Here is an 89,626-nt window from a genome sequence, read left to right as displayed (position 1 = left end):
CGCTCGGGCTTCGAAGAAACTCGTCCCGCATGCCGAACTCAAGGTCTATGCCGGCGCGCCGCATGGCATCACCGACACGCACAAGGACCAGCTCAACGCCGACCTGCTCGCCTTCGCCAAGGCCTGACGTTGACAAAGCGATGAGAAGAGGCGCCCGTTCGGCGCCTCTTTTTTGCTTTTTGTGATAGGTGTTTCGCTTGTCGTGATGGCTGTCGCGCCGCACCGTTTCGTGCACTATCTTCCGACGATTCTGATCCGGAGGCAGGCATGAGCTCGAAACCCCGCATTCTCGTCACCCGTCGCTGGCCGGCGGCGGTGGAACAGGTGCTCGCCGAGCGCTTCGACGCGACCTTGAACGAGCGGGACTTGCCGATGACGGCCGCAGAGCTGGGCGGTGCGCTCAGGGCCTACGATGCCGTTCTCCCGACGGTTTCCGATCGGCTTCCGGCCGAACTCTTTGCCGGCGGTGGCCTCAGGGCGAAGATCCTCGGAAACTACGGCGTCGGCTACAATCACATCGATGTTGCGGCCGCCAAGGCTGCCGCCATCGCCGTTACCAATACGCCTGGCGTTCTGACGGACTGCACCGCAGACATTGCCATGACGCTGTTGCTTACGGTCGCGCGCCGGGCAGGTGAGGGCGAGCGCCAGGTGCGCGCCGGCGAATGGACCGGATGGCGCCCGACCCACATGATCGGCAGCAAGGTTACCGGCAAGACGCTCGGCATCATCGGCTTCGGCCGTATCGGCAAGGCCATGGCCAAACGCTGCCACTTCGGTTTCGACATGGACGTCGTCTTCTACAACCGCTCGCGCGTCGACCCCGACGAGGCGAGCCGCTACGGCGCCCGTCAGCTGGATACCGTCGAGGACGTGTTGAAGGTTGCGGACTTCGTGTCGCTGCACTGCCCGGGGGGCGGTGAAAACCGGCATCTGATCAATGCCGAGCGGCTGGCGCTGATGAAAAAAGGCGCCTACCTCGTCAACACGGCGCGGGGTGACGTCATCGATGAACCGGCCTTGGTCGCCGCTCTCGAGACCGGCGTCATACGCGGCGCCGGTCTCGATGTCTTCGAAGTGGAGCCGAATGTGCCCGAGCGTCTGCGCGCGCTCGAGAACGCCGTGCTCCTCCCGCATCTTGGCAGTGCCACGGAGGAAACGCGTGTCGCCATGGGCATGAAGGTGGTCGATAATATCACCGCCTTCTTTGCCGGGCGTGAACCTCCGGATCGCGTGGCGTGATGGGGCTGCCTGTTTTCTGCGCAGCGCCTGCAAGGAAATGCAGCATCCTGACGATTTTCTTTGCAAAACAATAACTTGACTTGTCGTGTCACGATGCGGACGATAGCGGGAAAGCAAGGCGATCGGCCCGACGGGTGGCGCGCCAGTGATTGAAGGACACCGCTCGGCGGTCGAACATGAACAAGGCAGCAAGCATCGCCCCGCAACGGGCCTGGGGTAGGGGGCGACTGGTCGCCAAGATGGCGCTCGGCCACAGCCGCATTGCGGAACTCTATCAGGAGGGCTGCGCCAAGATCCGCCTGCCGAAGACCTTCGATGCCTCCATGGAGGCGGTGCTCATCAATTCATCCGGCGGCCTCACCGGCGGCGATCGTATGATCTGGGAGGTTGCGGCCGGGGCCGGAACCGACGTGACGGTGACGACCCAAGCTTGCGAGAAGATCTACAAGGCGAGCGCCGATACGGTCGAGGTTGCCACACGTGTCGAGGTTGCCGCCGGCGCACGCGTCGACTGGCTGCCGCAGGAGACGATCCTCTTCGACCGCGCCTCGTTGTCGCGTTCGCTGGACGTGGAACTTGCCGCGGACGCGACGTTTCTTGCGGTGGAGGCGGTTCTGCTCGGCCGCAAGGCGATGGGCGAGGTGGTGCAAACCGGGCTCTTTCGTGATCGCTGGCGTGTCCGGACCGCGGGCAAGTTGCTGCATGCGGACAATCTGGCGCTTGCCGGAGAGATCGCTGGTCTCGGTCAACGTCGGGCGGTGCTCGATGGCGCGGCCGCCTTTGCGACGCTCCTCTATGTCGGGCCCGATTGCGAACCCTTGCTGCCACGTCTTCGATCGCTCGTTGATGGTGAGGCCGGCGTCGGTATCAGCCATTTTCAAGTCGATGGCCGCGACAAGCTGGTGGCCCGCTTTGCGGCGCCGGATGGGTTCGCGCTCAGAAAAATCCTCATCCCCATTATTTCGCACTTGCGCAAGCAGAAGACAGTGCCGAAAGTCTGGGTTCTCTAGGGTCATTTCGTATTTTTGTTGAAACAGTGAAATGATCTAACACGTTGAAACTCTGTAATTCCTGGCGGAAAACCGCTTCGCAGTCTTGCTGGGAATTGCTTCACGAACAACCGGTGGCGACGCATGAATCTTACCCCGCGCGAAAAGGACAAGTTGCTGATTTCCATGGCGGCCATGGTCGCGCGCCGGCGCCTGGAGCGCGGCGTGAAACTCAACCATCCCGAGGCGATCGCATTGATAACGGACTTCGTCGTCGAGGGTGCCCGCGACGGGCGTTCGGTTGCGGAGTTGATGGAGGCGGGCGCCCAGGTGCTGACGCGCGATCAGGTGATGGAGGGCATCCCCGAGATGATCCACGACATCCAGGTCGAGGCGACGTTCCCCGACGGTACCAAGCTCGTCACGGTTCACGAACCGATCCGCTGAACGAGGGGTAGCGCAGGCGGCTTTTCGACCGTACCCGTCCAACTCAGGATACCAGGAGGCAGGCATGCTGGCTTTGCGGCCCAACTGCGAGTGCTGTGACAAGGATTTGCCGCCCGATAGCCGGATGGCCATGATCTGCACGTTCGAATGCACCTTCTGCGTCGATTGCGCCGAGGGAACGCTTGGTGGCGCCTGCCCGAATTGCGGCGGCGAATTCACCCGCCGCCCGGTGCGCCCGGCGGCCCTGCTTGAAAAGTATCCGGCCTCGACCGAGCGCGTGCTGAAGCCGCAGGGCTGCGCCGGTGTGAAGGCGGCTTGAGGAGAGAACCATGATCCCAGGAGAAATCATCGCGGCTGCCGGAGAGATCGAACTCAATGCCGGCCTCGACACGACCACCATCGAGGTTGCCAATACCGGTGACCGGCCGATCCAGGTCGGCAGCCACTACCATTTTGCCGAAACCAATGCCGGACTGCAGTTCGATCGGAAGGCGGCCTACGGCCAGCGGCTGGACATTCCGGCGGGCACCGCCGTGCGGTTCGAGCCGGGCCAGACGCGCCAGGTAACGCTGGTCCCGCTGTCCGGCAAGCGCGAGGTCTATGGCTTCCGCCAGCAGGTGATGGGCAAGCTATGAGACGCCTCGCGATATTTGCCATTGCTCTCGTTCTGCCGCTGGCATCCGCTCTGGCGCAGGAACACGAGGTCGACTGCCAGAACGCGGTGACGCAGATGGACATGAACATCTGTGCCAACGAGGACTACGAGGCGGCCGACGTGGAGTTGAACAAGGTCTACAAGCAGGCCTTGGCTGCGACCCAGGCGCAGGACAAGGAGCTTGCCGAGATCGACGCGAACTACGTTGGTGCGGAGGAGGCACTGAAGAAGGCTCAGCGTGCCTGGATCGGTTACCGTGACGGCCAATGCGAACTTTCGGGTTTCGAAGCCCGCGGTGGCTCGATGGAGCCAATGCTCGTCTCCGGTTGCCTGACCGAACTGACGAGGGCCCGGACGAAGGAACTCCAGGCCATTGCCGAGCCTGAGGGAAACTAGAACGTGAGCCGCGGCCGCACCATCATGATCGTTGGCAATGGCGACGTGCCTGACGGCGCTTCCACTGTGATCGACGCCGCCGATCTCGTCGTGCGCTTCAACGATTGCCGCTCCGTCGGCTCCGGCGGCCACAGGACCGATATCGTCGCCGTCTGCAACACCGGCCGCCCCGGCCTCGCCATGCTCGGCGGCGGCCGCTGGAAGGCGAGCGCGCCGGTGCGCCAGGCGCGTGAATTCTGGTGCGTTCGATCGGGCGCGAAGTTTGCCGCCATGCGTGCCGGGCTCGCCGAAACACATCCGGACCTCGACGATTTCTGCGACGACTATACGGTCGGCTTCGAGAGCTTCAGCCGCTCGACCAAGCGCGGCTTCCGCGTCGTCCCCGCGGCGGTGCATGATCAAGTAGATCATCACCTCGCCGGCTTTTCACCGGATCCCTATGTCGTTCCGTCCAGTGGTCTGATCGTCATTGCCGACATCCTGTCCAACATCGCGACTGGAGATGACGACGTCGTTCTTGCCGGCTTCGGCCACATAGGCTGGCAGTGGCATCCCTTTCCCGCCGAGCGCCGCTATGTCGATGCGCTGGCCGCGAGCGGTCGTCTTCGCCGCCTCCATTCCATTTCTTCTTCGTCCCAAGGAGCCTGAACCATGCCCTACAAGATGTCGCGCGCGGCCTATGCCAACATGTTCGGCCCGACGGTGGGCGACAAGGTGCGGCTCGCCGATACCGAGCTTTTCATCGAGGTGGAGAAGGATTTCACCACCTATGGGGAGGAGGTGAAGTTCGGCGGCGGCAAGGTTATTCGCGATGGCATGGGGCAGAGCCAGTTGACGCGCGCCGACGGCGCCGTCGATACCGTCATCACCAATGCGCTGATCGTCGACCACTGGGGTATCGTCAAGGCGGATATCGGCCTCAAGGACGGGCGGATCGCAGGCATCGGCAAGGCCGGCAACCCGGATACGCAGCCGGGCGTGACCGTCATCGTCGGCCCCGGTACCGAGGTGATCGCCGGCGAAGGCAAGATCATAACGGCGGGCGGCATGGACAGCCACATCCACTACATCTGCCCGCAGCAAATCGAGGAAGCGCTGGTGAGCGGGCTCACCTGCATGCTCGGCGGCGGCGCCGGACCGGGGCATGGTACGCTTGCCACCACCTGCACGTCCGGGCCCTGGCATCTCGCCCGCATGATCGAGGCCGCCGATGGCCTGCCGATGAACATCGCCTTTGCCGGAAAGGGCAATGCCTCGCAGCCGGGCGCCCTGGTGGAAATGGTGCTCGCCGGCGCCACCTCGTTGAAACTGCATGAGGATTGGGGCTCGACGCCGGCGGCGATCGACTGCTGCCTCAGCGTCGCCGACGAATACGACGTGCAGGTGATGATCCACACCGACACACTGAACGAGAGCGGCTTCGTCGAGGATACGATCGCGGCGATCAAGGGCCGCACCATCCATGCCTTCCACACGGAAGGTGCCGGCGGTGGCCACGCGCCCGACATCATCAAGATCTGCGGCCAGCCGAACGTCATTCCATCCTCGACCAACCCGACGCGGCCCTACACCAAGAATACGCTCGCCGAGCATCTGGACATGCTGATGGTCTGCCATCACCTGTCGCCGTCGATCCCCGAAGATATCGCCTTTGCCGAAAGCCGCATCCGCAAGGAAACGATCGCGGCCGAAGACATCCTGCACGATATCGGCGCCTTCTCGATCATCTCTTCCGACAGCCAGGCCATGGGCCGCGTCGGCGAGGTGGCGATCCGTACCTGGCAGACCGCCGACAAGATGAAGCGCCAGCGTGGGCCACTGCCGCAGGAAACCGGCGACAACGACAATTTCCGGGTGAAGCGCTACATCGCCAAATACACAATCAACCCGGCGATCGCCCACGGCCTCAGCCACGAGATCGGCTCAATCGAAGTCGGCAAGCGCGCCGATCTCGTCATCTGGAACCCGGCGTTCTTCGGCGTGAAGCCCGACTTCGTTCTGCTCGGCGGCTCGATTGCAATGGCCCCGATGGGTGATCCGAACGCCTCGATCCCGACACCGCAGCCGGTGCACTACCGCCCGATGTTCGCCACCCTTGGCAAGAACCGCACGAGTTCCTCCGTCACCTTCGTCTCGCAGGCTTCGCTCGATGCCGGCCTTGCCGCCAAGCTTGGCGTTGCCAAGCAACTTGTGGCCGTCAGGAACACCCGCGGCTGCATCGGCAAGGCGTCGATGATCCACAACAGCCTGCTGCCGCACATCGAGGTGGACCCGGAGACCTACGAGGTGCGCGCCGACGGCGAGTTGCTGACCTGCGAACCGGCGACGATCGTGCCAATGGCACAGCGTTACTTCCTGTTCTGATCCCGCAGAGACGGAGCATGAAGCGTAGCCAGAAATGGGCCTTCTTCGGCCTGCTGGCGGCGGTGCTTGCGGTCGTTCTCGGAACGCTCTTGCCGCGGCCGCTTTTGCCCATTTCCGTCTCTGCGGCGGGAGCCGGGGCCACGCGCATCCTGGTGCTTTCGGGGCCGATCCATACCGATATCGCCGTGCCCCTGACGGACGAAACGAGAAAGCGGTTCGGGTTCATTGAGCCGGCCGGCGTGCCGCTTGCGCACCCGCAGGCACAATGGCTGATCTTCGGCTGGGGCGGGCGTTCCTTCTATCTGGAAACGCCAACCTGGTCGGAACTGAAGGCCGTGCCGGTCTTCAAGGCGCTGACGCTCGACCGGTCAGTAATGCATGTCGATATCGCTGGCCGGATCGTCGAGCCGCAGGCCTCCGTTGCCGGCTTCGAACTCGACGAAACGGGATACGATCGGCTGCTCAACTTCATCGAAGAGAGTTTTGCGCGCGACGCTGGGGCCGTCGTCCCGATCGACGGCTTTTCCTACAATGGCAACGACCGCTTTTTTGAAGCCGAGGGCAGCTTCAACGCGCTCTTCGGCTGCAATACCTGGACGGCGAGGGCGTTGCGTGAAGCAGGTTTGCGCACGGGTCTGTGGAACCCGTTGCCCCCAAGTCTTGGGTTGTCGTTGCGCATCCATAACTGAGGCGCTGCACCATGAAAAAGAGCCATGCGATCATCGCATGGCTGCCATGCCTGCATGTGAATCGGGGCCTTTCATGCTGCGCCGTAGCGGATTATCCGGTAGGAAAGCCGCTGATCTTTCTCGGTCAGCCAGGCGCTCCTCCCAGGACCTGCCGACTGGGAATCGCACGAGAGCGGGATGCGGTCATCCGCCGGTACTCGCTCTAACTTATGAGAGACGATCACGTTTATGATTTAGGTCGAGCCGGCCAAAATCATGGTGATCTCAAGGAGATGACGATGCTTGGCAGAAAAGTACCCGCTGTAACGTTCCGCACTCGCGTTCGCGACGAGGCCATTGGCGGCTCGAACCCGTTCCGCTGGGAGGACGTGTCCTCCGACGATTACTTCGCGGGCAAGCGCGTCGTGCTGTTTTCGCTGCCGGGCGCGTTCACCCCGACCTGCTCGACCTTCCAGCTGCCCGACTTCGAAAAGCTGACGGCTGATTTCCGCGCCGAAGGCATCGACGAGATCTACTGCATCTCGGTCAACGATGCGTTTGTCATGAACGCCTGGGGCAAGTCCCAGAGCCTCGAAAACGTCAAGCTGATCCCGGATGGCTCGGGTGAATTCACCCGCAAGATGGGCATGCTGGTCGCCAAGGACAATCTCGGCTTCGGCATGCGCTCCTGGCGCTACGCGGCCGTTGTCAATAACGGCGTCGTCGAACAGTGGTTCGAGGAAGAAGGCTATTCCGACAACTGCGACAGCGACCCCTATGGCGTTTCCGCGCCGCAGAACATTCTGGAGACGCTGAAGTCTCAGAAGCTTGCTGCGTGATGGCAAGGACGTATCGTTCCTGATTTGAGAAAGCCCGAAGATCGGTTCCGATCTTCGGGCTTTTTCTTGTTCGGCGTGTACAATGCAGTCCCTTGGAAAACGGCTCTGTGACTGGCGCAGGAGCTTTTTCTTGCTAGACTGGCGGATGGAAAAGATATCGAGGGTTCAATGGTTTACATTATCGCCTACCTGACCGCGCATCCGGGCAAAGGAGATGAAGTGGTGTCGCTGGCCGCACCGCTGATCGAGGCCACGCGGCGCGAAGCCGGCTGCCTCACCTATGACCTTTATCGCAAGCCCGCTGATCCTGATGCTTTGGTGTTCGTCGAGACCTGGCAGAGCAAGGCGGCCGTTGACGCGCATTTCGAAGAGCCGCATCTCAAGGCCTTCCAGGCGGCAATGGCGGACCTGCTTATCGAGGCACGCATCGAGCTCGTGACGCCGGAAAAGGTCGAGGTGCTCTGAGATGCCGTATCGTTCGACAGAGGTGCTCTCGCCTGGGCCTGCCGACAAGTCGCCGCTCCATAGCGTGACGCTGACGCACGACGCGCGACATCTGCGCCGCAAGCTCCTGCATCTCGAAAACGACGATGTGGTGATGCTGGACCTGAGGGAACCGGTCATGCTCGCCGATGGCGATCTCCTGGTGCTCGACGGTGGCGGCTACATCCGGATCGTTGCGGCACCTGAGGCACTCTACGAAATTCGCCCGCGTGACCCGCTGCACCTCATCGAACTCGCCTGGCATCTCGGCAATCGCCACCTGACGGCACAGATCGAGCAGAGCCGCATTCTGATTACCCGCGATCCGGTGATCCGTCAGATGCTCGAAGGGCTGGGTGCGGCGGTGACCGAGGTTTCTGAACCCTTCCAGCCGCTGCGCGGCGCCTACCATGCCGGCGGCCACAATCATGGCCACGGCAATCACCACCATGGCTGAACGGGTCGATACGCAGGCGCTGCTTCGCCTCGTCACATGGATGTCGCCGGCCTTTCCGGTCGGAGCTTTCTCCTATTCCAGCGGGCTTGAACAGGCCGTTCATGACCGTCTGGTCACGGACGCCGCAGAGCTTCGCAACTGGCTTGAGACGGTCATCTGCCTCGGCTCCGGCTGGAACGATGCGCTGCTTCTTGCCGAGAGTTATCGCGCCGTGAACGATCATGTCCGGTTGGCTGCGGCGGCAGAGCTTGCCGAAGCCCTGGCGGGGAGCCGTGAGCGACATACGGAAATCATGCTGCAGGGTCAGGCGTATCTGGCCGCTGCACGCTCGTGGCCGCACCCGCTTCTTGATGCGCTCCCGGAGACTATCGCCTATCCGGTGGCGGTCGGTGCCGTGGCCGGGGCCCATGAAACGGGTCTTGAGCCTGCGCTTGCGGCCTATCTGAACGCCGCCGTTTCGAACGCCGTTTCGGTGGCGATCCGCTGCGGCGTGACCGGCCAGCGCGATGGCGTCGGCGTCATCGCGGCGCTTGAGCCGGTTATCGCGGCGACGGCGAGCAAGGCCGCCGGCGCTTCGCTCGACGACCTCGGCTCGGCCACGATCATCGCGGATATTTCGGCCTTGAGACACGAAACCCTGCATTCGCGGCTCTTCCGCTCGTGACACCATAGAACTGCGCAATTCCGGACAGAAAGCCCATCCCACTTTTTCCGGAATGCTCCACCTGAAAGGACATCCAGATGGCATCGAAGAACGGTCCCCTTCGCGTCGGTATCGGCGGGCCGGTGGGCTCGGGCAAGACGGCGCTCACCGACAAGCTCTGCAAGGCAATGCGGGAGAAATACTCCGTCGCCGTCGTCACCAACGACATCTACACCAAGGAAGACGCAGAAGCCCTGGTGCGCATGCAGGCGTTGCCGTCCGATCGCATCGTCGGCGTCGAGACCGGCGGCTGCCCGCATACGGCGATCCGCGAGGACGCCACGATCAATCTGCAGGCCATCGCCGATCTCAACCGGCGCATTCCCGATCTCGACGTCGTCTTCATCGAATCCGGCGGCGACAATCTCGCGGCAACCTTTTCACCTGATCTCGCTGACCTGACAATCTATGTCATCTCGGTCTGCCAGGGCGAGGAGATCCCGCGCAAGGGCGGGCCGGGCATCACCAAGTCGGATCTGCTTGTCATCAACAAGAAGGACCTGGCTCCCTATGTCGGGGCCGATCTCGACGTGATGCAGCGGGATGCGACGCGGATGCGGGAAGAAAAGCCCTTCGTTTTCACCGACATGAAGCGCGGCGACGGCATCAACCGGATCGTCGATTTTCTGACGCTACACGGCGGCCTTTGACGCTGCCAACGTCTGACAGCCGAACCTCGTCGGCTGTCAGAAGCGCTCCAATGCCTGCCGGTCATGGATCTCGATGACGCGACCCTTGACCGTGACGCCCGAGCGGCGGAGTGCCGAGAAGGCGCGCGACAGTGCTTCCGGCGCCAGGCCCAGCTTTCCGGCCAGCACATTCTTCTGGAAAGGCAGGCGGAAGGAGAAGTTGGTGATCCCGTCGGGGCAGTTTCCGAGGATGTAGCTCGCAACCCGCTGCGGTGCCGTGAGCAGCCGGTCTTCCGCAAGGCAATCCTCGGCCATCTGTGCGTGCCGGCACAGGAGCTGCATCAGCGCGTCGGCGATTTCAGGCGTCTGCTCGGCAAGCCTGCGCAGCTTGCGGCTGTCGATCCGGGCAAGCATCGTCGTTTCGATCGCCTGCGCATTGACCGTTGCGCGGTTGCCGAGGAACATGGCGCTTTCACCGAAAAGCTCGCCTCTCGGAAAAACGGCGATATCGGCCTCGCGCCCGTCCTTGCCCAGCCGGTAGAGGCGCACCAAGCCGGAGAGAACGAAGAAGACGTGATCGAGCGGCTCGCCATAGCCAAAGAGGATATCGTGCTCCTCGTGAGTGGATACCACCACATCATCGAGAATTGCGTTCGTGGCCGCCATGGGCAGCTTCTCGAAGAAGCCAGAGCCGAGCAGCACCGCCCTATCGTTCGAGTTCAATCGCAACGTTTTCATCACGTCCGTCCTGAGTAAGATCCAGGTGCAAGGTAATGAAGCCTGGCGGAACGTGGTTTGACCTCGATCAAATAAAAATAACAAAAAGCCCGCGCTAGCAGGGCGCGGGCTTGTTCTTGAATTGTGACAGCTGCGAACGACGAGCCCTCAGGCCAACGATCTATTCGGCGGCGAGTGCGGGATGGTTGATGACCTTGCCGCCGGATCGTCCCTTGGTCTGTTCCGATTCCAGTGTCTTCAACCGATCTTCCAGACCTTCGATCGTCTTGCTCTGCTCTTGCACGAGACCCGTCAGGGCCTCGCGATCGAGAGGCAGGTTCTCGTCGTCTTTCTTGCCGACGAAGCGACCGAAGATCCAGGCGAGCAGGCGCGACAGGTCATCCATGATCAGGAAGAAGGATGGCACGACGACGAGGCTCAGGATCGTCGAGACGATGATGCCGCCGATTACCGCGATTGCCATTGGCGCACGGAAGGAACCGCCTTCACCCACGCCGAGCGCGGAGGGCAGCATGCCCGCCGACATGGCGATCGATGTCATGATGATCGGGCGCGCGCGTTTGCGGCCAGCTTCGATCATTGCCAGTTTCCGGTCCATGCCGTGGTGCATCATCTCGATGCCGAAGTCGACGAGAAGGATGGCGTTCTTGGTGACGATACCCATTAGCATCAGGATGCCGATCAGCACCGGCATCGACAGTGAGTTCTGCGTCAGGATCAGTCCGGCCGCGACACCTCCCATCGCAAGCGGCAGCGAGAACAGGATGGTGAATGGCTGGATCACGTCCTTGAAGAGCAGGATCAGCACCACCAGCACCAGCATCAGGCCAAGCAGCATGGCGTTGACGAAGCTTTGCTGCATTTCCTCTTCGACCTCTGCGTCGCCGCTTTTCAGAAGTTGAACAGTGGACGGCATCTTGGCTTCGTCCGCAATCTGCAGGAAGCGTGCGGAGGCGGTGTTGAGTGCCACGCCGATCGGAAGATCCGCACCGAGCGCGACGACGCGGTTGCGGTCGTAGCGCTTGATGGAGCTCGGGCCTTCGGAATAGTTGATGTCGGCGACGCTCGACAGCGGCACCGTCAAGCCCGAAGCGGTCTGGATCTTCAGATTGCGGATCGCGGCGATGTCCGTGCGGAAATCGCGGTTGACCTGAACGCGGATCGGGATCAGCCGACCATCGAGCGCAATTTTCGTCAGGGCGGCGTCGATGTCGCCAATGGTGGCGACACGGATGACTTCCGAGATCTGCGCGGTGGTGATGCCGAGGCGCGACATCTGCTCGTCACGCGGACGGATCTGCAGCTCGGGACGGGGGAGTGCGCCGTCCGGGCTGACATTGGCGAGCAACGGATCGCTGCGCAGCTTTCCTTCCAGAATGCCGACGGCCTTGTCGAGATCGGCTTCGTTGTTGGAAAGCAGATTGAACGACAGTTCCCGCTCGCCGCGGTCGTTGAGCTTGATCACCCGGACATCCGGCAAATCGCGCACGCGGGCGAAGATCTCCTTCTCGATCTGCGACTGCGGAATGATGCGTCCCGACGGCGGCAACTTCGGCAAATACGGGCCGACGACCGGCAGCTTGCCGAAGACGTCGTTGACGACCTTATTCAAGAGCGAGTGGTCGCGCTTTTCGAGCAGCACCGTCACGGTGGCCCGGCGCAGTTCCAGGTCGCCCTTCGGCGAGGCACCGCCAAGCACGAACACACTTTCGACGCCGTCCAGGTCCTTGACCCTTTCGTAGATCTGCGCGGTCGTCCGGTCGGTGTCTTCCAGCATGGCGTCAGGCGCCAGTTCGACGGACAGGCTGACACGCGATGTGTCGTCCGGAGGCAGGAACCCGCCGGGCACGAACATGAACAGAGCGACCATGGAGGCCACGGTCACGCCGATCGCGATGAGCACCGTTAGGTAGCGCATGTACCAGCGCTTCGTCGTCGCATGAACCAGACGCGTGTAGTTGCGCATCAGAGTGCCGTCTTCGGCATGATGCCCGTCAAGTTTGGAAGGACGCATCATATAGGCGGCCATGACGGGCGTTATCAGGCGTGCGACGAGCAGCGAGAAGAAGACCGAAACGGCCACGGTCAGGCCAAACTGGATGAAGTACTGGCCAACAATCCCCGGCATGAACGACACCGGGATGAAAACCGCGATGATCGTGAACGTGGTTGCGATCACCGCGAGGCCGATTTCATCCGCCGCTTCAATCGCAGCCCGGTAGGGCGACTTGCCCATATGGATATGCCGCTCGATATTCTCGATCTCGACGATGGCGTCGTCCACAAGGATGCCGGTTGCAAGTGTCAGTGCGAGGAAGCTGACGAGATTGAGCGAGAAGCCGAGCAGTTCCATGACCCAGAAGGTCGGAACGGCAGACAACGGCAAGGCGATGGCGCAAATTAGCGTGGCCCGCCAGTTGCGCAGGAAGAGCATGACGACGATGACGGCGAGCAGCGCGCCCTCCATCAGCGTGTCTAGCGCCGCTTCATAGTTGCCGTAGGTGAAGTAGACGGAATCGTCGACCATCTCGATGGTGACGTCAGGGTTCGCCGCACGGATCTTTTCGAGCGACTTGGCAACGGTTTCGGCGACGCTCACCTCGCTGGCACCCTTGGCGCGGAAGACCGCAAAGGTCACGCCGGGATTGCCGTTAAAGCGCGAGAAGGAGCGGGGCTCCTCATAGGTATCGGTAACGGTGCCGAGTTCGGAGAGCCGAACGAAGCGGCCGCTCGGCACCGAAATCATCGTGTTGGCGAGCTGGTCGACGTTGCGGGCGTCACCGAGTGTGCGGATCGCCTGTTCGCTGCCGCCCACCTGACCGCGTCCGGACCCCAGGTCCATGTTCATGCGGCGGAGCTGGCCGTTGACGTCGGCGGCGGTGATGCCGAGCGAATTCAGCTTGTCTTCATTGAGCTCGACGCGAACTTCGCGGTCGGCGCCGCCGTAGCGGTCGACGCGCCCGATGCCGCTTTTACCCTGGATTTCGCGCTTGATGACGTCATCGACGAACCAGGAGAGTTCTTCCAGCGACATGCCGGGTGCGGAAACCGAGAAGGTCTGGATCGCTTGACCCTCGACGTCGACCTTCGAGACGATCGGTTCTTCGATCGAGGTGGGCAGGTCGCCGCGGATACGGTCGATGGCGTCCTTGACGTCCTGCACTGCCTGCGTCGTCGGTACTTCCATGCGGAAGATGACGGCCGTGGTCGACGTTCCGTCGTTGATGGTCGACTGGATATGGTCGACGCCGGTGACGCTGGCGACCGCGTCCTCGATTTCCTTGGTGACCTGGGTTTCGAGTTCGGCCGGCGATGCGCCGCTCTGCGCCACGCTGATCGATACGATCGGCACGTCGATGTTGGGGAAGCGGGTAATCGGCAGACGTACGAACGACTGATAGCCGAGTACGAGCAGCACAACGAAGGCGAGGATCGGAGCGATCGGATTTCGGATGGACCAGGCTGAGAAGTTCATGGTCACGCTTCCTGTCAGTTGGTCGCGGGTTGTGCTGATTTGACGGGGTTGATGTGGTCGCCGTCGCGTACATAGGCGCCGGCCCGGGCCACGACCTCCTCGCCGGCCTTCAAGCCTTCGAGAACCTCGATGAACTTGCCGTCGGAAATCCCTGTCCTGACTGGCAGGATGCGGATGACGCCGTTTTCGACCTTGCGAACGATGGTGCGGCCGTTCTCATTGGTAACGGCCGTTTGCGGCAGAACCACCGTCTGCTTCTGTTCGGCGGTGATCAGCGCGCTTGCATACATGCCGGCACGTGCCTTTTCGGTATCCGCCAGGCTGATGAAGACGGTGCCGAGGCGGCTGACGGGATCGACCGTCGGGGCGATCAGACGGATCGTGCCCTCGACCTTGGTGTTGCCGCCAGCGAGCGTCACGATAGCCGGCTGGCCGACCGCGAGCTTGATGATATCGGCTTCCGCGACGTCTGCCTTCATCTCGATCGCGCCATCGCGGATCATGGCGAAGAGCGGTTCGCTGTTGCCGGTGGCAATCGCACCGACCTTGGCGTTCTTGGCCGAGATGACACCGCTGACGGGGGCCTTGACCGAGGTGCGGGCGAGGCGAAGATCGATGTCGTCGATCTGCGCTTCGGCTACCTTGATGTCGGCATTGGCAACGGCGACGGCCTGCTCGGCAGAGAGGACACGCGCCTGCGTCGCGATGGCGAGCGCGCGGACCCGGTCGGCTTCGGCCGTCGAAACGGTGCCGTTCTTGGAGAGTTCGGCGGCACGTTCGCTGACGCGCTTGGCTTCATCGTTGTTGGCCTTGGTTTCGCTGAGCTGTGCGTTCAACTGCGCAAGCCCGGCTTCTGCCTTGGCAAGCGACGCTTCGAGTTCGCTCTTCTGCAGGCGAAGCGCGTCGTCGTTGAGGACCACGAGCACGCTGCCGGCTTCGACCCTGTCGCCGACATCGACATTGAGTGTGCGGATCGAAAGACCGTCGACCATCGGGGCGACATAGACCTGTTCCACCGCCTGTATGGTTCCGGTCGCAACAACGCGGTCGCTGATCGATTGGTCGACCGCCGTGGTCACGACGATGGAGGGGAGCGCCGGCTTCGGTTGCGCCGCTTCCTCGGCCCGGGCCGGCGAAAGCGAACCAAAGGTCATCGCAGCGCACACGCTGAGAACAGGCAATACTTTTTGAGCCATCGGCTTTACAGTCCCGGCAATGGAAACAATATCGAGCGGATCACCGCTCAAGGCAGGATCCACGGGCAATCAGGCGATTTTATCACGCCGACATCGCGCCCCGGCGGATTGCACGGGGACAGGAGACTGCGCTTCTCCGCATTTCGCGCTCCGCGTGCACGGTATCAGACCGTAGACGCGGGCGGAACTGGGACCGGTTACCGCAGGCAATGCATCGGGAAAAGGGTGTCCTCCGCCATGCCTGCCTCCAACAAACATCCGGGCCTATGTAATCTCGGCTTTGGACGCTTACAAGAGTGCACGAAGCAATGGTGCCTCAATATTCAACCTGTTCTGCGGTTATGGTTGCGATCTTGACACGATCTTGACAATGGCGAGCAAAGGTAGCGCCGTTGCCAGCTGCGTTACCACCCCCACGCCCGGTACCCGGCGGCAACTTGGCGGATGCGAACGGCCGCTAAGAAAACGGAAGAGGGCCGCACGATCGTGCGACCCTCTTTTGACGTTTTGGCTACCGTCTACTTCAGTGCGGCGTCCGTGATTTCGTGGGTCCAGGCGCCTTCCGGCTCCTTGGAGATCACGGGATCGGAACCGCCTGCAAGCAGGGACTGTACCGTGCGCTTGTAATCGGCTTCGTCCAGTGCGCCATTCGAGCCGGAGGTCAACTTCGCCACTTCGCCCATCATGCGCTTCTGGTGCTTTTCCGTCTGCGCGCCGGTGGAGTCGTTTTCAAGAACGATATCCGCGGCTTCGTCCGGGTTCTGCTCGGCGTACTTCCAGCCCTTCATCGAGGCGCGCACGAACTTGACCATCTTCTCCTTGAAGGCAGCGTCCTTGAGCTTGTCCTGGAGCACGTAGAGGCCGTCTTCCAGGGTCGCGACGCCTTGATCTTCATACTTGAAGGTGACGAGGTCGTCCGGCTTGATGCCGGCGTCGATCACCTGCCAGTACTCGTTATAGGTCATGGTCGAGATGCAGGCGGCCTGCTTCTGGATCAGCGGGTCGACGTTGAAGCCCTGCTTTAGGACGGTGACACCGTTCGGGCCGCCATCGGTCGGGATCTTCAGGTGCGACATCCAGGAAAGGAACGGATATTCGTTGCCGAAGAACCAGACGCCGAGGGTCTGGCCCTTGAACTTGTCGGGGCTGGTGACGCCGGTTTCCTTGAGGCAGGTCAGCATCATGCCGGATTTCTTGAAGGGCTGGGCGATGTTGACGAGCGGTACGCCCTTTTCGCGGGTGGCAAGCGCTGAAGGCATCCAGTCGACGATCACATCTGCGCCGCCGCCGGCGATCACCTGTGCTGGGGCGATATCCGGACCGCCGGGCTTGATGTCGACGTCAAGGCCTTCCTCCTCGTAGAAGCCCTTGTCCTTGGCGACGTAATAGCCTGCGAACTGTGCCTGGGTTACCCATTTCAGCTGCAGCGTCACCTTGTCGGCGGCCTCGGCCTGGAACGCTGCGAGCGAAAAGACGCCTGCGGCGAGAAGCGATGCGAGTCTTTTGTTCATGTCAGTTCCCTCTTGTTTTTACTTCATTTTATTAAAGTTCTTTAAGCAGGCTCAGGCGCGCCCTCCGCGGATGGAAGGATGCCAGAAGGTGACGGCACGCTCGATGAGTGCAACCACCCCGTAGAAGGCGGAACCAGCGACCGCCGCAACGGCGATCTCGGCCCAGACCATGTCGACATTCATGCGTCCCACTTCCGTGGAAATCCGGAACCCCATGCCGACGATGGGGGTCCCGAAGAACTCGGCGACGATGGCGCCGATCAGCGCCAGCGTCGAATTGATCTTGAGCGCGTTGAAGATGAACGGCCAGGCGGCCGGCAGGCGCAGCTTGACGAGGGTCTGCCACCAGGACGCGGCGTAGGTGCGCATCAGGTCGCGTTCCATGTGACTGGCGGCGGCAAGGCCGGCGACCGTGTTCACCAGCATCGGGAAGAAGGTCATGATGACGACGACGGCAACCTTCGACTGCCAGTCGAAGCCGAACCACATTACCATGATCGGCGCAACGCCGATGACGGGGAGGGCGGAGACGAAGTTGCCGAGCGGCAGCAGGCCTTTCTGCAGAAAGGGCGAACGGTCGATAAGGATCGCGACCGCGAAGCCGAGACCGCAACCGAGCGCGTAACCGATCAGTACCGCCTTCAGGAAGGTCTGGCGGAAATCGGCGCCGAGCGTCGGCAGCGAGTTGATCAGCTTGTGCCAGATCATCGAGGGGGCCGGCAGCAGAACGGATGGCACGGAGAAACCCCGCACGATGCCTTCCCAGAGGACCAGGATGGTGATGCCGAAGATCAGCGGCACGGCAAAGTGCGCAGCGCTTCTGGCGGCGGGGCTCTCAAAGTTCTGGCGCACCAGCCATTCGTTGAAGGCCCAGGCGGCGAGCCAGAAGACGATCGCGGCCACAAGGATGGGAAGGTTCATGGCTTGGCTCCCATGCGCTTCAGGACGGCCGTGTGGGCGAAGCCGACGATCATGACGAGGATTGCGGCGAGGGCCGCCGCCATGAACAGTGCCGCCCAGATCTGCACCGTCTGACCGTAATAGGAGCCGGCGAGCAGGCGGGCACCGAGGCCGGCGACGGCGCCGGTGGGCAGTTCGCCAACGATTGCGCCGACCAGCGAGATGGCGACGGCGACTTTCAGCGAGGTGAAGAGATAGGGCATCGACGAAGGCCAGCGGAGTTTCCAGAAGGTCTGTGCCGACGAGGCGTTATAGGTGTGCATCAGGTCGAGCTGGATGGTCTCCGGGCTGCGTAGCCCCTTCACCATGCCGACGACGACGGGGAAGAAGGACAGGTAGGTGGAGATCAGCGCCTTCGGCAGCAGACCGGAGATGCCTACGGCATTGAGGACGACGATGATCATCGGTGCGACCGCGAGGATCGGGATCGTCTGGCTGGCAATCACCCAGGGCATCAGCGAGCGGTCCATGGCGCGATTGTGCACGATGCCGACCGCGAGCAGGATGCCGAGTGCCGCGCCGATGCCGAAGCCGAGCAGGGTCGCGGAAAGCGTGACCCAGGCGTGATAGACGAGGCTGCGTTTCGAGGTGATCGCCTTGTTGAAGGTGGTATCCCAGATCTCGGCGATCACCTGATGCGGCGCCGGCAGCACCGGGCGCTCCTGCGCCATGGTGTTGCGCACGATGTCGGAGAAGCTGATCTCGGTGCCGGCCCGCGCGGCCGTATCGCGCTCGAAGGGCGCGTTGAGGAAGACGACCGCGACATACCAGATGGCGATCAGCAGCAGGACGACGGTGCCGACCGGCACCAACTTGTCCCTGATGAAACTCGGTTCCTGCATCGTCACGCCTTTCCGCTTGCGGGGAACAACATCAGGCCCATGGCGACGATGCCGAGAAGCACGCCGGCGGCCTGTGTGAGGCTCAATCGTTCGCCGAACACCGCGAAGGCGATGACATTGACCATCACGAGCTGCACGATCGCCGAAAGCGAGATGGCAAGGCCGAGGCCGCCCTCGCGCATGAGCTTCACCATGATGATGTTGCCGATTACGTAGAGCCCGAGGGCGAGGCAGAGCATGCCGAGGTGATTGTTGGAGACATAGGCGCGCGAGGCGGTGGCGCCGCCAAGGAAAATCGTCGTCGCCAAAAGCATCCAGAGGCCAAAGGCAAGGTTCATACCCGCACCTCCCTGCCGCGCCAGCGATAGAGGATATCCGGCAGGTGCTCCTCGTTGTCACCGTCGGTCCATCGTACCGCTTCGAAGCCCTGGTGCTCGTAAAAGCGCTGGGCATCACGGTTGTGTTCGAAGGTCCACAGGCTCAATTCGTCCGGTGACATCGCCTTGGCGGTGGCGATCAGACGGGCGCCAATACCGGCGCCGCGGTGCCGCTTGTCGATATAGAGCGCGGTGACGTGGTGGTCGTCGGAGAGGGAAAGGAAGCCGGCGATCTCGCCATCCTCCTCCGCCAGGATCACGGTGCGTTCGGCAAAGACGGTTTCGGCGTAGTAGCGCTCCACATCGGCATGATCGTGGACGCGCGGCATCCAGGGCGTCGCGTCGATCCAGCGATTGAGGATGCCGGCGCAGGCGGCCATGTCGTCCCGTTCGGCCCGGCGGATGCCGATGCTATTCGTCATAGCTGTGTCCTGCACGCAGGCCTTCGCGGACGCGATGGGCGATTTCCAGGAACTCCGGCGTTTCGCGAATGCCAAGCGGCCGTTCGCGCGGCAGCGGCGATTCGATCACGTCGGTGACGCGGCCGGGGCGCGGGCTCATCACCACGATCTTGGTGGAGAGATAGACCGCCTCAGGGATCGAGTGGGTGACGAAACAGATCGTCTTGTTGGTGCGGGCCCAGAGCTTGAGGAGCTGTTCGTTCAGGTGGTCGCGGACGATCTCGTCGAGCGCACCGAAGGGCTCGTCCATCAAAAGCAGGTCGGCGTCAAACGCCAGTGCGCGGGCGATCGAGGCGCGCTGCTGCATGCCGCCCGAAAGCTGCCAAGGGTATTTCTTGCCGAAGCCGGAGAGATTGACGAGGTCGAGTGTGCGCTCGATGCGCGCCTTCTTCTCTTCCTTCGAATAGCCCATGATCTCCAGCGGCAGGGCGATGTTGTTTTCGATGGTGCGCCAGGGATAGAGCGCGGCCGCCTGGAACACGTAGCCGTACGCCCGTTGCTTGCGTGCTTCCTCGGGTGTCATGCCGTTGACGCTGATCTTGCCGGAGGTCGCCCTTTCGAGATCGGCGATCACGCGCAAGAAGGTCGTCTTGCCGCAGCCGGACGGGCCGATGAAGGAAACGAAATCGCCCTTGGCAACGTCGAGATTGACGCCGGTCAACGCGTGAACCGGTCCATCGGCAGTTTCGAAGGTCAGGCAGAGGTCCCGGGCCGAAACCACGGATGCGGTATTGGACGTCATCGGCGAATACTCATTCTGGCTGGTCTGTGTCAGACTGCTATCCGGACCGGCAACATGCAATCGCGGATTTGGGTGCGGAGCCGTTTGTTGCTGGTTTTTCAGGGAATTCTGGAGAACGCTCATGTCTCGATCATCCAATCCGGGCTGTCGCGTGGTTCGTCCTGATGGCGTGACGGCCGGCCAGCAGGGGCTCAACTATTTCGAGGGCATTGCGGCGGAGACCGTCGGGGCGACGGGGCTCTGCATGCATATCGTCACGATCCCACCGGGCGCGCGTGCCAAGGCGCACCTGCACGAGAGCCACGAGACGGCGATCTATGTGCTTTCGGGCGAGGCCTGGACCTGGTTCGGCGAGCGGCTGGAGGAGCACGTCATCGCTCGGGCCGGCGAGATGGTCTACATCCCCGCCGGCATGCCGCACCTTCCGGAGAACCGGTCGAGCGAGCCCTGTTCGGCGGTCATCGCACGCACGGACCCGAACCAACGCGAAAGCCTCGTGCTCCTGCCCGAACTCGATGCGCTCGTGCCCGCCTGACGGATCCCACGCCGAGGCGTCCCGCCAATGTGGCGGGACATGTCCGGTGGGACAGAGCGGCGCGAAGAAGTGCAAGCCGCGAAACATGAGCCCTCAGACGCCCGTGGCCGGAATGCCGGTGCGCTGGACGGCGCGGGGTGCTGTCACTTCCTTCCAGGTCGAAAGGGCGGAGCTGACTGCCGGGAAGGGATCGCGGCGGACGAATTCGCCGTGGCCTTCGCGGGTCTTGATCGTGCTTTCCTCGATCGCGACGACGCCGCGGCTCAACGTGTAGCGCGGCAGGCCCTTCACCTCCTTGCCTTCGAAGACGTTGTAGTCGATCGCCGACTGCTGGCTCTTGGCGGAGATCGTCTTCGTGCGCTTCGGATCCCAGACGACGAGGTCGGCATCGGCGCCGACGAGGATCGCGCCCTTCTTCGGGTAGATGTTGAGGATCTTGGCGATGTTGGTCGAGGTCACCGCCACGAACTCGTTCATGGTGATGCGGCCGGTGTTGACGCCGTGGGTCCACAACATCGGCATGCGGTCTTCGAGGCCGCCTGTGCCGTTCGGGATCTTGGTGAAATCACCGACGCCGAAGCGCTTCTGCTCGGAGGTGAAGGCGCAATGGTCGGTCGCCACCACCTGCAGCGAGCCGGAGGCGAGGCCGGCCCAGAGACTGTCCTGATGCAGCTTGTTGCGGAAGGGCGGCGACATCACGCGGCGGGCCGCATGGTCCCAGTCCTTGTTGAAATATTCGGTTTCGTCGAGCGTCAGGTGCTGGATCAGCGGCTCGCCGAAGACGCGCATGCCCTTGGAGCGGGCGCGGCGGATCGCTTCATGTGCCTGTTCGCAGGAGGTGTGCACGATGTAGACCGGGCAGCCCGCCATGTCGGCGATCATGATCGCGCGGTTGGTCGCTTCGCCTTCGACCTCGGCCGGACGCGAATAGGCATGTGCTTCCGGCCCGTTGTTGCCTTCGGCAAGCAGCTTCGCCTGCAACTGGGCGACGACGTCGCCGTTTTCCGCATGCACCAGCGGCAGCGCGCCAAGGGCGGCGCAACGCTGGAAGGACGAGAACATCTCGTCGTCATCGACCATCAGCGCGCCCTTATAGGCCATGAAGTGCTTGAAGGTGTTGATGCCCTTGTCCTTGACGATGGTCTCCATCTCGTTGAAGACCTGCTCGCTCCACCAGGTGATCGCCATGTGGAAGGAGTAGTCGCAATTGGCGCGGGTCGACTTGTTGTCCCACATGGTCAGCGCTTCGAGCAGCGACTGGTTGGGGGAGGGAAGCGCGAAATCGACCACCATCGTCGTGCCGCCGGCAAGGGCCGCGCGCGTGCCGCTTTCGAAATCGTCGGAGGAATAGGTGCCCATGAAGGGCATTTCGAGATGCGTATGCGGGTCGATGCCGCCGGGCATGATGTAACAGCCGCTCGCATCCAGCGTTTCGCTGGCCGACAGGTTCGGGCCGATCTCGACGATCTTTCCGCCCTCGATCTTGACGTCCGCCTTGTAAGTCAGGTCGGCCGTGACGATGGTTCCACCCTTGATGACAGTGCTCATGATTGTTCCTCGCGATTGCGCTTCCGGCGGCCAGACGGTCGCCACGAAAAAGGGCGGAACTTTCGTCCCGCCCGCAAACTCATTCGACGATTTCGGCCGTTTCGACGACGGCGTGGAAGAGGACGTCGGCGCCAGCGCTGGCCCACTCCCTGGAGATGTCCTCCGCCTCGTTGTGGCTGAGACCACCAACGCAGGGGCACATGATCATTGTCGTCGGCGCCACCTTGGCGGCCCAGCAGGCATCATGGCCGGCGCCGGAAATAATGTTCATGTGGCTATAGCCGAGATGCTCGGCGGCATTGCGCACGGAGTTCACCAGCTTCGGGTCGAAGGTCACCGGCTCGAAGTGGCCGATCGCCTCGATGGAACAGCCGACGCCGAGCGCCTCGGTGATCTTCGGTGCCTCGGCCTCGATCTTCGCCCGCATGCGGTCGAGCTTGGCCTTGTCGGGCGAGCGGATGTCGACGGTGAAGACCACCTTGCCCGGCAGCACGTTGCGGGAATTGGGCGAGAAGAACACCTGGCCGACGCCGCCGACGGCGCCTGGTTGGTTTTCCATCGCCACGCCCTGGACCATTTCCAGGATGCGGGCCATGGCAAGCCCGGCATTGACGCGCATGTTCATCGGGGTCGAACCCGTATGGGCTTCGCGGCCGGTCAGCGTGAACTCCAGCCACCATAGGCCCTGACAGTGCGTAACGACGCCGATGTCCTTGCCCTCGGCTTCGAGGATCGGGCCCTGCTCAATGTGATATTCGAAATAGGCGTGCATCTTGCGGGAGCCGACCTCTTCGTCGCCAACCCAGCCGATGCGCTTCAACTCGTCGCCGAAGGTCTTGCCTTCCGGGTCCTTGCGGCCATAGGCGAAATCCTGGGTGTGCACGCCGGCAAAGACGCCCGACGCGAGCATGGCCGGCGCGAACCGCGCGCCTTCCTCATTGGTCCAATTGGTCACGACAATGGGGTGCTTGGTCTTGATGCCGAGGTCGTTCATCGAACGCACGACCTCAAGGCCGGAGAGCACGCCGAGCACGCCGTCATATTTGCCGCCGGTCGGCTGGGTATCGAGGTGCGAACCGATATAGACGGGCAGCGCATCCGGATCGGTGCCGGGCCGGGTGAAGAACATATTGCCCATGGTGTCGACGCCCATGGTAAGCCCGGCCTCATCGCACCAGGACTTGAACAGCCGGCGCCCTTCGGCATCCTCGTCGGTCAGGGTCTGGCGGTTGTTGCCACCCGCGACACCAGGGCCGATCTTGGCCATCTCCATAAGTGAATCCCACAGGCGGTCGGCATTGACGCGCATGTTCTCGCCAGGTGCAGCCACGGCGGTCTCCTCATCTTTTCAGGGCTTTGCCTTGATCGGCGCGCCCTTATGTTCCCGTGGTCAAATCCAGGCTTGGTTTTTTCTGGTACCCTTCGATCAGCCGTTGCCTTTGGCGGTGAACTGGCTGATAATTTGACCGGTTGGTAAACATTACAACTTCCGTTGCGGCACTCAAGCCGGAAAAACAAAAAAACGAAGTTGTTGCCCAAGAAGATGGCGAGGCCAGAAATTGGGCAGACCGGTTCCTGCGCGACGAGCGCGCGGGCATCGCCAAGGGGGACAGATGGTACTACCGAGAGCGGCCAGGACCCAGAGGCGGACACGCATCCAGGAGGAAAAGGAAGAGCGCATCCTGGAAGCCGCGCTCGAAGTCTTTTCCGCCAATGGTTTTCGCGGCGCGACCGTCGACCAGATCGCCGAAGTGGCGGGCATGTCGAAGCCCAATCTGCTCTATTACTTCCGCACCAAGGAAGCGATGCACCGGGCGCTGATCGACCGGGTGCTCGATACCTGGCTCGATCCCTTGCGTGAATTCAACGCCGAGGGAAATCCTGTTGCGGAGATCCGCAGCTATATCCGGCGCAAGCTGGAAATGGCCCGCGACTACCCGCGCGAAAGCCGGCTTTTCGCCAACGAAGTGCTGCAGGGCGCGCCGCATATCGAAGACGAACTCAAGGGACCCTTGAAGTCGCTGGTCGACGAGAAGGCCGAGGTGATCCGCAGCTGGGCCAAGGCCGGCAAGATTGCTAAATGCGACCCCTATCACCTGATCTTCGCGATCTGGTCGACCACCCAGCATTATGCCGACTTCGATGTGCAGGTGCGCGCCGTGCTCGGCCAGGGCAATGCCGGGGACGGGCGCTTCGAGGATGCGGCACGCTTCCTCGAACGGCTCTTCGTCGACGGGCTGCAGGTGAGCGAGCAGCCGGCGGCCTGAGTCGCTCTTCTGATTTTCAATCCGGCAACAGCGCCATCAACAGCAGTCCGCAGGCAGTCGTGAGCGCGCCAGCAAGCACCGGCAGGCTGGTCCAACCATGGCCGAGCAAGCCTTCCAGCAGGATGATGAAGGTCGGCGTCAGGTAGCCGTAGCCGAGCACTTTCGATGCCGGCAGGCGCATCGAGGCGTATTGCAACAGCAGGAAGGTGATCGCCGTGGTGACCACGGCGAGATAGAGGACGGCGATCCAGACGATTGCCGGCAGGGCTGCAAAATTGGTGGTGACGAGGCCGACGCCGCCGGGCACCAGCAGCCAGGGAACGGTGAAGACCGCAACCCAGAAGCCGAAGGCGAACGGGCTTTCGTCGCGTCCGAACTTGCGGATCAGCGGTACATAGATGGCGTGGCAGATGACGCCGACGAAAAAGATCAGCTCGCCCTGACCGACATCGAAGGCAAGGATCGCCTGGATATTTGCGCGGAAGATCACCCAGACGGCGCCGAGTGCGGCGATGATGAGACCCGCAAGGACGCCCGGGCGTGTGCGCTGGCCGAGCAGCAGGTAGGCGAAGCCGGCGCTCAGCAGCGGCATCAGCGTGAAAACGGCGCCGGTCGAGACCGGATTGGTGAACTCCAGCGCCTTGAACATCGTCAGCATGTAGACGGCGATCAGACCGCCGAGGATGAGGAAACGCCACCATTGCTTGGGGAAGTGGAAGGGCACCCGCGCATAGCCGAAGGTCATCAGACCGAGGACGACTACGGTCAGCAGGTAGCGCCAAAGCGTCAAAGGCCCTGCGCCCATGTGCTGGGTTGCAAGCCCGCCGAAGGAGAAGGAGCCGGCGATCAGGACGGCAAAGCTCATCATCGCCAGATGCGCCCTGAGCTTTTCGATGCCTTTCGCGTGAACCTGATGGGCCGTTTTCGGGGATACGTCCTGCTTCATTCACGATTCCGGGAAGTATGAGGGAGAAGGGAACGACAACTAAGCGCTTGACGGCGTTGGTTGCAAGGCCTCGGAGATGCGTGCGGCATCCTCGACGATCCAGGTTTCAAGCGTCGCCTGCCGGCCGCGCAGGCTGATGTCCAGCCGCTCGTGCCCCTCGATCACCAGGCCAGCCCGGTTGACGAGTTCGGTAGAAACGGCGAGCTGCACGTCGTGTTCCTTGGCGAGGCCTTCCAGGCGGCTTGCGGTATTGATCGTATCGCCGACCGCCGTCAGCGACGTCGCCTGACCATAGCCGATCTCGCCGATGATGGCGGGACCGGCGTGCAGCCCCATGGCGATGCGCAACGGCTCGTCAAGCTCGCCGCGGAAGGTCTGGTTGAGCGTCTCGATGCCCTTGGATATCCGCACGGAGGCTGCCAGCGACTGCCGGCAGGCCTCGCTATAGGAGCTCTTGAGCCCGAAGATCGCGAGTGCGCCATCGCCGATGAACTTGTCGATGACGCCGCCGGAATCCTCGACCGCTTCGCCGACCATCTCGAAGTAGCGGTTGAGCAGGAACACGGTGTCGAAGGGCAGCTTGTGTTCGGCAATGCTGGTGAAGCCGCGCAGATCGCAGAAGAGCACGGCGATCCGCCGTTCGCGGCCTTCGCCGCCCTCGCGTCCGAGCTGCTTCTTGATGCCGAGACTGTCGCTGTCGAGGATCGGCACGACCGTGACGTTGTGGACCGGACGGAACTGGCAGGCTAGGCGGACATTGTCGGGCGCCCCGATACGGGTAAGCGTCGCAAGCTCCGCGTCCTCGGGGGCGGGCTGGTCCTCCAGTCCCTGGATGACGCGCACGCGACAGGTCGAGCAACGTCCACGGCCGCCGCAGACCGAGACATGCGGGATACCGGCCGCACGGCTTGCTTCCAGCACGCTGAAGCCGAGATTGACGGTCGCGACGCGGCCGTCGGGATAGCGGACGCGAATGCGACCGCCCTTCGGCATGGCTCGCAACAGGAAGGTGCCGGCGATCAGGCCGCCGAAACCAAAATAGAGACCGAGACGGATATCCTCGAGGAGCGTCAGATCGACCGCCGGCTTCCGATAGGCCGTGTCGCCGTAGCCGCCATGTTCGGCGTAGCCGTCCTCCATCGAGCGGGCGCCGTTGACAAAGCCGAGCAGTGCGAAAATCGGTACGAGGATCGCAACCGTGTAAAGCAGGATCTCGTAGCGGGGGAACCAGGGGCGGCCGCGCATCCAGAACCAGGCGCCGAGGCAGCCGTGACCCCAGACGAGCAAGAGGGCAAGCGATTGCCTGGTCGCATTGAAAGAATTCGACCAGAGTATTCGCAGCATGTCCGGGTAATTGGTATCGATGCCTGTGAACAGCGGTTCGACGCGGGCAGCGGTGACGTGGCCGATCAGCAGGAAAGGCAGGCTGAGACCGAAGATGATCTTCAGAGCTTCGCGCGCGGGCATTCTGAGCGTCTGCCGACGATAGATGCTTTCGAGCGCCATGGTGAAATGCAGGAGCAGGGCGCCATAGAGCAGCACCGTGCCGGGGACGCTGTGCCAGATCAGATTGAAGCCCTTGCGGGCGGTCTCCATCGCGTCGATGGAGATGAGGCCGAGCGAATGGTTGAAGAAATGGGCCACCACGAACGAACCGAGGATGGCCCCGGAGACGAGGTGTATTCGCTTGCGTCGGTTGGCCGAAATGATCGTCAAGCAACAAGTCCGGCTCTGCCGGAGCTTCGTCCGGCCGCAGTGTCAAAACCGTCGGAAGATGCGTCGCTGATCGTTGATCGAACGTCACGCACCCCCGTGTGAGTTCTCCCTTATCATCCAGATCGCGCGGGCCGACAACTTACCATTTTTACACAATCTGTTTCGTTTTCGTGTCCTGTTCGTTATCGGCCGGGAAGGTTATTCAGCGGGATTCGGCCACCAGCTTCGGCCTTCTTGCCCGCCGATCCAACGCAAGGCCGTGTCATTCCATCATCGGTGGCAGGCGTGCGGCAAGTGTGTCGATGAGCAGACGCAGCTTTGACGGCATGTACTGGGTTTTCGGCCAGACGACATAGGTGCCGTAGGAGAGCGCCGGCGTATCGACGAGAATCCGAACCAACGAGCCAGAGGCGATGCAGTTGCGGACGAGCCAGCAGGGCAGCCAGGCGATGCCGAAGCCGTCGGCTGCGGCATCCGCGATCGACGTCAGGTCGTCGAGCCGCAGCCGCGACGGAGGCGTGACGGTTCGCACCTGTGCCCCCTTTCCCGGGAAGGACCACGCATGCGGCTGACCGCGGCGCCGATAGAGGATCGCCCTATGGAACATCAGGTCATCGATCGTTTCCGGCGTGCCGTTCGCTTCGAGATAGGCCGGGGAGGCGCAGACGGTCATGCGCTGATCGACGATCTTTCGCGTCATCAGCTCCGGATCGCTGCGCAGCGGACCGGTGCGGATGGCAAGGTCAAAGCCGTCCTCGACGAGATCGACGTTGCGGTCACTGAAATTGAGGTCGAACTCCAGGCGCGGGTGTGTGCGTAGCAGTTCCGACAGCAGCGGCATGATGCACTGGCGACCGAAATGCACCGGCATCGACAGGCGCAGGCGGCCCTGGATCTCCTGCTTGCCGGATTCCAGCAGGGCCTCGCCGGCCCGGATTTCGCCGAGCGCCCGCAGGCAGTTTTCGTAGAAGAGCTGGCCCTCGTCGGTCAGGCTCTGGGTGCGGGTGGTGCGATGGAAAAGGCGAACGCCCAGCCGCTGTTCGAGCTTTGCAACGGTCTTGCCGACCGCAGAGCGCGACAGGTTGAGCCTTTCGGCGGCGGCGGAAAAGCCGCCGGCATCGGCCGCTTCCACGAACACAGAGACACCGTTGAGGTAGCTCATATTTGTATCCTTCAGAGAACCAATATGGCGAAATCATATCGCAACTGGAGAGATAATTTCAACGCTATGGTTTCTTCATCAGATCAAACCGATGAAAGGAATGACCATGGCAAGACTGATGAAGGAATGGACCATCGACAGGTTCGGTGCCTCCAACCTGAAGCTCACCGAGCGGCGCGTTCCCGAGGCCGGCCCGGGGGAGGTGCTCGTTCGCACGACCGCCCTGTCGCTGAATTTCCGCGACAAGCTGGTCCTGGAAAACGGCATGGGTATGCCGCTCTCTTTTCCCTTTGTGCCGGGATCCGACATGGCCGGTGTGGTCGAAGCGGTCGGTCGCGGCGTGACCCGTTTCCAACCGGGCGATCGGGTGATTTCCGTCTTCGATCCCACCTGGATCGACGGCCAGAAGCCTGGAACGGCCCGTCACCCCACCTCATTCGCGCTCGGCGGTCTCAATCCGGGTGTCGCTTCGCAATATGTCGCCTTCCCGGAGGGCTGGTTCGTGAAGGCGCCTGAAAGCCTCGACGACGGCGAGGCGAGCACCTTGCCCTGTGCCGGGGTGACGGCCTGGTTCGCGCTGGTCGAGAGGGGAGACCCGAAGGCCGGCGACCGTGTCGTGGTGCAGGGCACCGGCGGCGTTTCGCTGTTCGGGCTGCAGATCGCCAAGGCACACGGCGCCGAAGTCATCGTGACCTCAAGCAACCAGGACAAGCTTGACCGTGCACGGGCGCTCGGCGCCGATCACGGCATCAACCGCGTGTCGGAAGATTGGGCGGAGCGTGTCCTCGAGATCACCGGTGATCACGGCGCCGACCACATCCTGGAACTCGCCGGTGGCGCCAATCTCGGAAAGTCGCTGCAGGCGGTGGCTGTGCAAGGGAGGATTTCGGTCATCGGGGTATTCGAGGGCGCCGAGATCTCTGCGCCGGTGACGCCGGTTCTTCTGAAATCGCCTGTCATCCAGGGCATCGGCGTCGCCCATCGCAGGGCGCTGGAAGATTTTGTCGGCGCCATCGACAGGACGGGGATCAAGCCGGTGATCGACGCGCGCTACCGATTCTCCGAATTGCCGGAAGCGCTCGCGCATCTCGACCGCGGTCCGTTCGGCAAGGTGGTCGTCGAGGTCTGAGTTGAACGACGAAGCCGCCGGCTGGAGGTCCGGCGGCTTCGTTCGATGCGGTGCGGGCAAACCCGCTCGGGTATCGTTATTCCGCGGCCTGGCGGGCCATCGGGTTGTTCGGGTGCGTCGTCCAGTTGGCATAGTTCGGATCAACCGGCTTGCCAGTACGCTGGTCGATCGTGCCGACCGGCAGCTCTTCCATGGTGATGCAGTTTTCGACGGGACAGACGTTGACGCAGAGGTTGCAGCCAACGCATTCGTCTTCCATCACCTCGAAGTGGCGTACGCCGTTGACGAACTGCGTGATCGCCTGGTGCGAGGTGTCCTCGCAGGCGATGTGGCAGCGACCGCACTTGATGCAGGCATCCTGGTCGATCTTCGCCTTGGCGATGTAGTTGAGGTTCAGATACTGCCAGTCGGTGACGTTCGGGACCGCGCGTCCGGTGATGTCGTCGAGGTTGCGGTGGCCCTTGGCGTCCATCCAGTCGGAAAGGCCCGAGATCATTTCCTGGACGATCTTGAAGCCATAGGTCATGGCCGCGGTGCAGACCTGGACGTTGCCGGCGCCGAGCGCCAGGAATTCGGCCGCGTCGCGCCAGGTGGTGATGCCGCCGATGCCGGAGATCGGCAGGCCGTAGGTTTCCGGATCGCGGGCGATCTCGGCGACCATGTTGAGCGCGATCGGCTTGACCGCCGGGCCGCAATAGCCGCCGTGGGTGCCCTTGCCGCCGACCGTCGGGTTCGGCGCGAAGTTGTCGAGATCGACGGAAACGATCGAGTTGATCGTGTTGATCAGCGAGACGGCGTCGGTGCCGCCGGCCTTGGCGGCGCGGGCGGGCTTGCGGATGTCGGTGATATTCGGCGTCAGCTTGGTGATGACGGGCATGCGCGTGTACTGCTTGCACCAGCGCACGACCATCTCGATGTATTCCGGTACCTGGCCGACCGCAGCACCCATGCCACGCTCGGACATGCCGTGCGGACAGCCGAAGTTGAGTTCGATGCCGTCGGCGCCGGTTTCCTCGACCAGCGGCAGGATCGCCTTCCACGCCTCTTCCTCGCAGGGCACCATGATCGACGCGATCAGGGCACGATCCGGCCAGTTCATCTTCACCTGCTTCATTTCGCGCAGGTTCACATAGAGGTCGCGGTCGGTGATGAGCTCGATATTGTTGAGCCCGAGCAGGCGCCGATCGGCACCCCAGATCGCGCCATAGCGCGGTCCGTTGACGTTGACGACCGGCGGTCCTTCCTCACCGAGCGTCTTCCAGACGACGCCGCCCCAGCCCGCCTTGAAGGCGCGCTCGACGTTGTAGGCCTTGTCCGTCGGCGGGGCGGATGCCAGCCAGAACGGGTTCGGGGATTTGATGCCGACGAAGTTATTGCGAAGATCAGCCATTGGTTCCTCCTCCCGATCCTTTAGGCAACTGCGCTCGCGTGCGGTGCTGCCGCAGCGAAGGCCCGGTTGATCGATTCAGCCGCATCGCGACCCATGGCGACAGCCGAGACCGTGAGGTCTTCGCCGCCGAGCACGCAGTCGCCGCCGGCCCAGACGTTGTCGATCGAGGTTCGCCCTTCGGCATCGGCGACGATACGGCCGCCTTCGAGTTTCAGGGCGCCGAGGCCACTTCCGAGGAAGCTCTGGCCGATTGCCTTGAAGATCTGGTCAGCGGCAATGATACCCGTTTCGCCCGTCGCCGTCAGCTTTCCGTCTTCGAGCGTCGTGTATTCCAGCTCGATGCCGGCGACCTTGCCATCCTTCTCGGCAATGCGCTTCGGCTGCAGCCAGTGGCGGATGGTGACGCCCTTGGACGCTGCCAGATCCTGCTCGAACTCGGAGGCGTTCATGTTCTCCTTGCCGCGGCGGTAGCAGATCGTCACCTCTTCGGCGCCGAGGAGCTTCGCCTGTACGGCCGCGTCGATGGCGGTCATGCCGCCGCCGAGAACGACGACGCGGCGACCGACCGGGATGTCGGCCTTGGTCTTGGACTGGCGGAGTGCAGCGATGAAGTCGACGGCGTCGTCAACGCCTTCGGCATTTTCACCTTCGAGGCGCAGTGCGTTGACGCCGGCAAGGCCGAGGCCGAGGAAGACGGCGTCATATTGTTCAGAGAGTTCGGAGAGGCTGAAATCGCTGCCGAGTGCCTGGCCGTTGCGCACCTCGATGCCGCCGATCGACAGCACGTAGTCGACTTCCTTCTGCGCAAAGTCATCGACCGACTTGTAGGCGGCGATGCCATATTCGTTGAGGCCGCCCGACTTCGGACGGGCGTCGTAGATCACGACGTCGTGGCCCTTGACGGCCAGCCGATGGGCCGCAGCGAGTCCCGCCGGGCCGGCGCCGACGACGGCGACCTTGCGGCCGGAGGAAGCGGCGCGGGTGTAGAACTGCTTGTTCTCCTTCATCGCCACGTCGGTCGCATAGCGCTGCAGGCGGCCGATTTCGACCGGGCGCTCCTCGGCGGTGTTGCGAACGCAGGCCTGTTCGCAGAGCGTTTCGGTGGGACAGACGCGGGCGCACATGCCGCCGAGAATGTTCTGATCGAAGATCGTCTTGGCCGATCCGATCGGGTTGCCCGTCGATATCTGCCGAATGAACAGCGGGATATCGATGGAGGTGGGACAGGCCGTCATGCACGGCGCGTCATGACAGAAATAACAGCGGTCGGAAGCGACGAGGGCCTCGTGCTTGTCGAGCGGCGGATGCAGGTCGGAAAAATTGCTCTCGTACTCCCCGAGCGGCAGGCGGCCGCCGAGGATCCCAGATTGTGTCGTTCCCATTTTTGGCTCCCAATGTTTTCTCAGGATGATGGAACGGTAACACGCTTTATTTTTTTATCAAACGGTAAAAGTTTGAGGTGGAATTGACCGGAAAGCCTTGCGATCCGGGGCTTTGCGCCAGACATGCCAAGCCCTTGTTCTTGGTCGCTGTTTGACAGGGTGGGGCAAATAGTGGCAGCAAATCAGAGCGGGGTGAGGAAAAGTGTGCGCGGTTTTCCGCCCGCACCCCGCTCTGCTTATGAGGATCGATCACGATACTTTTGGATCGACAGGATCCAAAAGTATCGTGATCGGGGGAACGGAGAACCGCGATGGCGCGCAGGGGCGAGGCGAACAACAGGCTTGACGATGCTGCCCGGGCTGGCTGGCTATACTATGTCGCCGGCCGCACCCAGGATGAGATCGCGACCGTCATGGGAATCTCGCGCCAGTCGGCGCAGCGGCTGGTTTCGCTCGCCATGTCCGAGCGGCTGATCAAGGTCCGGCTCGACCATCCGATTGCCGCATGCCTGGAGGCGGCCGCCGGTCTTCGCGACAGATACGGACTGAAACATGTAGAGGTGGTGCCGAGCGATCCCGGTTCGACTTCGACGACCGTCGGCATCGCCGAGGCAGGAGCGGCAGAGATCGAGCGCTGGCTGAAGTCGCCGGAGCCGCAGGTGCTGGCGATCGGCACAGGCCGCACATTGAAGGCAGCCGTCGACCAGTTGCCGCCGATGGAATGTCCGCAGCACCGCATCGTGTCACTCACCGGCAATATCGGCCTCGACGGCTCGGCCGCCTATTACAACGTCATCTTCAGCATGGCCGATGCGGTCAAGGCCCGGCATTTCCCGATGCCGTTGCCGGTGCTTGCCGCTTCGGCTGAGGAGCGGGAGGTGCTGCACAGCCAGAGCCTGGTGCAGGTGGCGCTGAAGCTCGGGGCCGAAGCCAATGTCGCCTTCGTCGGCGTCGGCGAACTCGGGCCCGATGCGCCACTCTGCCAGGACGGGTTTCTGGCGCAGGAGGAGATGGCCGACCTCACTCGGGCCGGGGCGGCGGGCGAGATCTGCGGCTGGATGTTCGATCATGACGGCGCGCTGCTATCCGGCAGCTTCAACGAACGCGTCGCGTCGGTGCCGCTTCCCTCGCGGGACAAGGCGTCGGTGATTGGTCTTGCCAAGGGCCGGCGCAAATATGAAGCCCTGAGGGCGGCCGTGAAGGGCGGAATCATCAACGGCCTCATCACCGATGAGGCGACGGCGAGCTATCTGCTCAACGCATGATCGCAATACGAAACGATTGAAATGGCCGGCCGACGCGCCGGCCCTTCGCGTTTGCGCAACGAAAAAATCGGCAATCAAAACAGTCTTCTAATGTTCCTGTGTGCAGCGCAGCAACGATTGCACATTGACATTTTGTCACGGGAAGTGAGTAATTGCCCATGAGCGAGGCAAATGCTCATTTCTTCTGGGAGGAAGTCGATGAACTTGAGAACTTTCCTGCTGGGCACGTGCTCGGCAGTCGCACTGACGGGTCTGGCCCAAGCAGAAACCCTGACGATTGCGACCGTGAACAACGGCGACATGATCCGGATGCAGAAGCTGACGGAAGATTTCACGTCCAAGAATCCGGACATTCAGCTCGAGTGGGTAACGCTTGAGGAAAACGTGCTGCGCCAGCGCGTGACGACCGATATCGCCACCAAGGGCGGCCAGTACGACATCATGACGATCGGCACCTATGAAGTGCCGATCTGGGCGAAGCAGGGCTGGCTGCTGCCGCTCGACAATCTTGGCGCCGACTACGATGTCGACGACCTGCTGCCGGCGATCCGCTCGGGCCTCACTATCGACGGCAAGCTCTATGCAGCACCCTTCTACGGCGAAAGCTCGATGGTGATGTACCGCAAGGACCTGTTCGAGAAGGCGGGGCTGACGATGCCCGACGCACCGACCTGGGACTTCATTGCCGACGCGGCGCGCAAGATCACCGACAAGAACGCCGAAATCTACGGCATCTGCCTGCGCGGCAAGGCCGGCTGGGGCGAGAACATGGCCTTCCTGACGGCGACCGCGAACGCCTTTGGCGCCCGCTGGTTCGACGAGAACTGGAAGCCGCAGTTCGACCAGCCGGAGTGGAAGAACGCGCTCGACTTCTACGTCAAGCTGATGAACGACGCCGGACCGCCCGGCGCCTCCTCCAACGGCTTCAACGAGAACCTGTCGCTGTTCCAGACCGGCAAGTGCGGCATGTGGATCGATGCGACCGTGGCTGCGTCCTTTGTCACCAACCCGAAGGAATCGACGGTTGCTGACAAGGTCGGTTTTGCGCTTGCTCCCGACACCGGGCTTGGCAAGCGCGGCAACTGGCTCTGGGCCTGGAACCTCGCGATCCCCGCGGGTTCGCAGAAGGTGGCCGCGGCCGAGAAGTTCATCTCCTGGGCAACCGGCAAGGACTATCTGAAGCTCGTCGCCGACAAGGAAGGCTGGGCCAACGTACCTCCGGGCACGCGCACCTCGCTCTACGCCAACCCCGAGTACCAGAAGGCGGCGCCGTTCGCGAAGATGACGCTCGACTCGATCAACGCGGCCGACCCGAAGAACCCGGCGGTGAAGCCGGTTCCCTATGTCGGTGTGCAGTTCGTGGCGATCCCGGAATTCCAGGGTCTCGGCACGGCGGTGGGCCAGCAGTTCTCGGCAGCGCTTGCAGGCCAGATGAGCGTCGACCAGGCACTTGCCAGCGCCCAGCAGCTCACCGAGCGTGAGATGACCAAGGCCGGCTACATCAAGTGAGGCTCCCAAGGGCCCGGGGTGCTGGCCGCAAATGGCCGGCGCCCCGGTAATTCTCCTTCGGGCGGCTCTCCTGGAGGAATTTCCGCGGCGCGCGCGGCGAGCCCACGCGCGCCCGGTCCGAGCTCTCGAACAAGCGTTGAATTCCATCATTTGGGGGACGCCATGGCGACCTTGCACACACGCTCCGCCGCGCGGCTGATGATCGCGCCTTCGGTGCTTCTGCTTCTGGCCTGGATGATCGTTCCCCTGGCCATGACGATCTACTTCTCGTTCCTGCGCTACAATCTTCTGATGCCGGGCATGGAAGAGTTTGCCGGCTTCACGAACTACAAATACTTCCTGACCGATCCCGCTTTCTTCCAGGCGATCTTCAATACTCTGGCGATCGTGCTCGGCGTGTTATTCATCACCGTCGTCGGCGGCATCGCGTTGGCGCTGCTTCTCGACCAGCCGATGTTCGGGCAGGGGATCGTGCGCATCCTGGTAATCGCGCCCTTCCTCATCATGCCGACAGTGGCGGCACTCGTCTGGAAGAACATGTTCATGAACCCGGTCAACGGGCTCTTTGCCTGGATCGCCAAGCTCTTCGGGCTGCAGCCCTTCGACTTCCTCGCTAATGCGCCGTTGATGTCGGTGATCCTGATCGTCGCCTGGCAATGGTTGCCCTTTGCGACGCTGATCCTTCTGACGGCGCTGCAGTCGCTCGACGAAGAGCAGAAGGAAGCAGCGCAGATGGACGGCGCCGGCGCCTGGAGCCGCTTCATCTACCTGGTGCTGCCGCATCTTTCCCGCGCGATCACGGTCGTCATTCTCATCCAGACGATCTTCCTGCTCTCGGTCTTCGCCGAAATCCTGGTCACCACCAATGGCGGCCCGGGCACGCAGAGCACCAACCTGACCTTCCTCGTCTATGCGCAGGCCCTGCTGCAGTTCGACGTGGGCGGTGCTTCGGCTGGCGGCATTATCGCGGTCATCCTCGCCAACATCGTCGCATTCTTCCTGATGCGCATGATCGGCAAGACGCTGGAGGCTTGAGAACCATGGCACGCAACGTCTCCACCCAAAGAAAGATCGTCGTCACCGTCGTCGCCTGGACGATCGGCATCCTGATCTTCTTCCCGATCCTCTGGACGTTCCTGACGAGCTTCAAGACCGAGGCAGAAGCGATCGCTTCGCCGCCGTCGCTGTTCTTCTTCGACTGGACGACGGAGAACTATCACGAGGTGCAAAGCCGCTCGAATTACTTCCTGCACTTCATGAACTCGGTCGTCATCTCCTTCGGCTCGACGCTGATCGGTCTCATCATCGCCATTCCGTCCGCCTGGGCGATGGCGTTCTCGCCGACCAAGCGCACCAAGGACGTCTTGATGTGGATGCTCTCCACCAAGATGATGCCGTCGGTCGGCGTGCTGGTGCCGATGTACCTGATGTTCCGCAACACCGGCCTGCTCGACACCCGCACAGGCCTCGTGATCGTGCTGACGCTGATCAACCTGCCGATCATCATCTGGATGCTCTACACCTACTTCAAGGAGATCCCCGGCGAGATCCTGGAGGCTGCGCGCATGGACGGCGCCTCGCTCTCCAAGGAGATCATCTATGTGCTGACGCCGATGGCGATCCCCGGCATCGCCTCGACGCTGCTCTTGAACATCATCCTCGCCTGGAACGAAGCGTTCTGGACGCTGAACCTCAGCGCCGCCAAGGCAGCGCCGCTCACGGCCTTCATCGCCTCCTATTCGAGCCCCGAAGGCCTGTTCTACGCCAAGCTCTCGGCAGCCTCGACCATGGCGATCGCCCCCATCCTCATACTTGGCTGGTTCTCGCAGAAGCAGCTCGTACGCGGCCTCACCTTCGGCGCGGTCAAATAAGGGATACGACAATGGGAAGCATTACACTCAGCAAGGTTTCGAAGGTCTTCGGCGCCCATGCCGTCATCCCCTCGATCGACCTCGACATCAACAATGGCGAGTTCGTCGTCTTCGTCGGCCCGTCAGGTTGCGGGAAGTCGACGCTGCTCCGGCTGATCGCCGGCCTCGAAGACGTCAGTGACGGTGACATCGTCATCGACGGCAAGAATGCCACCGAACTGCCGCCGGCCCAGCGCGGCCTGTCGATGGTGTTCCAGTCCTACGCGCTCTATCCGCATATGAGCGTGCGCTCGAACATCGCCTTTCCCTTGAAGATGGCGGGCGAGGACAAGGCCGTCATCGACAAGAAGGTGTCGGACGCGGCCCGCGTTTTGAACCTCACCGACTATCTCGACCGCAAGCCGCGGCAGCTTTCCGGCGGCCAGCGCCAGCGCGTTGCGATCGGCCGGGCGATCGTGCGTCAGCCGAAGGCGTTCCTCTTCGACGAGCCGCTGTCGAACCTCGATGCGGCACTGCGTGTCAACATGCGGCTGGAAATCAGCCAGCTGCACCAGGACCTGAAGACGACGATGATCTACGTCACCCACGACCAGGTGGAAGCCATGACTATGGCCGACAAGATCGTGGTGCTGAACCGTGGCCGTATCGAGCAGGTGGGCTCGCCGCTCGACCTGTACCACAAGCCGGACAACCTATTCGTCGCCGGCTTCATCGGTTCGCCGCGCATGAACTTCGTCAGCGGTGCGGCGGCTTCCGCCTATCAGACTCATACGATGGGGATCCGACCAGAGCATCTGGCACTCTCCAAGGACAGCGGCGCGTGGCAGGGCACGGTCGGCGTCGCCGAACATCTCGGCTCCGATACGTTCCTTCATGTCAATGTCGATGGCGGCATCGGCACGGTGACGGCGCGCGTCAGCGGTGATTTCGCCGTGACGCACGGCGATCGCGTGTTCCTGACGCCCGATCCGCAGCGCGTGCATAGGTTTGACGACAAGGGGCTGGCGGTCCGATGAAACGGCTTGAAGGAAAGAGCGCGCTGATCACAGGGTCAGCGCGGGGGATCGGTCGTGCTTTCGCGGAAGCCTATATCGGCGAAGGCGCCACGGTCGCGATCGCCGATATCAACATCGCGCGTGCGCGGCAGACGGCCTCCGAGATCGGTGCCGGCGCCTATGCGGTCGAGATGGACGTCACCAACCAGGCATCGATCGACGCGGCAATCGCTTTGGTTGTGAAGGAAACGGGCTGCCTCGACATCCTCGTCAACAACGCCGCGCTCTTCGATCTTGCACCGATCGTCGAGATCACCCGCGACAGCTACGACCGGCTGTTTTCGATCAACGTTGCCGGCACGCTGTTCACGCTGCAGGCGGCCGCAAAGCAGATGATCGCGCAAGGGCGGGGCGGCAAGATCATCAACATGGCGAGCCAGGCGGGACGTCGCGGCGAAGCGTTGGTCGCCATCTATTGCGCCACCAAGGCGGCGGTCATCAGCCTCACCCAGTCTGCCGGGCTCAATCTCATCAAGCACGGCATCAACGTCAACGCGATCGCGCCCGGCGTCGTCGATGGCGAGCACTGGGACGGCGTCGATGCGCTTTTTGCCAAATATGAGAACCGCCCGCGCGGCGAAAAGAAGAAGCTCGTCGGCGCAGAGGTGCCCTTCGGTCGCATGGGAACGGCTGCGGACCTGACGGGAATGGCGATCTTCCTCGCTTCGGCCGAGAGCGACTACGTCGTCTCGCAGACCTACAACGTCGACGGCGGCAACTGGATGAGCTGAGCCCGCGCCAGCCGGTGAAGCCTCGAAAGGATACGGGACCATGACGACCAAACTCTCAACTGCCGCCCTCGACACGATCAAGGCCAAGGCCGGCGTGCCGAACTACGACCGATCGCAACTGACGGCTGGCATCGTGCACTTCGGCGTCGGCAACTTCCACCGGGCGCATCAGGCCGTCTATCTCGACGATCTCTTCAACGCCGGCCACGACAGGGACTGGGCCATCGTCGGCGCCGGTGTGCTTCCCTCCGACGCAACGATGCGCGCCAAGCTCGCTGCGCAGGATTTCCTGACGACCGTCGTCGAGCAGGACAACAACCGCACCGGCGCCCATGTCACCGGCGCGATGATCGACTATCTGGAACCCGGCGATGCCGCGGCGATCGTTGCGCGGCTTACCGATCCGGCAATCCGCATCGTCTCGTTGACGATCACCGAAGGCGGCTATTTCATCGATCCGGCCTCGGGTGTGTTCAACCCGACCCACCCTGATATCGTTGCCGATGCGCAGAACCCGGCGACCCCGAAGACGGTGTTCGGACTGATCGTCGCCGGCCTGAAGGCGCGTCGCGACAGGAACGTGCCGCCCTTCACCGTAATGTCCTGCGACAACATTCCGGGCAATGGCGAAGTCACTCACGCGGCAGTCGCGGGGCTCGCCCGTCTGTTCGACCCGGCCTTCGCCGACTGGATCGAGGCCAATGTCGCCTTTCCGAACGGCATGGTCGACCGGATCACACCGGCGACAGGTGCGCGAGAGATCGGCATCGTCGCCGACGAATACGGCATTGAGGACGCTTGGCCGGTGTTCTGCGAGGAGTTCAAGCAGTGGGTGCTAGAGGATCATTTCCCGCTTGGCCGCCCGGCGCTGCAGAAGGTCGGCGTCCAGTTCGTGCCCGATGTCGCGCCCTACGAGCACATGAAGATCCGCATCCTCAACGGCGGGCATGCGGCGATCGCCTATCCCGCCGCCTTGCTCGACATTCATTTCGTCCATGAGGCGATGGAGGAGCCGCTGATCCGGGCCTTCCTTGCCAAGCTCGAACATGACGAGATCATCCCGGTCATTCCGCCGGTGCCGAACACCGATCTTGGCGACTACTACACGCTGATCGAGACGCGCTTTTCCAATCCGAAGATCGGCGACACGATCCCGCGGCTGGCGCAGGACGGCTCCAACCGGCAGCCGAAATTCATCCTGCCTTCGACCGCCGACCGGCTGGCGCGCGGCGAGGACGTCGTGGGTCTCTCGCTGGTTTCGGCGCTGTGGTGCCGTTACTTCGCAGGCACGTCGGACAGCGGCAAGGCGATCGTTTTCAACGACCAGAGCGCCGACCGGCTGAACAAGGCCGCACTTGCCGCCAAGGACGATCCGATGGCCTTTCTGGCTCTCGGCGATATCTTCGGCGACGTCGCGCGCTCCGACCTCTTCCGCCAACGTTTCAGCCATGCATTGAAAACCCTCTGGGAAAAAGGTACGCGCGCTACGCTCCAGCTTTATCTGGACGACAAGCTCACCGCATAATTCCCTGGGTCGAACGCGGCTCCGGGCATCAAATTATGCGCCAATTCAAAGTGTTGCAGCGACCTTGGCGCGCCCTTGAAAGACGCGCGGCGCTGTAAGGGGTAGGGTGCGATGGCGGACGGTCAGTCCAGGCTGGTGATTTTCGATTGTGACGGTGTGCTGGTCGACAGCGAACCGATCTCGCTGGAGGTGCTGGTGGACGTTCTCTCGGCCGCCGGCGTTTCGATGACCACCGAGGAAGCGACGGAACGCTTTCTCGGGCGCAGCCTGAAGAGCATGTCGGCGATCCTCCACGAGGAATACGGTCTTGCCACCGATGACGCGTTTCTCGAAGGCATGCGCCTTCGCCTTTACGATCGTTTCCGCACCGAACTGCAGCCGATTGCGGGAATTCGCCAGGCGGTCGAGGGGCTTTCGGGCGCGTGCTGCGTCGCCTCGTCCAGCCAGCCGGAACGCATCCGCCTGTCGCTCACCGTCACCGGCCTCATCGACCTCTTCGAGCCGAACATCTTCTCCGCCACAATGGTGAAACACGGCAAGCCGGCGCCCGACCTCTTCCTGCATGCGAGCCGACACATGGGTTTCGCGCCTGAGGATTGTGTCGTCGTCGAGGATAGCCCGGCCGGTATCGAAGCGGCGAAGGCGGCGGGCATGCGGGTCTTCGCCTTTGCCGGCGGTAGCCACGCGCGAACTGACAAGCATCGGCAAAGTCTCTCCGATCTCAGCCCCGACGTGCTGTTTGACGACATGGGTGAATTGTTACAGTTTGTCGGCAGATAGCAGGGATGGAACGAGAGCGGGACGAGGATGGTGTGAGCAATTTTGCGTTCGCATCCCCGCTCTGAGTTATGACAATCGATCGCGGTTTTGACTTCGGGTCGAGCGACCCGAAACGACCGTGACCCAGGGGGCGGGACTTTCATTGATGCGTGAATTCGTCGTTGCGGTCGATGTCGGTACCGGCAGTGCGCGCGCCGGTATCTTTGACCGGAAGGGCATGCTGCTAGCGCGTGCCGACCTGCCGATCGCCATGAACCGGCCGGAAGAAAACCATGCCGAGCATGATTCCGAGGATATCTGGCGCGCCGTCTGCGGCGCGGTCAAGGCGGCGAGAGACAAGGCCGGGATCGCCGCGGAAGGCGTTGCTGCGATCGGGTTCGACGCAACGTGCTCGCTGGTGGTACGCGACCGCGAGGGCAAGCCGCTTTCGGTCAACCGCAAGGGCGAGGCGCGCTGGGACACGATCGTCTGGCTCGACCATCGCGCGCTCGCCGAGGCGGATTTCTGCACAGCGACCGGCCATCCGGTGCTCGACTTTTCCGGGCGCGTCATGTCGCCGGAAATGGAAATGCCGAAGCTGATGTGGCTGAAGCGCAATCTGCCGCAACAGTGGCAGAAGGCCGGATTCTTCTTCGATCTTGCCGACTATCTTTCCTGGAGAGCGACGGGCAGTGCTGCACGTTCGCGCTGCACGCTGACGGCGAAGTGGAACTATCTGGCGCATGAGAAACGCGGCTGGCAGTCCGACTATCTCGAAAAGATCGGACTTGAGGACCTGCTGGAGCGCGGCGGATTGCCGGAGGAAAGCTTGCCGATCGGAAGTTCGGTCGGGCATCTGAATGCAACGGCAGCGGCCGAACTCGGTCTGGACGAGGGCTGCCAGGTGGCGCCGGGGATGATCGATGCCTATGCCGGGGCGCTCGGCGTCGTCGGCGGCTTCATCGGGAAACCGGAGAAGCTCGAAAAGCAACTGGCGCTGATCGCCGGCACGTCGAGCTGCATCGTCGCCTTTTCCAAGGACATGAAGCCGGGCTTCGGCATGTGGGGCCCCTATTACGAAGCGGTTCTTCCCGGGGCTTGGCTGATCGAGGGCGGCCAGTCGGCGACCGGCGCGCTGCTTGACCATATCGTGCGGCTGCATGGCGGTGGCCTGGAGCCGACGGCGGCGACCCATGGCCGGATCATTTCCCGCGTGCAGGAACTGCGTGCCGAGCAGGGGGTGGCCTTTGCCGATCGGCTGCACGTGCTGCCCGATTTCCATGGCAACCGCTCGCCGCTCGCCGACCCGCATGGTCTGGGTGTCATCAGCGGCCTGCCGCTCGATTCCTCCTTCGACGCGCTTTGCCGCCTCTATTGGCGCACCTGTGTCGCGATCGCGCTCGGCATCCGTCACATCCTGGAGATGATGCGCGAGGTCGGCTACCAGCTCGACACGCTGCACGTCACCGGCGGCCATGTCCGCAATGCGCTGCTGATGGAGCTTTACTGCGATGTCACCGGTTGCCGGGTCGTGGCGCCTGAGGCGCCGGATGCGGTGCTGCTCGGTACGGCAATGGCGGCGGCGGTTGCCGGCGGCATTCATGAGGACCTGGCAGCTGCGGGCACGGCCATGGCGTCGGACGGACATGAACGCCTGCCGAATGCAAGCGCTCGTGACGCTTACGACCGCGATTACCGCCGTTTCCTGGCGCTCTACCGCCACCGCGACGAACTCGACGGGATGCAGTGAACCGGCCAACGGAAACGGTCGGGCCAGGTGCATGGAACTTTTTGCCCCGTCGCGCATTTTGATTGCGACCGGACGGTGGCGCGCATAGCCCCCAATGCCGCGCCGGAGGCAGACCCGCCGGCCTACAACTCACACTCCCCGAGTGAGTTGCACATACCAGCCAGTGCCTTCCCTCGGCACTGGCTGTCGTGTTTCTGGGGTAGCCGAAGAGATGCTGCGGAACTGTGAAATTGCGGGATGGGCCGGTCGACATGCAATGTGGTCGGTGCGTGCCCTGGCGCGAATGTCAGGAAAGGGCGAAAACATGATTTGGGCAAGCATGATTTGGGGAAGGCCGATCGATTTGCCGCTTAGACGAAGCGTCAAAATGCACGACGGCGCCGAACGCCATTGAAGGCGCACGACGCCGCAGTATTCTGAATTACCTGCATGTTTGCCTTTGACCGACTGCGATCAAAGGAAACATGCAGGTTGCACTCAGGCCGCCGCCTTGGTGGATTCGTTGAAGAACAGCGCCTGGCTGATCAGCGCCTTGACCATATCCGGGTTGAACGGCTTGGTGACCAGGAAGGTCGGTTCCGGCCGTTCACCGGTCAGGAGTCGTTCGGGGAAGGCGGTGATGAAGATCACCGGAATGGCGCTGGTCTTCAGGATGTCGTTGACGGCGTCGATGCCCGAGCTGCCGTCGGCGAGCTGGATGTCGGCAAGCACCATGCTTGGCCGGGTCCTCTTGTAGAGGGCGATGGCTTCGTCGCGCGTCCGGGCGATGCCGGTGACCCGGTGGCCGAGGCTCTCGACCATCTGTTCGATGTCTATGGCGATCAGCGGCTCGTCCTCGATGATCATGATATCGGTTGCGACCTGACGCGAGATTTCCTGCGAGGCGCGGTCGAGCAGGCCACCGACCTTTTCGGTGGACACGTCGAGAACTTCGGCGGCTTCCTCCGGGCGGAAGCCTTCGACAGAGACCAGCAGGAAGGCCTGACGGGCAAGAGGCGAGACGGTTGCGAGATTGATCGACGCGCGCTGTTCCCAGGCAAAGGGCGAGACCGGTTCCGGCACAAGCACGGACGAGGAACCGAAGAGTGACGTGAACAGCCGGAACAGGCCAACGCGATCATTGCTTGCTTCCGGGAAAATCGACGTGTCGGCGATCAGCGCTTCGAGAACGGCTGCAACATAGGCGTCGCCTGATGTCTGCGAGCCGGTCAGCGCTCGCGAGTAACGGCGCAGATACGGCAGAAGCGGTGCGATCCGCGTGGACAATGTCATAGGGGAACTCCCTCGAAAATCGTTTTACGGTGACGTTCCGAGAACGCTCCTCGTAAAAAAAGGTTCCGTGAGGGAACATTTCAATTTTCTGCTGCGTTATGGCGGCTATGGACACTCGAAGGCGACAGTTTGACAATGAAATATAAAACAGGGGCAGGGCGGACTACCGGCACGACCTTATGGACAGAAGACCCGAATGCGCAGATCGCATCGAAGCTGAAGGCGCTCTATCAGTCCGTTCAGGAAGAGGCGATACCCGCGCGTTTTCTCGATCTTCTGGAAAAACTCGACGCAGCCGAGCAGCAATCGGTACTGCAGGGCAGGGAGTGAGTGCCGGAATGTCGTCCGAAAAGAATGATTTCAAGCGAGAGATGCTTGCCGCGTTGCCGAGCCTGCGTGCTTTCGCCATGTCGTTGATCGGTCGCCACGACCGCGCCGACGACCTGGTGCAGGACACGATCATGAAGGCCTGGGCGAAGCAGGACCATTTCGAGATGGGCACCAATATGAAGGCCTGGCTCTTCACGATCCTGCGCAACGAGCTCTACAGCCAGATGCGCAAGCGCGGGCGCGAGGTGCAGGATACGGACGGACACTTCACGGAGTCGCTCGCCCATCATCCCGAGCAATACGGCTCGCTCGACCTGCAGGATTTCCGACGGGCGCTCGATATGCTGCCGCCGGATCAACGCGAAGCCATCATCCTGGTCGGAGCGTCCGGCTTTTCCTACGAGGAGGCAGCGACGATCTGCGGCTGTGCCCTCGGTACGATCAAGAGCCGGGTCAACCGCGCGCGCCAGCGGCTGCAGGATATCCTGCAGGTGAAAGGTGAAAACGACTACGGACCGGATGAAACCTCGGCTCCGATCACGTCGCGCGCCTTCGTCTCCTGAGGGTAGAATTTCGGGCAGGACACCGTTGCAAAACTGGCGGTGTCCTGCTTTCACTGGCGGCTTGAGCCCAAAGGGACAGGCCGTAACGGCTGGCATCGACTGACGAATGCGCAGTGATGACGATTTTGGGGCGAGACGTTTCCAAGATCGAGCGGGAAGCGGGTAGGCTCTGAGGGCTCCTGATCCCGTTCAGATTGAGAATTGAGACCGTATGCGCGTGAGGACAGAGAAAACGGATCCGCCCGTGACGAGGCTGCTCGACGCGCCCGAGCGTCTTGGCGTTCTGCATGCAACCGTGCCCGATATGGCCGTTCCGGACCGGGACTTCGACGGGATCGTCGAAATCGCCGCAGGACTTTTCGACGCTCCGATTGCGCTGGTGACGCTAATCGACCGTGAATGGCAATGGTTCAAGGCCGCCGTCGGCACCGACGAGACCCGTGCCCCATCCGAAGACGCATTCTGCGCGCATGTGTCGACCGCAGCCGACGCCTGCCTCGTCGTGCCCGATGCTTCGATCGATCCGCGCTTCGCGCGTCACCGGCAGGTCAAGGGGCCGCCATTCTTGCGCTTCTATGCCGGTGCGCCGATCGTGCTCGACGGGCAGGCGGTGGGTACGGTCTGCGTGTTCGACGACAAGCCGCGCTCCGCGGTGTCGCCACCGCTCGTCGATCAGTTGTGCCGGCTGGCCGCGCTCGCCGCATCCCTGTTCAAGGTCAAGGACGAGGCACGTCGGCGCGCGCTGAAGGAAGCGGCGTTGTCGCGCGAGGAGCAGCGCCATGCGATGGCGCTCGAGGCAGCCAATATCGGCAGCTGGCTGTGGGATATCCGCTCGGGCGCGATCGCCGGCAACAGCGCGCTGAAACGCATGTTCGGGCTCTCGGCCGAAAGTTCCGTCGGTGCGCGGGAGATCTTCGGTGCGATCCATGTCGACGATCGCGGCGCGACGTTTTCCAAGCTTCGCCAGGCGATGAAGGCCGACGACGAATATGACGGGATGTTCCGCATCGGCGATACCGGTCGATGGCTGCTCGGCCGCGGCCGCGTGCACGACCGGGACAGCAAGGGCAATCCGCTCACCTTCATCGGCGTGACGATCGATGTCACCGACCAGCAGGCTTCGGTGCAGCGCACGCGGCTGCTGCTCAAGGAACTCAATCACCGGGTCAAGAACACGCTGGCCATGCTGCAATCGCTTGCGCGCCAGACGCTTCGCCAGACAAGCGACCCAGCAGAATTCATGACCGCTTTTGCAGGTCGCCTGCAGGCGATCTCCGAGGCGCATGGTCTGCTCTCCGATCATGAATGGGGCACCATCCGGCTTGCCGACCTGATCGCCAAGCAATTGCTGCCGCATGTGAGCGCCTATGCGGATCAGATCGAGCTGCACAAGGATGACGTGTCGCTTGGTCCAGACCAGGCCGTGGGTCTCGGATTGGTTCTGCACGAGCTTGCAACCAACGCGGTGAAGTACGGATCGCTGTCCGTGCCGAAGGGAAAAGTGGTGTTGACCGCGCGCAACGTCGTCGAAGACGGTGACACGATCCTGCATCTCACCTGGACCGAGGTCGGCGGGCCGCCGGTGCGCGAACCGAAGCGGCGCGGCTTCGGCACCATTCTCATCGAGCGCAGCCTCGACAAGGTGCTGGGTAGCTCGGTGAAGGTCGAGTATCTGCCTGCCGGGGTCACGGCGCTGATCCGTCTGCCGCTTTAGAAAATCGGGCCTAGCCATCAAGGCAAAGGGCTGATGTGCGTATCAGTCGTCTTGTTTGCGTCCGCGTCGCTTGCCGGTACCCAAGAGAGCGCCGACGGCAATAGCGGTCGCAACGGCGAGAAGCGGCTGTTTGCGCAGGATGCCTGCCGCCGCAAGGAGCGTCAGATTGGTCTGCATTTGCGTTCGGCGGCGACGTTCTTCCTGGCGCCGACGGTCACGGTTCTGCAGCGAAATGAGGATAGCGACCAGCACCAGCGCGGTGACGACCAGCGCGACGGCGATCGCTGCGGCGGCCGCGACCGGGGAGTAGCGAGCGCTGAGATAAAGAAAAGTGGCTGCGAGCGCGAAGACATATGCAGTGACGAGTAACAGCCCTATGACGCTCCACAGGGCTGCGTTGCGCTTCACGCGAGAGGCGGTGGCCCCGATGTCGGCAGCCAAGAGGCTCGCGAGCGCGGCCGTCAGCGGTCCCATGCACTACTCCCGTCGTGATCGACACTCAGAAATTCGAGCGGATTGAGGGCTGCAAACTATGCTCTTCCCCAATCGCTCGGACCGCGAGCTTGTGCCCGCGGCCCCATGCGATTTGAGGTTAGCGACGAAGCAATGCTGCCACCGCGAGCCCTATCAGGGCGGCGGCTCCGAGTGTGGCGATCGGATGCTCGCGGACCGCGTGGCGAACTTGCTTTTCGGTTCCCGCATACCGGCCGCGCAACTCGGTAAGCAACTCTTCGCCGCTCGCCAAGAGCTCGCTTACACTCGCTTCGGCCTGTTCGCGGGCGTCCTGTGCCTTGCTGCGGGCCTGCTTGGATGCCGCCGATCCGCGGTCGGCCAACAACGCAACCAGTGTTGCAACGTCATCGCGCAGTTCGCTCAACTGCTCCTCGACGGAGATATCGGCGAGTTTGCCATTTTTTGTGGATCGCGAGCTCGAGCCGGAGAAGAGGCTAGGTGCCATGATGGATACTCCCTTCCTTTCACGCACGCGCCGGCCGCGAACGGTCGGCGCTGTCTGACGGAACCAGCAGGCACAACTAGAGGCCCTTGCCGGCGCTTCGGGGGAACAACGCACAAGTGCGGAAATTGTTTCGATCAATATTGATGTTGAAGCCTGCGAAATCCGGCAACGCCGCGGGGCGCTTGCGCGAACCCGAGGCGTGGCGTCAGAGGGTCGCCGTCTGCGGCAGGACGAACGGCACGTGCGATGCCGGTGTGGCGCCCACCTGCATGCGGCAGCCGAAGACGGCTTCCATCGTCTCGTCGGTCAGAACCTCGCGTGGCGTACCGCAGGCGCGGACCTTGCCGGCCTTCATCATCACCATTCTGTCGGCGAACATCGCCGTCAGGTTGAGATCGTGCATCACGGCAACGACGCCCCCGCCGCGCTCGCAGAACTTGCGGGCGAGCTGCATGATCCCGAGCTGATGGCGGATATCGAGGCTGGACACCGGCTCGTCGAGCAGCAGGTAGCGTGGCTCGCCGTCGATGACCGGATCGGTGATCTGGCAGAGCACGCGGGCAAGCTGCACGCGCTGCTGCTCGCCGCCTGACAGTTCCTGGTAGAAGCGTCCGGCGAAACCGGCCAGATCCACCGCTTCCAACGCCTCGACCGTGACCCTGTCGTGTGCGGCAGGATCCGCATTGGCGCCGGCGGCAAGGCCCAGTCTCACGACCTCGCGCACGGTGAAGGGGAAGGAGATGACGGTCGACTGGGGAAGCACCCCGCGCATCAGCGCCAGTTCCCATGGCTTCAGGCCGCGCAGGTCGCGGCCGTTGATGCGGATCGTCCCGTCGGCGGGTGAAAGCTCTCCGGAGATCGCTTTCAGCGTCGTCGTCTTGCCGGAGCCGTTCGGGCCGACGATGGCGGTCAATGCGCCGGGCAGCGCCTCGAGCGAAACGCCGTGGATGACGGGTCGGCCGCCGAGGCGGACGGAGAGATTGGAAACGCTGATCATGGTTTCGCTCACAGTCCCATGTTCGAACGGCCGCGCAGCAGAATCCAGAGGAAGAACGGCGCGCCGATAAAGGCGGTGACGATGCCGATCGGCAGCTCTGCCGGGGAAACGATGGTGCGGGCAATCATGTCGGCGAGGATCAAAAGCGTGCCGCCAAGTAGCGCCGAGGCCGGCAGCAGGTAGCGATGATCGGGGCCGATGACGAGCCGCAGCAGGTGAGGGACGACGATGCCGACGAAGCCGATGCCGCCGCTGACGGCAACGGACGCGCCGGTTGCGGCTGCGACGCTGACGATTGCGATGTTCTTCAGTCGCTGCACGGGAATGCCCATGTGGAAGGCGGCCGCCTCGCCAAGCGTGATGGCGTTCAGCCCTCGCGCCAGGAAAGGCGTTACCGCGAGTGAGGCGAGAATGATCGGAGCCGCGGCCAGGACCTTCGTCCAGTTGGCGCCGGCGAGCGAACCGAGCCCCCAGAAAGTCAGGTCGCGCAATTGCTTGTCGTCGGCTCTGAAGACCAGGACACCGGTGACGGCACCGGTTAGGGCGCCGAGCGCGATGCCGGCGAGCAGCAGCGTGGCGATCGACGTCTGACCGCCGCGGGTGGCGATACGGTAGAGGAGCAGCGTGGTAACGAGGCCGCCTATGAAGGCTGCCACCGGCAGCGCATAGAAGCCGAATAGCGCAAAGAGCGGCCCGAAGGCAGCGGTACCGAGCACGATCAGCAGCACGGCGCCAAGGCTCGCGCCCGAGGACACGCCCACGAGACCGGGGTCGGCCAAGGGGTTGCGGAAGAGGCCCTGCATCACGACGCCGGAAACGGCGAGCGAAGCGCCGACGAGCATGCCGAGCACGGCGCGCGGCAGGCGGATATCGAGTATGATGATGCGGTCGCGGATGCTCAAGCCCTGATCGGCTTCACCGATCAGCCAGCGCCAGACGTTTGAGAGCGACGCATCGGCAGCGCCGGTCATGATCGAGCCGACGAAGGTCGTGGCGGCAAACGCGATCAGCGCGACGATGACGAGACGCGCCAGCCGCGAACGGTTGCCGGAGCGCCATTCGCTGCGGATGTCGGCGGCGAAGGCGGTCAGGCGCATGCCGCGGTCCAATGCCTCACTGCGAGGCATTGGCCTTCTTCCCGTATATGGCGGCATTCAGTTCGCGGACGGCACTTGCGGTGCGCGGGCCAAAGCCGAGCAGGTGCAGACCGTCCATGCGGATCAGCGCTTCGTTCTTTGCGGCCGGCGTGAGGCTGAGTGCCGGCAGGGCGAAGAGCTCTTTCGCCTCGGCGGAATGCTCGCCGCCGCGATCCATCATCAGGACGACATCGGGCTTGGCTTCGATGATCGCCTCGTCGGTCAGCGCCTTGTAGCCGGGGAAAGTGCCGACTGCGTTGACGGCACCGGCAAGCTCGATGATGCCGTTGGCGGCAGTTCCCTGTCCCGATGCCATGACCTTTCCACCCTGGGTGCTCAGGATGAAAAGCACGCGCTTGCGTTCACTCTCCGGCCGGGCGGCGCTCTCGGCGATGGCTGCATCGAGATCGGCTTCGACGCTCTTTGCCAGGGTCTCGGCCTTTTCCTCGACACCCAGGAAGGCGCCGACGGCGCGGATCTTCGACGGTATGCCGGCCTTGTCGAAAGTCTCGGGCACGCTGGTAAAGGCGATGTTCGCTTGCTTCAGCACAGCCAAAGCCTCCGGCGGGCCGCTGCCTTCGACGGCAATGATCGCGCTCGGGTTGGCCGCAATGATGCCTTCCGGTGCGAGCTGGCGCATATAGCCGACATCGGGCAGCGCCTTTGCCGCTTCCGGATAGGTGCTGGTGGAATCGCGACCGACGAGGCGATCTTCCTCGCCGAGCGCGTAGATGATCTCGGTGATCGCTCCGCCGACGGAAACGACGCGTGAGACGTCGGCATTCTGCATGTCCTCGGCCATCGCCGGCCGGATGAAGGAGGGGGCGCCGGGCGCCACCGCCGGAAGCAGGAAGGGAGCCGAAAGGGCTAAGGCGGCGATCGCCAGTCCTGAGCGGCGAAGGCGACGGATGTCGAGACCGTTGATCATCTGAGTGTCCTATCCTGTCCTCAGGCGGCGACAGTCGTGTCGAGACGCGGCAGGCCTTCGGCGATCGCGCGCCATTCCGGACGCTCAGCGAGACCTTCCTTCCGCTTGCCGAAGAACTGGATGATCATCTCGCCCTTGGCGTCCAGCGCTTCGATCGAGGTGACATGGCCGTCGGCGGTCGGCTTGCGCACGGCCCAGAGCTCGGCGATATGATCGGTACGCAGATGCAGGTGGAAAGTCGGGTCCATGACGTTGAGCCACGGGCCCATCGGCGCGATCTTGGCGATCGGGCCGGAATGGATCTGGATCACGCCGCGGTTGCCGACAAAGCACATGATCGGCAGTTCGACGTCGGCGCTTTCGCGCATCATCGCTTCGATGCTGGAGGGGTCGAGCTGCCAGGCGAAATCCTCGCCGATGTTGCTGAGCGCCTGGCGACGACCGATCTTCAGCTTGCGCAGGATGCCGTGGAACTGGTGCGTGTCCGTCATTTTCATCCAGCGGTCGCGCAGTTCGACGACATCGACCACGGTCTCCGGCTTGTCGTCGGTTGCCGGCACGCTCAAGTCGGCGGTGAAATCCTGCGTCTGGTCGTCAAGGCGGAAATCCGCGACGATCTTGTCATAGGCCGCGACATTCGATTCCGGGCGCAGATGCACCTTGTGCACCGCATTGCCCCACTTGTCGAAGAACTGCAGGCTCTTGCGGACTTCGCCCTTGTCATCGGTCTTTGTTACGGCAAAGGCGTGCGCCCAGGCGCTCGGGAAAACGCGCAGATCGATCTGCTCGCCAAGCACGATGCTCGCCATCTCGCCGGGGGTGATCTTCTCGTAGACGCCGATCTTTTCATGAACCGCGCTTTCGTTGCGGGTCAGCGCCATGACTTCGCCGAGTTCCTCGACGCGCGACAGGAAGCGGTTGGCATCGGCATCGATGCGCACGGCGGTCAGCCCACATTCGGCAGCGACGAGAGCGGCTTCGGAAACGCCAAGCTGGGCTGCGATATCACGCTCGCGCATCTTCGGGTTTTCGGCGCGGTAGGCGCGGATTTCGGAAGGAGTGGGGCGGAGGCTCTCGGTCATTTTCATCTGCCTATTTGTTCAGGATCAGTTTGCCTTGGCGGGTGATCTTCATGCGGTAGATCGCGCCGTCGTGGGAAATGAGGATCTCGTTTTCGCTGCCGAAAAGTTCGCGACTTTCGATAATCCGCTGCGCGTGCCCGGCCTTGATCGGCGGCTCGGATGGGCGTGCAAGGTCTGTGTCGTTGGTCACTGCGTTTGGCCGTTTCGAGCGGGCAGGTTGCGCTGTTTTTCCAGCATTTCCTGCCGTGCAATTCGTTTACTATCTTGACTTCATTACTCATATTTATTTATGGACGCAATACCGGACTTATACACTCAAGTTAGTTATTGCCGGCTTGTGGACAAGGGCGTGCGGGGCTCGTTCGGTGGTTCGCTGCAACCTTAGGGGTTATGTCGATATGAAGTTTTCCAGCCTTCCGATTGTTTCCGTTGCTCTTGCGGCCCTGATCGTGGCGGGCGGTGCCAACGCGCAGGAGGCTGCTCCCGCTGCCGGGTTGACAATCGAGTTGAACGAGGTCGCGCCTTCGCAGAAAGGATGCAAGCTCACCTTCGTCGCCGGCAACGCCTTTGCGCAGTCGCTGAGCAAGGTTTCCTTCGAGTTCGTGATCTTCGACCAGAAGGGTCTGGTCGAGCGCATGGCCGTGCTCGACTTCCGTGATCTGCCCGCCGGCAAGACCAAGGTTCGCCAGTTCGATCTCCCTGGTACCAATTGCGATGCCGTGAAAAGCCTGCTGATCAACGATGCGCCGGCCTGTGTGGGCGACGGCGTGCAGCCGGGCGCCTGCATGAGCGGGATCAAGACCGGCTCGAAATCGGCGGTGGAACTCAAGGGTTGAGCGGGACCGCTCGTTCGGAGCGTGGAGTTGGCGCCGCCGGTGCGGCGAAGGTTAGGCTGTAATGAAGCGTATCATCATCTGGACTGGGGCCGCCGTCATCTCGCTCGCAACGCATGGCGTTGTACTTGCGACATTGTTCGGGTCCTCCCCGCCCGAGGATGAGCCGGCACTCACGGTCGGAGGAGTGACGACCGAGGTTGCCATTCTCGGGGATGCCTTCTCCGAAACCTTGCAGGCAGGCGATCCCTCGGAAATCGTCGAGCCAACCGAGGACGTTCCAGATGAAGTCGAGCCGGAGGAGATCACGCCTGTAGAGGACACGACCTCGACCACCCCTGAAATCGTCGCGGAACAACCAAACGACTTGATTGCCACCGAGGCGGACGTGATCCTGCCAGCCGAGGAAATGCCGACCTTGCAAGTGGCCGAAGCCGTGGTGACGGCGAGCGTTGCGCCTGTTGAAACCGTCGTGCCGGAAGAAAAGCCCGAGGTCGAGGAGCCCAAGAAGGAAAAAGTTGAGACACCGGAGCCGAAAAAGGAGCCGGTCAAGAAAAAGAAGGTTACCCGCAGGAAGGCCGGCGACAAGGGCGAGCAACAGCAGACTCAGGTCAAGGGCCAGGCGGACGGAGATATCAACGGCAACACTGCGCCCGCCACCGGTGAGGGACGGGCGGCATCCGTCATCGGGAGCGCGGGCGAGGAGAACTACAAGGGCAAGGTCCGCTCGAAGGTCCAGCGCGTTTTTCTCCGGAAATCGCGTAGTATTCGCCGCGGTGAAGGGAATACCGTTACGGTCGCATTCGTGGTCTCGGCGAACGGCAGCCTGGCAAGCGTCAATCTCGTTCGCAGCTCCGGTTCGGACCGCCTCGACAAGGCGGCTGTCGATTCCGTCCGCAGCGCGGCGCCCTTCGCTGCCATACCGGCAGGTTCGGGCAGAAGCAGCTGGAGCTTCAGCGTTCCCATGTCCGTCAACTGAGAGGCGGACACGCTCACACGCGTATCGCAGCGACGATCTAGTCCCCGGAAAAATATGATTAGAAAACTCATGTTTATACTTTACTCGGATTATCAAGTTTAATAGGTTGCCCTCGTCACGCAGCCGAAGGGCGTGTGTCGAGAGGATATCCCGATGCGACCGGCTGCCCTTCAAGGCGCTTGTTGCACGATCAGGCGGAGAGGATTGCATGCGCGGCAAGCGTCACCAGAATGCGGCGAAGAATGGCAAGGGTCGTTCGGGTTCGGAACCGGCCGAGGATCGCCAGGATACCGGCAAGGCAACGCTGGAAGGGCGCAGTTTTCTCTATGTCGGCGGCCGTGATTGTCAGGTGGCGCATCTGCGCGAGATTGCCAGCTCCTTTGGTGCCGAGCTGCTTCATCATGATGGCGGCCTGCGCGAGGCAGTCTCGCGCATCGACCGGGTACTGCCTTCAGTCGATTGCGTGTTCTGCCCGATCGACTGCATCAGCCATGACGCATGTCTGCGCGTGAAGACAGGCTGCAAGAAGTGGGGCAAGGCCTTCGTGCCGCTGCGCAACGGCTCGAAATCGAGCCTTGAGCGCGCGCTTCAGGACCTGACCACCAGCCGCGACGAGCGGTAATCCTCCCGAGATAAGACGAGAGTTTGCAATGAACGAAGAACGTCCTGAGCTCGCCATGATGATCGGCCTGCACAAGCTGGCGGCCCAGCAAGGCGATGGCCTGGTGCCTGAGCTCTACGAGATCCTGACGCGTCGCGCGCGCATGGTTGAAGAGAATGCCAACGTCGCTGAGTTTCCAACCTGGCAGGCGCGCCCGTCAGTTCGTGATCCGCTCGGCCTTGCAGAGCCGAAGGAAGCAACTATTCTCGCCTTTCCGCGGGCCGCAAACGACGCTGCCCGCAAGAAGGAAAGCGCCTAAAAGCAATCCCAGGAAAAGTGCGAAGCGGTTTTCCGTCCGGGATTGCGGCGTTCAAAACGAGCGAATCCAGGAAAAGTGCGTAGCGGTTTTCCGCCCGGAATTGCGCTCATTCAAAGATTTGGATCATTTCGCTGTCAGTGAAATGACCTGGGAGACCAAGATGTACGTTGCCATGAACCGTTTCCGTATCGCCATCGGCCATGAAGAGGCCTTCGAGGCCGTATGGAAGGGGCGCGATTCCAGCCTTTCAGAGATGGCAGGCTTCGTTTCCTTCCACCTGCTGCGCGGCGACAGCGTGCCGGAGGAGGGCTACACGCTCTTCGTCTCGAACTCGGTCTGGAAGGACAGGGGTTCGTTTTCAGCCTGGACGAAGTCGGAGAACTTCCGCGTTGCGCACAGGAATGCCGGCGAGAACAAGGCGATGTATCTCGGTCCGCCGAAGTTTGAAGGTTTTTCGGCTGTCGAAGGCGCCTGATCCGCGCGCGTCAGTACAAGCCACCTGATTGCATATCATCGCCACCCGGATGGAAGACCCATCCGGGTGGCGAATTGCTTTTGGGTTAGGCTGACTTGCGCGGCAGGAAGGCGCCGAGCGAGACGGCGAGCCAGCCGACCATGATTGTCGTGCCGCCGAGCGGCGCCGACATCGGGAACAGACCGTGGCCCGAGACATGGCGCACCGCGAGATCAGCCGAGAACAGCGCCGTTCCAACTGCGATCAGCAAGGCCGCAACGGCGGCCGTGCGAAAGCTTGGCCAGGCGGCGTAGAGCGCGACCAAGGCCGGGGCATGCGCAAGGCACATGGCGGAAATGCCGGCGAGCAATCTCGGGTCGTCGCCGTGCGAAGCAGCGGCCGCGCTGACAACGCCGGTCAGGCCCATCAAACCGGCAACAAATAGCGTCGTTGCGCGAAATCCGCTGTGCGACATGCTCATTCCTTATTCTGCATATGAAGGGCGAGGCGGGTGATCGGGTCGAGGATGACTTGCCGGAGCTTCGGATGGTCGATCGTTTCCTCGAGCGCGCGGGTGAAGCAGAGGAGCCACTCGTCCCGTTCCTCAGGCCCGATTTCGGCGACGAAGTGGCGGCGGCGCAGCATCGGATGGCCGCGCTTTTCAACGTAGATTGGCGGTCCGCCGAGCCAGCCAGTCAGGTACTCGTAGAACTTCTCTTCGCTGCCGGAAAGATCCGGCGGATGCACTGCGCGGCAGCGTGCCGCTTCCGGCAACGTATCCATCAGCTCATAGAAACGGCGTGTCAGGGCGCGAACCGTCGGGTCGCCGCCGATGGCTTCATAGAGGGTGGTGGTTTCCGGTTCCGCCATGCTTGCGTCCTTCGTTGCGTCGGTCCTAGCGCGCGGCGACGGGGCGGACAACGATTTTTCAGAAGAGGAGTTTGCGGCGTTTCATCGCGGTCGTACGTTGCTTCTCTTGACAAACCGTCTAGACGGTATCTTTATAGTAGCATGACCGAAGCTCATCGCCGCAAGAAGCAGCCGGAACAGGTGCGCCAGCAATTGCTGGAGGTTGCCGCACGCCTTTCGCACGAGCAGGGGGTGGCGGGCATCACGCTCGATGCCGTGTCCCAGGCGGCGGGCGTCAGCAAAGGCGGGCTGCTGCACCACTTTCCGAACAAGCTCGCTCTTCTCGACGGGCTGTTCGACGACCTGGTGACGCGGTTCGATTGCGAGATCGAGGCGGCGATGGCACGCGATACGGTGGCGAAAGGGCGCTTCACCCGCGCCTATATCGATGTCTGCTTCGCGCTTGATCCCACAACCGATGTGCCGGGCTGGCGCATGCTGACGATTGCGCTGATTGCCGAGCCGCATCTGAAGAGACGCTGGCGCGACTGGGTCACCCGCAGAACCGCAGAGTTTGTGGAGACCGATGGTTCGCCGGGCTGTGTGCTGGCGCGTTTTGCCTGCGACGGCGTGTGGCTGGCGGATCTGATGCAGAGCCACGATCTCGATGCTGAGGCGCGGGTCGGTCTTGTTGAAAATCTCAAGGCGCTTTCGGCGCAGTAACCCGGATGGAATCTCCCATGAACCCTGCCATGCTCTATACCGTCCTGGTTGCAGCGATCGTCTTCGAGGTGCTCGGCACCTCGGCGATGCAGGCGGCCCAGCACTTCACTCGCCTGGGGCCGACGGTGATGATGGTGATCTGCTATGCGATCGCCTTCTTCTTTCTGTCCTATACGCTGCGCTTCATCCCCGTCGGCATCGCCTACGCGGTCTGGAGCGGGCTCGGCATCGTCCTGATTTCGCTCGTCGGTTACTTCGCCTTCGGGCAGAAGCTCGACCTGGCGGCGATCCTGGGACTGGGCCTGATCATATCCGGCGTGGTTGTGCTCAACCTGTTTTCCAAGTCCACCTTCCACTGAGGCGGTCGGCAGCCAGGTCTCAGGCGCCCTGCGGCGGGGGGGCGGTCGATTCCCGCAGGATCAGTTCGACCGGCCAGAGCTCGTGAACCTCCTCAGTGGGCTTGCCTGAAAGAAGCTGCAGCACGAGATCGGCCGAGCGCGCGCCGGCGGCGCGCATGGAAGAGCGGGTCGCCGAGAGCGACGGCACCATGTTCTCCGCGGTGAGGTAAGGGAACACGTCGTCATGGGCGATGACCGAGACTTCGCGCCCGATCTCCAGACCCATGGACCGCGCTGCCCGATAGATACCGAGCGCCGTCATCATCGAGCCGGCGACGAAGGCGGTTGGGCGTGGCGTCTGTTCCAGGAAGGAGCGGGCGAAGCGGAAGCCGAGTTCGTCCGTGAAGTTGCCGTGGGCGACGAGGCGCGGATCGAAGGGGATGCCGCGCGCCTGTAGCGCGTCGCGGTAGCCCTTGTCGCGGTGAAGCGAGAAGGTGCGCCCCTGCCGGCCGTTGATCATGGCGATGCGGCGATGGCCGAGATCGATGAGGTGCGAGGTCGCGCGGCGGATCGCGCCTTCATTGTCGATGTCGAGCCAGGCGTGCGGCACATCGATATCGGAGCGGCCGTGCACCAGGAAGGGCATGCCGAGCTTGTGGAGGAGGGAGATGCGCTCGTCGTTCGGTTCGGGCGAGTGCACGATCACGGCATCGACGCGGCCGCTGACGGCAAGTCGGCTATAGAGCTGGATTTCACCCGTAGGGTTCTTGTCGTCCATCGGGCTGACGAGAATATCGATATCCTCGGTGCCAAGCCGTTCGGCAAGGCCGCCCATGAATTCGGAGAAATGGAACTCGCCGGAGCGGCCCATGACCACGCCGATCGCGCCGGCGCGACCGGTGGCGAGCCGCACGGCATTGATGTTCGGACGATAGCCGAGGCGGCTTGCCTCTTCGGCCACGCGCTTGCGCGTCTTTTCGCTGACCTCCGGATAGCCGCTCAGCGCCCGGCTGACGGTGGTCGGCGAAAGGCCCAGTTGTTGTGCGAACTCCCTCAGTTTCATTCGGTATGCGTTTCCTCAAGCCCTAGCCCGGTCCCAGAAATATACACCTTCGTTGCCGGTAACAATCGGTTTGTCGGAAGCGTCCTGCGCTTCGGTTCGACCCGGAATTTTACCAAACCGTTTTAAATTATTGCGACTCCCCTTTAATTTCATGGGTTACCGCGACATGTGGATGAAATTTCATTCAATCAATTATGTTATTGAACATAAAATATTATTTCGAAAAATTCACGGCCAAACGACATTTTCTAGCGCATGGATTGACAGTTTTTCTGTCTTCTGCCAACTTTTTCTCATCCAAACCGCTTTCGAATTTGCCGAGGAGCTTTCGTGCGGTGGAGGGGGAACAGGAGGAGTCGACCCGATGACAACCATGCTCAATGCTCTGACTTTTTGTGCCGCGATCGTTGCCGCCGGAACGGCTGGCGCCGCCGAGCTTTCGCTCGCCGCGAACACGACCGGCAAGAACGTCAATTTCATTCGCGAACAGCTGGACATTTTCGAGAAGCAGACCGGGCACAAGGTGAGCCTGGTCACCATGCCGCCGTCGAGCAGCGAGCAGTTCAGCCAGTACCGGCTTTGGCTTGCTGCCGGAAACAAGGATGTCGACGTCTATCAGACCGACGTCGTCTGGGCGCCGCAGCTGGCAGACCAGTTCGTCGATCTGACGGAAGCGGCAAAGGACGTCGTCAGTCAGCACTTCCCGTCGATCATCGCCTCGCAGACGGTGAACGGTCGCCTCGTGGCCTTGCCGGTCTTCACCGATGCGCCGGCGCTGTTCTATCGCAAGGACCTGCTCGAAAAATACGGCAAGACGCCGCCGAAGACCTGGGACGAACTGGCTGCGACCGCCAAGGAAATCCAGGAGAAGGAGCGGGCCGCTGGGCAGGCCGATCTCTGGGGCTATGTCTTCCAGGGCAATGCCTATGAAGGCCTGACCTGCAACGCGCTCGAATGGGTCAAATCCTCAGGCGGCGGACAGATCGTCGAGCCGGATGGAACGATCTCGATCAACAACGAGAAGGCGGCCGCCGCGATCGACCGGATCAAGGGTTGGGTCGGCACGATCTCGCCGCAGGGCGTGCTTGCCTATCAGGAGGAAGAATCGCGTGGCGTCTGGCAGACTGGCAATTCCGTCTTCATGCGCAATTGGCCCTATGCCTATGCGCTCGGCAACGGCGACGACAGCACAGTGAAGGGCAAGTTCGCGGTGGCACCGTTGCCGACGGCCACCGATGGCGACCAGCCGTCTTCGACGCTCGGCGGCTGGAACGTCGCCGTTTCCAAATATTCCGACGACCAGGAAGCAGCGATTGCGCTCGTCAAGTTCCTGTCGTCTGCTGAGGTGCAGAAGCGCCGGGCGATCGAGCTTTCCAACCTGCCGACGGTTGCGGCACTCTACGACGACGCGGATGTCGCCAAGGCCCAGCCGTTCATGCCGGCCTGGAAGCCGATCTTCGAAAGTGCAGTGCCGCGTCCGTCGGCCATCACCAAGGTCAAGTACAACGAGGTCTCCGCCAAGTTCTGGAATGCGGTCCACAACTCGCTCTCCGGCAACGGCACGGCGGCGGAAAACCTGGAACTGCTCGAAGTCGAGCTCACCGAGATGAAGGGCGACAGCTGGTAATCCTCCCGGGGGCGAGGGGAGTGCTTGTCAAGCCTTCCCTCGCTCCACCGAGTAACCGCCGACGACGTCCAGCGCTTCGAAAGCAATCAAGTCCGGATGGGAAACGCGTCACACTTTTCCTGGACTTGTCTGTGGGCGTCGTTCCTCTCGGGCCAGCTGCTCGGCCGTGCGCCGAATGGCAARAGTGAGCCAAGACAATGACCGATCTTTCACTCGCAGATCCTCCTTCTGCTCTCGGGCAGCAGGCAGGGATCCGTTCCGACCTCAATGCCAGCCGCGTTCGCTCCGCCTGGATCTTTCTCGCGCCGACCTTGCTGGTGCTCGCCCTTGTCGCCGGCTGGCCGCTGCTGCGCACCGTCTATTTCAGCTTCACCAATGCGTCGCTGACCAACCTTGAAGGCGCCGAGTTCGTCGGCTTCAAGAACTACCTCAGCTGGATCACGCTGAAGAGCGGGCGCACGGTCTATAACGGCCTGCTCGCCGATCCCGCCTGGTGGAACGCCGTCTGGAACACGCTGAAGTTCTCGGCGGTTTCCGTCACCATCGAGACGGTGCTGGGCCTGGTTGTCGCCCTGGTGCTGAACGCGAACTTTCCCGGGCGCGGGCTGGTGCGCGCTGCAATCCTCATCCCCTGGGCCATTCCGACCATCGTCTCCGCCAAGATGTGGGCCTGGATGCTCAACGACCAGTTCGGCATCTTGAACGATCTTCTGCTTGGCCTCGGCCTGATCAGCCAGAAGGTCGCCTGGACCGCCAATCCGGAGACGGCAATGGTTGCCGTCTTGATCGTCGACGTCTGGAAGACGACGCCGTTCATGGCGCTGCTCATCCTTGCCGGACTGCAGATGGTGCCTTCCGATATCTACGAGGCGGCGAAAATCGATGGCGTGCATCCGCTCAAGGTCTTCTGGCGGCTGACGTTGCCCTTGATCCGCCCGGCGCTGATGGTGGCGGTGATCTTCCGCATGCTCGATGCGCTGCGCATCTTCGATCTCATCTATGTGCTGACGCCCAACAACGCCCAGACCAAGACCATGTCGGTACTGGCCCGCGAAAACCTGTTCGACTTCGACAAGTTCGCATATGGCGCCGCTGCCTCGACGATGCTGTTCCTGATTATTGCGGCGATCACCGTCGCCTACATGTGGTTCGGCCGCGTCAACCTGGAGGGAGAACGCTGATGGTTGCCACCCTCGCCAGGCGCACGGCGTTCTACGCCCTTGTTGCCGCCATCATCATCATGGCCGTCTTCCCGTTCTACTATGCGGTGCTGACGAGCTTCAAATCCGGAACGGCGCTGTTCCGGGTCGACTATTGGCCGACCGAAATCTCCTTCGACAACTACGCCGGTATTGTCTCAAGCAGCGGCTTCCTGCGCAACCTCGCCAATTCGCTGCTGGTCGCAACGATCGTCGTCGCGGTTTCGCTGCTGTTGGCCGTCACCGCGGCCTATGCACTGGCGCGCGTACGGTTTCGCGGACGCGGACTGCTGCTTCTGACGATCCTGTCGGTGTCGATGTTTCCGCAGATCGCCGTGCTTGCCGGGCTCTTCGAACTCATCCGCTCGGTCGGGATCTTCAACACGCCCCTGGCGCTGATCTTTTCCTACATGATCTTCACGCTGCCCTTCACGGTGTGGGTGCTCACCACCTTCATGCGCGATCTGCCAGTCGAGATCGAGGAAGCGGCGATCGTCGACGGGGCGACGCCCTGGGTGATCATCACTCGCGTGTTCATGCCGCTGATGTGGCCGGCGCTGGTGACGACGGGGCTGCTCGCCTTCATTGCCGCCTGGAACGAGTTCCTGTTCGCGCTGACCTTCACGTCGTCCGACAGCCAGCGCACCGTGCCGGTTGCGATCGCGCTTCTGTCCGGCAGCAGCCAGTACGAAATCCCGTGGGGCAACATCATGGCCGCATCGATCATCGTCACCGTGCCACTGGTCGTCCTCGTGCTGATCTTTCAGCGGCGGATCATCTCCGGGCTCACGGCCGGCGGCGTCAAAGGATAAGGGGAGAAAACATGGCAGAGCTTCAATTGCGCAACATCCGCAAGTCCTTTGGCGCCTTCGAGGTGATCAAGGGCGTCAGCATGGACATCCGGGCCGGCGAGTTCATGGTCTTCGTCGGGCCGTCCGGCTGCGGCAAGTCCACGCTGCTGCGGCTGATCGCCGGGCTCGAGGACATCTCCTCGGGCACGCTGTCCTTCGACGGTCAGATGGTCAACCAGTTGACGCCGTCCAAGCGCGGCATCGCGATGGTGTTCCAGTCCTACGCGCTTTACCCGCACATGACGGTATTCGAGAATATGTCTTTTGGCATGCAGCTCGCGGGCAAGGACAAGGAGCAGTGCAAGAAGCGCGTCGAGGCCGCGGCCGAGATGCTGCAACTGACGCCCTATCTGCAGCGTTTGCCCCGGCAGCTCTCGGGCGGACAGCGCCAGCGCGTCGCCATCGGTCGGGCGATCGTGCGCGATCCCAAGGTCTTTCTCTTCGACGAGCCGCTCTCCAATCTCGATGCGGCGCTGCGCGTTGCGACCCGGATCGAGATCGCCAAGCTGCATCGCAGCATGCACAAGACGACGATGATCTACGTCACCCACGACCAGGTCGAGGCGATGACATTGGCGGATCGCATTTGCGTGCTACGGGATGGTCGGGTCGAACAGATCGGCACGCCGCTCGAACTCTACGAGAGCCCGAATTCGGTCTTCGTCGCCGGTTTCATCGGCTCGCCGAAGATGAACTTCCTCTCCGGTGCACTGGCGGCACCCTATGATGCCCACACGATCGGCATCCGCGCCGAGCATCTGGAGATCCGGGCGGGCGACGGCAGGTGGTCGGGAACGGTCGTGCACTCCGAAATGCTCGGCTCCGACAGTTACATCTATCTCGATATCGGCGCCGCAGAACCGGTCATCGTTCGGGAAGGCGGCACCTCGCATCACCGGACGGGCGAGACGGTTGAGATCTCGCCGATCGGCGGCAACATCCATCGCTTCGATGCATCGGGGCAGGCCCTCGGCCGCGCGCCCATGAAAGGGGCTGCCTGACCAGGACCCGATCAAGCTGAAGACACCCAGGGCTTCGGGGTCGCCAATTCCCGGCGGCCCCATCTATCGTAAGACGACATGCCCGCAACGGGCGAACACGCAAGGAGAATGACCGTGCCTATCAGAACAGTCGTTTGGGGCGAGAATATTCACGAGCAGACCAACGAGATCGTCCGCAGCATCTACCCGAACGGGATGCACAACACGATTGCGGCGGCACTCAACACCGAAGGTGCGATCGAGGCGACGACGGCGACGCTGCAGGAGCCGGAGCACGGGCTTAGCGTCGAGCGCCTGGCCAATACCGACGTGCTTCTCTGGTGGGGCCACAAGGACCACGGCGCCGTCAGCGACGAGATCGTCGAGCGCGTTGCCAAGCGGGTCTGGGAAGGCATGGGCCTGATCGTGCTCCACTCCGGCCACTTTTCGAAGATCTTCAAACGGCTGATGGGCACACCCTGCGCGCTGAAGTGGCGCGAGGCCGGTGAACGCGAGCGCGTCTGGGCGATCAATCCCCGCCACCCGATCGCCGAAGGGCTGGACGAGAACTTCGTGCTTGAAAACGAAGAAATGTATGGCGAGCAGTTCTCCGTGCCGGAGCCGCTCGAAACCGTGTTCATCTCGTGGTTTGCCGGTGGCGAAGTGTTCCGCTCGGGGCTGACCTGGCGCCGCGGCGCCGGCAACATCTTCTATTTCCGTCCAGGCCACGAGACCTACCCGACCTATCACGACGCCAATGTCCAGAAGGTACTGCGCAATTCGGTAAAGTGGGCCTACAACGCCGACAACCGCTACACGGCGATCCATGATGCGCCGAACGTGCCGGTGGAGAAGGCATTGGAGCCGATCGTCGAGCGTGGGCCGCGGCTGCATCAGGCCGGCGAAGCAGGATACAGGTGAGCATCATGCGTCTTCTCATCGTAGGAACCGGCGGCATGGCAAACAGCCATGCCCAGGCCTTTGCCAAGATCGAAGGCGTCGAGATGGTCGGCGCGGTCGATGTCGATCCCGCACGTGCCAAGGCGTTTGCCGAGAAACACGGCATTGCCGAGACCTTCACCTCGCTCGACGAGGCGATCGCCTGGGGCAAGTTCGATGCGGCGACGAACGTGACGCCCGACAAGGCGCACCACCCGACGACGCTGGCACTGATTGCCGCCGGCAAGCATGTGCTATGCGAGAAGCCTCTGGCGGAGAATTACGCCAAGGCGGCTGAGATGGCGGAAGCCGCCGAGCGCTCCGGTCTGGTGACGATGGTCAACCTCACCTACCGCAATGTCGCGCCGCTGCAGAAGGCGCGGGCGATGGTGCTCGCCGGGGAGGTCGGCAAGCTGCGCCACCTCGAGGCGTCCTATTTGCAGAGCTGGCTCGTTTCCAAGGCCTGGGGCGACTGGGCGACGGAATCGCAATGGCTGTGGCGGCTTTCGACCAAGCACGGCTCGAACGGCGTGCTTGGCGATGTCGGCATCCATATCCTCGATTTCGCTGGATACGGCGCCGGCACCGACGCTGCCCGGATCTTCGCGCGGCTGAAGACCTTCGACAAGGCGCCTGGTAACCGCATCGGCGAGTATGATCTCGACGCCAATGACAGCTTTGTCATGACGGCCGAGTTCGGCAACGGCGCCATGGGCGTCATTCATGCCAGCCGTTGGGCGACCGGGCATCTGAACGAACTCAGGCTCAGACTGCACGGGGACAAGGGTGCGCTCGAAGTGGTGCACACGCCGGACGGCTCGACGCTGCGCGCCTGCCTCGGCGCTGACGTCGAAACTGCAACATGGCGTGACGTCGATGCGGGCACGGTTCCCACCAACTACCAGCGCTTCGTGGCGGCCGTTCGCGAGGGCAAGACCGAGGATCCGGGCTTCCGCCATGCGGCAAACCTGCAGAAGGTGCTTGACCTTGCGATGGAGACGGAAGCCGGACGGCGCGAACTCGCGGTCTGAGGCTTTGCCGGGCGGGAGTCATTGTCACCCGCCTCCTGTCCGGGTTCGAATTTTCACCTTCCGAGAACCCATTCGGCGATCCGTGTTACGCAGCACGGATCGCCGAATGCGGTACAGCGCCCTGCGTTTTCTAGGGAACGCTGGGGCGAATGTAACACCTTGACTGCCGCATTGCCCTTCGTCGATTTTGATCTCAGGGCTTATGCAGCAGGGTCCGCTTCAGGGTGTTACCGTTGCGCCGACGGTGTTTTCCACCGACTGGCCGAGACGCCGCACCTGCTCGTTGTAATTCTTGCGGGTGTTGGGGTCGAAGATCATGATCGGCGCCGAGACTGCGAGGCTCGCCGCGCTGCCGACGGTCTGAGTGGCGCCGAGCGTCACGGCACCGATGCGTTCGCCGAGCCCGACATCGGAATCGGTCACGGTCTGGCCCGCGATCAGGCGGTTGCCGAGCAGGCGTACGACTTCCGGGCTTTCGGCGAACTTGCCGTGGTTCAATTTGTCGCCGCCCTTCAGCGCCGTCAGGTCGAGAACGGTGATGCCGGCCTGTTCCAGTTGCGTGCGATAGGGCTCGACCGTCGGGTCGATCTGGCCGAGGCGGTCGATGTTGCCGGAGATGCGTCGTGACAGGTTGAGCGCCCGGTCATCGCGAGAAACGAACAGGGTGAACTTCGGCCGCTTGTCGCCCATCGCGCGGATCTGCTTGCCGAAGACGTCGACGTCGAGATCGGGCGAGGCGAGGATCACGTCGGTGATCTTCGGCGCGACGCGGCCGTTGCGGATCGCCATTTGCCGCAGCGCCTCGATTGTCAGCCACGAGCCCATGGAATGGGCCATAACGGTGATTTCGCCGACCTTCGGATCCTTGGACGCGCGCTGCAGCAGGTCTTCGAGGGAATCGCGCGAGAAGTTCGTGCTTTCCTTGTCGTAGTTGTAGCCGAAGACGCTGGCGCGGGAGGGCCAGGTGAAGATGATCGGCGCAACGTCCGCCTTGGAATCGTGCACGATCTGGGCAAAGCGATAGACTGCGTCCTCGTAGCGGTTGTTGAAGCCGTGAACGAAGATCAGCACGCGGCGGCTCTGGGGTAGGTGCGCCTTCAGCCAGGTCTGTGCGTCGTTGCCCTGGTGCAGCGGCGTGACGCTGACGGTTGAGAAATCACGTTCCGGGTTGGCCGGAAGCTTCTTCGGCCACTGCACTTGCCCGACTTCGCGGTTCTTTTCCGGCGGGATCGAAACGACGATTTCCGTCAGCGACAGTTCGTCGGACCGTTCGCCACTGAAGAGGACGCCGGGTTCGGCCGAAGGAGCACGGGTGGTGGCGACCATCAGGTCGACCTCGGAGGCGCCGCCCGTCGTTCCCGAGGGGACCAGCACGCCGACGGGGCGGCCGGCGCAGGCTGCAAGGGTCACCGCAAGCAGAAGCGTCGCGGCGATGCGGCCCCAATGCCCCTTCGGGCCTGCGAGAGAGAACGAAGGCAGCAACCAAACCCCCAATGCCGCATCATGCGGCGCGACAGCTCGACCATCCGAACCGAGCCATCTCATTGCATTAGAAATCGCAGCTTTTCACCCCTCGGCAGACCTTCGAGGGCTCGGCGTGCCGTCTTTGCCGGCGGGCCTGCGACAATCATGCAACATTTCGCTACAGCACGGCCTGGGTAAAACCCCTTGATATTCATTGAAAAGGCTTTGGCCTTTCACTAGCATCGCACAACCTTTCCGTGGACGCGGCCCTTAAATGCCCCGTTCGATCTCCCTGAAATGATGAAGGAATTCAGGAATGCAGGCGGTTTTCGATGGCCACAACGACGTGCTTCTGCGGCTGTGGCAGAATGCGCGAAAGGGTGCTGACCCGGTCCGCGAATTTGTCGACGGTATCGGCGAGGGCCATATCGACGCGCCACGCGCCAAAGCGGGCGGCCTCATCGGCGGAATTTCGGCGATCTACGTGCCTTCAGGCGATCTGGTGTTGCAGCCGCCGGGTGAAGACGGCCATTACGAAACGCCGCTCTCCGCGCCCCTCGAACATCTGCCGTCACTGGCGATTGCCATGGAACTCGCCGACATCGCCGTTCGTCTTGATCGGGCGGGGGCGTGGAAGCTCTGCCGCTCGACCGGCGAAATCCGCGGTGCGGTTGAGGCCGGCGTCTTTGCTTCCGTCCTGCATATGGAGGGCTGTGAGGCAATTGGCGCTGATCTTTCGGCGCTCGAAACCTTCTATGCCGCGGGCCTGCGCTCGCTTGGACCGGTCTGGAGCCGCCACAACGTCTTCGGTCACGGTGTGCCGTTCTCCTATCCGAAGTCGCCGGACACGGCGCCGGGGCTGACGGAGGCGGGTTTCGAACTGGTGCGCGCCTGCAACCGCCTGGGCATTCTGATCGACCTCGCCCACATCACCGAAAAGGGGTTCTGGGACGTCGCGAAAACCACGGATCAGCCGCTCGTCGCCAGCCATTCGAACGCGCACGCGCTGACGCCGGTTGCCCGCAATCTGACCGATAGGCAACTCGATGCCGTCCGGGAAAGCAAGGGTCTCGTCGGGCTCAATTATGCGACGACGATGCTGCGCGCCGATGGCCAGGAGAATGCTGCAACACCGCTTTCCGATATGGTTCGCCATGTCGACTATCTCGTCGAGCGCATGGGCATCGAGTGCGTGGCGCTCGGATCGGACTTCGACGGGGCGACGATCCCTGAAGCGATCGCCGACGCGGCCGGGAATCAGGCGCTCGTTGCGGCGCTCAGAGGGGCCGGATATGGTGACGCCGAACTGGCAAAGATATGCCGGGAAAACTGGTGGAGAGTTCTGGGGCAGGCTTGGCACGAGGCCGCCTGAACCCATGAAGAAGGGGCCCAAAAGGGCGCAAACGAGGGAACTGCAAAAATGATGCACAAGCTCAATGGACGTCTTCGTCTTCTGACCGCTTCGGCGGCGCTGGCCATGGTGATGGCTGCGACCGCACCGGCCTTTGCCGAAACGCCGAAGGACACGCTGGTCGAAGCCTTTGCGATCGACGACGTCATTTCCATGGATCCGGGCGAAGCCTTCGAGCTGACCGCTGCCGAAGTGACCGGCAACACCTACAGCATGCTGGTACGCCTTGACACCAACGACACCTCCAAGGTCGTCGGCGACCTCGCCGACAACTGGACCGTGTCTGACGATGGCCTGACCTACACCTTCAAGCTGAAGTCCGGCCTGAAGTTTGCGTCGGGCAATCCGGTGACCGCCGAGGACGTCGCCTGGTCGTTCGAGCGCGCCGTGAAGCTCGACAAGAGCCCGGCCTTCATCCTCACCCAGTTCGGCCTCACCGGCGACAACGTGACGGAAAAGGCCAAGGCTGCGGACGAACAGACCTTCGTCTTCACCGTCGACCAGCCCTATGCGCCGAGCTTCGTGCTCAACTGCCTGACGGCGACTGTTGCTGCCGTGCTCGACAAGAAGCTGGTGCTCGACAACGTCAAGCCGGTGACGCCGACGGACGACTACAAGTATGACAACGATTTCGGCAACGAATGGCTGAAGACCGGTTATGCCGGCTCGGGTCCGTTCAAGCTGCGCGAATGGCGCGCCAACGAAGTCATCGTGCTTGAGCGCAACGACAACTACTACGGCGAACAGGCAAAGCTCGCCCGCGTCATCTATCGCCACATGAAGGAAAGCTCCGGCCAGCGCCTGGCGCTTGAAGCCGGCGATATCGACGTTGCCCGCAACCTCGAGCCGGGCGATCTTGACGCCGTCACCAAGAACGCGGATCTGGCAGCCACCAGCGCGCCCAAGGGCACGGTCTACTACATCAGCCTCAACCAGAAGAACGCGAACCTCGCAAAACCTGAAGTGCGCGAAGCCTTCAAGTATTTGGTCGACTACGATGCGCTCGGCTCGACGATCATCAAGGGCATCGGCGAAATCCACCAGAGCTTCCTGCCGAAGGGCGTTCTGGGTGCACTCGACGAGAACCCCTACAAGCTCGACGTCGCCAAGGCGAAGGAACTGCTCGCCAAGGCTGGTCTCGCTGACGGCTTCACCGTGACCATGGACGTTCGCAATGGCCAGCCTGTCACCGGCATTGCCGAATCCTTCCAGCAGACCCTCGGTCAGGCCGGCGTGAAGCTCGAGATCATCCCGGGTGACGGCAAGCAGACGCTGACGAAGTATCGTGCCCGTAACCACGACATGTATATCGGTCAGTGGGGCATGGACTATTTCGACCCGAACTCGAACGCCGAAACCTTCACCAGCAACCCCGACAATTCCGACGAAGGCAAGAACAAGACCCTTGCCTGGCGCAATGCCTGGGACGTTCCGGAGCTGACGAAGAAGACCAAGGACGCCCTGCTCGAGCGCGACAGCGCCAAGCGTGCCGAGACCTACAAGGAACTGCAGAAGACGGTGCTTGGCGAAAGCCCGTTCGTCATCATCTTCCAGCAGACCGAAGTCGCCGGCTACCGCGGCAACGTCAAGGGCCTGAAGCTCGGTCCGAGCTTCGACACCAACTTCGTCGCCGGCATTACCAAAGAATAAGCCGTCTCGAAGGAATAAACCGAAAGGATCGTTCCCTTGAGCATGAGCGGAACAGGGACCGTGGACGGGCGCAAACGCGCCCGTCCCGGCAAGATCGCGGCAGCAATGCTGCGTTTTTTCGTCGTCGTCGTGACGACCTATCTCGGCCTTCTGGCCGTCACCTTCTTCATCGGACGGATAATCCCGATCGATCCGGTTCTGGCCGTCCTCGGCGACCGGGCGCCCACGCATGTCGTCGAAAGGACGCGCGAGGCGATGGGGCTGAACCTGCCCCTCTATCAACAATTCTTCATCTATGTCCGCCAGGCGCTGACGGGTGATTTCGGCGTTTCGGTGCTGACGACCAATCCCGTCATGACCGACATCCGCCGCGTCTTCCCGGCGACCATGGAGCTTGCGACGCTCGGCACTCTGATCGGCGCCGTTTTCGGCGTTCCGCTCGGCGTTCTCGCCGCCGTCAAGCGCGGCAGCATCGCCGACCAGATCGTGCGCGTCATCGGCCTTGTCGGCTATTCCGTGCCGATCTTCWGGCTGGCGCTCCTGTCGCTGCTGGTGTTCTACGCGCGGCTGAAGTGGGTCGCCTATCCGGGCCGTATCGATATCGTGTTCGAATACACGTTCACGCCGATCACGGGCTTCTACCTGTTCGACGCGCTCTGGCAGCGGCAGTGGGACGTGCTCTGGGACGTGTTCCGCCACATCATCCTGCCGGCCTCGCTGCTCGGCTATTTCTCGCTCGCCTATATCAGTCGCATGACGCGCAGCTTCATGCTTAACGAGTTGCAGCAGGAATACATCGTGGCGGCGCGCGCCAAGGGATTGTCCGAGACGCGTATCATCTGGGGGCATGCGCTGCGCAATGCGGCGGTGCCGCTCGTGACGGTCATCGCGCTTTCCTATGCCGGTCTGCTCGAAGGTTCGGTGCTGACCGAAACCGTCTTCGCCTGGCCGGGCCTTGGCCTCTACATCACCAATTCGCTGCAGAATGCCGACATGAACGCCGTCCTTGGTGGCACCATCGTCATCGGTTCGGTCTTCATCGGCATCAATCTCCTGTCCGACCTGCTTTACCGGACGCTCGACCCGAGGACGCGCCAGCGATGAGCACCATTACCGAAACACGTGCGATGACACGCCGCGAATGGCTGCTGTCCGATCGCCCGCAGTCGCGCACCCAGGCCCGCCTCGGCCGCGCCTACATGACCTGGCAGCGCTTTGCTGCCAACAAACTGGCCGTGCTCGGCCTCATCATCCTGCTGGCGCTGGTCTTCATTGCAGCCTTCGCCGATGTCCTGGCGCCGCATTCGCCCTATATCGGCGACCTCGCCAATGCGCGGCTGATGCCGCCAGGAAGCCCAGGCTATCTGCTGGGCACGGACGATCTCGGCCGCGACATCCTCTCGCGGCTGATCCATGGTTCGCGGCTGACGCTCGCCGTGGTCCTTCTCGTCGCGGTCATCGCCGCGCCGATCGGGCTGATCGTCGGTGCGGTCGCCGGCTATGCCGGCGGCTGGGTCGATGCGGTGCTGATGCGCATCACCGACATCTTCCTGGCCTTCCCGAAACTGGTTCTGGCGCTCGCCTTCGTCGCAGCGCTCGGGCCGGGCATCGAGAACGCGGTTATCGCGATTGCCATCACCTCATGGCCACCCTATGCGCGTATTGCCCGCGCAGAAACGCTGACGGTGCGCAACTCCGATTACATCGCCGCCGTGCAACTGATGGGCGCGTCGCCGATCCGCATCGTGTTCCGCCATGTGATGCCGATGTGCATGTCGTCGCTGATCGTGCGCGTCACGCTCGACATGGCTGGTATCATCCTGACCGCCGCCGGCCTCGGCTTCCTCGGCCTCGGCGCGCAGCCGCCGTTGCCGGAATGGGGTGCGATGATCGCTTCCGGTCGCCGTTTCATTCTCGACCAGTGGTGGGTGGCAACGATGCCGGGCATCGCGATCCTGATCGTCAGTCTCGGTTTCAACCTGCTCGGCGACGGCCTGCGCGATGCGCTTGACCCGCGGGAGAGCGGCCAATGAGTGCGCTTCTGACCGTTGAAGACCTCAAGGTCTCGTTCCCGACCCGCACCGGCCTCGTCGAGGCTGTGCGCGGTGTCTCCTTCACGCTCGGCCGCGAGCGCCTCGGCATCGTCGGCGAAAGCGGCTCCGGCAAGTCGCAGACCGGCCGGGCGATCATGGGGCTGACGCCGGGTCACGCGCAGGTGACGGCAAAGCAATTGAACTTTGACGGCATCGACCTGCTCGCAGCATCGCCGAAGGTCCGCAGGGATCTCAGGGGCAAGCGGATCGCGATGATCCTGCAGGATCCGAAGTATTCGCTGAACCCGGTGATGAGCATCGGCCGGCAGATCGTCGAGACCCTGCGGCAGCATGAGAGCGTCAGCCGTGGCGAAGCCCGGGAACGGGCGCTCGACATGCTGGCGGCGGTGCAGATCCGTGATCCGAAGCGCGTCTACGACCTCTACCCGCACGAAGTGTCGGGCGGCATGGGGCAGCGCGCGATGATCGCGATGATGCTGGTTGCCGGCCCGGAACTGCTGATCGCCGACGAGCCGACCTCGGCGCTCGACGTGACGGTGCAGCTCGAAGTGCTCGGTATCCTCGACAAGCTCGTCGCCGACCGTGGCATGGGCCTGATCTTCGTTTCGCACGATCTGCGCCTGGTCTCGTCCTTCTGCGACCGGGTGATCGTCATGTATGCCGGTCGGATCGTCGAGGAACTGGCGGCGTCCGAGCTCGCCAACGCCAAGCATCCCTATACGCAAGGACTTCTGAACTGCATGCCGGCGATCGGCTCCGATCGTCATCCCCTGCCGGTTCTCGACCGCAAGCCGGAGTGGGCTCAATGACATCTGCCGTTTCCGTTTCGAACCTTTCCGTCACCTACGACGAGTTCAAGGCGTTGAACGACGTCAGCGTCGAGATTGCGCCGGGCGAATCCTTCGGGCTCGTCGGCGAATCCGGGTCGGGCAAATCGACCTTGCTGCGGGCGATTGCCGGCCTTGCGCCGGTCACGGGCGGCACCATTCGGGTTCACGATCGGGTGCTGCAGGGGGCTAAGCGCGACAAGGCCTTCTACCGCGCCGTGCAGATGGTGTTTCAGGATCCCTACGGCTCGCTGCATCCGCGCCAGACGATCGACCGGCAATTGCTGGAGCCGCTGGCGATCCACGGTGTGGCCGACGGCGAGCGCCGTATTCTGAAGGCGCTTGATGAGGTCGGTCTTGGGTCCGGCTTCCGCTTCCGTTATCCGCACCAGCTTTCGGGAGGCCAGCGCCAGCGCGTCGCGATCGCTCGTGCGCTGATCCTCGAACCCTCGATCCTGCTGCTCGACGAGCCGACCTCGGCACTCGACGCCTCGGTGCAGGCCGAAGTTCTGAACCTCCTGGAACAGGTCCGTCGTGACCACAAGCTCACCTTCATCATGGTCAGCCACGACCTCGGCGTCGTCACCCATATGTGCGACCGGCTGGCGGTCATGCAGGGCGGGCGTGTGGTCGAGCGCTTGTCTTCGGCGGACCTCGTCGCGGGGCGTATCGGCGAGGACTATACGCGTAGCCTGATGGCCGCGAGCAAGGGCTTCCAGCGCAAGGACGCCGTCGCAACCGCGTGAAGTCGGTATCGATAGAAGCGGGACCATGGTCCCGCTTCTATTCTCCGACTGGAATGCGCCTGGGCGACAGCCGCTCCGTTAGGCGCTTTGTCGCCAGATCGAGGTGGAGTTGGTGATCACCTTCTGGATTCGCCGCTGCTCACGCCATTCCCGCCCCATGTCCTTGATGACCGGGCGCGCCTCGGGCGAGAAGATGTAGTTGCGGGAACGCCCGACATAGGATTCCATCGCCGGGTTCACGCCCGAATAAAACTGCTTCTCCGGGTCTCGTGAGAGATCCATCAGGCCGGCGCAGTGCCGCGCAAACCCGCCGCGCAGGATGGACGGAGACGTCGTAAACTTCGGGAAGGTGCGAAACAGCGGGATCTTGATCCCGAGGAAGCGCGCATACTCGTTTCGCTGATGAAAATGGCCTTTACGCCCGATATCCCAGTTCTGGTCCGCCGTATGGAACGACACCTGGGTGATCGCCGGATCGGCGAAGGGCGCCAGCAATACCTCGCCGATGTCCCTCAAGGCAATCCAGTCGTCTTCGAGGTGAAAGACGTACTCGGCGCTGGTCGCCGACCATAGTCTCGCGACGGCCGCGCAGAAGCCGGTGCTCTCCGGTTGAAACACGACCCCCTCGGGGAAATTGCTGCGGAAGATATCGACACAGGCGCGATGATCCTCGATCGAGCCGAAGGCGGGATCAAGGTTGAGATAGGCTCCGCCGAGTTCAAGATTGCTGAAAATTCTCTCCCGGAAGCTCGTTAGCGTCTGGGCAAGCAAGTCTGGGCGCCGCGTGGCGACAATGCATAGGTCAAGGGTAGACACGGCACCTCCTTGGGTGCTTGTTTGCAACCGTCAATACCCACGCCGTTGCTGAGTGTGCCTTCGATTTTGCCTATTTTGAGGCAAGGCGTCTCAGGGCGATATTTTTTTGATTTTCGTTACTTAGGGAGAATGTGGGGCGGTAGAAGGCTGCGACATCCCTTTACCGCCCGGTCTTCTGATCAGAGGATCCGAATTTCCGGAATTGCAACGACGAATTGCCCGCCCCAGGCGCGGATCGCCGCGTTGTCGGCGACGATTTCGTCCGTGAGATTCCAAGGCAGGATCACGAGATAGTCGGGTTTGGCGACCTGCAGGTGGGCTGGCGCGTGTACAGGAATGTGGGTGCCCGGCAGGAGCTTGCCCTGCTTCAGATCGTTGCGGTCGACGGCGAAGGCGATCTCGCCAGGCTTGACGCCGCAGACATTGAGGAAGGTATTTCCCTTCGCCGCGGCGCCGTAGGCGGCCACTGTCTTGCCTTCGGCCCTGGCACGGGCCAGGAACGCTTGAAACCCTTTGCAGACGGCGGCGATCCGGTCGTCGAAGGCGGCATAGGTCTCCATGCGCGTCAGGCCGGCAGCCGCCTCCTTCTCGCGCACGGCTGCGAGCGACTCGGTCGTTTCGCGGGTACCGGAGGCAAGTTGAGCAAAAACGCGCAACGAGCCGCCATGGGTGCCGAGTTCCTCGACGTCGAAGACCTTCAGGCCGGAGCTCTCGAAAATGCGCTCGACGGCAGCCAGCGACAGATAGGAATAGTGTTCGTGGTAGATCGTATCGAACTGCACACCTTCGATGAGGCGCAGGAGGTGCGGAAACTCGAAGGTTGCCACACCCTCGGGCTTCAGCAGAATGGCAAAACCGCCAACGAAATCCGCGATGTCGGGCACATGCGCCAGCACGTTGTTGGCGGCCGTCAGGTCGGCGCGGATGCCGCGATCGACGAGCGCCGTCGCAGTTTCCCGGCCGAAGAATGCCACCTCGGTCGGAACCTTGCGATCCTCGGCGATCCGCGCTGCATTGGCGGCGGGCTCGACGCCGAGCACCGGGACGCCCTTGGCGACGAAATACTGTAGCAGATAGCCGTCATTCGAGGCGATCTCGACAACCTGCGACGTGCTGTTCAGCCCGAAGCGCTCGGTCATGGTATCGGCGTAGCGGCGGGCGTGTTCCAGCCAGCTTGTCGAGAACGACGAGAGATAGGCGTAGCCGTCGGTGAAGATTTCGTCGGCCGGCACGGTCTCCGTCGTCTGGACCAGCAGGCATTCGGAGCAAACCATTGCCTTCAGCGGAAACGCGCGCTCGCGCGCCAGCGCTTCTTCGGTTGGCTCCAGAAACGAGTTTGACCAGGGCGTTGATCCCAAATCGGCAAAGACGGTCTCGAGGGGCGTCGAGCAGAAACGGCAGTTGTGGGGCATCGAAGTCGTTAGCCTCTCATGAATGCGTCGATTTGGCCGAGCGTCAGGTCACGGGCAACGGCGCCACGGCGCCAGCCGTCATACCAGCGTGCGGTCCATTCGATCGCCTGGTCCTGGGAAAGACGGGAGGTCCAGGATAGTGTTTTCAGGGCAAGGGCGGGATCAAGGCCGAGGGCCTGCATCTCGCGCGGCTGGTCGTGCGCCGAGGTCTCGTGCCATTCCGTCGGCAGGCCCATGGCGGTCTGGATCGCACCAGCGACGTCGCGCACCGGGATCTGTCGTTCCGCGGGGGAGGGACCGAAGTTCAGCGCGGCCACCTCGGTCTCGTCGCCGTGGAGGGCTTCGGCATAGACGAGGTAGCCATTGAGGCAGTCGAGCACGTGCTGCCAGGGACGGGTCGCCATCGGGCTGCGGATCGCGAGCGTTTCACCGGAGAGGGCCGCCCGGACGATGTCGGGCACCAGACGGTCGACGGAAAAGTCGCCGCCGCCGAGTACATTGCCGCCGCGCGCGGTTGCTATCCGGATGCCGCGCTCGCGCAGGAACGAATCCCGCCAGGTCGAGACGACCAGTTCGCAGGCGGCCTTGGAGCCGGAGTAAGGATCATGGCCGCCGAGCACGGCTTCTTCCGGAAAGTGCCGGCCGCTCTCGTCGTTGCGGTAGACCTTGTCGGTGGTCACGACGACGATCGCCTTCAGAGCGGGTGCCGTGCGGGCGGCCTCAAGCACCCGTACCGTTCCCATGACGTTGACGTCGAAGGTTTCCGCCGGTGTCCGGTAGCTTTCGCGCACCAGCGGCTGGGCGGCCATATGCAGGATGATTTCCGGGTCGAACTGCCGAATAGCCGTCGTGAGCCTGTCGCCGTCGCGGATATCAGCGAGATTTTCGTGTAGGAAACCTTCCGACCCGACCAAAGCGTGCAAAGCCGGCTCGGCTGAAGGTGGCAAGGCATAGCCGGCAACCCGGGCACCCATCTCGGCCAGCCAGAGCCGCGCCCAGCTTCCCTTGAAGCCGGTGTGGCCCGTCAGAAGCACGCGCTTGCCGGCCCAGAAGGCAGGGTTGGCAAGCCGGCTCATGACCAGACTTTCCAGGGCGCGGACCCGTGTTGCCAGAGGTCTTCGAGCTGGTTCTTGTCGCGCAGCGTGTCCATCGGTCGCCAGAAGCCGTCATGCGGGAAGGCCATCAGCTGGCCATCGCGGGCGAGACCTTCAAGCGGCGTGGTCTCGAACGAAGTGTGGTCACCCTCGATGCGGTCGAGCACCGACCGGTTGAGGACGAAGAAGCCGCCATTGATGCGGTTGTTGTCGCCGGCAGGCTTCTCGATGAAGCTCTGAACCTGTCCATCGCTGACGGCGAGCGCGCCATAACGCCCGGGCGGAACCACACTGGTCACGGTTGCTTCGCGGCCGTGGCTGCGATGGAAATCGGTCAGGGCCTTGATGTCGACATCGGCGACGCCGTCGCCATAGGTGAGGCAAAACGTGTCGCCCAGATGATCGGCAACGCGCTTCAGGCGCCCGCCGGTCATGGAGTCCGTGCCGGTGTCGACGAGTGTCACGCGCCAGGGCTCGGCCTTGTTGGAATGGAAGAGCGTCTCGCCGGTCGCCATGTCATAGGTGACGTCAGAAGAGTGCAGGATGTAGTTGGAGAAATACTCCTTGATCATGTAGCCGCGATAGCCAAGGCAGATCACGAAATCCGAAAACCCGTAGTGGCTGTAGATCTTCATGATGTGCCACAGAATCGGCCTCCCGCCGATTTCGATCATCGGCTTGGGTCTCAGATGGCTCTCCTCCGAGATGCGCGTGCCGTAACCACCGGCAAGTATGACGACCTTCATGCTCTCTTCCCGCTGTCGCTAGATGCCCAATGCAAGGTAACCGGGCATTCGGATTGACAACATCGGCAGCTTCAACCAGAAGTCTATCGGTTCCAGGCGCGGGCAGTTATGGCTGAGCATTGAAGCATTTCCCGATTCTGTGCAATCGCGATCAGTGTATTCGCTGGGGGAAATATAGGCGCGTGCAGACAGCAGTATGGACAATACCGACACCGTGACGCAAGCTTCCGCGCCTCCTGTTTTTTCCGTTGTCATTCCGACGCGCAATCGTCCGGATATTCTGGTCGATGCCGTGGCAAGCGTGCTGGAGCAGACCTTCTCCGATCTCGAGCTCATCGTCTCGGACAACTCGCAGCCCGCCGATAGCGAGCGTAACCAGGCGGCTCTCGCTCCGTTTCTCTCCGACCCGCGTTTTCACTATATTCGCCCTGACCTCAACTTGCCTATGGTCGATCATTGGGAGTGGGCGATTGCGCATGCGAAAGGCCAATATGTCGGCTTCGTTACCGATCGAATGGCCTTGCGGCTCTATGCGCTCGAAGAGGTCCATGCGGCAATAGAACGGACACAGGCGGCCGCTGTCGGCTACGCGACTGCGAATGCGCGCGAGCTGCCAGGATACCGCAGCCTCCGCTGTGGACACGGGAATGTGGCTGCGCGAGAGATCGCAACCGTGGATAAGCTCTGGCAGTTTGCGAAGGGCGATTGGCCCAAGGACACGCCGCGATTGCTGAATTCTTTCGCGCGCCGGGATCTGGTGGCGTCTCTGCGCGAACGTTATGGCAGTGTTTTCACGGGGATTTCGCCGGACTATGCCTTTGCGTTCCGCACGCTCGAAGCATTGAAGAGCTACGCGTACATCGATTTTCCGTTGCTGGTGACGCAAGGCGAAACGCGGAGCAACGGCAACGCTCTGACAATCGGTGCCGTTACCCAGGAGACGACGGATTTCAGACGGTGGATGCAGCAGGAGCAGGGCGAGTGGCTGCAATACGGGCCGATGCCCGGCGATACCAGCGTGCTGCTGAACGGCATCCTGCGCGAATACGCACTGGCTGCAGCACAGAGCCGGTCCGACCGCTTCCCTGAAATCGCGCCGGCGGATTTCTACCGCGGGGCGATGAGCCAGGCTGCGGGCTGGGCGCGCAAGGCGATGCTTCCGCCTGGTGTCGTCACTGCGCTCGATCAGTATCGGGCAACGCACGGCCTGAGCGCAATCACGCTGCCGCGCCCGAAGCCACGGCTGCGGCGTTATGCGAACCTGTTCGCCGGCGGGCAGCTGGGGCCGTTGCCGTTGCGGCGCACGATCGCGTCCGCAAGGCTTTCAATCGAGCGCGGCCTTATGAAACTCGGAGTAGGCTGGTATTTCTCCGCCCGGACGTTGAGAGATGTCCTGCGGCAGGACCTGCGCTTTCGTCAACGCAAAGGCAAATAGTCATTCTATCGCCGCGGCTCTTGGCCGCGGCGTTTGGGCATGTCTGAAATTGAGGTTCAGGCTGCAGCGCAGTCGCGCAACACCTGCACGACCCTGCCGATCTCTTCGGACGTCATGTCGTGATAGCTCGGCAGGTTGATCGCTCGGCCGGGGAGATCATAGGCAACGGTGTTTGCCCGCACGTCCTCGAAGGGCGGAAGCGAACTCAGTGGCCAGAAGAAGACGCGGGCGTCGATGTTCTCGGCGGCAAACGCGCCCTGCAGTTCTTCCCGCGTGACGTCGGTTTCCGGCGCGAAGACGACCGTCGGCATCCAGAAGCCGTTTTTCGTGTGCTCCGGTTCCGGATTCATCGAGATGGAGTTCACGCCCGCGAGCTGTTCACGATAGGCGTAGAAGATCTCACGCTTGCGCTCGACCAGTTCGTTGACGCGTTCGATCTGCGCGAGGCCCACGGCCGCTTGCAGGTTCGACATCTTGTACTTGAAGCCGATCTCGTCCGGCCAGAACTGCTTCTTTTGCCCGCGTGCCCGGCCGTGGTTGGACAGGGTCAGGACCTTTTCGAAGAGCTTGCTGTCGCTGGTGACGAACATGCCGCCTTCGCCTGTCGTCACGGTCTTGGTACCGTGGAAGGAGAATGCACCGAAGGCGCCGAGCGAACCGGCCTTGCGTCCGCGCCACTCCGATCCGAGCGCTTCGGCGGCGTCTTCTACAATCGGGATGTTGTGCCGCGCGCCGATTTCGAGCAGGCGGTCCATGTCGCAGAGATTGCCGTAGATGTGCACGGCCATGATCGCCTTGGTCTTCGGCGTGATGGCAGCTGCCACTTTCTCCGGATCGAGGCACCAGCTGTCGGGGAGCACGTCCACAAAAACGGGCTTTGCTCCGAGGTGGACGATCGGCGCGGCGGATGCGGTCCAGTTCGTGTCCGCAAGGATGACTTCATCGCCCGGCCCGACGCCGAGGGCGGCAAGGCCCATGTGCAGCGCGCCGGTGCAGCTTGATGTCGAGATCGCGTGAGTGACATCGAGATGCGCGGCAAAGGCTGCCTCGAAGCGATTGATGTAATCGTAGCAGCGCTCGCCCCAACCGTTCGCCGCTGCGTCGGTGGCATAGGCGACTTCGCGTTCGGTGATCGAGGGCTTGGTGTAGAGAATGCGAGGTTTCGTCATGTGGATTGCCTGTGCTCAAGCCGATCGGTCGTTGGTTGCGTCTGCGGCAACGATCCTGTCAATCCGGCCGCCGATCTGCGCGCCGAGATAGAGGTTTTCATAGAAGCGTTCCGGGAAGCCGGCCTGCCGCATATGATGGGCCGTGCTGTCGATATCGTAGGCGACACGGTGGAGCTCGATACCTGCCTCCGAAACCGTCGCAAAAGCGGCGCGCGGATCGCCATCACGCGGTTGCCCGACCGAGCCGGGATTGCAGAACACCTTGCTGCCGATCTCCAGGCGGACCTGCACGTGGGTATGCCCGGCAAACAGCCGTTCGCACCCGTCAGGAAACTGCGCCTGTGAGACCTTGTAGAGATACTCGTCTATCGGATCCTGCCAGCTGCCGTGGACGAAGTAGGTCGACCCGTCGATGACATAGGTTCGCGATCCGGCGAGCCAGTCGCGTTGATCGGCCGAGATGATGCCCCTTTGAAACTCGATGATGTCATTGACCATCTTCGATCGCGGGCAGCCTTCACCGCTGACGATGTAATAATCGTGATTGCCCATGATGTTTGTTATGCCGCGTGCTTTAAGCACACCGATACACTCGCCCGGCTGGGCGTAGTATCCGACGACGTCACCGAGCGAAAGGATCGAGCTGCAGCCGAGTTCGTCGATGCGGGCAAGCACCGCCTTGAGGGCGGGAAGGTTGCCGTGAATGTCGGAAATGACGGCGATCATAGGACGACCAGATCTTCGGAGTAGCGCCAAGCCCGGCCCGTCTTGATCTCCGGTGCCTCCGGCTTTCTTCCGTAAACGTAGTACTCCAGCGCCATCGCCGCCTCGTTGTAGCCGAAGGCCGCACGCAGCGACGTACTGCTCGAGAAGCGCGGATTGATTTCAAGCAGGTAAGGTGTCGTGCCTTCCAGCCGGAACTGATAATTCGTCGGCCCAAGCGGCTTGAAGTGTTGCGAGAGCCTGCTCACCGCTTCAGTCAGGAAAGGCTCGTCGACCACTTCCGCATATTGGGTGTTGCCGGCGACGGACAGCTTGCGCTTGAAGACGATCGGCGGCAGCGTCGTGCCGTCGCCAAACCCGAAGGCGCCGACCGTGTATTCCTGGTCGTTGCTGCCCACGAATTTCTGGATGAGAAAATCGTCCGCGCTCTTCAGGGTCCAGTAGTCGAAATCGGCCCTGTCGCGCAGCAGGGCAATTCCGCGGGAACCATTGCCGCGACGTGGCTTCAGCAGAAGAGGCAAGGGGCCGAGCTCGCGGGTGCAATCTTCCAAGCTGCGGCTGAGTGTGCTTGGAATGGCCGGAAGGTCCGCTTGCAGCAGTGCCTCGCCCATGTCCCACTTGTCTTGCGCGAGCGCGATCAGCGGAGATCTGTTCAGGACGACACGCGTCTCGGTCGCCTCGAAGCGAGCGCGGTTGTCATTGAAGAACAGGACGTCAAGCTCCAGGCCCGGCAGCACCAGGGCGACGTTCTCTCGCCGAAGCAGTTCCAGCCAGAACTCCAGATATTCGGGAGACGCCTCATCGCATGATGGCTTGGCGACGAAGTCGTCGCAGAAGTGCCGGCCGATGCCATTGGCATCACGATCAATGCCGATGATGCGGATCGGTGCTTCCAGTCTACGGAGCGATGCGACTATGCCCTGGCCGATGATGGCGCCTACCGCAGTCACCACGACCGTAACCGGCTGTTTCGATTGCTTTGCGTCGTCTTGCATTAGTTGACGTCCATCGGGCCGAACGCTTCGGCGGTTCCGGCTGATTTGATCATGGCAATCCCGTCTCGCATCGTGACCAGAGGCGCCATGCCCAACCGGGACAGCGTTTCCGCACCGTCAGGAAAGTTCACCTTCCGAAAAGGAGCCTTTTCCGCTGCGATCACGACGTTGCCCCCGAGCCCGAAGGTCTCATAGGCGATTTCAGCGATCCTGTCGCAGGTCATTGCCTCCGTGTGAACCGCATTCCGGACGCCGGACGTGCCCGTTTCGGCAGCGCGGATCATCATGTCGGCGGCGTCTTGTACGTGCAGGAAATTACGCACGCCATGGGACGCGGGCATGCGAAGGTCGAGCCCGCGGGACGCATAGGCGATGATGCGTCCCATCCACGGCTGATGGGCACAGCAACGGCCACTCACGTCATAAAGCTGCGAGAACCGAAGGCTGCAGAAGCGAAATCCCTGTTTTTGCGAACTCCATTCCAGGATCTGTTCGGCCAGCTGCTTGGTGAGGCCGTAGGATGTCAGGGGTGCTGCATCTAGTGTCGCATCCGAAGAAAGCGATCCGGCATAGATAACGGCCTCTGTCTGCAGACGCTTGGCAAGTTCTGCGACGTTCAGTGCGCTTGCGGTGTTCGCGGAAAAGTTCTGCTGTATCCCCGACGGGCTATCGTCGGCGAAGCTTGCGGCACAATGGAAAAGCACGTCCGCGGTGAGGCCATCCGGAACCTTTGCCGCGCCGCCTGCCATGTCGAGGAAGATGTCATCGGTTTCCGCCCTGCCGACACTGATGGTCTCGACACCCATGTTCCGCAGGCGCGCGACGAGCTGGCTCCCCAACATCGAGCGCGTGCCGATAATGGCGGCAGTCCTCATGCCAGTTCTGCTTCCATCAGCAGGCCGACGCAAAGATCGGGGAATTCGATACCGACCTTGAGCATGGCATGCAGATTGGCTTCGAAATCAGGCAGCGTCTGCAACACCGGCAGTGGCAATGRCTTCAGGTAGATGCCTTCCTCGTGCACGACCCGGAAGCCATGGTTTTCGAGTTCGGCACGGAACGTGTCCCGGCAATATTGGCGCTTGTGGCCAAGTGCCAGATCGTTGGCGTTCAGGCTGTAGATATCGTCGATCTTGCCGAGCTCCACGCCCAGTCTCCTGTTCAGGGACTTCGCGTTCGGCACTGCGGCATAGAGACGGCCATTGGGTTTCAGGAAGCGCCGGAACCGGTCGAGCACGAGGCCCGGATCGTCGACGTGCTCGAGAACGAAACCCATGATGATGACGTCGAAGCGCTCTTCCGTTTCGAAGTCTTCGAAGTAGGAGAAGACGATCTCACCGGAAAAGTCCGGGCTGTTCTTCTTGAATAGATCGATGACGAACTGCGAACCTTCCACGATCACGTGCCGGTCGCAGACCTTGTTGAACAGGTGCGGGGTGTAGCCGTGGCCGATACCAAGATCGAGCAGCGATTGGCATTTGCCAAAGCGCTCGACCATGCGCTGCGGATACCAATTGAGAATGAGATTGTTCTCGATCGATGTGACTGCGTTTGGAAGATATTCCGACGCGACGTTGTCCAGGTTCTCGGATTTCACTGGGTAAACTCCCTCCAATCGACAGTTCCGGAATGTACGACTTCTGCGCCCTTGGTACCGCAATTGGCGACGAGGTCCAATGCGGTCACGTAAGGAGTGAACTCTCCATGCAGCTGCGGATAGGGTGTGCGTTCGTAGTTCATGTACTGAACGGAAATTCCGTTCTGGTTGAAGAGGCCGTGATCGAGATAGTTCCGCGCACCATGGCCGGTGATATACGCCGTCCCTTCGAGATGGGCGGTGATGTCGTATACTCTCTCGCTGCTCGCACCGCCAATGGTGAGAGCGTCCGAGGAGACGAACTTCGGCCTATCCAGATTGAAGTAGGCGGCAAGTGCGAGCATGGAATTGCGGGCCACATCCGCAATCGTCGATGCATCCTTGGCGAACACGCCGTCGACCAGTTCCAGCATGTCCTTGGCGAAGGGCGCTTTGATATAGGCTTGTCGCAAGATATCGCGGTGGCGGCTGCGCCAATCCGTGCGATTGTCGATCAGTACCTCATCGATCCGTTGCCCCAGGCGAAGGTCCTTCAAGGGCACGGTCAGCCAGCGGATGCCGCTCTGAGTCTTGATCTGCACGCGGTTTGTGAAGCTGCCACGCGAGAACTGCACATCGTCGTAGTGGACGAACACGTCCGCCAGTTTGATCTGCTCCAGCATTCCAACCCAAGGAAAGTACATGGATTGGGAGATGACAATGTTCCGAGCCATCCGGTACTCGCCTGCGGTGCCTGTATTCGCGATCGAGAGTTGGCAGTAGCACGAACGAAGGCCCGCGCCACCCTGCTTGCGACCCTATTTGTCGATGCAGCGCAGATAACCGCGCGGCGAGCTCGAGAGCACAAGTTTGCCGTTCAGTGCCTCATCGGTCTCGAAGCGGCTTGTCTCTTCCATGTAGGCCTTGAGTGCTGCGTAGGGTTCGTCGCCGGCGCGCCAGATCTTCGAGCGCTTGGTGGGGGTCTGCGATGCCTCGGCCCAGCCGAGGACCGTATCTGCCACCACCATGTACTGGCCTTCGGTCACCAGCGGGCCATAGGTGCGCAGTTCGTCCAGCACGTGGTCGCGGCTGTGGTCGCTGTCGAGGACGACCATGACAGATGCACCTTCCGGGATCTCGGCCTTCACCTTTGCCAGCGTCTCAGCCGTGGTCGACGGACCTTCGATCAGCGTGATGCGCGAAGACATCGGGTGCTTTTCGATCGAGTCGCGATTGTGGGCGCGGATGTCGATGTCGACACCGATGACCTTGCCCTTGCCGATCAGTTGCAGCATCGCGGCCATGAAGATCACCGAGCCGCCGCGGGCAACGCCGGTTTCGATGATGATGTCAGGCTTGGTGTTCCAGATGACTTCCTGCGTCGCCATGACGTCGGCCGGCATCTGGATGATCGGCACGCCCATGAACGACCAGAGGTAGGAATAGTCGTATTTGTCGAGCGCGACCAACGTATCGAGCGACTGGCGAAATGCGTCGTCGTCCTTGCCGAGCGCGAGCGACATTTCCTTTTTGTGAGCCTCGAACGCGAGACGATCGTCTGCTGCTGCCATGACTGCCGATACCCTTTTTCGATACAACCCACCGATACGCCGGAGGCCGCGATTCGCGATCTGGCGGCTTCGTCGATTCGTACGCTTTCCTGTGAACGCTTTCATGTCGACAATTGCAAATACGGTCAAGGCTGGTTTCTTAAGGGGTAGGAGTGAGGGCGCCCCGCCTGCTCGTGGAAGGTTCAATGTCGCGCTTTAACCGCATTTTTACACCCCTTGCGGGTCTTCTGGTCGTCGAGCGTCAGCGCTTTGGCGACGATCGCGGATTCTTTTCGCGTTTCTTCTGCCGTGAAGAACTCGCCGATTTCGGTGCGGGCGGCTCGATCGCGCAGATCAATCACACCTTGACGCGAAAGGCTGGCACGGTTCGCGGCATGCATTTCCAGCGCGCGCCGCACGACGAGACGAAATTCGTGTCCTGTCTTTCGGGCACGATCTTCGATGTTGCCGTCGACATGCGACCGGACTCTCCAACCTATCTTCAATGGCATGGCGAGGTGCTGAGCGCTGAAAACGGGAGGTCGATGATGATCCCTGGCGGCTTTGCGCATGGGTTCCAGACACTTTCCGCCGACTGCGAGCTGATCTACCTGCACGACAAGCCCTATGCGCCCGGAGCCGAAGGCGGGCTCAACGCCCTGGATCCAAAGCTTGCGATCGCCTGGCCGTTGCCGGTCGCGCAGATGTCGGCGCGCGATGAGGCTTTCCCGATGCTGGAGGACGCGCCCTGATCCTCGGCGCGTCCATCGTTGACTTCATCGTGGATGGGAGGACAATGAATTTTCCGCGCCACCACGAGAGAGAAGGGGTGTCGACGATGACGATCGCCAGAAAACTTCAGGACTATATCGATGGCACGGGTGTCGCCTACGACACCGTCGACCATCACCGCACGGCCACCACCAGCCAGACTGCGAGGGCGGCGCATGTGCCCGGCAGCAGGCTTGCCAAGTCCGTGGTCGTTCATCACGAGATGGGCTACGTGCTTGCCGTTGTGCCAAGCACGCACCGGGTCGAACTTTCCACCCTGCAGGACGTGATGGACCGGCGTCTCGGTCTCGCTTCGGAAGAGGAAGTCTGCAACCTCTTCGCCGATTGCGATATCGGCGCAGTGCCGCCCGTCGGCTCGGCCTATGATGTGCCGGTGCTGCTCGACGAAAGCCTGGGTGACGTGAACGACGTCTATTTCGAGGGCGGCGACCACAGGACGCTGGTGCACATGAGCGGATCGAGCTTTCGCAACCTGATGAAGGATGCACAGGTCGCCCGCTTCAGCCACCCGGCTTGAGGGCCGAGCTATCGCGGTTCCCCGCTGGCAGCGGACGCAATGCGCAAGGACCTGGGCGGGAACCAACCAGCGGTCGAACATCGTGAGTTCAATGTGGGCAGCGGGCACTTGCCAAAGTGCCGGCTTGGCGTCACCATCTTCGACGGACACCTTTATCTACTGGGTTGGGGGATCGATGGTGCGCATACGCTCTACGAATATGTCCAAGTCTCTGGCTGTACTGCTGGTTGCGGCCGGTGCTCAAGCTTTCGGGTCTGCCGCACGCGCGGAAGACAATCTGTTCGATCGGTTTCCGTTCGCTGTCGCCTGCGAATACAAAGGCACGCAGCACGCCTTCTATCTGTCGAAGGTAACGGCCGACGGCACGGCGACCTACCTGGCATCGGACAACTTTGCCGGCACGATCAGCTTGAGCGGCCAGGCAAAGGCGACCGGCGCCGAGGAGGTTGGAAGCTGCCTCGGCAAGACGCTCGAAGAACTCCGGGAATCGGGTCAGGCGCGGGACATCAGGGCCAATTAGTCCGCTTGGACCACCGAGCCGGGATGCAGGCGACGCGAGCGGCAACGCTGCCTCAGCCTTGAGAGGTTGCGAGGGTGTTGCGTGTGCAAATGAACTGCACCCATGCTGTGAAGTTAGACAATAACGATGTGCCATCATTGCGAATGCGCAGAATTGCCGACCTATTCTGGCGTTTTCGCAGACGTGGCATGTCGTTGTTGCTTACGGGAAAAGTGCTGCGTTCTCAGATCCTGTCGGCTAGACCTCAGGTGAATAGAGATCGTCTGAAAGCTGACAGCCATCGGCAAAACTCTCTTTGCCAGGCAGTCACGGAAAGAATCGTCTCCCGAGAATTTTCTGTTGTGGCAAATGGAAAATCTGATTTACTGCGATCTCGCTGCTTGGCTTTCGGGGGATGTTGCCGATGGAGTGGACCCGCAGGAATATTATGCTTGGTGGTTTGGCGCTACTTGGCGCCGACGCGGTTCAGAGGCCGGCATTCGCCGCGGCGAGTTCCTATTTTTCCGGTCCCGCCATCGATAACGGCGTGACCTATCGCAGCACCAATTTTGCCAAGATCGACCCGAAATGGCGGCGTCAGGTCGTCAAATATTTCAGCAGCGAGCCGATCGGCACCGTTGTCGTCGATACTCGACACCACTTTCTCTACCTGATCATGGAGAACAAGACGGCCATCCGTTATGGGGTTGGCGTCGGGAAGGAAGGCTTCAAGTGGTACGGCCGCGCTACGATCGACCGTAAATCTCTCTGGCCGCGCTGGACGCCGCCGCCGGAGATGCGCGAGCGCCACCCCGATCTGCCCGAATTCGTCGATGGCGGGTCGCCGAAGAACCCGCTTGGTCCACGCGCCATGTACCTGCTTCGCGACGGCGTCGATACCGGCTACCGTTTCCACGGTACGCTGGAGCCGGGCAGCATCGGCAAGGATGCCTCCAGCGGCTGCATCCGCATGTTCAACGAAGATGCGATCGATCTTTACCAGCGCTGCCCGATCGGCACCGCCGTTCAGGTCCTGCCGCACATTGCCGACAAGGCCCCCGAGGTCAGCCAAGCAACTCCGGTCGCAACCCCGGTCGAATGAGGAATATCACCTTGAAGCCTGCTATGACCGGACTGATGAGGCTGCTTTCCGCTGCCGCCGTTCTGCTGACGCTGACCGCCTGCAACACCACCGAGATCGCCGCCGTCGAAGAGCCGGCCGCGGTGCCGATGACCGGAAAAACCGATGATCCGGCGCCGGGCTTCGAGACTGTCTCGGCCGGTACCGAAGAGGATTTCATCCTCAATGTCGGCCGGCGAACCTATTTCACGCAAGATTCGGCCGCGCTCGATCCTGTCGCCAAGGCTACGTTGGACAAGCAGGCGATCTGGCTCAACAGCAACCCGCGCTGGCTGGTCAAACTGCAGGGCTTCTCCGACGACAGCGGTTCCGCCTCGAAGATGGAAACGCTGTCGCAGAAACGGGCCGACGCGGCGATGGCCTATCTTGCCTCGAAGGGCGTGGACCCCAATCGCATGTGGGCCAAGGGCTACGGCAACGACCGCGAAGTTCGCGACTGCACCGAGCGTTCCTGCAAGGTGCAGAACCGCCGTGTCGTCTCCAATCTGCGCACGGAGCGCGACACGCTCTGATCGCGCGGCTGCGCGGCTAATCTGAAGCTGAACGGACCCTGGCTTTTGCGTCTATGCAGGCGCATGGCGGGAAGGATCGCCGCTCCCGATTGAACGGCCGTTGCCTGCGACCAGGTCACGATCCACTGTCCGTCTCTGCGTTCATGCGTATCCGTGTGCCAATAGGCACTCAGCGGCACTCTATGTCCGCCGAAGATCACTTCCAGGATCGCCCGATAGCGGATTACGGCGCAGGCACCCTGCAGCCGAACTGCGATGGTTTCGGGCTCCCAGTGCAGGTAGTCGATATGTCCACCCGCGATCGCGCCCAAATGTTCCTCCCTGGAAAGCGGCCTGCCTATGGGCGTCATGAGCCGTCGCAACAGCGGCGCTGAAAGATCCACTTGAAATTACATTAGCACTAATGTAATTCGGTGCCATGAGCACCAAAGACAAACATGGCCTCGGCGAACTCCTTCGATATGTCGGCGAACTCGTCGATCAGGGTGCTGCCGAAAGATACGCCGCACTCCAGATCGACTACAGGCCGCGCTATACCCCCGTGTTGCGCGCGCTGAGCGCGGGAGCCGAGACGGTGACCGAGATCACGGCCAGCAGCAGGCTCACGCAGGGCGCGATCAGCCAGACCGTCAGTCTCATGCTGAAGGACGGCATCCTTGCCCGGCATGGTCTTGAGGATGGAAGAAAGGCTGGCCTCCGATTGACCGGGAAGGGTGTGGCGCTCCTGAAGATTCTGGAGCCACATTGGGAAACAACATTCCTGGCGATCCGAAATATCGAGGACGAGATCGGATACCCAATTCTCGAGGTCCTGCAAGCGCTCGGGACGGCGCTGGAGCGAGAGGGGTTCGCCAGCCGGCTGGAGGCCGCCTCAAATTGTCAGTGTGAGGAGGAGACCAATGGTCGCTGAAGCCAGACCCAGGAACTGGTTTGATGGCGGAGGAAGCGCCTACGCGCTGTTCAGGCCGGAATATCCGGCGGGCTTGTCGAAGTTCCTGGCCGACACGGTGAATAGTCAGGGTTGCGCCCTCGACGTCGGCTGCGGCAATGGGCAGCTCACCCGTCAGCTCGGTAATCACTTCAATGCGGTCGTTGGCGTCGATCCGAGTAACGATCAGATCGCGAATGCCGTGCCGCACAGGAATGTCGAATATCTCTGCGCGCCTGCCGGACGTCTGCCGCTTCCCAATCGAAGCGTTCACCTCATTACGGCAGCACAGGCTGCGCACTGGTTCGATCGACCTGCCTTCTTCGCCGAGGCGCGGCGGGTGGCGGCCGAAGGCGCGGTGATCGCGCTCGTCAGCTATGGCGTTTTGAAATTGGAACCGGCCGACCTCCAGGCGCGGTTCGCGGCGTTCTATCGGGATGAGATCGGCCCCTATTGGCCCGCAGAGCGCAAACTGGTGGACGGCGGATATGCCGACATCGAGTTTCCGTTTGAAGAGATGGTTTACCCGGAGATGCACATCGAGCGTGCCTGGGAACTTGGCGAACTTCTCGGCTATCTCTCGACATGGTCCGCGGTTCGCCGTGTCAACGAGGCAGGGCGAGACGACATTCTGGAGGCCTTCGTGCGCGACATTTCCGAAATATGGGGCGACCCGCTCAAGAAGCGTCCCGTATCATGGCCGATCAAGATGCGATTGGGAGGGATATGAGCGAGGTTGATCAGCATCCCGTTCTCTCCGTCGGCCTGCGGCACAGCGCGCGCCTGGTCGTCGCGCCGTTGCACACGGTGCCGGAGATCGATGACGCCTGGCCCGGCTTTCGCGACATGCCGCCGGTGTTTGCAACGGCGATGATGATCGCCTTCGTCGAGGAGACGTGCGTTCGCGGCCTGCGTCCCTACCTAGGGTCTGTACTCAATAGGGATTCCGGGTTCTGCCAAATTGTGATTCAAGGTCTTGGAGTTGGAGGCCTTGATGAAGCAGCGGCAGTTGACCTGGTTGAGCGATGCGGAGTGGGCTCGGATCGAGCCATTGTTGCCGCGAGGACGCCATTGTTGCCGCGAGGACGC

At 62.3% G+C, this 89,626-nt stretch carries 96 protein-coding genes and 2 pseudogenes; 58 read left to right on the top strand and 40 right to left on the bottom strand.

Annotation, left to right across the window (positions count from 1 at the left end; all coding sequences use genetic code 11):
- The 15 genes and pseudogenes from AB4Z53_RS29310 to ureG all read left to right on the top strand — a co-directional run.
- A pseudogene (locus AB4Z53_RS29310) lies at nt 1-127 on the top strand (alpha/beta fold hydrolase); the annotation flags it as partial.
- Nucleotides 128-267: 140 nt separating this feature from the next.
- Nucleotides 268-1,242, top strand: a complete 975-nt coding sequence (locus AB4Z53_RS29305) for a 2-hydroxyacid dehydrogenase (protein ID WP_291156882.1) — start codon at nt 268-270, stop codon at nt 1,240-1,242.
- A 176-nt stretch (nt 1,243-1,418) separates the two neighbouring features.
- The gene (locus AB4Z53_RS29300; protein ID WP_291156881.1) at nt 1,419-2,252 is read left to right on the top strand and encodes an urease accessory protein UreD; all 834 of its coding nucleotides are present in this window, start codon (nt 1,419-1,421) and stop codon (nt 2,250-2,252) included.
- Nucleotides 2,253-2,375: 123 nt separating this feature from the next.
- Nucleotides 2,376-2,678 (top strand): urease subunit gamma, encoded by a 303-nt coding sequence (locus AB4Z53_RS29295; protein WP_057249031.1) that lies wholly within the window; start codon nt 2,376-2,378, stop codon nt 2,676-2,678.
- 64 nt (nt 2,679-2,742) lie between these two features.
- The gene (locus tag AB4Z53_RS29290) at nt 2,743-2,997 is read left to right on the top strand and encodes a DUF1272 domain-containing protein (RefSeq protein ID WP_441598979.1); all 255 of its coding nucleotides are present in this window, start codon (nt 2,743-2,745) and stop codon (nt 2,995-2,997) included.
- 10 nt (nt 2,998-3,007) lie between these two features.
- Nucleotides 3,008-3,313: an urease subunit beta gene (locus AB4Z53_RS29285; protein ID WP_441598978.1), complete on the top strand. Its 306-nt coding sequence runs from the start codon at nt 3,008-3,010 to the stop codon at nt 3,311-3,313.
- Nucleotides 3,310-3,729: a lysozyme inhibitor LprI family protein gene (locus AB4Z53_RS29280; protein WP_441598977.1), complete on the top strand. Its 420-nt coding sequence runs from the start codon at nt 3,310-3,312 to the stop codon at nt 3,727-3,729. Before AB4Z53_RS29285 ends, AB4Z53_RS29280 begins: the two co-directional genes overlap by 4 nt.
- 3 nt (nt 3,730-3,732) lie before the next feature.
- Nucleotides 3,733-4,377 carry a Urease operon accessory protein gene (locus AB4Z53_RS29275; protein WP_441598976.1) on the top strand — a complete coding sequence of 215 codons (645 nt, stop codon included), beginning with the start codon at nt 3,733-3,735 and terminating at the stop codon, nt 4,375-4,377.
- Nucleotides 4,378-4,380: 3 nt separating this feature from the next.
- Complete coding sequence (ureC, locus tag AB4Z53_RS29270; RefSeq protein WP_441598975.1) at nt 4,381-6,093, top strand: urease subunit alpha; 1,713 nt, start codon at nt 4,381-4,383, stop codon at nt 6,091-6,093.
- 17 nt (nt 6,094-6,110) lie between these two features.
- Nucleotides 6,111-6,782 (top strand): TIGR02117 family protein, encoded by a 672-nt coding sequence (locus tag AB4Z53_RS29265; protein ID WP_441598974.1) that lies wholly within the window; start codon nt 6,111-6,113, stop codon nt 6,780-6,782.
- A 278-nt stretch (nt 6,783-7,060) separates the two neighbouring features.
- Nucleotides 7,061-7,600, top strand: coding sequence for a peroxiredoxin (locus tag AB4Z53_RS29260; RefSeq protein WP_113535653.1), 540 nt, complete (start codon nt 7,061-7,063; stop codon nt 7,598-7,600).
- Between the two features lie 168 nt (nt 7,601-7,768).
- A complete protein-coding gene (locus AB4Z53_RS29255) occupies nt 7,769-8,065 on the top strand; it encodes a putative quinol monooxygenase (protein WP_441598973.1) in 297 nt (98 codons plus the stop codon).
- A 1-nt stretch (nt 8,066) separates the two neighbouring features.
- The gene (ureE, locus tag AB4Z53_RS29250; RefSeq protein WP_441598972.1) at nt 8,067-8,540 is read left to right on the top strand and encodes an urease accessory protein UreE; all 474 of its coding nucleotides are present in this window, start codon (nt 8,067-8,069) and stop codon (nt 8,538-8,540) included.
- The gene (locus AB4Z53_RS29245) at nt 8,533-9,204 is read left to right on the top strand and encodes an urease accessory protein UreF (protein ID WP_291156883.1); all 672 of its coding nucleotides are present in this window, start codon (nt 8,533-8,535) and stop codon (nt 9,202-9,204) included. Before ureE ends, AB4Z53_RS29245 begins: the two co-directional genes overlap by 8 nt.
- A gap of 77 nt (nt 9,205-9,281) precedes the next feature.
- Complete coding sequence (ureG, locus tag AB4Z53_RS29240) at nt 9,282-9,893, top strand: urease accessory protein UreG (RefSeq protein WP_223725280.1); 612 nt, start codon at nt 9,282-9,284, stop codon at nt 9,891-9,893.
- A 36-nt stretch (nt 9,894-9,929) separates the two neighbouring features.
- Here the strand turns inward: ureG and AB4Z53_RS29235 are convergent, their stop codons facing one another.
- From AB4Z53_RS29235 to AB4Z53_RS29195, 9 genes are all read right to left on the bottom strand, one after another.
- Nucleotides 9,930-10,610 (bottom strand): Crp/Fnr family transcriptional regulator, encoded by a 681-nt coding sequence (locus tag AB4Z53_RS29235; RefSeq protein WP_113535648.1) that lies wholly within the window; start codon nt 10,608-10,610, stop codon nt 9,930-9,932.
- A 160-nt stretch (nt 10,611-10,770) separates the two neighbouring features.
- Complete coding sequence (locus AB4Z53_RS29230; protein WP_291156864.1) at nt 10,771-14,085, bottom strand: efflux RND transporter permease subunit; 3,315 nt, start codon at nt 14,083-14,085, stop codon at nt 10,771-10,773.
- Between the two features lie 14 nt (nt 14,086-14,099).
- Complete coding sequence (locus AB4Z53_RS29225) at nt 14,100-15,281, bottom strand: efflux RND transporter periplasmic adaptor subunit (protein WP_113535692.1); 1,182 nt, start codon at nt 15,279-15,281, stop codon at nt 14,100-14,102.
- 518 nt (nt 15,282-15,799) lie between these two features.
- Nucleotides 15,800-16,792, bottom strand: coding sequence for an ABC transporter substrate-binding protein (locus AB4Z53_RS29220; RefSeq protein WP_113535646.1), 993 nt, complete (start codon nt 16,790-16,792; stop codon nt 15,800-15,802).
- Nucleotides 16,793-16,843: 51 nt separating this feature from the next.
- Nucleotides 16,844-17,713, bottom strand: coding sequence for an ABC transporter permease (locus tag AB4Z53_RS29215; protein WP_113535645.1), 870 nt, complete (start codon nt 17,711-17,713; stop codon nt 16,844-16,846).
- Nucleotides 17,710-18,594 carry an ABC transporter permease gene (locus AB4Z53_RS29210; RefSeq protein WP_113535644.1) on the bottom strand — a complete coding sequence of 295 codons (885 nt, stop codon included), beginning with the start codon at nt 18,592-18,594 and terminating at the stop codon, nt 17,710-17,712. Before AB4Z53_RS29210 ends, AB4Z53_RS29215 begins: the two co-directional genes overlap by 4 nt.
- A gap of 2 nt (nt 18,595-18,596) precedes the next feature.
- Nucleotides 18,597-18,932: a hypothetical protein gene (locus tag AB4Z53_RS29205; protein WP_291156858.1), complete on the bottom strand. Its 336-nt coding sequence runs from the start codon at nt 18,930-18,932 to the stop codon at nt 18,597-18,599.
- The gene (locus AB4Z53_RS29200) at nt 18,929-19,393 is read right to left on the bottom strand and encodes a GNAT family N-acetyltransferase (protein WP_291156856.1); all 465 of its coding nucleotides are present in this window, start codon (nt 19,391-19,393) and stop codon (nt 18,929-18,931) included. The genes AB4Z53_RS29205 and AB4Z53_RS29200 overlap by 4 nt, the downstream gene beginning before the upstream one ends.
- Nucleotides 19,383-20,174 (bottom strand): ABC transporter ATP-binding protein, encoded by a 792-nt coding sequence (locus tag AB4Z53_RS29195; protein WP_291156854.1) that lies wholly within the window; start codon nt 20,172-20,174, stop codon nt 19,383-19,385. Before AB4Z53_RS29195 ends, AB4Z53_RS29200 begins: the two co-directional genes overlap by 11 nt.
- Before the next feature lie 121 nt (nt 20,175-20,295).
- On the opposite strand from AB4Z53_RS29195, the gene AB4Z53_RS29190 reads away from it, so the two are divergent.
- Nucleotides 20,296-20,709 carry a cupin domain-containing protein gene (locus AB4Z53_RS29190; protein ID WP_441598971.1) on the top strand — a complete coding sequence of 138 codons (414 nt, stop codon included), beginning with the start codon at nt 20,296-20,298 and terminating at the stop codon, nt 20,707-20,709.
- Between the two features lie 93 nt (nt 20,710-20,802).
- On the opposite strand, the gene hydA is transcribed toward AB4Z53_RS29190, so the two are convergent.
- Both hydA and AB4Z53_RS29180 read right to left on the bottom strand, forming a co-directional pair.
- Nucleotides 20,803-22,257 (bottom strand): dihydropyrimidinase, encoded by a 1,455-nt coding sequence (gene hydA, locus AB4Z53_RS29185; RefSeq protein ID WP_441598970.1) that lies wholly within the window; start codon nt 22,255-22,257, stop codon nt 20,803-20,805.
- A 79-nt stretch (nt 22,258-22,336) separates the two neighbouring features.
- Complete coding sequence (locus tag AB4Z53_RS29180) at nt 22,337-23,587, bottom strand: Zn-dependent hydrolase (RefSeq protein ID WP_441598969.1); 1,251 nt, start codon at nt 23,585-23,587, stop codon at nt 22,337-22,339.
- Between the two features lie 283 nt (nt 23,588-23,870).
- On the opposite strand from AB4Z53_RS29180, the gene AB4Z53_RS29175 reads away from it, so the two are divergent.
- A complete protein-coding gene (locus AB4Z53_RS29175; RefSeq protein ID WP_113535638.1) occupies nt 23,871-24,524 on the top strand; it encodes a TetR family transcriptional regulator C-terminal domain-containing protein in 654 nt (217 codons plus the stop codon).
- A gap of 16 nt (nt 24,525-24,540) precedes the next feature.
- On the opposite strand, the gene AB4Z53_RS29170 is transcribed toward AB4Z53_RS29175, so the two are convergent.
- From AB4Z53_RS29170 to AB4Z53_RS29160, 3 genes are all read right to left on the bottom strand, one after another.
- The gene (locus tag AB4Z53_RS29170; protein ID WP_441598968.1) at nt 24,541-25,470 is read right to left on the bottom strand and encodes a DMT family transporter; all 930 of its coding nucleotides are present in this window, start codon (nt 25,468-25,470) and stop codon (nt 24,541-24,543) included.
- 39 nt (nt 25,471-25,509) lie between these two features.
- Nucleotides 25,510-27,186 (bottom strand): adenylate/guanylate cyclase domain-containing protein, encoded by a 1,677-nt coding sequence (locus AB4Z53_RS29165; protein ID WP_441598967.1) that lies wholly within the window; start codon nt 27,184-27,186, stop codon nt 25,510-25,512.
- A gap of 262 nt (nt 27,187-27,448) precedes the next feature.
- Nucleotides 27,449-28,348 carry a LysR family transcriptional regulator gene (locus tag AB4Z53_RS29160; protein ID WP_441598966.1) on the bottom strand — a complete coding sequence of 300 codons (900 nt, stop codon included), beginning with the start codon at nt 28,346-28,348 and terminating at the stop codon, nt 27,449-27,451.
- Nucleotides 28,349-28,454: 106 nt separating this feature from the next.
- Between AB4Z53_RS29160 and AB4Z53_RS29155 the strand changes: the two genes are divergently transcribed.
- Nucleotides 28,455-29,477 (top strand): zinc-dependent alcohol dehydrogenase family protein, encoded by a 1,023-nt coding sequence (locus AB4Z53_RS29155; RefSeq protein WP_441598965.1) that lies wholly within the window; start codon nt 28,455-28,457, stop codon nt 29,475-29,477.
- 76 nt (nt 29,478-29,553) lie between these two features.
- Here the strand turns inward: AB4Z53_RS29155 and preA are convergent, their stop codons facing one another.
- Both preA and AB4Z53_RS29145 read right to left on the bottom strand, forming a co-directional pair.
- Nucleotides 29,554-30,867, bottom strand: a complete 1,314-nt coding sequence (preA, locus tag AB4Z53_RS29150) for an NAD-dependent dihydropyrimidine dehydrogenase subunit PreA (protein WP_104668042.1) — start codon at nt 30,865-30,867, stop codon at nt 29,554-29,556.
- Between the two features lie 20 nt (nt 30,868-30,887).
- Entirely contained in the window at nt 30,888-32,249 is a 1,362-nt protein-coding gene (locus AB4Z53_RS29145; protein ID WP_441598964.1) for an NAD(P)-dependent oxidoreductase, read from the bottom strand.
- Nucleotides 32,250-32,560: 311 nt separating this feature from the next.
- Between AB4Z53_RS29145 and AB4Z53_RS29140 the strand changes: the two genes are divergently transcribed.
- From AB4Z53_RS29140 to AB4Z53_RS29100, 9 genes are all read left to right on the top strand, one after another.
- On the top strand, nt 32,561-33,514 hold the full coding sequence (locus tag AB4Z53_RS29140) for a sugar-binding transcriptional regulator (RefSeq protein WP_113535634.1): 954 nt from the start codon (nt 32,561-32,563) through the stop codon (nt 33,512-33,514).
- Nucleotides 33,515-33,712: 198 nt separating this feature from the next.
- A complete protein-coding gene (locus AB4Z53_RS29135) occupies nt 33,713-35,023 on the top strand; it encodes an ABC transporter substrate-binding protein (protein WP_441598963.1) in 1,311 nt (436 codons plus the stop codon).
- A 162-nt stretch (nt 35,024-35,185) separates the two neighbouring features.
- Entirely contained in the window at nt 35,186-36,058 is an 873-nt protein-coding gene (locus AB4Z53_RS29130; protein ID WP_104668038.1) for a carbohydrate ABC transporter permease, read from the top strand.
- Nucleotides 36,059-36,063: 5 nt separating this feature from the next.
- Nucleotides 36,064-36,894 (top strand): carbohydrate ABC transporter permease, encoded by an 831-nt coding sequence (locus tag AB4Z53_RS29125; protein WP_223725263.1) that lies wholly within the window; start codon nt 36,064-36,066, stop codon nt 36,892-36,894.
- Between the two features lie 11 nt (nt 36,895-36,905).
- A complete protein-coding gene (locus tag AB4Z53_RS29120) occupies nt 36,906-37,910 on the top strand; it encodes an ABC transporter ATP-binding protein (RefSeq protein ID WP_113535631.1) in 1,005 nt (334 codons plus the stop codon).
- Entirely contained in the window at nt 37,907-38,680 is a 774-nt protein-coding gene (locus AB4Z53_RS29115; protein ID WP_113535630.1) for an L-iditol 2-dehydrogenase, read from the top strand. Before AB4Z53_RS29120 ends, AB4Z53_RS29115 begins: the two co-directional genes overlap by 4 nt.
- Nucleotides 38,681-38,720: 40 nt before the next feature.
- A complete protein-coding gene (locus AB4Z53_RS29110; protein WP_113535629.1) occupies nt 38,721-40,205 on the top strand; it encodes a mannitol dehydrogenase family protein in 1,485 nt (494 codons plus the stop codon).
- A 111-nt stretch (nt 40,206-40,316) separates the two neighbouring features.
- Entirely contained in the window at nt 40,317-40,985 is a 669-nt protein-coding gene (locus tag AB4Z53_RS29105; protein WP_113535628.1) for an HAD family hydrolase, read from the top strand.
- 145 nt (nt 40,986-41,130) lie between these two features.
- Nucleotides 41,131-42,714, top strand: coding sequence for an FGGY-family carbohydrate kinase (locus AB4Z53_RS29100; protein WP_441598962.1), 1,584 nt, complete (start codon nt 41,131-41,133; stop codon nt 42,712-42,714).
- Between the two features lie 477 nt (nt 42,715-43,191).
- On the opposite strand, the gene AB4Z53_RS29095 is transcribed toward AB4Z53_RS29100, so the two are convergent.
- The gene (locus AB4Z53_RS29095; protein WP_113535626.1) at nt 43,192-43,986 is read right to left on the bottom strand and encodes a response regulator; all 795 of its coding nucleotides are present in this window, start codon (nt 43,984-43,986) and stop codon (nt 43,192-43,194) included.
- 135 nt (nt 43,987-44,121) lie between these two features.
- Between AB4Z53_RS29095 and AB4Z53_RS29090 the strand changes: the two genes are divergently transcribed.
- From AB4Z53_RS29090 to AB4Z53_RS29080, 3 genes are all read left to right on the top strand, one after another.
- Complete coding sequence (locus AB4Z53_RS29090; RefSeq protein ID WP_113535625.1) at nt 44,122-44,316, top strand: NepR family anti-sigma factor; 195 nt, start codon at nt 44,122-44,124, stop codon at nt 44,314-44,316.
- Between the two features lie 8 nt (nt 44,317-44,324).
- Complete coding sequence (locus AB4Z53_RS29085) at nt 44,325-44,879, top strand: RNA polymerase sigma factor (RefSeq protein ID WP_113535624.1); 555 nt, start codon at nt 44,325-44,327, stop codon at nt 44,877-44,879.
- A 211-nt stretch (nt 44,880-45,090) separates the two neighbouring features.
- A complete protein-coding gene (locus tag AB4Z53_RS29080; protein WP_291154188.1) occupies nt 45,091-46,593 on the top strand; it encodes a sensor histidine kinase in 1,503 nt (500 codons plus the stop codon).
- Nucleotides 46,594-46,635: 42 nt separating this feature from the next.
- Here the strand turns inward: AB4Z53_RS29080 and AB4Z53_RS29075 are convergent, their stop codons facing one another.
- The 7 genes from AB4Z53_RS29075 to hemP all read right to left on the bottom strand — a co-directional run bounded on the left by AB4Z53_RS29075 (nt 46,636) and on the right by hemP (nt 51,884).
- Entirely contained in the window at nt 46,636-47,067 is a 432-nt protein-coding gene (locus AB4Z53_RS29075; RefSeq protein ID WP_223725255.1) for a hypothetical protein, read from the bottom strand.
- Between the two features lie 118 nt (nt 47,068-47,185).
- Complete coding sequence (locus AB4Z53_RS29070; RefSeq protein ID WP_223725254.1) at nt 47,186-47,551, bottom strand: DUF883 family protein; 366 nt, start codon at nt 47,549-47,551, stop codon at nt 47,186-47,188.
- A 205-nt stretch (nt 47,552-47,756) separates the two neighbouring features.
- Nucleotides 47,757-48,548, bottom strand: coding sequence for a heme ABC transporter ATP-binding protein (locus AB4Z53_RS29065; protein WP_441598961.1), 792 nt, complete (start codon nt 48,546-48,548; stop codon nt 47,757-47,759).
- An 8-nt stretch (nt 48,549-48,556) separates the two neighbouring features.
- Entirely contained in the window at nt 48,557-49,675 is a 1,119-nt protein-coding gene (locus AB4Z53_RS29060) for a FecCD family ABC transporter permease (protein WP_441598960.1), read from the bottom strand.
- A complete protein-coding gene (locus AB4Z53_RS29055; protein WP_441598959.1) occupies nt 49,662-50,612 on the bottom strand; it encodes a heme/hemin ABC transporter substrate-binding protein in 951 nt (316 codons plus the stop codon). The genes AB4Z53_RS29060 and AB4Z53_RS29055 overlap by 14 nt, the downstream gene beginning before the upstream one ends.
- Before the next feature lie 20 nt (nt 50,613-50,632).
- Complete coding sequence (locus tag AB4Z53_RS29050; protein ID WP_162768602.1) at nt 50,633-51,694, bottom strand: hemin-degrading factor; 1,062 nt, start codon at nt 51,692-51,694, stop codon at nt 50,633-50,635.
- 10 nt (nt 51,695-51,704) lie between these two features.
- On the bottom strand, nt 51,705-51,884 hold the full coding sequence (hemP, locus tag AB4Z53_RS29045) for a hemin uptake protein HemP (RefSeq protein ID WP_441598958.1): 180 nt from the start codon (nt 51,882-51,884) through the stop codon (nt 51,705-51,707).
- Nucleotides 51,885-52,092: 208 nt separating this feature from the next.
- Between hemP and AB4Z53_RS29040 the strand changes: the two genes are divergently transcribed.
- From AB4Z53_RS29040 to AB4Z53_RS29020, 5 genes are all read left to right on the top strand, one after another.
- Nucleotides 52,093-52,530, top strand: a complete 438-nt coding sequence (locus AB4Z53_RS29040) for a hypothetical protein (protein ID WP_113535617.1) — start codon at nt 52,093-52,095, stop codon at nt 52,528-52,530.
- 61 nt (nt 52,531-52,591) lie between these two features.
- Complete coding sequence (locus AB4Z53_RS29035) at nt 52,592-53,506, top strand: energy transducer TonB family protein (RefSeq protein ID WP_441598957.1); 915 nt, start codon at nt 52,592-52,594, stop codon at nt 53,504-53,506.
- Between the two features lie 208 nt (nt 53,507-53,714).
- Nucleotides 53,715-54,128, top strand: a complete 414-nt coding sequence (locus tag AB4Z53_RS29030) for a DUF2325 domain-containing protein (RefSeq protein WP_441598956.1) — start codon at nt 53,715-53,717, stop codon at nt 54,126-54,128.
- 28 nt (nt 54,129-54,156) lie between these two features.
- Nucleotides 54,157-54,426, top strand: a complete 270-nt coding sequence (locus AB4Z53_RS29025; protein ID WP_113535614.1) for a hypothetical protein — start codon at nt 54,157-54,159, stop codon at nt 54,424-54,426.
- Nucleotides 54,427-54,586: 160 nt separating this feature from the next.
- Nucleotides 54,587-54,901 (top strand): antibiotic biosynthesis monooxygenase family protein, encoded by a 315-nt coding sequence (locus AB4Z53_RS29020; protein ID WP_441598955.1) that lies wholly within the window; start codon nt 54,587-54,589, stop codon nt 54,899-54,901.
- 85 nt (nt 54,902-54,986) lie between these two features.
- Here the strand turns inward: AB4Z53_RS29020 and AB4Z53_RS29015 are convergent, their stop codons facing one another.
- A complete protein-coding gene (locus AB4Z53_RS29015) occupies nt 54,987-55,355 on the bottom strand; it encodes a DUF423 domain-containing protein (RefSeq protein ID WP_441598954.1) in 369 nt (122 codons plus the stop codon).
- A 2-nt stretch (nt 55,356-55,357) separates the two neighbouring features.
- The gene (locus AB4Z53_RS29010; RefSeq protein WP_113535612.1) at nt 55,358-55,750 is read right to left on the bottom strand and encodes a group II truncated hemoglobin; all 393 of its coding nucleotides are present in this window, start codon (nt 55,748-55,750) and stop codon (nt 55,358-55,360) included.
- A gap of 141 nt (nt 55,751-55,891) precedes the next feature.
- Here AB4Z53_RS29010 and AB4Z53_RS29005 point away from each other — a divergent pair, with 141 nt between their 5' ends.
- Together AB4Z53_RS29005 and AB4Z53_RS29000 are read left to right on the top strand one after the other, a co-directional pair.
- Complete coding sequence (locus AB4Z53_RS29005) at nt 55,892-56,452, top strand: TetR family transcriptional regulator (protein ID WP_441598953.1); 561 nt, start codon at nt 55,892-55,894, stop codon at nt 56,450-56,452.
- Between the two features lie 17 nt (nt 56,453-56,469).
- Entirely contained in the window at nt 56,470-56,811 is a 342-nt protein-coding gene (locus tag AB4Z53_RS29000; protein WP_291154166.1) for a DMT family transporter, read from the top strand.
- A 19-nt stretch (nt 56,812-56,830) separates the two neighbouring features.
- Here AB4Z53_RS29000 and AB4Z53_RS28995 read toward each other — a convergent pair whose 3' ends face one another.
- A complete protein-coding gene (locus AB4Z53_RS28995) occupies nt 56,831-57,853 on the bottom strand; it encodes a substrate-binding domain-containing protein (RefSeq protein ID WP_113535610.1) in 1,023 nt (340 codons plus the stop codon).
- Nucleotides 57,854-58,217: 364 nt separating this feature from the next.
- On the opposite strand from AB4Z53_RS28995, the gene AB4Z53_RS28990 reads away from it, so the two are divergent.
- The 6 genes from AB4Z53_RS28990 (at nt 58,218) to AB4Z53_RS28965 (ending at nt 64,480) form a co-directional block, all read left to right on the top strand.
- The gene (locus AB4Z53_RS28990) at nt 58,218-59,480 is read left to right on the top strand and encodes an ABC transporter substrate-binding protein (protein WP_441598952.1); all 1,263 of its coding nucleotides are present in this window, start codon (nt 58,218-58,220) and stop codon (nt 59,478-59,480) included.
- Nucleotides 59,481-59,677: 197 nt separating this feature from the next.
- Nucleotides 59,678-60,661, top strand: a complete 984-nt coding sequence (locus AB4Z53_RS28985) for a carbohydrate ABC transporter permease (RefSeq protein ID WP_441598951.1) — start codon at nt 59,678-59,680, stop codon at nt 60,659-60,661.
- Nucleotides 60,661-61,491 carry a carbohydrate ABC transporter permease gene (locus tag AB4Z53_RS28980; RefSeq protein WP_113535607.1) on the top strand — a complete coding sequence of 277 codons (831 nt, stop codon included), beginning with the start codon at nt 60,661-60,663 and terminating at the stop codon, nt 61,489-61,491. The genes AB4Z53_RS28985 and AB4Z53_RS28980 overlap by 1 nt, the downstream gene beginning before the upstream one ends.
- An 11-nt stretch (nt 61,492-61,502) precedes the next feature.
- Entirely contained in the window at nt 61,503-62,531 is a 1,029-nt protein-coding gene (locus AB4Z53_RS28975; RefSeq protein ID WP_441598950.1) for an ABC transporter ATP-binding protein, read from the top strand.
- Nucleotides 62,532-62,639: 108 nt separating this feature from the next.
- Entirely contained in the window at nt 62,640-63,431 is a 792-nt protein-coding gene (locus AB4Z53_RS28970) for a ThuA domain-containing protein (protein WP_441598949.1), read from the top strand.
- A gap of 5 nt (nt 63,432-63,436) precedes the next feature.
- Complete coding sequence (locus tag AB4Z53_RS28965) at nt 63,437-64,480, top strand: Gfo/Idh/MocA family protein (RefSeq protein ID WP_441598948.1); 1,044 nt, start codon at nt 63,437-63,439, stop codon at nt 64,478-64,480.
- A gap of 219 nt (nt 64,481-64,699) precedes the next feature.
- Here the strand turns inward: AB4Z53_RS28965 and AB4Z53_RS28960 are convergent, their stop codons facing one another.
- Nucleotides 64,700-65,962, bottom strand: coding sequence for an alpha/beta hydrolase (locus AB4Z53_RS28960; RefSeq protein ID WP_441598947.1), 1,263 nt, complete (start codon nt 65,960-65,962; stop codon nt 64,700-64,702).
- A gap of 298 nt (nt 65,963-66,260) precedes the next feature.
- Between AB4Z53_RS28960 and AB4Z53_RS28955 the strand changes: the two genes are divergently transcribed.
- From AB4Z53_RS28955 to AB4Z53_RS28930, 6 genes are read left to right on the top strand one after another with little or no spacing between them, the layout of a single operon-like run.
- Nucleotides 66,261-67,316, top strand: coding sequence for a dipeptidase (locus AB4Z53_RS28955; RefSeq protein ID WP_441598946.1), 1,056 nt, complete (start codon nt 66,261-66,263; stop codon nt 67,314-67,316).
- Between the two features lie 48 nt (nt 67,317-67,364).
- A complete protein-coding gene (locus tag AB4Z53_RS28950) occupies nt 67,365-69,005 on the top strand; it encodes an ABC transporter substrate-binding protein (protein WP_223725234.1) in 1,641 nt (546 codons plus the stop codon).
- A 42-nt stretch (nt 69,006-69,047) separates the two neighbouring features.
- Complete coding sequence (locus AB4Z53_RS28945) at nt 69,048-70,109, top strand: ABC transporter permease (protein WP_441598945.1); 1,062 nt, start codon at nt 69,048-69,050, stop codon at nt 70,107-70,109.
- Complete coding sequence (nikC, locus tag AB4Z53_RS28940; RefSeq protein ID WP_113535600.1) at nt 70,106-71,038, top strand: nickel transporter permease; 933 nt, start codon at nt 70,106-70,108, stop codon at nt 71,036-71,038. The genes AB4Z53_RS28945 and nikC overlap by 4 nt, the downstream gene beginning before the upstream one ends.
- Nucleotides 71,035-71,868, top strand: coding sequence for an ABC transporter ATP-binding protein (locus AB4Z53_RS28935; protein ID WP_113535599.1), 834 nt, complete (start codon nt 71,035-71,037; stop codon nt 71,866-71,868). The genes nikC and AB4Z53_RS28935 overlap by 4 nt, the downstream gene beginning before the upstream one ends.
- Complete coding sequence (locus AB4Z53_RS28930) at nt 71,865-72,632, top strand: ABC transporter ATP-binding protein (protein ID WP_113535598.1); 768 nt, start codon at nt 71,865-71,867, stop codon at nt 72,630-72,632. The genes AB4Z53_RS28935 and AB4Z53_RS28930 overlap by 4 nt, the downstream gene beginning before the upstream one ends.
- A 78-nt stretch (nt 72,633-72,710) precedes the next feature.
- Here AB4Z53_RS28930 and AB4Z53_RS28925 read toward each other — a convergent pair whose 3' ends face one another.
- The 4 genes from AB4Z53_RS28925 to rfbF form a co-directional block, all read right to left on the bottom strand.
- Nucleotides 72,711-73,448 carry a hypothetical protein gene (locus tag AB4Z53_RS28925; RefSeq protein WP_441598944.1) on the bottom strand — a complete coding sequence of 246 codons (738 nt, stop codon included), beginning with the start codon at nt 73,446-73,448 and terminating at the stop codon, nt 72,711-72,713.
- Between the two features lie 179 nt (nt 73,449-73,627).
- Nucleotides 73,628-74,860 (bottom strand): class I SAM-dependent methyltransferase, encoded by a 1,233-nt coding sequence (locus tag AB4Z53_RS28920; RefSeq protein WP_441598943.1) that lies wholly within the window; start codon nt 74,858-74,860, stop codon nt 73,628-73,630.
- Nucleotides 74,861-74,868: 8 nt separating this feature from the next.
- Complete coding sequence (rfbG, locus tag AB4Z53_RS28915; protein ID WP_441598942.1) at nt 74,869-75,936, bottom strand: CDP-glucose 4,6-dehydratase; 1,068 nt, start codon at nt 75,934-75,936, stop codon at nt 74,869-74,871.
- Entirely contained in the window at nt 75,933-76,700 is a 768-nt protein-coding gene (gene rfbF, locus AB4Z53_RS28910) for a glucose-1-phosphate cytidylyltransferase (protein ID WP_113535594.1), read from the bottom strand. Before rfbF ends, rfbG begins: the two co-directional genes overlap by 4 nt.
- Before the next feature lie 196 nt (nt 76,701-76,896).
- Between rfbF and AB4Z53_RS28905 the strand changes: the two genes are divergently transcribed.
- Nucleotides 76,897-78,135, top strand: a complete 1,239-nt coding sequence (locus tag AB4Z53_RS28905) for a glycosyltransferase family 2 protein (protein WP_441598941.1) — start codon at nt 76,897-76,899, stop codon at nt 78,133-78,135.
- A 56-nt stretch (nt 78,136-78,191) separates the two neighbouring features.
- Here the strand turns inward: AB4Z53_RS28905 and AB4Z53_RS28900 are convergent, their stop codons facing one another.
- The 7 genes from AB4Z53_RS28900 to AB4Z53_RS28870 form a co-directional block, all read right to left on the bottom strand.
- Nucleotides 78,192-79,304 (bottom strand): DegT/DnrJ/EryC1/StrS family aminotransferase, encoded by a 1,113-nt coding sequence (locus AB4Z53_RS28900; RefSeq protein WP_441598940.1) that lies wholly within the window; start codon nt 79,302-79,304, stop codon nt 78,192-78,194.
- Nucleotides 79,305-79,319: 15 nt separating this feature from the next.
- Nucleotides 79,320-80,030: a metallophosphoesterase family protein gene (locus tag AB4Z53_RS28895; protein WP_113535591.1), complete on the bottom strand. Its 711-nt coding sequence runs from the start codon at nt 80,028-80,030 to the stop codon at nt 79,320-79,322.
- Nucleotides 80,027-81,022 (bottom strand): ATP-grasp domain-containing protein, encoded by a 996-nt coding sequence (locus tag AB4Z53_RS28890; protein WP_441598939.1) that lies wholly within the window; start codon nt 81,020-81,022, stop codon nt 80,027-80,029. Before AB4Z53_RS28890 ends, AB4Z53_RS28895 begins: the two co-directional genes overlap by 4 nt.
- Nucleotides 81,022-81,897, bottom strand: a complete 876-nt coding sequence (locus tag AB4Z53_RS28885) for an NAD-dependent epimerase/dehydratase family protein (protein WP_291162820.1) — start codon at nt 81,895-81,897, stop codon at nt 81,022-81,024. The genes AB4Z53_RS28890 and AB4Z53_RS28885 overlap by 1 nt, the downstream gene beginning before the upstream one ends.
- Nucleotides 81,894-82,619, bottom strand: coding sequence for a class I SAM-dependent methyltransferase (locus AB4Z53_RS28880; RefSeq protein WP_441598938.1), 726 nt, complete (start codon nt 82,617-82,619; stop codon nt 81,894-81,896). The genes AB4Z53_RS28885 and AB4Z53_RS28880 overlap by 4 nt, the downstream gene beginning before the upstream one ends.
- Nucleotides 82,616-83,332, bottom strand: a complete 717-nt coding sequence (locus AB4Z53_RS28875; RefSeq protein WP_113535588.1) for a WbqC family protein — start codon at nt 83,330-83,332, stop codon at nt 82,616-82,618. Before AB4Z53_RS28875 ends, AB4Z53_RS28880 begins: the two co-directional genes overlap by 4 nt.
- 84 nt (nt 83,333-83,416) lie before the next feature.
- On the bottom strand, nt 83,417-84,169 hold the full coding sequence (locus tag AB4Z53_RS28870; protein WP_113535587.1) for a cephalosporin hydroxylase family protein: 753 nt from the start codon (nt 84,167-84,169) through the stop codon (nt 83,417-83,419).
- Between the two features lie 185 nt (nt 84,170-84,354).
- Here AB4Z53_RS28870 and rfbC point away from each other — a divergent pair, with 185 nt between their 5' ends.
- The 5 genes from rfbC (at nt 84,355) to AB4Z53_RS28845 (ending at nt 87,609) form a co-directional block, all read left to right on the top strand.
- Entirely contained in the window at nt 84,355-84,900 is a 546-nt protein-coding gene (gene rfbC / locus AB4Z53_RS28865; RefSeq protein WP_113535586.1) for a dTDP-4-dehydrorhamnose 3,5-epimerase, read from the top strand.
- Between the two features lie 86 nt (nt 84,901-84,986).
- Entirely contained in the window at nt 84,987-85,457 is a 471-nt protein-coding gene (locus tag AB4Z53_RS28860; RefSeq protein ID WP_113535683.1) for an aminoacyl-tRNA deacylase, read from the top strand.
- A 199-nt stretch (nt 85,458-85,656) separates the two neighbouring features.
- The gene (locus AB4Z53_RS28855) at nt 85,657-85,977 is read left to right on the top strand and encodes a hypothetical protein (protein ID WP_441598937.1); all 321 of its coding nucleotides are present in this window, start codon (nt 85,657-85,659) and stop codon (nt 85,975-85,977) included.
- A gap of 403 nt (nt 85,978-86,380) precedes the next feature.
- Entirely contained in the window at nt 86,381-87,058 is a 678-nt protein-coding gene (locus AB4Z53_RS28850) for a L,D-transpeptidase (RefSeq protein WP_113535584.1), read from the top strand.
- Nucleotides 87,055-87,609 (top strand): OmpA family protein, encoded by a 555-nt coding sequence (locus tag AB4Z53_RS28845; RefSeq protein ID WP_441598936.1) that lies wholly within the window; start codon nt 87,055-87,057, stop codon nt 87,607-87,609. Before AB4Z53_RS28850 ends, AB4Z53_RS28845 begins: the two co-directional genes overlap by 4 nt.
- On the opposite strand, the gene AB4Z53_RS28840 is transcribed toward AB4Z53_RS28845, so the two are convergent.
- Nucleotides 87,507-87,959 carry a nuclear transport factor 2 family protein gene (locus AB4Z53_RS28840; RefSeq protein ID WP_441598980.1) on the bottom strand — a complete coding sequence of 151 codons (453 nt, stop codon included), beginning with the start codon at nt 87,957-87,959 and terminating at the stop codon, nt 87,507-87,509. The two genes, AB4Z53_RS28845 and AB4Z53_RS28840, sit on opposite strands and share 103 nt — an antisense overlap.
- A 68-nt stretch (nt 87,960-88,027) precedes the next feature.
- On the opposite strand from AB4Z53_RS28840, the gene AB4Z53_RS28835 reads away from it, so the two are divergent.
- The 3 genes and pseudogenes from AB4Z53_RS28835 to AB4Z53_RS28825 all read left to right on the top strand — a co-directional run.
- The gene (locus AB4Z53_RS28835) at nt 88,028-88,519 is read left to right on the top strand and encodes a MarR family transcriptional regulator (protein ID WP_113535581.1); all 492 of its coding nucleotides are present in this window, start codon (nt 88,028-88,030) and stop codon (nt 88,517-88,519) included.
- Nucleotides 88,509-89,267: a class I SAM-dependent methyltransferase gene (locus tag AB4Z53_RS28830; RefSeq protein ID WP_441598935.1), complete on the top strand. Its 759-nt coding sequence runs from the start codon at nt 88,509-88,511 to the stop codon at nt 89,265-89,267. Before AB4Z53_RS28835 ends, AB4Z53_RS28830 begins: the two co-directional genes overlap by 11 nt.
- Nucleotides 89,264-89,626 (top strand): annotated as a pseudogene (locus tag AB4Z53_RS28825) (hypothetical protein); the annotation flags it as partial. The gene AB4Z53_RS28830 and the pseudogene AB4Z53_RS28825, both read left to right, overlap by 4 nt.

This window comes from Ensifer sp. 2TAB8 (assembly GCF_052115125.1).
Classification (GTDB): domain Bacteria; phylum Pseudomonadota; class Alphaproteobacteria; order Rhizobiales; family Rhizobiaceae; genus Ensifer.
This window is presented reverse-complemented; position numbering and strand designations above follow the sequence as displayed.

Bases quoted from the DNA above. Each gene is read 5' to 3' on its own strand.
- AB4Z53_RS29305 (WP_291156882.1), top strand. From the start codon at position 268: ATGAGCTCGAAACCCCGCATTCTCGTCACCCGTCGCTGGCCGGCGGCG.
- AB4Z53_RS29300 (WP_291156881.1), top strand. From the start codon at position 1,419: ATGAACAAGGCAGCAAGCATCGCCCCGCAACGGGCCTGGGGTAGGGGG.
- AB4Z53_RS29295 (WP_057249031.1), top strand. From the start codon at position 2,376: ATGAATCTTACCCCGCGCGAAAAGGACAAGTTGCTGATTTCCATGGCG.
- AB4Z53_RS29290 (WP_441598979.1), top strand. From the start codon at position 2,743: ATGCTGGCTTTGCGGCCCAACTGCGAGTGCTGTGACAAGGATTTGCCG.
- AB4Z53_RS29285 (WP_441598978.1), top strand. From the start codon at position 3,008: ATGATCCCAGGAGAAATCATCGCGGCTGCCGGAGAGATCGAACTCAAT.
- AB4Z53_RS29280 (WP_441598977.1), top strand. From the start codon at position 3,310: ATGAGACGCCTCGCGATATTTGCCATTGCTCTCGTTCTGCCGCTGGCA.
- ureC (WP_441598975.1), top strand. From the start codon at position 4,381: ATGCCCTACAAGATGTCGCGCGCGGCCTATGCCAACATGTTCGGCCCG.
- AB4Z53_RS29265 (WP_441598974.1), top strand. From the start codon at position 6,111: ATGAAGCGTAGCCAGAAATGGGCCTTCTTCGGCCTGCTGGCGGCGGTG.
- AB4Z53_RS29260 (WP_113535653.1), top strand. From the start codon at position 7,061: ATGCTTGGCAGAAAAGTACCCGCTGTAACGTTCCGCACTCGCGTTCGC.
- AB4Z53_RS29255 (WP_441598973.1), top strand. From the start codon at position 7,769: ATGGTTTACATTATCGCCTACCTGACCGCGCATCCGGGCAAAGGAGAT.
- ureE (WP_441598972.1), top strand. From the start codon at position 8,067: ATGCCGTATCGTTCGACAGAGGTGCTCTCGCCTGGGCCTGCCGACAAG.
- AB4Z53_RS29245 (WP_291156883.1), top strand. From the start codon at position 8,533: ATGGCTGAACGGGTCGATACGCAGGCGCTGCTTCGCCTCGTCACATGG.
- ureG (WP_223725280.1), top strand. From the start codon at position 9,282: ATGGCATCGAAGAACGGTCCCCTTCGCGTCGGTATCGGCGGGCCGGTG.
- AB4Z53_RS29235 (WP_113535648.1), bottom strand. From the start codon at position 10,610: ATGAAAACGTTGCGATTGAACTCGAACGATAGGGCGGTGCTGCTCGGC.
- AB4Z53_RS29230 (WP_291156864.1), bottom strand. From the start codon at position 14,085: ATGAACTTCTCAGCCTGGTCCATCCGAAATCCGATCGCTCCGATCCTC.
- AB4Z53_RS29225 (WP_113535692.1), bottom strand. From the start codon at position 15,281: ATGGCTCAAAAAGTATTGCCTGTTCTCAGCGTGTGCGCTGCGATGACC.
- AB4Z53_RS29220 (WP_113535646.1), bottom strand. From the start codon at position 16,792: ATGAACAAAAGACTCGCATCGCTTCTCGCCGCAGGCGTCTTTTCGCTC.
- AB4Z53_RS29215 (WP_113535645.1), bottom strand. From the start codon at position 17,713: ATGAACCTTCCCATCCTTGTGGCCGCGATCGTCTTCTGGCTCGCCGCC.
- AB4Z53_RS29210 (WP_113535644.1), bottom strand. From the start codon at position 18,594: ATGCAGGAACCGAGTTTCATCAGGGACAAGTTGGTGCCGGTCGGCACC.
- AB4Z53_RS29205 (WP_291156858.1), bottom strand. From the start codon at position 18,932: ATGAACCTTGCCTTTGGCCTCTGGATGCTTTTGGCGACGACGATTTTC.
- AB4Z53_RS29200 (WP_291156856.1), bottom strand. From the start codon at position 19,393: ATGACGAATAGCATCGGCATCCGCCGGGCCGAACGGGACGACATGGCC.
- AB4Z53_RS29195 (WP_291156854.1), bottom strand. From the start codon at position 20,174: ATGACGTCCAATACCGCATCCGTGGTTTCGGCCCGGGACCTCTGCCTG.
- AB4Z53_RS29190 (WP_441598971.1), top strand. From the start codon at position 20,296: ATGTCTCGATCATCCAATCCGGGCTGTCGCGTGGTTCGTCCTGATGGC.
- hydA (WP_441598970.1), bottom strand. From the start codon at position 22,257: ATGAGCACTGTCATCAAGGGTGGAACCATCGTCACGGCCGACCTGACT.
- AB4Z53_RS29175 (WP_113535638.1), top strand. From the start codon at position 23,871: ATGGTACTACCGAGAGCGGCCAGGACCCAGAGGCGGACACGCATCCAG.
- AB4Z53_RS29170 (WP_441598968.1), bottom strand. From the start codon at position 25,470: ATGAAGCAGGACGTATCCCCGAAAACGGCCCATCAGGTTCACGCGAAA.
- AB4Z53_RS29160 (WP_441598966.1), bottom strand. From the start codon at position 28,348: ATGAGCTACCTCAACGGTGTCTCTGTGTTCGTGGAAGCGGCCGATGCC.
- AB4Z53_RS29155 (WP_441598965.1), top strand. From the start codon at position 28,455: ATGGCAAGACTGATGAAGGAATGGACCATCGACAGGTTCGGTGCCTCC.
- preA (WP_104668042.1), bottom strand. From the start codon at position 30,867: ATGGCTGATCTTCGCAATAACTTCGTCGGCATCAAATCCCCGAACCCG.
- AB4Z53_RS29145 (WP_441598964.1), bottom strand. From the start codon at position 32,249: ATGGGAACGACACAATCTGGGATCCTCGGCGGCCGCCTGCCGCTCGGG.
- AB4Z53_RS29140 (WP_113535634.1), top strand. From the start codon at position 32,561: ATGGCGCGCAGGGGCGAGGCGAACAACAGGCTTGACGATGCTGCCCGG.
- AB4Z53_RS29135 (WP_441598963.1), top strand. From the start codon at position 33,713: ATGAACTTGAGAACTTTCCTGCTGGGCACGTGCTCGGCAGTCGCACTG.
- AB4Z53_RS29130 (WP_104668038.1), top strand. From the start codon at position 35,186: ATGGCGACCTTGCACACACGCTCCGCCGCGCGGCTGATGATCGCGCCT.
- AB4Z53_RS29125 (WP_223725263.1), top strand. From the start codon at position 36,064: ATGGCACGCAACGTCTCCACCCAAAGAAAGATCGTCGTCACCGTCGTC.
- AB4Z53_RS29120 (WP_113535631.1), top strand. From the start codon at position 36,906: ATGGGAAGCATTACACTCAGCAAGGTTTCGAAGGTCTTCGGCGCCCAT.
- AB4Z53_RS29115 (WP_113535630.1), top strand. From the start codon at position 37,907: ATGAAACGGCTTGAAGGAAAGAGCGCGCTGATCACAGGGTCAGCGCGG.
- AB4Z53_RS29110 (WP_113535629.1), top strand. From the start codon at position 38,721: ATGACGACCAAACTCTCAACTGCCGCCCTCGACACGATCAAGGCCAAG.
- AB4Z53_RS29105 (WP_113535628.1), top strand. From the start codon at position 40,317: ATGGCGGACGGTCAGTCCAGGCTGGTGATTTTCGATTGTGACGGTGTG.
- AB4Z53_RS29100 (WP_441598962.1), top strand. From the start codon at position 41,131: ATGCGTGAATTCGTCGTTGCGGTCGATGTCGGTACCGGCAGTGCGCGC.
- AB4Z53_RS29095 (WP_113535626.1), bottom strand. From the start codon at position 43,986: ATGACATTGTCCACGCGGATCGCACCGCTTCTGCCGTATCTGCGCCGT.
- AB4Z53_RS29090 (WP_113535625.1), top strand. From the start codon at position 44,122: ATGAAATATAAAACAGGGGCAGGGCGGACTACCGGCACGACCTTATGG.
- AB4Z53_RS29085 (WP_113535624.1), top strand. From the start codon at position 44,325: ATGTCGTCCGAAAAGAATGATTTCAAGCGAGAGATGCTTGCCGCGTTG.
- AB4Z53_RS29080 (WP_291154188.1), top strand. From the start codon at position 45,091: ATGCGCGTGAGGACAGAGAAAACGGATCCGCCCGTGACGAGGCTGCTC.
- AB4Z53_RS29075 (WP_223725255.1), bottom strand. From the start codon at position 47,067: ATGGGACCGCTGACGGCCGCGCTCGCGAGCCTCTTGGCTGCCGACATC.
- AB4Z53_RS29070 (WP_223725254.1), bottom strand. From the start codon at position 47,551: ATGGCACCTAGCCTCTTCTCCGGCTCGAGCTCGCGATCCACAAAAAAT.
- AB4Z53_RS29065 (WP_441598961.1), bottom strand. From the start codon at position 48,548: ATGATCAGCGTTTCCAATCTCTCCGTCCGCCTCGGCGGCCGACCCGTC.
- AB4Z53_RS29060 (WP_441598960.1), bottom strand. From the start codon at position 49,675: ATGCCTCGCAGTGAGGCATTGGACCGCGGCATGCGCCTGACCGCCTTC.
- AB4Z53_RS29055 (WP_441598959.1), bottom strand. From the start codon at position 50,612: ATGATCAACGGTCTCGACATCCGTCGCCTTCGCCGCTCAGGACTGGCG.
- AB4Z53_RS29050 (WP_162768602.1), bottom strand. From the start codon at position 51,694: ATGACCGAGAGCCTCCGCCCCACTCCTTCCGAAATCCGCGCCTACCGC.
- AB4Z53_RS29040 (WP_113535617.1), top strand. From the start codon at position 52,093: ATGAAGTTTTCCAGCCTTCCGATTGTTTCCGTTGCTCTTGCGGCCCTG.
- AB4Z53_RS29035 (WP_441598957.1), top strand. From the start codon at position 52,592: ATGAAGCGTATCATCATCTGGACTGGGGCCGCCGTCATCTCGCTCGCA.
- AB4Z53_RS29030 (WP_441598956.1), top strand. From the start codon at position 53,715: ATGCGCGGCAAGCGTCACCAGAATGCGGCGAAGAATGGCAAGGGTCGT.
- AB4Z53_RS29025 (WP_113535614.1), top strand. From the start codon at position 54,157: ATGAACGAAGAACGTCCTGAGCTCGCCATGATGATCGGCCTGCACAAG.
- AB4Z53_RS29020 (WP_441598955.1), top strand. From the start codon at position 54,587: ATGTACGTTGCCATGAACCGTTTCCGTATCGCCATCGGCCATGAAGAG.
- AB4Z53_RS29015 (WP_441598954.1), bottom strand. From the start codon at position 55,355: ATGTCGCACAGCGGATTTCGCGCAACGACGCTATTTGTTGCCGGTTTG.
- AB4Z53_RS29010 (WP_113535612.1), bottom strand. From the start codon at position 55,750: ATGGCGGAACCGGAAACCACCACCCTCTATGAAGCCATCGGCGGCGAC.
- AB4Z53_RS29005 (WP_441598953.1), top strand. From the start codon at position 55,892: ATGACCGAAGCTCATCGCCGCAAGAAGCAGCCGGAACAGGTGCGCCAG.
- AB4Z53_RS29000 (WP_291154166.1), top strand. From the start codon at position 56,470: ATGAACCCTGCCATGCTCTATACCGTCCTGGTTGCAGCGATCGTCTTC.
- AB4Z53_RS28995 (WP_113535610.1), bottom strand. From the start codon at position 57,853: ATGAAACTGAGGGAGTTCGCACAACAACTGGGCCTTTCGCCGACCACC.
- AB4Z53_RS28990 (WP_441598952.1), top strand. From the start codon at position 58,218: ATGACAACCATGCTCAATGCTCTGACTTTTTGTGCCGCGATCGTTGCC.
- AB4Z53_RS28985 (WP_441598951.1), top strand. From the start codon at position 59,678: ATGACCGATCTTTCACTCGCAGATCCTCCTTCTGCTCTCGGGCAGCAG.
- AB4Z53_RS28980 (WP_113535607.1), top strand. From the start codon at position 60,661: ATGGTTGCCACCCTCGCCAGGCGCACGGCGTTCTACGCCCTTGTTGCC.
- AB4Z53_RS28975 (WP_441598950.1), top strand. From the start codon at position 61,503: ATGGCAGAGCTTCAATTGCGCAACATCCGCAAGTCCTTTGGCGCCTTC.
- AB4Z53_RS28970 (WP_441598949.1), top strand. From the start codon at position 62,640: ATGACCGTGCCTATCAGAACAGTCGTTTGGGGCGAGAATATTCACGAG.
- AB4Z53_RS28965 (WP_441598948.1), top strand. From the start codon at position 63,437: ATGCGTCTTCTCATCGTAGGAACCGGCGGCATGGCAAACAGCCATGCC.
- AB4Z53_RS28955 (WP_441598946.1), top strand. From the start codon at position 66,261: ATGCAGGCGGTTTTCGATGGCCACAACGACGTGCTTCTGCGGCTGTGG.
- AB4Z53_RS28950 (WP_223725234.1), top strand. From the start codon at position 67,365: ATGATGCACAAGCTCAATGGACGTCTTCGTCTTCTGACCGCTTCGGCG.
- nikC (WP_113535600.1), top strand. From the start codon at position 70,106: ATGAGCACCATTACCGAAACACGTGCGATGACACGCCGCGAATGGCTG.
- AB4Z53_RS28935 (WP_113535599.1), top strand. From the start codon at position 71,035: ATGAGTGCGCTTCTGACCGTTGAAGACCTCAAGGTCTCGTTCCCGACC.
- AB4Z53_RS28930 (WP_113535598.1), top strand. From the start codon at position 71,865: ATGACATCTGCCGTTTCCGTTTCGAACCTTTCCGTCACCTACGACGAG.
- AB4Z53_RS28920 (WP_441598943.1), bottom strand. From the start codon at position 74,860: ATGCCCCACAACTGCCGTTTCTGCTCGACGCCCCTCGAGACCGTCTTT.
- rfbG (WP_441598942.1), bottom strand. From the start codon at position 75,936: ATGAGCCGGCTTGCCAACCCTGCCTTCTGGGCCGGCAAGCGCGTGCTT.
- rfbF (WP_113535594.1), bottom strand. From the start codon at position 76,700: ATGAAGGTCGTCATACTTGCCGGTGGTTACGGCACGCGCATCTCGGAG.
- AB4Z53_RS28905 (WP_441598941.1), top strand. From the start codon at position 76,897: ATGGACAATACCGACACCGTGACGCAAGCTTCCGCGCCTCCTGTTTTT.
- AB4Z53_RS28900 (WP_441598940.1), bottom strand. From the start codon at position 79,304: ATGACGAAACCTCGCATTCTCTACACCAAGCCCTCGATCACCGAACGC.
- AB4Z53_RS28895 (WP_113535591.1), bottom strand. From the start codon at position 80,030: ATGATCGCCGTCATTTCCGACATTCACGGCAACCTTCCCGCCCTCAAG.
- AB4Z53_RS28890 (WP_441598939.1), bottom strand. From the start codon at position 81,022: ATGCAAGACGACGCAAAGCAATCGAAACAGCCGGTTACGGTCGTGGTG.
- AB4Z53_RS28885 (WP_291162820.1), bottom strand. From the start codon at position 81,897: ATGAGGACTGCCGCCATTATCGGCACGCGCTCGATGTTGGGGAGCCAG.
- AB4Z53_RS28875 (WP_113535588.1), bottom strand. From the start codon at position 83,332: ATGGCTCGGAACATTGTCATCTCCCAATCCATGTACTTTCCTTGGGTT.
- AB4Z53_RS28870 (WP_113535587.1), bottom strand. From the start codon at position 84,169: ATGGCAGCAGCAGACGATCGTCTCGCGTTCGAGGCTCACAAAAAGGAA.
- rfbC (WP_113535586.1), top strand. From the start codon at position 84,355: ATGTCGCGCTTTAACCGCATTTTTACACCCCTTGCGGGTCTTCTGGTC.
- AB4Z53_RS28860 (WP_113535683.1), top strand. From the start codon at position 84,987: ATGACGATCGCCAGAAAACTTCAGGACTATATCGATGGCACGGGTGTC.
- AB4Z53_RS28855 (WP_441598937.1), top strand. From the start codon at position 85,657: ATGTCCAAGTCTCTGGCTGTACTGCTGGTTGCGGCCGGTGCTCAAGCT.
- AB4Z53_RS28850 (WP_113535584.1), top strand. From the start codon at position 86,381: ATGGAGTGGACCCGCAGGAATATTATGCTTGGTGGTTTGGCGCTACTT.
- AB4Z53_RS28845 (WP_441598936.1), top strand. From the start codon at position 87,055: ATGAGGAATATCACCTTGAAGCCTGCTATGACCGGACTGATGAGGCTG.
- AB4Z53_RS28840 (WP_441598980.1), bottom strand. From the start codon at position 87,959: ATGACGCCCATAGGCAGGCCGCTTTCCAGGGAGGAACATTTGGGCGCG.
- AB4Z53_RS28835 (WP_113535581.1), top strand. From the start codon at position 88,028: ATGAGCACCAAAGACAAACATGGCCTCGGCGAACTCCTTCGATATGTC.
- AB4Z53_RS28830 (WP_441598935.1), top strand. From the start codon at position 88,509: ATGGTCGCTGAAGCCAGACCCAGGAACTGGTTTGATGGCGGAGGAAGC.